The following is a 110,282-nucleotide window of genomic DNA, read 5'->3' as shown; positions in this document are numbered from 1 at the left end:
GAGTTCGGCCGCGCCGAGATCCTGATCGAGAAGGAGAGCCCGCTCCTGGACGGCTTCGGCGGCGTCGGCGCCAAGGAAACCGTCTGGATGAGCCATGGCGACAAAATCACCGCCATCCCCCAGGGCTTCCATGTCGTCGCCGCCTCGGAAGGTTCGCCCTTCGCGGTGATCGCCGACGAAGGCCGCCGCTTCTACGGCATTCAGTTCCACCCCGAGGTGGCGCACACGCCGCGCGGCGCCCTGATGCTGCGCAACTTCACCCACAAGATCGCCGGCCTGAAGGGCGACTGGACCATGAAGGCCTTCCGCCAGGAGATGGTGGAGCGCATTCGCGAGCAGGTGGGCGATGGCAAGGTGATCTGCGGCCTGTCAGGCGGGGTGGACTCCTCGGTGGCCGCGGTGCTGATCCACGAGGCCATCGGCGACCAGCTGACCTGCGTCTTCGTCGACACCGGCCTGTTGCGCCTGAACGAGGCCGAGCAGGTCGTGACCATGTTCCGCGACCACTACAACATCCCGCTGATCCACGTTGATGCGTCGAAGGAATTCCTCGGCGAGCTCGACGGCGTCTCCGATCCCGAGACCAAGCGGAAGACCATTGGTCGCCTCTTCGTCGAGGTTTTCGACCGCGAGGCCGCCAAGATCGAGGGCGCGGAATTCCTCGCTCAGGGGACGCTCTATCCCGACGTGATCGAGAGCGTTTCGGCCCGCGGCGGCCCCTCGGCGGTGATCAAGAGCCACCACAATGTGGGCGGCCTGCCGGACTATATGAAGCTGAAGCTGGTCGAGCCCCTGCGCGAGCTCTTCAAGGACGAGGTCCGGGCGCTCGGCGTCGAGCTTGGCCTGCCGCCGGCCTTCGTCGGCCGCCATCCCTTCCCGGGGCCGGGCCTGGCCATCCGCATCCCGGGCGAGATCACCCCGGAGAAGGTGGCCGTCCTGCAGCAGGCCGACGCCATCTATCTGGACGAGATCCGCAAGGCTGGCCTCTACGATTCGATCTGGCAGGCCTTCGCCGTCCTGCTGCCCGTGAAGACGGTCGGCGTCATGGGCGATGCGCGCACTTACGAAAACGTCTGCGCCCTGCGCGCCGTCACCTCGACCGACGGCATGACGGCGGACTTCTTCGAATTCCCCTGGGACGTGCTGGGCCGAGCCGCCACCCGCATCATCAACGAGGTCCGCGGCGTCAACCGGGTCGTCTACGACGTCACCTCGAAGCCGCCAGGGACGATCGAGTGGGAGTGAAGGGGCCTGCTCTCCCGCAAGTCGGTGTGATCCGCCGCCAGAGTCCTGTTCCGCGCTTGCCGCGCCGTCCCTAGGGGCTTGCGCACCGCGAGGGCTCGTCGCTCTTCGTCGCGCATCGGACGCCGCAGGCGCTTTCCGGGCGCTGGAGCTGAGGGGCCGTAGCTCTGGCGGCAGGGCTGGCGCACGCAGACATCATTTGGCGACGTCAATCCTGGCGGCTGCGGGAGGCGACCCCCATATGTGATGTGCGCCGTCGGTCCTGTGCCACCAGCCAAGTGGTCGATCATTCCCGACGAGGCGCCTGAGGTTTCCCAATGTCAGCGCTGCTTGCGGTTTCCGCCGCCCTCGTCGTCGCGGGGTCGCTCCTCCCGGGGCTGTTCCGCCTTTTCGGCCAGGGGCGGGCTTAGGACCAGAAGATGCTGAAGAGCGAACTCTTGGCTGCGGACTACCGGCGCCACGCCGGCGAGGCTCTCAACGCGGCGGCTGAGTCGCCGCTCCCGGAAGTCCGCAAGCGTTGCCGGGCCTCCGCCCAGTCGTGGATCCTGCTCGCAGAGATGCAAGACCGCCGAACCCTTCTTGCTCGGCGTCTCGCTGCGCGCGCCCTCCCGGTGGCCAGCGCGGGCGTGTGCGTATCCGTGTGCGTCTGAACCTCACCCATACGACGGTCTACAGCTTCGCCCGACCGGTCGCCTTCAATCCGCATCGGCTTGTTCTCCGGCCCAGGAGCAGCGGCGATCTGCAGGTGTTGAGCTGCGCCCTCGACATCACGCCGGCGGCTCAACTGGCCTGGTCCACTGACGTGTTTGGCAACCACATCGCCACCGCTCGGTTCGAGTCGCCTGCCGAGCGCCTTGAGGTCACAAGCCGTCTCGTGGTCGACGAGACGGCTGCAGACTGGCCGGTGTTTCCCATCGCGCCCTCGGCTCAGCAGTATCCGTTTCGCCATTCGCTCGACGAGGCGATCGACCTGGGGGCTCTCCGCGCTGGTGACGGCGACTCATCCGTGGCCGCGTGGGCGAGGGGCTTCGTCGCCGGTCCGGGGACGGACACGCTGTCCTTGCTCAAGGACATCAACGCGGGCGTGGGGGCGCTCGTCGCCTACGTTCCGCGCGCAGAGGAGGGCACGCAACCCGCCGGGGTGACGCTTCGTTCGAGGACCGGATCATGCCGCGACCTTGTGGAACTGCACCTGACCGCCGTTCGAAGCCTCGGCTTCGGCGCCCGCGCGGTGTCGGGCTATCTTGTTGATCCCGAAAGCACGGGCGGAGCGGACGCCACGCATGCGTGGGTCGAAATCTACCTCCCCGGCGCGGGTTGGATCACCTTCGACCCCACCAACGCCAGAATGGGCGCTGCGGGACTCGTCAAGGTCGCCGCCGCCCGCCGTTCGGCCCAGGTGCTGCCGGTCGCCGGGAGCTACGTCGGCCGCGCCGAGGACCACCTGAGCCTGGAGGTCGCGGTTCGCTCCGAGGCATCGCCCGCGCCGCCGCCATCACTCGGACCCCCAACAGGAGTGCGCCTATGACGAGCCTCGAACTGCCCGCAGGTGCGCCTGTGCGGCTCACCGCCACGGCCCGACCCGACCGCGGTCTTCACCGTTGGGATGTCGAGGTGATCACGTTCGCCGGCGCGGCGCCGCGGCTGACGTTCGGTTCGCAGATCGGCGGCCGCGACATCCACCAGACGATCGAAATTCCACCGCAGGACGTGGATTGCCGGCTCGAGTTCCGATCCTCTCACAGGACGCCGGACGGCTGGGCCAGCGACACGCCTTCGGTCTCCGACGACAACCCGGATCGGGTGGTGGTCGGCTTCTGCCAGGCCGATCGGCCTGACGCGCAGCCTGACGACGTTCTGCTCAGCTTCGCGTTCGGCCCGACGACCTGATCGCATTGGGCGGAATGCCGTCCGGCGAGAGGACCGAAGCGGCCGAACGACGGCCGCCTCATGCCCGCGCCCACGGAACAGGCTGCGTGGTCCGGGCGCCGGCCGGCGCGCGCCCTGACGCCTCCGTGGTCGCAGCTACGGCTGACGAATGGCGCGACCGGCGTCAGCGCGGCCAGAACGAGTGGGGCGCGGGAGCGTTGTGGACGCAAATCGGCGACTTCGTGAGGCCCTTTGCTCAACCCTGACTCCCAGTCCCTGCGCGCCGCCCTCGCGCCCTTCCAGCGGCCGAGCACGGCGCGCGGCCTCTTCGAGCTAGCGGTCACCCTCGTTCCATTGCTGGCGCTGTGGGCCGGAATCTATGTCTGCGTCGCCAGAGGCTGGTGGTGGGGCCTGGCCCTTGTTCCCCCGGCTGCGGCGTTTCTCGTTCGCCTGTTCATGATACAGCACGACTGCGGTCACCAAGCCTTCCTGCCGGGCGCGACGGCGAACGCCTGGGTGGGGCGCTGCATCGGCGTCCTCACCATGACGCCCTATGGCTACTGGCGTCGGACCCATGCCATCCATCATGCGACATCCTCAAACCTGGACCGTCGAGGTCTGGGGGCCATAGAGATGCTGACGGTGGAAGAGTATCGCGCCCTCTCACCCCTCAAGCGCCTCGGCTACCGGCTCTATCGTCACCGGCTCGTGATGCTGGGACTGGGGCCGCCCTACATGTTCCTCATACAGCATCGCTTGCCGATCGGAGCCATGCGAGAGCGGTGGGCGTGGAGAAGCGTCCTGGGCAACAACCTCGGGCTAGCTGTCTTGGCGGCGACCCTCGTTCCGTTGGTGGGCGTGCGCGCAATGCTGATCGCGCACCTTCCGGTGGTTTCGCTGGCCGCCGCGATCGGCGTGGGACTGTTCTATGTGCAGCACCAGTTCGAAGGCAGCCGCTGGGTGCGCCAGGATGGGTGGAACCCCACGGCCTCGGCGCTGGAGGGAAGCTCGCACCTGGTTCTTCCGCAGCCCCTGCGCTGGCTGACGGCGAACATTGGCGCGCACCACCTTCACCATGCGTCCAGCCGGATCCCCTTCTACCGTCTGGACAAGGCGATGGCGTCACACCCATCGCTCGCGACCGCTTGCCGTCTTCATATCCGAGACCTCGGGCCAGCGTTCAGTCTGGCGCTCTGGGACGAGATCGGCGGCAGGATGGTGACGTTTCGTGAGGCGAGGTCGAGCCGCTGACGGATCCCGCCGTCATGGCGATCGGAGGGGGGAGATCGGCGGGGCTGCATCGAGCGCACGGGCCAGGAGGATCATCGCCGCAGGGAAGGTGACGAGCCAGAGCGCACCGACATAGATCAGATCGGGCCAGGCGAGTTGCCCGATCAGGGCTGGGGCCAGCAGGCCGTTGGCGACGAGGCTGAACTGGAGCCAGCGGCGGCCGGGGAAGGCCGGCGCGAGCAGCAGGGTGGCCAGGCTCATATAGGTGTAGCCCAGCAGATCCACAGCGGTGGCCGGCATGCCCGGCGTGCAGCAGGCGGCGATGCCCACAGTTTCGCCGGCGCCGGCGAGGTCGTGCGGGATGATCGAGCCCAGCTGCACCACATAGACCTGGCTCACATCGGCCGCGTAGAGGATGGCCAGCGCCAGGGCCGACAGGCTCCAGACGTGCCGATCGGGCGGCGTGGCGACGTGGGTGGCCGCCATGGCGAGAACGAAGAGCGGCGCGAGCGCCAGGGACGGGGCGAAGATGAGGATCCGATCCCAGGGATCGGTCAGGACGCCGGCCACCTGCAGGAGCTGAGGTACGCCATAGGCGATGGCCGCCGCTGCAGCTGCGCCCGCCATCCAGGTTCCGAACCGCGCCATCGCTCGCCTCCGGGGTCTGCGATCATTCTCTTCGGATCGGGTCGCCCCGCCTTGAGCGGCGTCAATCCGCCGCGATCACATCCGTTCGCCGGGGAGGCGGCTTGCCTGGCGGACCCAGTCGGTGAACTGCGCCTCGTCGAGCGGCTCGCTCTCGGAGATATGGAGGTAGCGCGTCTCCGGGGTCTTGGAGCCGACCGGCGGCTGGGGTCGGAGGCTCGTCCCGCGAAAGAACGCGACCTTCACGTAGCGGGTGAAGCCGTGGAGGCTGAGGAACCAGCCGTCTTCGCCGGCGCCGTAGAGGGGCGAATTCCACTTCACCGCCTTCCGGACGTCCGGCACGGCGTCGGTGATGAGGGCGTCGAGCCGCTGGACCACCTCGCGCTTCCAGCCGGGCGTTGCGGCGATGTAGGCCCGGATCGGCTCCTCGCCATACCCCTTGGGGATCTGCGGATTGCCGCCGGACAGCAGATTGGGATCCCGGCTCACGCGGGCTCTCGCAGCCCATCGCCTTTCCTGCCGCCGAGATAGGGCAGGGCGAACAGGTAGAGCCCGGTCGCCAGCAGCGGGATCAGGGGGACGAGGGCCAGAAGGCCGATCCACAGGATCTGGGCGCCGGCGACCATGGCCGCGATGTTGGCGATGACCGCCAGGGTGAAGGCGATGGAAAGCCAGCGATGGATACGCCGGACCCAGGCGTTGAGGCTCATTGCGCGGTCTCCCTGGCGAGCACCTGCTCCAGATTGTCGAAAAAGCGTGGCCAGCCGGCCGTCGCGCCCATCAGGTAACGGGGCTGATCGCGGCGGAAGCCCGTCTGTTCCATGCGCAGGTGCGCACCGGTCTTGGTCGGAGTCAGCGTCCAGGTGACGACGGTGTCGAGCACGCCGTCGCCCCAGCTGTAGGCGAGCCGGCGTTCCGGTTCGATCTCCATCACCTTGCACTCCACCGCGCCCCATTCGGCGGTGAAGCTGAAGCTGTGGCCGGTCCTGGGTTCGAAGTCGGTCCGCATCAGCCACTCGGCCAGGAGATGCGGCTGGGTCAGGGCCCGCCAGACCCGCTCGGGCGGATGGGCGAGGTCGCGTTCGACCACAACGGATTTGGGTTCGGGGTCGGTCACTGGTCCATCCTCTTCAGCAGGTCTTCGAGGGCGTCGAACCGCTGGCGCCAGAAGCCGGTGAGCTCGGCCGTCCAGTCGAGGAGCGGCGAAAGGGCTCCGGGCTCGGCGCGATAGTGGCTGAGCCGGCCCTCCTGCCGGTCGCGCACCAGGCCGGCCTGCTTCAGCGCGGCCAGATGCTTGGACACAGCCGGTTGTGAGACGCCGGCCCCGGCGGTAAGGGCGCTGACGGTCAACTCGCCCTCGCGGCAGAGGCGCTCGAAAAGGCCCCGTCGCGTGGGGTCCGCCAGAGTCCGGAAGAGCAGATCTGGGTCCTGCGCCATGTTGTACATAACTCGTCGGTTATGGGATGACGCATAACCGCCGGGCTATAAATCCGTCAAGCCTTGAGGGACGGGTGAAGGCTAGAAGCGCCCTTCGGTCCGGCTGATCGCGACCGTCGCGCTGGCGCAGTTCCCGAACCGCTTGGTGACCACGCCGCCGACCTCCCGATAGCCGCCCGTGCCGATGCCCGCCCAGACCTGTCCGTGCGGGCGGTCGTCGGCGGGGGCCGCGCAGCGGTCCCGCTGGGTGGTTTGAGCCTGTTCCGACGGCCGGCCCTCGATGACGCCCCGCGCCCAGGCGCCGATCTCCTCGGGCGTCTCGCCGCCCGCCTGAACCGGCGGCGCGGCCGCCGTCGCCGAAGGCGGGGCCTCTCCCGTTCCCGTGGCTATGGGGCCGTCGCCGGCCAAGGCCGCGGCCGGGGCGGCGATGGCGAGGGCGGCGAGCAGGACGGGCAGGGGGCGTACGGTCATGGCGCGACCGTGCGCCCCAAGCATGGCCGCTTCAGGGCCGGGACGCGGCGGGCGCTCGGCCTCAGCGCTTCTGGTCCACGTCGCGCACGGCGCCCCGGGCGGCGCTGGTGGTGAAGGCGGCGTAGGCGCGCAGGGCCTTGGAGACCTTGCGCTCGCGCTGGCCGGGCTTCCAGGCCGCGTCTCCGCGCGCCTCCATGGCGGTGCGGCGCTGCGCCAGGACGGCGTCCTCCACCGCCAGACGGATCGTGCGGTTGGGAATGTCGATCTCGATGCGGTCGCCGTCCTCGACCAGGCCGATCAGGCCCCCCTCGGCGGCCTCGGGCGAGACGTGGCCGATGGAAAGACCCGACGTACCGCCGGAGAAGCGCCCGTCGGTGATGAGCGCGCAGGCCTTCCCCAGGCCCTTCGACTTCAGATAGCTGGTCGGATAGAGCATTTCCTGCATGCCGGGGCCGCCGCGCGGGCCTTCGTAGCGGATCACCACGACGTCGCCGGCCGCCACGCCGCCGGTCAGGATGGCGCTGACCGCGGCGTCCTGGCTCTCGAACACGCGCGCGGGGCCTGCGAAGACGAGGATGCTCTCGTCCACGCCGGCCGTCTTCACGATGCAGCCCTCCTCGGCGAGGTTGCCCTTGAGCACCGCCAGGCCGCCATCCTTGGAGAAGGCGTGCGCCACGTCGCGGATGACGCCGCCCTGGCGGTCCAGATCGAGCTCCTTCCAGCGGCGGTTCTGGCTGAAGGCGGTCTGGGTCGGCACGCCGCCGGGGGCGGCCTTGAAGAAGGTCTGGACCGCCTCGCTGTTGGTCCGGCCGATGTCCCAGCGCTCCAGGGCCTCGCCCAGGGTCTTGGAATGGACGGTCGGCAGGTGGGTGTGCAGCAGGCCGCCGCGTTCCAGTTCGCCCAGGATGGCCATGACTCCGCCCGCCCGGTGCACATCCTCCATGTGGACGTCCGCCTTGGCCGGGGCGACTTTGGACAGGCAGGGCACCTTGCGCGACAGGCGGTCGATGTCGGCCATGGTGAAGTCCACCTCGGCCTCGTGGGCGGCGGCCAGCAGGTGCAGGACGGTGTTGGTCGAGCCCCCCATGGCGATGTCCAGGCTCATGGCGTTCTCGAAGGCTTCGAAGCTCGCCACCGAGCGCGGCAGGACGCTGGCGTCGTCCTGTTCGTAGTAGCGGCGGGTGATGTCCACGATCAGGTGGCCGGCCTCCAGGAACAGGCGCTCCCGGTCGGCGTGGGTGGCCAGGGTCGAGCCGTTGCCGGGCAGGGAGAGGCCGAGCGCTTCGGTCAGGCAGTTCATGGAATTGGCGGTGAACATGCCCGAGCAGGAGCCGCAGGTGGGGCAGGCCGAGCGCTCGATGGCGGCGACCTCCTCGTCGCTCACCGCCTCGTCGGCGGCTGCGACCATGGCGTCGACCAGGTCGAGGGCGACCTCCTTGCCCTTCAGAACCACCTTGCCGGCCTCCATGGGCCCGCCGGAAACGAAGACCGTCGGGATGTTCAGGCGCAGGGAGGCCATCAGCATTCCGGGCGTGATCTTGTCGCAGTTGGAGATGCAGACCAGGGCGTCCACGCAGTGGGCGTTGGCCATGTACTCGACGCTGTCGGCGATCAGCTCCCGCGAGGGCAGGCTGTAGAGCATGCCATCGTGGCCCATGGCGATGCCGTCGTCCACGGCGATGGTGTTGAACTCCTTGGCCACGCCGCCGGCGCGCTCGATCTCGCGCGCGACCAGCTGGCCGAGGTCCTTCAGGTGCACGTGGCCCGGAACGAACTGGGTGAAGGAATTCACCACCGCGATGATCGGCTTGCCGAAGTCGGCGTCCTTCATGCCGGTCGCGCGCCAGAGACCACGGGCGCCGGCCATGTTGCGGCCATGGGTCGAGGTGCGGGAGCGGTAGGCGGGCATGGGCGGTCTCACTGTGGTCGGCGCCGCGGACGTCACGGAGCCTTCACCTCCTCGCGCAGACGGGCGAGCGACGCAAGATCAGAGCTTGGCGGGCTTCTCCAGCTCGTCGATCGCCTGGCTGATCAGATCGAGCTTCTTCTGCAGGGCGGCCTGGGCGTCCCAGAGCCCCTGGTTGTAGAAGTGGGGACCGAGGGTTTCGGAGATGAAGTCGAGCAGGAAAACCGCGTCGAATCCCTTCACCTCCAGGTCGAGTTCGTCCTTGAGGTAGCGCGACAGGGCCTCGGCCAGCGCCTCGCGGGCCTCCTTGCTGAACTCGATCTTGGACATGTCATCCCAGGGAGCACGATGTGAGCGTCCAACTCTACGGCATCCGCAACTGCGACACGATGAAGAAGGCCTGGACCTGGCTCGACGCCCACGGGGTGGCCTACGACTTCCACGACTACAAGAAGGAAGGCGTGGCGCGCGAGACGCTGGAGGACTGGGTTGGCCGCCTGGGCTGGGAGACCCTGCTGAACCGCGCCGGGACCACCTTCCGCAAACTGCCCGAGGCCGATCGGGCGGAGCTGGACGCCGAGAAGGCCATCGCGCTGATGCTGGCCCAGCCGTCCATGATCAAGCGGCCGGTGCTCAAGGCCGGCGAGCAGATCCAGGTGGGCTTCAGGCCCGACGCCTACGCGGCCCTCTTCGGCAAGGGCTGAGGGCTCAGAACCAGAAGCGGATCCCCGCGACGAGGCGCGTCTCCTCCGCCGCGTGGCCCTCGGCGCGGGCGTAGTCGGCGCTTTGGCCGAAGGCGCGCTCGTACTCCACGCCGACATAGGGCGCGAACTCGCGGGCCAGCTCGTAACGCAGCCGCACGCCCAGCTCGGCATGGTCGAGGCCGGCGCCGATCCCGAGTTCCGGAATGTCCTGGGCCGAGAGCGAGATCTCGGTCCGCGGCTGGGCGATCAGGCGCTGGGTGATGCGATAGTCGAACTCCGCCTCGATCCGCGCCGTCAGTTCGCCTTGGTCGGACAGGAAGGCCGCCGCGTCCAGCTCGTACATGTAGGGCGCGAGCCCCTGGGCCCCGAGCACCAGGTGCGTCCGGTGCGGCCCGGCGAAGTCGTGACGGATCCCCGTCTGCAGGTCGAACCAGGGGCTGACGGCGCGGCTCCAGAGGAGCTGGACCTCGGCGTCGTCGGGGCGTTCGCCGCTCTCGCCGCCGCCTTCGCTCTTCACCCAGAGCTTGTTCAGGTCGCCGCCGTAATAGGCCTGCAGGTCCCAAAGGTAGCTGTCGCCTTCGTCGCTGGAGCGCCACTCCAAGCGGTCGCCCTGGACCCAATAGACGGGCATTCCGCCGACCTCCCGGCGCAGCGCCGCGCGCGCCGGCGCCATGACCTCCGTCCCCCAGACGGCGTCGGCCGCTCGCGGCGGCCCTGAAGCGCGGGCGGCCGGCGCAGCCGCCGCCCCGTGATCCATGGCCCCGTGATCCATGGCCCCGTGATCCATGGCCCCGTGATCCATGGCCCCGTGATCCATGGCCCCGTGATCCATGGCCCCGTGATCGGGGTGCTGGGCGAAGGCCGGCGACGCGCTCGCCAGGAGCGCCAGGGCGAGGAGGCGCCTCATGCGGCCTCTCCCTCGGGGAAGTCGACGCTGACGATCTGAAACATGCCGGCGTGCATGTGATAGAGCAGGTGACAGTGGAAGGCCCAGTCGCCCGGCTCGTTCGCCGTCAGGTCGAAGGTGGCGCTGCCGCCGGGCTGGACTGTGAGGGTGTGCTTGAGCGGCCGATGCCCGTCATGCCCGTTCACCACCTCGAAAAAGTGGCCGTGCAGGTGGATGGGGTGGGCCATCATGGTGTCGTTGACCAGCTTCACGCGGACGCGTTCGTTCCAGGCGAAGCGGATCGGCTGGTCGCTGACGGCGGTGAACGCCTTGCCGTCGAAGGCCCACATGTAGCGTTCCATATTGCCCGTCAGGTGCAGTTCCAGCGTTCGCGACGGCGGGCGGCTGTCGGGGTTCGGGCGCAGGGCGACGAGCTGCCGGTAGTTCAGGACCCGGTGACCGACATCGGCCAGTCCGATGCCGGGGTCGCCAGTCCGGTCCACAGGCGCCATCGACACCATGTCCACGCCAGGGCCCGCCTGCACGGTCGGCGGCAGGCGCGAGAGGTCGCGCATGGCGCCCGGCGAATGGTCCATGGCCGCGGGGGCCGCCGCGCCATGCCCCATGGCCTCATGATCCATGGCCCCATGATCCATCGGCCCATGCCCCATGGCCGCATGGTCCATCTGGCCGTGCCCTCCGCCGTCTCCGCCGCCGTGGTTCATGCCCATGTCGGCCATGGTGAGCAGGGGCGGGGCGCGCAGGGCCGGAACCTCGGCGCGAAGGCCCGGCGAGGAGGTCAGCGTCGCGACCGCCATGCCCGACCGGTCCATGGACTCCGCCACGATCGTGTAGGCGGACGCGGCGCCCGGCTCGATGAGGAGGTCGTAGGTCTCGGCCACGCCGATCTGCAGTTCGTCCACCTCGACGGGCCGCACGTCCTGGCCGTCGGCGGCGACCACCGTCATGGGAAGGCCGGGGATGCGCAGGTTGAAGAAGGTCATGGCGCTGCCGTTGATCACGCGCAGCCGCACCCGCTCGCCCTTGCGGAAGAGGTATTCCAGCCCTTCGGCCGGACCGTGGCCGTTGGCGAGATAGGTGTAGGTTGGCGCGCTGACGTCGGCGATGTCGGTCGGGTGCATGCGCATCTGCGCCCACATGCGCCGCTCGGCTGCGCTGAGATCGTAGGCGTCGGTGGCGGTGGTCAGCTGGCGGTTGAAATAGGCCTCGCCCTTCTTGAGCTTGGCCATGATCGTGTGCGGATGGACGGCGGAGAATTCGCTGAGCAGCAGGACGTAGTCGCGATCGGCTTCGACGGGATCAGCGCCCGCCGGCTCCACCACGATGGGTCCATAGCAGCCGATCTGCTCCTGCAGGTTCGAGTGGCTGTGCCACCAGTAGGTGCCGGCCTGCCGGACGGGAAACTCCGCGGTGAAGGTCCCGCCGGGCGCGATGCCCGGGAAGCTCACGCCCGGGACGCCATCGAGGTGGAACGGCAGCAGCAGACCGTGCCAGTGGATGGATGAGTCCTCGTCCAGCTGATTGTGCACGTTCAGGCGCACCGTCTGGCCTTCGCGCAGGCGCAGCAGCGGGCCCGGCACGCTGCCGTTGACGGCGACCGCATGTCCGCTGCGGCCCTGGACGGCATGATGTCCGTGCGCGATCCGCAGGTCGATCTCAGGTCCGGCGGCCTCGTCGAAGCCGGCGCGCACGTGCTGAGCCTTCAGACTCGCGCCTCGGGCCCAGGCGGGCATGGCGAGGGCTGCGCCGGCCATTGAGGCGGCGCTGAGAAGGCGGCGGCGAGAGAGGTTGGTCAAGGCGGGGCTCCCAGTCGGAAGGCCGCCAGAGGTACATACCCCCAAAGGGTATTTCAAGTCGGCGCGGCGAATGCGAAGGGCGCGCCGGCCTCGCAGCCGACGCGCCCCCCGATTTCCGCCTGTTTTCCAGGGACTAGAAGGCGAGCCGCACGCCCAGGCGGAAGGTTCGGCCCATCACGTCGTAGAGCGAGCGGTTGGTCTGGAGATAGCCCACCGTGTTCTCCGCGCCCTGGGCGTTCGGGTTGGCGGTCAGCGGCGGTTCGCTGTTGAAGACGTTCTTGATGGACAGGAACGCCTCGCCCTCGCCGCCGGGAACCTCGAAGCCGTAGGTGGCCGAGACGTCGAAGTAGAGGGCTCCGTCGATGTGGTTGTCGTTGATCGTGTAGTAGGGCGCCGAGAGCGTCGGACAGGCGCTCGTGCATTCGGTGTAGGCGTTGCTGATGACGCCGTCGCTGACGCCGCGGGCGGTGATGTTCAGGGTCAGCGGGTCGAGCTTGTAGAGGGCCGAGACGCGGTAGATCCAGTCGGGCGTGCTGCCGACGTTGGAGCCCGCCTGGTCGATCGCGGTGACGCCGTTGTCCGTGACGTTCTCCATATAGTGCGTCGCCATGGCCCGAACCGTCAGGTCCCCGGCGGCCCAGTCGAACAGCGAGTCCAGCGAAGTCCGGTAGGAGGCTTCGATGTCGAGGCCCCGCGCCGTCATGCTGTTCAGGTTGTCGTAGTAGAGATCGATGAAGGCCAGGCGGCCGTTCTCGTAGCGCAGGTTGTTGCAGTACTCCTGGACGTTCTGGATGAAGCAGAAGTCGGCCGTCTGCTGGGCCGTGACGAAGTCGATCACGCCCTCGACCTCGATGTCGTAGTAGTCGATCGAGGCGGCGAAGCCCGGCAGGAAGCTCGGCTGGACCACCACGCCGACGCCGAAGCCGTCGGCGACTTCCGGCTCGACATTGGGATTGCCCTGCAGGTTCTGGACGAAGGGCGTCGACACGCCATTGATCGAGACGGAGTTCGAGCGGGCGGTGCCGGAGTCGTAGAGCTCGCTCATATTGGCCGCGCGGATGTCGCGCGAGGCCGAGCCGCGGAAGGTGATGTCGGGGATCGGGGTGTAGGTGACGCCCGCCTTCCAGGTGGTCACGCCGCCCGAGGTGGAATAGCGCGTGTAACGGGCGGCGCCGTTGAAATCGAGGCCCTCGATGATCGGGACCAGGACTTCGAGATAGCCCTCGGTGACGTCGTACTCGCCTTCGGTGACCTTATAGTTGCCGTACTTCCACCCGCTCGCGTACTGCGGGTCGACGGAGCCGTCCATCTGCTCCTTGCGGTACTCTCCCCCGAAGGCGATGGAGATCGGACCGGCCCAGCCGCCGATGTCGGTGGCGAAGTTCACGGCGAAGACGTCCTGCTGGAACTCCTGCAGGCGTTGCGGACGTCCGAGCACGTAGTCCAGCGCTTCCTGGCTGGCGACGCCGACGCCGAACCGGTTCAACGGCACGCAGCCGTTGGACGGGGCGGTCAGAGTCGAACGGCAGACGATCTGGCCGTTGGCCGGATTGACGACCGCGTCGGTGGCCAGCGCCAGCCGTTCGGTGTTCCAGGTCTCGGTGAGGTGCTCGTCGGTCTCGGTCTTGCCGTACTGGTAATAGGTGTCCCAGGTGAAGTCTCGGCCGAGCAGGGAGAAGTCGCCGTTGGCGCCCACCACATAGCGGGTGGTCTCGCGGACGTTCTGGCTGCCGGACGCCGGCATGTCGGCGTTGCTGGTGCCCATGGTGAAGGAGGTGAGGCCGAGGGCCGCCATCTGCGCCTTCACCGAGGCCGGCAGGAAGGCGTTGTCGGACCGGATGGTGATGCCGGTCTGGGTCGGATTGATGTAGTAGCCGCCGCCTTCGTACTTGGCGTAGGAGGCTTGAGCGAAGACCTCCAGGTTCGGCAGGATCTCATAGCTCACCCGGCCGAAGAGGCTGTCACGCTCCTCATCGGTGGCGAGGGAGTTGGTCCCGAGCATGCCCGATGAGGTGTATTCCCAGTCGCCGCCGATCATCCACTGGCCGCTGACCGTCCCGTAGTTCAGCTGATTGACCGAGCCGCCGGTCCCGAAATAGGTCCCCCGCAGCGGGCCGGAGGTGATCAGGCCGCCGGGCGTGTAGCTGGAGATGCCGACATTGTCGGCGACGATGTAGGTCGGCGCGCCGGGCGACTTGTCAGGGTTGACGATGGCGAAGTGACCGCTCCGGTTCCAGTCGCGCACGGTGTAGTGGACGCCGTCCTGACTGAACGTCTCGGCGCTGAACAGGACGTGGCCCTTGCCGTCGGCGAAGGGCGCGCCGGCGGTGATGTTGAACTTCCAGTTCTCGTTGTCGCCGTAAGTGGTCTCGCCGTATTCGACGGTCGTCTTCAGGCCCGTATAGGTCTTGTCCAGAATGAAGTTCACGACGCCGCCGACGGCGTCGGAGCCGTAGGCCGAGGAGGCGCCGCCGGTCACCACCTCCACGCGCTGGACGAGCGACTGAGGGAAGGTGTTGGTGTCCACCTGGCCGGTCGAGGCGGAGACGACGGAACGCTGGCCGTCGAACAGGACCAGGGTCCGTCCGGTGCCCAGGGCGCGCAGGTTGAGCGCGCTGATGCCGGCCGCGCCGTTCGAGAGGGAGCCGGACGAGGACGCCGCCGTCACCGAGCCCGCGACGGAGGGCAGGGTGTTGACGAAATCGGCGATGTTGGCCGGGGCCTCCGACTGGATTTCCTCGGTGCCGAGAACATTGACCGGCGTGGGCGCGTCGAAGCCGTCGCGTACGATGCGCGAGCCCGTGACGACCACTTCCTCGAGTTCGGCCGTCTGAGCGAGCGCCGCCGAAGGGGCGATGATGGCCGCTGCGCTGGCGGTCGCCAGGACATAGCGCCGGAAGGAGGCGCGGGCGGCGGGCTGGTGGGGAGAGTTCATAGCAAATCTCAACTATAGGTCGTCGGCCGGGCGTGCGTCGGCCGACGCCTGTTCGCCTGGCGGACAGGAGGGGAGGGAAGGCGCCGGTCGGGGACCGGGCCGCGGAGACTTGACTGGCTTGGCGCCGGATGACGCTTCAGGCGCCTTGGGCGGCGGGTCTATGCGCGCTCAGGACGCGGCATCACCGGCCGATGAGCCTTGCGATCACGTCGGTGCGCCGCCCCTGCGGGCGCTGTGAAGCTCTGGCCCTTCAGGCCGCCACGTGCATTCGGCGTAATTCATCTGCATTTCAACCATGGAGACGACCCCCAGTTTCTTTGTTCCCATGTGTTGAGGTCTGGCGTCGGGCGCTCTGAGTTATCCCCTGCGGCGCCCGTTACCTCGCCTTCACTGAGAAGATACTGTGGATTGCGTTCGCGGCGGACCCGGCGGTAAGATTTCGAAGAAAAATCGTCCGAATGCCGTCGATTTGCGCATTGATGCGGGGCTTACATGTCGAAATTCGAACACGTCGGGCTGGACGCCGTCGACTTCCAGATCCTGCGGGAGCTCTCCGTCGACGGCCGCGCTTCGGACGTCTGGTTGGGCGAGAAGATCAACCTGTCGAGCACGGCGGTGGCGCGGCGGCGCAAGATGCTTGAGGAGCGCGGCGCCGTCCTCAGCTACTCGGCCGATCTCAACATGCCGATGCTGGGCTACAGCGTGGTCGTGTTCGTGGCCATCGAGCTGAGCTCTCAGGCCGAGAAGGCCCTGAACGAGTTCGAGCAGGAGGTGATCAAGTGTCCGTCGGTCTCCTACTGCGGCTTCGTTTCGGGCGACACCGACTTCCTGCTGATGCTGAACGTGGAGTCCTTCGAGGACTACGACCGGGTCTATCGCAGTGAGCTTTCGAAGCTGCCGCACGTCTCGCGGATCCGGAGCAGCTTCGTCATTCGCGAGGTGGCGCGGCGTTCCACGCCGCCGATCGTCTTTCAGGACCGCGCCTGAGCATAAAAAAACGCCCCGCGCCCAAGGGGAGGCGCGGGGCGTCCGGGCTTGGGGCTACTGCTTCGCCGGGAGAGTGGGGTAGGCGACCCCAAGCTGTTCCAGATAGCTGTCGTACTTGGACGGGTCGTAATAGAGCGGTTCCATCTTGGGCCGCATCTGCTCCATGACGACGCGGTTCAGGTGGATGGCCGGCTTGTCCTCGGGCGTCAGGACCGGATCGTAGGTGTCGTCCTTGAGCTGGACGTTCTGGAAGTAGTCCTTGGCTTCGGCGACCAGGCTCGGCGTCGTGACGATGTCGAGGATGGTCATGGACACCGCCTTGGCGCCGGCGACCACGCCCTTGTGGGCGATCGGGGTCGCCATGCCGATGGCGGCGGTCACATGGTGTCCGATCGTGTTGGGGATGTTGGAGGGATAGCGGACGGTGATCGTCGGCACGGTCCACATGATGTCGCCGATGTCGTCGGAGCCGCCGCCCATCGACTGTCCGCGGCCGTCGGGCGTGGACAGGGGAGCGATCTCGGTCGCCAGGGGCTCGACCTTCAGATCGTTCGCCTCCTGGACCGCCTTGGCGAAGGCCTGGTCCTCGGCGCTCCACTGGGGCATGCCCACCGCCTGGATGTTCGCGTAGGCCGCTTCGGCCAGGGGCTTGTTTCCGTAGTTGGGCGCGGCATAGCCGAGAATGCGCCGCTCGACCGTGGTGTCGGTGGCCATGGCCGCCGCCTGCGAGATCCGGTTGCCGGTCTCATAGAGGCCGCGGATGGAGTCGAAGGTCTGTTCGCGGAAGTAGTACCAGACGCTGGCGGTGTCCGGGACGATGTTGGGCTGACCGCCGCCGTTGGTGATGACGTAGTGCGAGCGCTGCGTCACCGGCAGGTGCTCGCGGCGCATGTTCCAGGCCGTGTTCATGAGCTCCACGGCGTCGAGGGCGCTGCGGCCGGCCCAGGGCGCGCCTGCGGAGTGCGCCGTCTTGCCGTGGAAGGTGTACTCCACCGACACCATGCCGTTGTTGCCCATCGGGCCCCAGCCGGTGGAGAAGTCGCGGCTGACGTGGGTGAAGATGCTCGCATCCACGTCCTTGAACATCCCGTCGCGGACATAGAAGGCCTTGGTCGCCAGCAGCTCCTCGGCCACGCCCGGCCAGATCATGAGGGTGCCGGGCAGGTTGTTCTTCTGCATCACGTCCTTGGCCGCCAGGGCCGCGACGACGATGAGGGGCATGCCCGAATTGTGCCCTTCGCCATGGCCCGGCGCGCCGGGCACCTGCGGCTTGATCTCCGGCGAGCCGGGAACCTGCGAGAGGCCCAGCAGGCCGTCGATGTCGCTGCCGAGGGCGATCTTGGGCCCGCCGGAGCCCCAGGTCGCCGTCCAGGCCGTGGGGATGCCGGCCACGCCGCGTTGGATCTTGAAGCCGTTCTTCTCCAGGATGCCGGTCACGTATTCGGAGGTGCGGAACTCCTGGAAGCCGGGTTCGGCGAAGCTGTAGATGGAGTCCACCATCTCCTGAGCCAGCTTGGCGCGGGCTTCGACGCCGGCCACGGCGGCCGACTTCATTTCGGGCGGCGCTTCCGCATGGGCCAGGACGCCGGGCGCCACGAGGGCCGTCGCCAGCAGCAGGGTCGCCAGCGACCGCTTCACCGAGTGTCTCATTGCTATCATCCCCCAAACTCCGATTGAGCAAACGCCTGACGCAGACGGGGCGCCGCATGCTGGTGTCGGGCCCAGCATCCCCGCCCTGGCGACGCAGGAAATCAAAACAGAACAGCCGCTATGGTTGAAAAAGCTGCGTCACCTAGAAGCGCAGCATGTAAAAACGTGCGTGTAAACCTCGAGCCCGCACGGCTGGAGGCTTTTCCTGAGACGCCTCAAAAACGGCCGCCGCCTGCGCAGTCCGTGCGCGTCCTTTCAGCGTCCCGGCCGCCGCCGCCGGCCGTCCGGGCTTCATGACCAAGATTTCATGGTCGCGCTTGCATCTGTCGGGGCCGGGCGCGGCCTCCTATCATGCGAGCGGGCCGAACGCGCCCCGTCGAGCATTGAGAGGAAAGCCTCATGGACGTCGCCATCGCCGGGATCTTCTCCGGCGTCCTTCACACCGCCATCGTCTTCAGCGCCATCGTGGCCATCATCGTCGTGCCCCGCTGGCTCAAGGCCCGGGAGCGGGACAACCTGCACCGCACGATCCAACTCGCCTATGAGAAGGGGCAGACGCTGCCGCCCGAACTCGTCGAGGCGCTGACCCAGGACGTGAAGGTCAAGCCGAAGCCTTCGCCCGAACGGGACCTGCGCACGGGCGTGATCTGGCTGGGCATCGCCGTCGGTCTGGCCGCCTTCGGCTACGCCATCGGCTTCGAGGAGCCGGACGCCACCTACGTTCTGATGGGCGTCGCAGCCTTTCCCGGCTTCATCGGCCTGGCCTTCATCATCATGAGCTTCATCGGCCGGAACCGGTCCTAGAGCGCACGGCATCGGGGGAGAGAACCCATGTCGGGCGCCGAACGACACCGCCTTTCGAGTCTCCACGACGTCGAGCTCGCCACGCTCGCCGCCGCCGGCGACCGCATGGCCTTCGGCGAGCTGGTGCGCCGTCACGGCAGCGCGGTTCGCGGACTGTTGCGCCGCATGGGCGCGCAGCCCAGCGAGGCGGACGACCTAGCGCAGGACGCCTTTATCGCCGCCTTCGAGGCCGTGGCCGATTTCCGCGGGGAGGGGACCTTCGCCGGGTGGGTGAAGAAGATCGCCGCACGCACCTACACGCGCCGCCTGCAGAAGGAGAAGCGCCTGCGTCTGGCGGCCGAGGAAACCCGGGAGGACGAGGCCGCCCCTGAACCCGATCCCGCCGGCCGGCTGGATCTGGACGAGGCGATGAAGGTGCTGAACGACGCCGAGCGGATCTGCGTCTCGTTCTGCTACGGCGCCGGACTTTCGCACGCCGAAGCCGCTGAGGCCTTGAACCTGCCTCTTGGAACGGTCAAATCCCATGTCAAACGTGGTCTGGATAAACTCAGAGCGCGACTGGCGCCTGAGGCTGGGGCGTCAGCAGGGAGGCGCGGCAATGGCTGAGGCCGACTTCGAACGTTCCCTCGAGCGCCTCTTCAGCGAAGCGCCCGAGCTGCCCGACGCTGAGGCTTTCGCCCAGCGCGTGCAGCGCCGGCTCGATCGCGGCTGGGCCGCGCGTCGCGCCCTCATCGGCGTCGCGGGCCTCGTCGGCGGCGTCATCGGGGCGAGCCAGCTGATCATGTCGAACCTTTTCGACCGCGCCGAAGCCGCCTCCAGCGAATCGGCGCGCGTGCTGACCTCGGGCGTGAAGCAGCTGGCTCCGCAGGCCGACCTGCTGCTCAGCCGTCCGGCCGGGGTTGAGACCGTCTGGGTCGCCGCCGGCCTCGCCGTCCTGGCCATGGGCTTCGCCATCACACGACTGATCGAGGAGATCTGATCCTGTCTTCCCACCGCCAGGAAAAGGTGCGCCGTCTGGCCGCGCCGGACATCGCCGCCCGAAAGGGGGGCGAACCCATTGTCTGCCTCACCGCCTACACCGCTCCGATGGCCGAGTTGCTCGACGAGGCCTGCGACCTGCTCCTGGTGGGCGACTCGGTGGGCATGGTGGTCCACGGCCTTCCCAACACGGTCGGCGTCACGCTCGACATGATGATCCTGCACGGACAGGCGGTGATGCGCGGTTCGCGTCGGGCCATGGTGGTCGTCGACATGCCCTTCGGATCCTATGAGGGCGCGCCGGAGCAGGCCTACGACAACGCCGCGCGCGTGATGAAGGAGACCGGCGCCCAGGCGGTGAAGGTGGAGGCGGGCCCCGCCGTGGTCGACACCATTTCCTATCTGGTGAAGCGCGGCGTCCCGGTGATGGGTCACGTGGGGCTGCGTCCCCAGGCGGTGCTGGTGGACGGCGGCTTCAAGGCCAAGGGGAAGGGCGCGGACGAGCGCGCCCGGATCCTCGACGAGGCCAAGGCCACGGCCGAGGCTGGCGCGTTCGCCGTGGTGGTGGAAGGCGTCGCCGAGGGGCTGGCCCGCGAGATCACCGAGGCGATCGAGGTCCCCACCATCGGCATCGGCGCCTCGGCCGGCTGCGACGGTCAGATCCTGGTGACGGACGACATGCTCGGCCTGTTCGACTGGACGCCGAAGTTCGTGCGCCGCTACGGCGATCTGCGGAGCGAAATCCTCAAGGCGGTCAACGGCTATGCCGAGGATGTCCGCGCCCGCCGCTTCCCCGGCCCGGCTGAGATCTACTTCGCCAAGGCGGGCTGAGCCCCGGCGTTGCGGCGCAACGCCTTGCGCTATAGGTTCGCCGCCTCTGATTTTCTCGCCTGAGCGCGGAGTTCCCGTTCGTGTCTGACGTTTTCGAAGAGGTCGAGGAGCAGCTTCGCGCCGACCGGTACAAGACGCTCGCGTTCAAGGCGTTGCCTTGGATTGTCGGCGTGCTGGTCCTGGCCGGCCTGATCGCCCTGGGGATCTGGGGGTGGCAGACCTGGCAGGCCCGCAGCTACGCCGAGGCGTCGGAGACCTATGCCGAGGGCGTCCAGGCCTTCGCCGAAGGCGATGAAGAACAGGCCAACCGCCTGTTTGCGGAGGTCGCCGAGGGCCGGGCCGACGGTTACGCGTCGCTCGCCCTGATGCAGCAGGCGGGCCTGCGCCTCGGGGAGGAGGACGTGGAGGGCGCGGTGGCGCTCCTGGACCGGGCGGCCGAGCGCGCGCCCGATCCGATCATCGGCGACGCCGCCCGCCTCAAATCCGCCTTGGCGCTCCTCGATACGGCGCCGCTGGACACCATGACCGAACGCCTGCAGCCCCTGACCGAGGAGGGCCGCCCCTATCGGGCCGAGGCCCTCGAAGCTCTGGCCTTCGCCAAGCTGATGGCCGGCGACGTCGACGGCGCTCGTGCGGACTTCGGCGTCATCGCCCTGCTGCCGGGCGCCTCCGACCAGGCCCGCCAGCGGGCCCAGGCCGCCCGCGCCCTGATCGAGTCGGGCACGGCCAAGACCCTTCCGGCGGCCGTGAAGGCGGCCATCGCCCTGCCGGCGCCCGAGGCGCCCGCGCAACCGCAACAGCAAGGTTCCGCTTCGCAATGATGACCACTCGCCGCCTCTCGCTGGTCGCCGCCCTGCTGGCGAGCGCGGTCGCCGTCAGCGGCTGCTCGACCATCAATCGCCTCAACCCGTTCGATCGGGACGAAGGGCCTCAGGAAGTGGCCGGCGAGGGCGAGCGGATCTCGATCATCGCCTTCGACGAGACCTTGAGCGTGTCCGACACGCTGCGCGGCGCGGACTTCTTCCTGCCGACGCCCTATGAGCGCGAGTCCTGGCCGCTGCCCGGCGGCAATCTCGAACAGGCCGTCGAGCACGTCGTCGCCCCGGTGAACTTCGACGTGGCCTGGCGGCGCGACTTCGGCGAGGCGTCCGGCCGCGGACACCACGTCACCGCCCCGCCGGTCGTCGCCGAAGGACGCATCTATGTGATGGACGGCGCCGCCCAGGTCAGCGCCTTCGACGCCAAGTCCGGGCGCGAGGTCTGGAGCCAGGACCTCGCCCCGTCCCGCCGTGACGAGCGCGAAGGTTTCGGCGGCGGCCTCGCCTTCGCGGATGGCAAGCTCTACGTCACGTCCGGCTACCGCTTCGTCGCGCGCCTGAACGCCGGCACCGGCGCGGTGGAATGGCGGCGCGACGTCGAACAGCCGATCCATGCGGCGCCCACCGTGACCGCCGGTCGGGTCATGGCCGTGGCCATCGACAACACCCTGCTGACCTTCGAAGCGGCGACGGGCACGCCGAGCTGGACCTATCAGGCGCTCAGCGAACCGGCGCGCATCCTCGAGGCGTCCAGCCCGGCCGTGTCCGGCGAGACGGTGGTGGCTTCCTTCAGTTCCGGCGAACTGGTCGCCTTGCGCAGCGCCAACGGCAATGACCTGTGGAACGAAGGTCTGTCGCGGGCCAGCCGCACGAACGCCCTGTCGGAAATCCGCGACATCCCGGGCCGTCCGGCCATCTATCGCGGCGATGTCTATGCGGTGAGCCACTCGGGCGTCTTCGCCGCGGTGGACCTGCGCACCGGTGCGCCGCGCTGGACGCTGCCGGTGACCGGCATCACCACGCCCTGGCCGGCCGGCGACGTGGTCTATGTGGTCTCCAAGGCGGGCGAGGTGGTCTGCGTCTCGCGCGAGAGCGGACAGGTCTACTGGATTCAGGACCTCAACGAGGGGATCGAGCCCGAGAAGAAGGGCGGTTTCTTCGGGATCGGCGGGCGCAGCGTGGGTCGGCCGATCTGGACCAGCCCGCTGCTGGCTTCGGGCAAGCTGGTGGTCGCCTCGTCGAGCGGCGAGATGGCCGTGCTGAACGCCAAGACGGGCGAGGTGGAGCGCCGCTTCGAACTGGGCTCGCCGGTGCTGATCGCCCCGATCGCCGTCGACGGCATGATCTATGTGGTGACCGACGAAGCGCGGCTGATCGCCCTGAGCTGAGGCGTCACACAGCGTAGCGTTTCCACTTGGGGCCGAAAGGCTCTATGGAGCGCTCATGCCGCTCAAGATCGCGATCGTCGGACGCCCCAACGTGGGCAAGTCCACCCTGTTCAACCGGCTGGCGGGCCGCAAGCTCGCCATCGTCGACGACCAGCCGGGCGTCACCCGAGACCGCCGGTTCGCGACCGGCCGGCTGGGCGACATCGACCTGGAACTGATCGACACCGCCGGCTTCGAGGACGTCACCGACGAGAGCCTGGAGGCGCGCATGCGCCGCCAGACCGAGCTGGCCATTGCAGAGGCCGACCTTTCCCTGTTCGTCATCGACTCTCGCGAGGGAGTCGCGCCGCTCGACGAGGTGTTCGGGGAGATCCTGCGCAAGGCCGGCAAGCCGGTCGTGCTGATCGCCAACAAGGCCGAGGGCCGCCAGGGCGACGCCGGCACGCTGGAGGCCTTCAATCTCGGCTTCGGCGAGCCCGTCCCGCTGTCGGCCGAGCACGGCGAGGGCATGGCCGACCTCTACGCCGCCGTCCTGGCCGCCGTGCCGGAAGCCGGCGAGGACGAGGAGGAGGACGAGGGCGACAAGCCCATCCGCCTGGCCATCGTCGGCCGCCCGAACGCCGGCAAGTCGACCCTGGTCAACCGTCTGATCGGCGAGGACCGGCTACTGACCGGACCCGAGGCCGGCATCACCCGCGACGCCATTCCCGTCGACTGGCGGTGGGACGACCGCGCCATCCGGCTGGTGGACACCGCCGGCTTGCGGCGCAAGGCCAAGGTGCAGGAGAAGCTGGAGCGGCTGTCCACCCAGGACACCATCCGCGCCATCACCTTCGCCGAGGTCGTGCTGCTGGTGATGGACGCCACCCATCCGCTGGAAATCCAGGACCTTCAGATCGCCGACCTGGTCGAGCGCGAGGGGCGGGCGCTGGTCTTCGTCCTGGCCAAGTGGGACCTGGTGGAGGATCCGCAGGCGCGGCTGGCCGAACTGACCGAGGAGGTGGGGCGCAAGCTGCCGCAGGTGCGCGGCGCGCCCATGATCGCGCTCTCGGCCGAGACGGGCCGAAATCTCGACAAGCTGATGCCGGCGGTCTTCAAGGCCCATGCCGACTGGTCGACCAAGGTGAAGACGCGCGACCTGAACGACTGGCTGGCCATGGCCGTCCAGCGTCACCCGCCGCCGGCCGTGAACGGCCGCCGCGTCCGGCCGAAATACATCGCCCAGACCAAGGCCCGGCCGCCGACCTTCGTGCTGTTCGCGAGCCGCGCGGCGCAGTTGCCGGACAGCTATCGCCGCTATCTGATCAACTCGATCCGCGAGAGCTTCGACCTGCCGGGCGTGCCCGTGCGTCTGACGGTGAAGTCCGGCTCCAATCCCTATGCCGAGGGCGAGTCCAAGGGCGGGCCCGCCAAGACGGCGCCGCGCAAGGCGGTGAAGGCCGCGCGCGCCAAGACGACCGCAGGCGGCAAGCCCGCCAAGGCCGGCAAGGGCGCGGCCAAACCGGGCGGCCGGCCCTCGCGTCCGGCCAAGCCGACGGGGCGTCCCGTCAGTGGGAAGCGTTCGCCCTCGCGGCCTTCCACGCGGCGAAGCTGACCGGCTCCTTGGGCTGACCGAGCTCGGCGCTGGCCAGCTCCACGATCATCGGGCCGATTTCGGAAGGATGGGGCAGGGTCTCAGGATCCTCGCCCGGCATGGCCTCGGCGCGCATCTTGGTGCGCATCTGCCCGGGATCGATCAGGGCGGCGCGGACGGTCGTGTTCTCCAGCTCGTCGGCCCAGGTCCGCACCAGATGCTCGGCGCCGGCCTTGGTCGCGCCATAGGCGCCCCAGAAAGCCTTCGGACGGGCCACCCGACCGGTCGTGAAGACCAGGGCCCGCCCGGACGGGGCCGCCTTCAGCAGGGGCTCGGCGCTGCGCAGCAGGCGGTAGGTCCCGGTCAGGTTCACCGCCACGATCCGGTCCCACGCCTTGGGATCGACATGGGCGACCGGGCTCAGGCCTCCGAGCATGGCCGCGGCGTGGACGAGGACGTCCAGCCGGCCGAAGCGCTGATGGATGGCGTAGCACAGCTGGTCGATCTGGCCCCCGTCGGCGATGTCCAGGGCCGCCAGAGTCGCCGCCTGCTCGCCCGCCTGGCGGATCTCGTCGTCGAGCGCCTCGAGCGCCCCCTGTGTGCGGGCGATCGCCACCACGTGCGCGCCGGCCTTGGCCAGAGCCAGGGCGCATTCGCGGCCGATGCCGCGGCTGGCGCCGGTGACGAGGGCGATGCGGCCGTCCAGCGGCCGGGGGGCGGAATCAGTCATGGAGGGCTCTCTATCCGGTCTCGCCGGGCGTGTCCGCCCGTTTGGCGTAGCGGCCGGCGATGGCCGCGCAGGCCATCAGCTGGAACTGGTGGTAGAGCATGACGGGCAGCAGCACGAAGCCGACCGTCGCGGCCGGGAACAGCACGGCGGCCATGGGCGCGCCCGCGGCCAGGCTCTTGTTCGACGCGCCGAAGAGCACGGCGGGCTCGTCGGCCTTGGAGAAGCCCAACCGGCGGCTGATCCAGACCGCCCAGACCATGGCGAGGGCCATCAGCACGAGGCAGCAGGCTGACAGCCGCAGAAGGTCGGGGATCGAAACCTGCCGCCAGATGCCCTCCACGACGGCCTCGGAGAAGGCGTTGTAGACGACCAGCAGGATCGAGCCCCGGTCGACGAGCGACGCCGCCTTCTTGTGGCGCTCGATGAAGCCGCCGATCCACCGGCGCAGCAGCTGCCCGGCGATGAACGGGGCCAGCAGCTGCAGGAGGATGGCCTGGACGGAGCCCCAGGACAGACCGCCGCCCTGGGCGCTCAGCAGCAGGCCGACCAGCAGGGGCGTGACGGCCACGCCCAATATGTTGGAGGCCGAGGCGCCGCAGACCGCGGCGGCCACATTGCCGTTGGCGATGGCGGTGAAGCCCACCTGCGACTGGATGGTGGAGGGCAGGCAGGCCAGATAGATCAGGCCAGGCGCCAGGGCGGCCGGCAGGATCCAGTCCGGAAGCTGGGCGAAGGCCAGCCCCGCCAGCGGAAAGAGCGCAAAGGTGGAGAGCAGCACCGTCAGGTGCAGCCGCCAGTGGCCGATCCCGGCGGCGACCGCCTGCGGCGAGAGCTTGGCGCCGTGCAGGAAGAAGACGAGGGCGACGCCGATCTTGGTCGCCCAGCCGACGATGTCGGCCGCCTCGCCGCGCGCAGGCAGCAGGGAGGCCACCCCCACGGTGGCGAGGATGGCCAGGATGTAGGGGTCGATCCTCAGGCGGGCGAGCAGGCCCCGAACAGGGCCGCTCACGCGTCGACCAGGAAGGTGAGCTGACGCTCGTCCTCGGCGTTGCGGCCCTCGGCGATCTCGCGGTCGAGCAGCCGGGTGGGATAGTCGCCAGTGAAATAGTGATCGGTGAACTGCGGTGCGGCCGGATCGCGCGGCGAGGCCTCCATGGCCCAGTAGAGGCCCTCGACCGAGAGGAAGCCGAGGCTGTCGACCTCGAGCATCCTGGCCATTTCGTCGAGCGACTTGTTGGCGGCCAGAAGCTGCTCCCGCTCAGGCATGTCGATGCCGTAGAAGTCGGGCCACTTGATCGGCGGCGAGCCGGAGCGCAGGTGGACCTCCTTGGCGCCCGCCTCGCGCACCATGCGCACCACCCGCAGGGAGTTGGTGCCGCGGACGATGGAGTCGTCGATCAGCATCACCCGCTTGCCCGCCAGGACGGCGCGGTTGGGCGACAGCTTCATGCGCACGCCCAGCTCGCGCGCGCCCTGAGTCGGCTGGATGAAGGTGCGCCCCACATAGTGGTTGCGCATGATGCCCATCTCGTAGGGCACGCTCGTTTCCTGGGCGAAGCCGAGGGCGGCCGGCACGCCGGAGTCGGGCACCGGCACCACCACGTCGCAGGGCACCGCGCTCTCCTGCGCCAGGCGGCGGCCCATGCGCTTGCGGACCTCATAGACCGAGCGGCCGTTCACGACCGAATCCGGACGGGCGAAGTAGACGTATTCGAAGATGCAGGGGCGGGCGCGCTCGGCCGGGAAGGGGCGCAGGCTCTCGACGCCGTTGTGGTCGATGACCACCATCTCGCCGTGCTCGATGTCGCGGATGAAACGTGCGCCGACCATGTCGAGGGCGCAGGTCTCGGAGGCGAGCACGTACTTCCCGTCGAGCTCGCCCAGCACGAGGGGGCGGATGCCCAGCGGATCTCGCACGCCGATCAGCTTCTTGTTTGTCAGGGCCACCAGGGCGTAGCCGCCCTCGATGCGCGAGAGGGCGTCGATGAAGCGCTCGGTCATGCGGCCTTTGCGCGACCGGGCGATCAGGTGGAGGATCACCTCGGAGTCGGAGGTGGACTGGAAGATCGCCCCTTCGGCGACCAGCTGCTGGCGCAGGTGGAGGAAGTTCGTCAGGTTGCCGTTGTGGGCGATGGCGATGCCGCCGCTCTCCAGGTCGGCGAACATCGGCTGGACGTTGCGGATGAAGCTGCCGCCGGCGGTGGAGTAGCGGGTATGGCCGATGGCGAAGCCGCCGGGCAGGCGCCGCGGGAGGTCGGCGTCGCCGAAGGCGTCGCCCACCCGGCCCATGTGGCGCTCGGTGTGGAAGCGTTGCCCGTCGAAGGAGGCGATGCCGCAAGCCTCCTGTCCGCGATGCTGCAGGGCGTGCAGTCCGAGCGCGGTCAGGCCCGCGGCCTGGTCGACGCCATAGACCCCGAACACGCCACATTCGAGTCGGAGCGTGTCGTCGTCGGGATCGCGGTAGGGGGAGGACCAGGCGTCGGTGTCGGGGCTCATCGGGATTGCTCCACCAGCTCGTCGATGTGGTCGCGCGCGCGCTCGTCATAGCCTTCTTCCGAAGGCGGATCACCTGCGCCGTCGCGGACGGCGTCGGAGATGGCCGGCCGTAACCGATCGGCCACATCAAATCCTTTGGGTGCGAAGGTCTTCAGCACCTCACCGGCCGCCCGGGTCAAGGGATAAAGCGCCGCACCGGTGATCCAGGTCGGCATACGCTCCGGCGGGGTGGCCGCATTCAGCGCCAGACTGAAGGCGCCGAGCACGACCAGCGAACGCAGGAGTCCGAAGCCGGCGCCGATCAGCCGGTCGAGGAAGCCCAGGACATCGGTCGCCTGGACCTTGTTCGCCAATCCGCCCCCCAGCAGGCGCAGCACGATGTAGACGACCGTGAAGACGACCACGACCGCGGCCACATTGGCGGCCCAGGCGGGGTCCATGATCTCCCGCGCAACAGGGCCGGAGAACCGCAGCCCCCACAGGGCGGCCGCTGCGGCGACCAGCAGCGCCAGGACGGTGGCCATCTCGCGCACGGCGCCGCGAAAGAAGCCCACGCCGGCCGAGACGGCCAGAAGCGCGAGGGCGATGACGTCGAACAGCGTCACTTGCGACCATCCCAATCGCCGTCGCCGATGCGACGGATGGCGTCGGCCAGTCGGGCGACGCCGTGAACCTTCATGCCGTGGCCGGCCTCCGCGCTCGAAGGCGCCAGCGCCTGAGCGAAGCCGAGCTTGGCCGCCTCCTTGAGCCGGCCGTCCATCCGGCTGACCTGCCGGACATCGCCCGAAAGGCTGATCTCGCCGAAGACGACGCAGTCCTGGGGCAGGGCGACGTCGAGGGCGGAGGAGGCCAGAGCGGCGGCGGCGGCGAGGTCGGCGGCGGGCTCGGTGACCCGCAGGCCCCCCGCGACGTTCAGATAGACATCACGGTCCCCGAAACCAAGGCCGCAGCGCGCCTCCAGAACCGCCAGCACCATGGCCAGGCGTCCGGAGTCCCAGCCGACCACGGCGCGGCGGGGCGTGCCGTAGGCGCTGGGCGCCACCAGAGCCTGGATCTCCACCAGGACCGGGCGCGAACCCTCGATGCCCGCGAAGACCGCCGCGCCGGCCGCCCGCTCGCCCTCTGTGTTCAGGAAGAGGGCGGAGGGGTTCACCACCTCGATCAGGCCCATGTCGGCCATTTCGAAGACGCCGATCTCGTCCGTGGCCCCGAAGCGGTTCTTCACCCCGCGCAGGATGCGGAACGGATAGCCGCGCTCGCCTTCGAAGGTGAGGACGGCGTCGACCATGTGCTCGATCACCCGGGGCCCGGCGATGGCGCCTTCCTTGGTGACGTGGCCCACCAGGATCACCGCCACGCCACGCTTCTTGGCCAGCCGCACCAGTTCGCCGGCCGCGGCGCGGACCTGCGTCACCGATCCGGGAGCGGCCTCGTGAGCGTCGCTCCACATCGTCTGGATGGAGTCGATCACGACAAGGTCGAAGGCGTCCTTCTTCAGGCCTTCCAGGATGATGCGCAGCGAGGTCTCGGCGGCCAGCTGGACGGGGGCCTGGGCGAAGCCCATGCGCTGGGCGCGGCTGCGGACCTGTTCCACCGCCTCCTCGCCCGAGATGTAGGCGCAGCGGGTCCCGCGCTGGGAGGCCTGGCCCATCACCTGCATCAGCAGGGTGGACTTGCCCACGCCGGGGTCGCCGCCGAGCAGCAGGGCGGAGCCGGGGACGACGCCGCCCCCGCAGACGCGGTCGAACTCGGCCACGCCCGTCTGAATCCTCGGGGGCGCCGGCGTGGCGGCCTCCAGGGTCTCGAAGGCGAGCCCTCTCTGCGCACGGCCGCTGCGCGGCGCGGCCAGGGCGCCGGGCGGGCGCGCCTGGACCTCCTCGACCATCGTGTTCCAGGCCGAGCAGGCCGGGCACTGGCCAGACCACTTGCCCTGCACCGAGCCGCAGGACTGACAGACATAGACCGCGCCGTCTTTGGCCAAGCCGGACTCCTGATTCGATCGACGGCAGTCTAACCCGCCGGGTGGTCGCTATTGAGGCCGCTCAGATGGGGGCGAGGGCGCGTTCCACATAGAGCCGCTCGGCGCGGGGACTGAGCCGCACCAGGCACTCGTGGGCGATGGAGCCGGCCGCGGCGGCCAGATCGTCCAGCAGGGCGTGGGGGCCCAGAAGCTCGACCATGTCGCCCGGATGCAGGTCCGCGTCGCCGATCTCGACCACGGTCAGATCCATGTCGACGATGTAGATCCGGCGGTGCGCCCCGGCCGCCCAGGCCTTGCCGCTGCGCCGCGCGGCGCGGATGACGCCGTCGGCATAGCCCGCGCCCACCACGGCGACCCGGGTGGCGTGCTCGGCGCGAATGGAGACGCCATAGCCCACCGGGTCCCCAGGCGCGAGGCGGCGGATGTCCAGGATCGGAGCCGCCAGCGTCGCCACCGCCCGGAGGCGGGGGTCGGGACGCTCTTCCGGGCCGCCGCCGAAAAGGCTGATGCCGGGCCGGACCATGTCGAACCGGTAGTTCGCGCCCAGGAAGGCGCCGGCGGAGGAACTGAGGCTGGCGCGCGCCTCGGGGAAGAGGTCGCGCACGCGGCGGAAGGCGGCGAGCTGTTCGGCGTTGCGCGGATGGCCGGGCTGGGTCGCCGAGCCGAGGTGGCTGAGCACCAGACCGATGTCGAGGCCGCGCAGACGGTCGGGCGCCTGGGCCAGGGCCGCGGCCTGCTCGAGCGTCAGCCCCTGGCGGTTCATGCCGGTGTCGATCTGCAGGGCGCAGGGCAGGGGCGCACGGGCCGAGGCGGCGAAGGCGACCGCCGCGGAGACCTGCCCCACCCCGTTGAGCACCGGCGTCAGGCCGGACGCCGCCAGACGCTCGCCGGCCCCGGGCGTGAAGCCGTCCAGCACCATGATCTGGGCCTCGCCCTGGCCGAGTTCCGCCCGCAAGGCCTCGCCCTCCGCCAGGCGGGCGACGAAGAAGGTGCGGGCGCCTTCGCGCCGAAGCCGCCGCGCAACCGGACCGGCGCCGAGTCCGTAGCCGTCGGCCTTGAGCACGGGTGCGACTTCCGCGCCCTCCGCCTCGGCGGCGATGGCGTGGAAGTTGTGGGCGAGCGCGTCGAGATCGACGCTCAGCCGGGCGCGGGAAGCTGGGGCCATCAGGTCGTTTAGCGCGGGGCGAGCCTTGCGGCGAGCCGGGCTAGTGGTGGTTGTCGTAGCGGCCGTCGCGGGCCAGGTTGCCGAACTTGGTGAGGTCCTCGTTGAAGGACAGCTTCACCGTGCCGATGGGGCCGTGACGCTGCTTGCCGATGATGACCTCGGCCATGCCGCGGACCTGGTCCATCTGCTCCTGCCACTTGAAGTGTTCTTCGGTGCCTTCGCGCGGCTCGGAGCGGCCCAGATAGTAGCTTTCGCGATAGATGAACATGACCATGTCGGCGTCCTGCTCGATCGAGCCGGACTCGCGAAGGTCAGAGAGCTGGGGCCGCTTGTCTTCGCGGCTCTCCACCTGCCGTGAGAGCTGCGACAGGGCGATCACCGGCACGGCCAGCTCCTTGGCCAGCGCCTTGAGGCCCTGGGTGATGGCGCTCACCTCCTGCACCCGGTTGTCGCTGCCGCCGGGCCCGAGGGTGATGAGCTGGAGGTAGTCGACCACGATCAGGTCGAGGCCCACGGTGCGCTTCAGGCGTCGGGCCCGCGCCACAAGCTTCGCCAGCGACAGGCCGCCGGTGGCGTCGATATAGAGCGGCGCCTCCTGGATCTCGAGCGCGGCGTCGCGGATGCGGCCGAACTCCATGGCGTCGATCTCGCCCTTGCGCAGCCGGTCCCCCGACACGCCGGAGACCTCGGCCAGCAGGCGCATGGCGAGCTGCTCGGCCGACATTTCCAGAGAGAAGAAGGCCACGACGCCGCCGCTGACGGTCTTGCGCGTGCCGTCGGGCCTCGGCTCCCAGGCGTAGTTGCGGGCCACGTCGAAGGCGACGTTACAGGCCAGCGAGGTCTTACCCATGGAGGGACGGGCGGCCAGGATCACCAGGTCGGAGGGGTGCAGGCCGCCGATCTTCTGATCGAGGTCGATCAGGCCGGTGGAGATGCCCGCCAGCCCGCCGTCGCGGGCATGCGCCTCGGCGGCCATGGCCACCGCGCCGTGCAGGGCCTCGGCGAAGGGCACGAAGCCCTGGGTCACCCCGCCGGTCTCGGCGAGGGCGTAGAGCTGCTGCTCGGCGGCCTCGATCTGATCGCGCGCCGAGCGGTCGACCTCGGCGGTCTGGGCGCCCGCGGCGATTTCCTGGCCGATGCGGATCAGGTCGCGACGCAGCGCCAGATCGTAGATGGCGCGGGCGTAGTCGGGCGCGTGGGTCGAGGGCGGCGCACGGTCGACGAGATCGGCCAGGTAGCGCAGGCCGCCCAGTTCCTGGAAGGCCGGATCGCGCGAGAACTGCTCGGCGATCAGGATCGGCTCGGCCAGCTGGCCCTTGCGGATGTAGGACTCGATCGCGGTGAACAGGCGTCCGTGGAACGGCTCGAAGAAGTGCCGGCCCTGCAGGTTGTCGCCCAGCCGCTCGAAGACCGCGTTGTCATAGAGCAGCGCGCCCAGCAAGGCCTGCTCGGCCTCGATATTGGCCGGAGCATGGGTGGGAGTCGGGTTGTCGTCCTGCGGCATGCGCAGGTCCAGGGCCGGAACGATCGCCATGGGTAGCTGATAGCTTAACGCGGCGTGCGCGCCTCACGGCGAACTGCCGCAGGTCCACAAAAATGTCTCGCCCTGTGGACAGGTCAAGGGCCCGGGTCACGGGCGGGCCGCGTGGGCCCGCCCGCACCGCGAGGAGGTCAGGGGCCTCCGACTACCAGCGGACGCTGACGCGCCCGTAGACGAACCGGCCGTTGAAGCCGAACGGCGAGAAGGACGAGAACGGCGCCGCCCCGGTCGTGTTCAGGTTCGGCGGGATCTGACGCGGATAGACGTCGAACAGATTGTCCGCGCCCACGGCCAGGGTCACCCGGTCGGAGAAGGTGTAGCGGCCTTCGAGGTCCACCAGGCCGCGGGTCCCCGTCTCGGTGTCGGCGCTGCCGTCGGCCAGCGTGCCCGGCGACAGGACCGAACCATAGAAGGTGGTGCGCACGGTCGCGCCCCAGGCCTCACGGCTCCAGTCGCCCTGAAGGGTGAGCTTCTGCTTGGGCACGCCTTCCTCGAAGCGCAGCGTGGCCTGGCGGCCGAACAGGCTGGTGGGCGTCGGCAGGATGGTGGCCGACGAGGTCGGGGTGCGGGTGACCTCGAACTCGTTGATATTGCCGGCCGCCGTCAGATCGAACACGCCGGCCTGCGGATCGTTGATCCGGTAGCGGGCGACCACGTCGATCCCGTTGGTCTCGGTGTCGACGCCGTTGATGAAGAAGCGGGCGGCCGTGGCGCCGAGGGGCGCCAACAGGTCGTAGATCACGCGGGCGTTCGTTCCCGGCGCGGCCGTCGCGCTGCCCTGGAAGGTCTCCGACAGCACGATGCGGTCCTCGACCTCGATCCGGTAGGCGTCGACGGTCAGCTCGAAGGCGCCCCGGCGATAGACCAGGCCCAGCGAGTAGTTGCGCGAGGTCTCCGGATCGAGCGCCTGGCCGCCGAGCGCGGTCGCCACCGGGCTCACCGACGGATAGGTGCCGGTCTCGAAGGGCACGCCGTTGATGTAGAGGATCGAGGTGGCCGTGTAGTACTGCTGCTGCAGGCTCGGAGCCCGGAAGCCCGTCGAGGCGGCGCCGCGCAGGGCGAAGGCCGGGGTGAAGTCGTAGCGGGCCGACAGCTTGCCCGAGGTGTTGGTCCCGAAGTCGGAATAGTCCTCGTAGCGAACCGCCGCCGAGGCGGAGAACTTCTCGGTCAGCTGGCCTTCCAGGTCGACATAGACGCCGACCGCGTCGCGATCGACATCCACCTCGTTGCCGGGCGTGAACCCGGTGAAGCCCCGCGAGCCGAACGAGACGCCGGTGATCGGACCGCGGTTGTACGAGGCCGGCTCGCCCTGGTTGATCTCGAAGGTCTCGGTGCGGGCCTGCAGGCCGAAGGCGACGTTCAGCGGACCGGCCATGCCGACGTCCACGCCGCGGCTGAAATCGGCCGAAAAGACGGTCTGGCTGTATTCCAGGCCGCCGGCCTCGAACGAGGTCTGGGACGCCGCGCCATAGGACGGATTGATCGTGTCGCGAACGCCGAAGTTGATGTCGTTCTTGCCGTAGGCGACGTTGAAGTCGGCGTTGAAGCCGGCGATCTCGCCGCGCAGCCCCAGAGCCGCGCTGAGGTCGCTGGTGTCGGTGACGATCTTCGGCAGATAGCCGTCAGGATAGACCGACGGCACGTTCTGATTGGCGTCGGTGGGCAGGCGGTAGGTCGCCGCGCTGGAAGCGTCGCGTTCCTGTACGCCGAACCACCCATAGGCTTCCCACACATCGCCGAGCGGCTTGCCGGCGTTGGCGTAGAACGAGACGTCCTCGACGTCGGCGTCGCCGAAGCGCGAGGTGATCCGCGCCGGGGTCACGCGGCGGTCGATGTCGCTGCGGTTGGTGTTCTCGCGGTCGCGGTACTCGGCCGAGAGCGTCAGGAAGCCGTCGGCGCCCAGGGGCAGGCCCTGCCAGCCGGAGACCGTGGTGGTGGCGCCGTCGGAGATGTCGTCGTCGCGGCCGTAGAAGCCGTCGAAGCTCGTCTCGTACTGACCGTAGGTGACGGCCAGGGCGCCGCCCGAGGCGGCTTCCCGCAGACGCAGATTGACCACGCCGGCGATGGCGTCGGAGCCGTACTGCGCCGCCGCGCCGTCGCGCAGCACCTCGATCCGCTCGAGCGCGGTGGACGGGATGGCGTTGAGGTCGACGGCGGCCGAGCCGCGGCCCACCGAGCCGTTGGTGTTGAGCAGAGCCGAGACGTGGCGGCGCGTGCCGTTGACCAGCACCAGGGTCTGGTCTGGGCCCTGGCCGCGCAGCGTCGCCGGCCGGACGGCGTCGGTGCCGTCGGTGTTGGACGGGCGCGGGAAGGAGATGGACGGCACGGCGGTCGCCAGCGCGGTGGCGAGCTCGGTCGTGCCGCGCTGCTGGAGCGCTTCGGTGGTGACCACGTCCACCGGCGCGAGGGTGTCGAGGCGGCTGCGCCCCGTCGTGCGGGTGCCGGTGACGACGAGTTCTTCGACCTCGGCGGCGGCGGGCGCGGCGGTCTGCGCGAGCGCGGCGGACGAGATCAGGCTGGCTGCGGAGGCCGCGGCCATGAGCATGACGCGATATTGCATGTGTTCCCCTTCGTGGGAGCCGGTTCGCGCCGGCCCCAGATCCTTGTGATCGGCCCTTGGGGATTAACTAGGGAGCGTCGCTCCGAATGCGTATGACATTTCGGCAACGGTCGGCCGAAGACTGCATCCGCAAATAAAGACGGCCCGGGGCGCGAGGCTCCGGGCCGTCCTTGTTTCAGTCGTCGATCGACCTCAGTCTTCGGCGTAGTCGCCTTCGATCTGGCCGGCGCCGCCTTCGAGGAGGTCGGCGGCGGCTTCCTCGGCCGCGGCGCGCTCTTCCTCGAACTGCGAGGTGATGACGTTCTCGCCGCGGGCCTGACGTTCGGCTTCGTCCTGGCTGCGGGCGATGTTCAGGGTGACCGTCACGACCACTTCGGCGTGCAGGCGCACCTTCACCTCGTGGAGGCCCAGCGTCTTGATCGGCTTGTCCAGCACGACCATGGAGCGCTCGACCTTGCCGCCTTCGGCGTTGATGACGTCGGCGACGTCACGGCCCGAGACCGAGCCGTAGAGCTGGCCGCTCTCGCCCGCCTGGCGGATCAGCACGTAGCTCTGGCCGTCCAGGCTTTCGCCCGAACGGGCCGCGGCGGCGCGCGCCTCGGCGTTGCGGGCTTCGATCTGGGCGCGCTGGGCTTCGAACACCTTCATGTTCGCCGCGGTGGCGCGCAGGGCCTTCTGGCGGGGGAGCAGGAAGTTGCGGGCGTAGCCGTCCTTGACGGTGACCACTTCGCCGAGGCCGCCACGGCCTTCGACGCGTTCGAGCAGGATGACCTTCATCGCTCTGTCTCCCTTACTTCACGACGTAGGGAAGGAGGGCGAGGAAGCGCGCGCGCTTGATGGCGCGGGCCAGCTCACGCTGCTTCTTGGCCGAGACGGCGGTGATGCGCGAGGGCACGATCTTGCCGCGTTCCGAGACGTAGCGCTGCAGCAGCTTGACGTCCTTGTAGTCGATCTTCGGGGCGTTGGCGCCGGAGAACGGGCACACCTTGCGGCGGCGGAAGAACGGGCGGCGCGGCGCGGCGGCCGGGGCGGGCGTGGTGTTGGCGTCAGACATCGGTGTTCCTCCCCTTAGGCGTCGTCGCGGCGGCCTTCGCCGTCACGGCGAGGCTCACGGTCACGGTCGCGGCGGGCGAGCACCGGCGAGAGCTCCAGGTCGAGCTCTTCGACACGCACGGTCATGTAGCGGAGCACGTCTTCGTTGATGGAGAGCTGGCGCTCCATCTCCTTGACGACGTCGGGCTTCGCATCGATGGCCAGCAGGGAATAGTGGCCCTTGCGGTTCTTCTTGATGCGATAGGTGAGGTTGCGGAGGCCCCAGTACTCGATCTTGGCGACGGAGCCGCCGTTTTCCTCGATCAGGGCCTTGAGCTGGTCGTTCAGGGCTTCGGCCTGTTGCGGCGAGATGTCCTGCCGCGAAATGACCACGTGTTCGTAAAGCGCCATTTGTCCTCTTCCGGTGTGGAAGGCGGCGCACCCGACGGCGGAAGTCCGTCGGAGACGATGGCTCTCGAGCGCGGCGGGCGGGCTAATCCCGACCTGTTCGCATTCCGGCTTGAGACCGCCTTCCGTGAAGAGGCGGGCCAATACGCGAAAACGCCGCGCTGAGCAAGGCGGAAGCGGCGTCCTATCGGTGGGCGGCCTTCCAGGCCTTCACGGCCTCCAGCGTCTCGGCGACGTGGTCGTTGGGCGACATGGCGCTGTAGGCGTGCAGCACCTTGCCGTCCGGTCCGATCACATAGGAGGTTCGGCTGGACCAGCCCGGCCTCACGGCCAGGGTGGCGTCATAGTCCTTGGCGATCTTCGCCCCCGGGTCGGCGGCGACCGGGAACTTGCCCGAACACTTCTCGGTGTCGGCGGAGAAGGCCTGCAGCTTGTCCAGGTTGCCGGCGGTGACGCCGATCACCTTGGCGCCGTTCTTCTTGAACTCGTCCACCGCCTCGGCGAACAGCCGCGCCTCGAGATTGCAGCCGGCGGTTTCCGCCGCGGGGAAGAAGTAGACCACCACCGGACCGGTCTTGCGGGCCTCGGCGAGGGAGAACTGGGTGGGCTTTCCGGCCAGGAAGGCCGGGGCCTTGAAGTCCGGCGCCTGGGCGCCGGGCGCGAGCGCGGCCTGGGCGGGCGCGCCGAAGGCCGCCGCCAGAGCGACGGCGGGGAGGGTGGAGGCCAGGAAACCGAAGTGGCGTGGCATGGCGGAACTCCTCATCTTGCCTGGACTATACGGAGGCTCTCCCAGTTTGTCTTCGCGCGCCCGGGCCGGGGACGCGGCAAACGAAAATTAATCTCGCGCTGTTATGGATGGCGTTCCGGACCAACGTGCGTCCGGAAGGGAGGAAGCGCATGTCTTCCGTCAGAACAACCGGATACCGCCGGCTCGTGACCGACCACTTCGAGCCGCAGGACGAATCCGATCCGACCGCCCAACGCCGTCTGCGCGGGCAGCTCGAGCAGATCGACTACACCGCCTTCGCCTCCAACCGCGAGGTGCTGGCCCAGGCCGTGGGCGCCGCCGACGCCGGCAAGTTCCAGCGTCTGGCGCTGGCCGCGGCTCAGGCCCGCGCCGCCTGGGTCGCCGCGGCGCTCAAGGCCAGCGAGCATCCCCATCCCCTGAGCCCCGCGGAGCTCGCGCAGCTTGCGCATCTTCGCCAGTCCTTCGAGGAGCTGTCGGAGGCCTATGAGGCGATGCGGCGGATGGTGGAGCGGGGCTACATCGCCTACCGCATGGCGACGCCGAGCTGAGTCGCTACTGCGCGGGACGGCCCGCCCAGTCGGCCAGGATCGGCAGCACCTGTTCGGGCGGGGCGTAGCCGCGGGTGACCACGCCGAACTGCCCGCGCTCGTCCGGTCCGCCCACCAGGGTCGGGAACCCCGTCACGCCGGCCCGTTGCGAGATGGCGTAGTCGGTCCAGGTTTCGTTGGCCGCCTCTTCGCTCTCCCAATTGGCCCGGAAGGCGGCGATGTCGGCGCCCGGCACCGTCTCGGCGAGGATCTCCGCCAGCACGTCGCCCTGCGTGACGTCGCGGCCCTCGGCGTAGAAGGCTTTCTGGATCGCGCCGAGATAGGCGAGCGCCAGGTCCGGCCGCTCGCGGCGGATCACCACCACGGCCCGCGCCGCGGGATCTGTGTCGTAGACGAAGCCCTCGCGGTCGAGGACCGACTTGTCGAAGGGCTGGCCGGACGCCTCGTGGACGTGGGTCCAGTGCTCCAGCACGTTCGCCTTGGCCTCTTCGGTCATGGCTTCGGTCGTGCCCGGGCGCAGGCCGCCCATGACGAGCCGGATCGGCAGGGTCTCGCCGAACGCCGCGTCGATCGCCGCGACCACGGGCCAGAAGCCGTAGCACCAGGAGCACATCGGGTCGGCGAAATAGATCAGGTGGCGGTCGTCCATGGACGGCTCCCTTCAGGCTGGCCAGTCACCCCTGGCGCGCAGCATGTCGGATCAGGGCCGCCCCGTCACCCCGCGGGGGGCGCAAGGTGCGGCGCGCTTGCCGCACCCGGCCTTATCCCCTAACCCTCGCCCCTCGGAATCGACACAGGCGCGCACGCGTCGCGCCGCCAGGGAGAGCCGCCAAATGAGCCTCGCCTTCATCTTCCCCGGCCAGGGCAGCCAGTCCGTCGGCATGGGCGTAGACCTCGCCCAGGCCTTCGCGCCGGCCCGCGAAGTCTTCGAAGAGGTGGACGACGCGCTCGGGCAGAAGCTCTCGGTGCTGATGCGCGACGGGCCGGAAGGCGAGCTGACCCTGACCGAGAACGCCCAGCCAGCCCTGATGGCGGTCAGCCTGGCGGTCGTGCGCGTGCTGGAGAAGGAGTTCGGCGTCGGCGTCGACAAGGCCGCCTTCGTCGCCGGCCACAGCCTCGGCGAATACTCCGCCCTGGCCGCCGCCGGCGCGCTCAGCGTGGCCGACACCGCCCGGCTGCTGAAGCTTCGCGGCCAGGCCATGCAACGCGCCGTGCCGGTGGGCGAGGGGGCCATGGCCTCCCTGATCGGTCCGAAGACCGATGTGGCGCTCGCCGAGGAGGCCGCTGCGGCCGGCGCCGAGGTCGGTGTCTGCGTCGTCGCCAACGACAACAACCAGGGCAATGTGGTCATCTCCGGCGCCAAGGCGGCCGTCGATCGCGCGGTCGAGAAGGCCAAGGAGCTGGGCGCGCGCGCCATTCCGCTGAACGTCTCGGCCCCGTTCCACTGTCCCCTGATGCAGCCCGCCGCCGACGAAATGGCCCGGGCGCTGGCCGAGGCCGCCATCGTCGCGCCCAGGGCGCCGCTGGTGGCCAATGTGACCGCCCGGCCGGTCCACGATCCGGAGGAGATCCGCCGTCTGCTCGTCGAACAGGTCACCGGCCGCGTGCGCTGGCGCGAGAGCGTGGCGTGGCTGGCCGGCGAGGGGGGCGTGACGCGCTTCGCCGAGGCCGGCGCCGGCAAGGTGCTGTCGGGCATGGTCAAGCGGATCGCGCCGGACGCCGAAGCGACCCCGCTGAACGCCCCCGCCGACCTCGAAGCCTTCGCCAAGTCCCTGTGAGCCCGGGCAAGGAGACTTAAGATGTTCGATCTTTCTGGAAAGACCGCCCTGGTCACGGGCGCCACCGGCGGCATCGGCGCCTCGCTGGCCAAGGCTTTGCACGGGCAGGGCGCGCACGTCGTGCTGTCGGGCACGCGCGAAGCGGTGCTGGCCGATCTCGCGGGTCAGCTGGGCGAGCGCGCCACCGTCGCCGCCGCCAATCTCTCCTCGAGCGAGGAGGTCGACGGCCTGATCGCCAAGGCCGAGGACGCCGCCGGCGCGCCTCTCGACATCGTGGTCGCCAACGCCGGCATCACCCGTGACGGCCTGCTCATGCGCATGAAGGACGAGGACTGGGACGCGGTGATCCGCGTCAATCTCGAGTCCTATTTCCGCCTGAGCCGCGCGGCCATGAAGGGCATGATGAAGCGTCGCTACGGGCGAATCATCGGCATCACCTCCGTCGTGGGCGTGATGGGCAATCCGGGCCAGACGAACTATGCGGCGTCCAAGGCGGGCATGATCGGCTTCTCCAAGGCGCTGGCCCAGGAAGTCGCCAGCCGGAACATCACCGTCAATTGCATCGCGCCGGGCTTCATCGAAAGCCCGATGACGGACGCCCTGAACGAGGCGCAGAAGAGCCAGATTCTCTCGACGATTCCGGCCGGACGTCTGGGCACTGGCGACGAAATCGCCGCAGCTTGCGTCTATCTCGCCAGCGCCGAAGCCGCCTACGTCACCGGCCAGACCCTGCACGTGAACGGCGGCATGGCGATGATCTGAGGGCCTGACGGCTGGCCGCTGGTCACCCCGAAAGGAACATGCTACGGCCCACGCCGATTGAGCCGGCCCGAGCCTTCCGGGCCCCTGCAGAGGCCTCAAACCCAACACCGCCAGCGGTTGACAAGCCGTCTCCCGTCGCGGATGCATCAGTTGAAATTAGAGGGACTAAAAGCGAATGTCCGACATTCTGGAACGCGTGCGCAAGATCGTCATCGAACACCTCGACGCCGATCCGGAGAAGGTCACCGAGAAGGCCAGCTTCATCGACGACCTGGGCGCCGACAGCCTCGACAACGTCGAACTGGTCATGGCTTTCGAAGAGGAATTCGACATCGAGATTCCGGATGACGCCGCCGAACACATCCAGACGGTCGGTGACGCCGTGAAGTTCATTCAGGAGCGCCTGGGCGCCTGACGCCTGGCGTGATCGCCTGAAGCCTTAGAAAAAGACCGCCGCGTCCCTTTGGCCCATGCGCCGTGGAGGCGCGGCGGTTTTCGTTTGGGGCGGGCGGGGGAGTAGATACGCCATGTCCACCGCCAACACCCGCCGCGTCGTCGTCACCGGCATCGGCCTCGTCACCCCGCTGGGCTCCGGCGTGGATGTGAGCTGGAAGGCCCTCCTGGCCGGCAAGTCCGGCGCGGGGAACATCACCACCTTCGACGCCAGCCAGTACGCCTGCAACGTCGCCTGCGAGGTGCCGCGGGTCGACGGCCGCGGCGGCGGCGGCCCGGACGTGGAAGGCGCCTTCGATCCGGACGCCGTGCTGCCGCCCAAGGACCAGCGCCGCATCGACGACTTCATCCTCTACGCCATCGCGGCCGCCGACGAGGCGGTGAAGGACGCCGGCTGGACGCCGGAGGATGAAGAGAGCCGCGAGCGCACCGGGGTCATCATCGGCTCCGGCATCGGCGGCCTGGCCACGATCGAAAAGACCAGCGTCGAGCTGCACGAGAAGGGTCCCCGCCGGATCAGCCCCTTCTTCATTCCTTCGGCTCTGATCAACCTCGCCTCGGGCCAGGTCTCCATTCGCCATGGCTTCAAGGGCCCGAACCACTCGGTGGTGACCGCCTGCGCCACCGGCGCCCATGCCGTGGGCGACGCCGCGCGCCTGATCAAGTACGGGGACGCCGACGTGATGATCGCGGGCGGCGCCGAGGCTGCGATCTGCCCGGTGGGCATCGCCGGCTTCATCGCCTGCCGCGCCATGTCCACCGGCTTCAACGACAATCCGACCAAGGCCAGCCGGCCCTACGACAAGGACCGCGACGGCTTCGTCATGGGCGAGGGCGCGGGCGTCCTGGTGCTCGAGGAGTACGAGCACGCCAAGGCCCGCGGCGCGAAGATCTACGCCGAGGTGGCCGGCTATGGCCTGGCGGGCGACGCCTATCACATCACCGCCCCGGCCGAGGACGGCGACGGCGGCTTCCGCGCCATGAAGGCGGCGATCAAGGACGCCGGCATCGACCCGGCCGACATCGACTACATCAACGCCCACGGGACCTCGACGCCGCTCGGCGACGAAATCGAACTGGGCGCGGTGGAGCGCATGCTGGGCAACGCCGCCTCCAGGGTGACCATGTCCTCGACCAAGTCGGCCACCGGCCACCTGCTGGGCGCGGCCGGCGCCATCGAGGCGGCCTTCACCTGCCTGGCGATCCGCGACCAGATCGCCCCGCCGACCATCAACCTCGATAATCCCTCGGTGGAGACGGCGCTGGACCTGGCGCCGAACGCCGCGCGTCCGCGGGAGATCAAGGTGGCGCTCTCCAACAGCTTCGGCTTCGGCGGCACCAACGCCTCCGTGGTGTTCAAGCAAGTCTGACCGCACATGGCCCGTAAGCCCCGCGCCCGCCCGGCCAAGGGCGCCGGCTCGTCCACCATGCGCCGCCTGGTGGTGATGCTGACCAGCGCCGCCCTGACCTTTGCGCTGGTTCTGGCGCTCGCCATGGCCTGGGCCTTGTGGATGTACCGCGGGCCAGGGCCCGAGGCGGCTTCCGGCGACGCCACGACGGTGATCCTGCGCCGCGGGGCCGGCCTGCCGGAGATCGCAAGCACCCTGGAGGGGGCGGGGGTCATCTCCTCGGGCCCCATCTTCCTGGCGGCGGCCCAGGCGACCGGGGCTGCGCGCGAGCTGAAGGCGGGCGAATACGAGTTCCCGACCCGCGCCTCGATGGCCCGCGTCCTGGGGGACATCCGCGCCGGTCGCGTGGTGCGCCACTTCGTGACCATTCCGGAGGGCCTGACATCGGAGATGGTCGCCGAGATCCTGGCGGAGAACGAGCTCTTGACGGGCGTCGCCCCGGCGCCGCCCGAGGGATCGGTCCTGCCGGAGACCTACCAGATCGAACGCGGCGAAGACCGTGCGGCGGTCCTGCAGCGCATGATGGAGGCCCATGACGAGGTCCTGGCCCTGCTCTGGTCCAAGCGCCAGCCGGGGCTGCCCTTCGACACGCCGCAGGAGGCGGTGATCCTCGCCTCCGTGGTGGAGAAGGAGACGGGCGTGGCCAGCGAGCGGCCGCAGGTCGCCTCGGTCTTCGTCAACCGGCTGCGTAGGGGCATGCGGCTGGAGAGCGACCCCACCATCATCTACGGCCTGACCAAGGGCCGGCCCCTCGGCCGCGGCATCCGCCTGTCGGAGCTGACGCGCGAGACGCCCTACAACACCTATGTGATCGACGGCCTGCCGCCGACGCCGATCTCCAATCCGGGCCGGGCCTCCCTGGCGGCGGTGTTGGATCCCCCGCAGACGGACTACCTGTTCTTCGTCGCGGACGGCACCGGCGGCCACGCCTTCGCGGCGACCTACGACGAACACAGGGCCAATGTGGAGCGCTGGCGCCGGCTGGAACGGGCCAGGGCGGGCGAGACGGCTCCGGCTGGCCAGGCGCCGCCGGCGGCGAAGGGCGCGCCGGCCGATGCGGCCGAGGTTCCGGCCGAACCCTGAGCGCCGGAGACCAAGGGGAGGAGACATGCCGCTATCTGGCATGACCGGCTTCGGCCGCGTCGAAGGGGCTCTCGAAGCCTGGAGCTGGGCGGTCGAGGCGCGCTCGGTCAACGGCCGCAATCTGGAGGTGCGCTTCCGCGGACCGCCGGGATTCGAGGGGCTGGAACGGACCACGCGCGAAGCCGCCCAGGGCCGCTTCCAGCGCGGCCAGGTGACGGTCGGGGTGCAGGCCCGGCGGGCCGAGGGCCTGGCCCCGGTGCGGGTCAATCTCGACCAGGTGGCGCGCTATCTGGACGCCGGTCGCGACCTCCTCGACTCGGGCCGGGCCGCGCCCCCCTCGCTCGACGGTCTCCTCGCCCTGCGCGGCGTGATCGAGGCGGCCGACGGAGAGAGCGATCCTGAGGCCCTGGCGCGGATCGAGGCGGCGATGTCGGCGTCCATTCTCGCCGCGCTCGACGGGCTGAAGGCCGCCCGCGACGCCGAGGGGGCCGCCCTGAGCGACGTCCTCTCCGGCCTGGTCGACAGGATCGGCGGCCTGACGGCCCAGGCCGCCGCCCTCGCCGGCGAACAGCCCGCAGTGCTCAAGGAGCGGTTCGAACGCCGCATGCGCGAACTGGTCGGCGACCCCGCAGGTCTGGAGGACCGCATCGTCCAGGAGGCCGCGGCCCTGGCCGTGAAGGCTGATGTGCGCGAGGAGCTGGACCGCCTGTCGGGTCACGTCGAGGCGGCGCGGGCCCTGATCGCGTCCGACGGAGCGGTGGGGCGCCGGCTGGACTTCCTGACCCAGGAGTTCATGCGCGAGGCCAACACCCTCTGCTCGAAGTCGGCCCTGTCGGCGCTTACGGCCGTCGGCCTGGAACTGAAGGCGACGATCGAGCAGCTTCGCGAACAGGTCCAGAATGTGGAATAGGGGGCGTGCGGCGCCAGCGCCGGCCCAACGGATGATCCGATGACCCAGACGCTAAGCCCCCGGCGCGGCCTGATGCTGCTCATCTCCAGCCCTTCGGGCGCGGGGAAGACCTCTCTGTCGCGGCGGCTGGTGGCCGATCATGCCGATCTCGAACTCTCGGTCTCGGCGACCACGCGTGCGCCGCGACCGGGGGAGGAGGACGGCCGCGAGTACCATTTCGTCGATCGTCCGACCTTCGACGCCATGGTGGAGGCCGACGCCTTCCTCGAATGGGCCAATGTCCACGAGCACCGCTACGGCAGTCCCAAGGCGCCGGTCATGACGGCGCTCGAGGGCGGGCGGGACGTGCTGTTCGACATCGACTGGCAGGGTGCGGCGCAGATCGCCGAGAAGGCGCCGGCCGACGTGGTCCGCGTCTTCATCCTGCCGCCGACGATGGCGGAGCTCTCACGCCGTCTGCACGCGCGGGCCCAGGACCACGAGGACGTCATCCAGAGGCGTCTCGGCAGGGCCTATGGGGAGATCGAGCGCGCCGTCGACTACGACTACGTCATCATCAACGACGATTACGACCGCGCCTTCGCCGATCTGGCCCACATCTATCACGCGGAGCGGCTGAAGCGGCTCCGCAATCCGGGGCTCTCGCGGCTCATCCAGGGCCTGCTCGACGAGCCGATCTGAAGCCTCAGGTCCCCGCCTGGATCGAGGCGACCATCCCGCGCATGTCCCGGCCGGTGGGGGCCTGGAAGAGGCGCAGGTCGAACTCCGGCAGGATGGCCAGGAAGTGGTCGAAGATGTCGCTCTGGATGCCCTCGTACTCCTCCCAGACCACCGTGTTGGCGAAGCAGTAGACTTCCAGCGGCAGCCCTTCGGGCGTCGGATCCCGCTGGCGCACCATCAGGGTCTTGTCGTGGGCGATGCCGGGATGGGCCTTCAGATAGGCCTGCATATAGGCGCGGAACGTGCCCACATTGGTCTGACGGCGGGTGTTCACCTGGTCGCGGCCGGCGCGAAGGAGCGAGGCGTTCCATTCGGATATCTCGCGCGCCTTGGTGTCCAGGTAGTGGTCCAGCAGGACGAAACGGCGCAGGGCCTCGACCTCCTCGGCATCCAGGAAGCGGATATTGGTCTGGTCGAGCAGCAGGGAGCGCATGATGCGGCGGCCGCCCGACTCCTGCATGCCGCGCCAGTTGACGAAGCTCTCGTTGATCAGCCGCCAGGTGGGAATGGTGGTGATGGTCTTGTCGAAGTTCTGGACCTTCACCGTGTGCAGCGCCAGGTCGATCACGTCGCCGTTGGCGTTGAGCTGCGGCATCTCGATCCAGTCGCCCACCCGGATCATGTCGTTGCTGGTCAGCTGCACGGAGGCGACGAGGGACAGGATGGTGTCCTTGAACACCAGCAGCAGGACCGCGGCCATGGCGCCGAGGCCCGAGATCAGGAGCAGGGGCGACCGGTCCAGCAGGGTGGCGATCACCAGGATGGCGGCTGCGGCGTAGAGGACGATCTTGCCGACCTGGATGTATCCCTTGATCGGGCGCAGCCTGGCCCCGGGCCGGCGGGAATAGAGCGCGTTCACCAGGCTCAGGCCTTCGGCCATGGCCAGGATGACGGTGAGGATCATGAAGGCGGCCGCGACGTTGCGGATCACCGTCTGCGCCTCGTCCGGCAGGTTCGGGACGGCGAGCACGCCCTGATAGATGATGATCGCCGGCACCACATTGGCCAGGCGGGCGATCATGCTGTTGAAGAGGTTGTTGGCCTCGGGATGCAGTTTCAGGCTCAGCGCCCGCCGCACCAGCCGCAGCAGGACGTGCTTGGTCAGCCAGTTGGCCGCCGTCGCCAGCAGGGCCAGAAGGCCGATCGCGGCCAGGCTCTGAAGGATCGGATAGTCGTTGAGGCCCGCCAGGACCGCTTCGGCTTCGAACATGGAAGGGTCCTAGAGGAGGGCGCTGGGGACATGCAAGGCGTGGACGCCCGGCAACGTCAGTTCGCCCGCTGCAACCTCGCGTCGGCGAGGCGCAGGAACTCATCGAGGCTGAGCGTCTCGGCGCGCCGTGTGGGGTCGATCCCGGCCGCCTCGCACAAGTCGGCGCCGCCAAGGGCCTTGAGGCTGGAGCGCAGCATCTTCCGGCGCTGCCCGAAGGCGGCCTGGGAGACGGCCTCCATGGCCGCCACGCGCGACGGCTCCGGCGGATCGGACCTCGGATCCAGGCGCACCACGGCCGAATCCACCTTCGGCGGCGGCGTGAAGGCGCGGGCCGGGGCGTCCATGACGATCCGGGCCTCGCACATCACCTGGGCAATGAGGGCCAGCCGGCCGAAGGCGTCGTCGCCGGGACGGGCGACGATCCGTTCGGCGACCTCCTTCTGGAACATCAGGGTCATCGATTGGGGACGCCAAGGACCGGTGAGCCACTTGATGAGGAGAGCCGTGCCGACATTGTAGGGCAGGTTCGAGACGACGCTGGCCGGTTCTCCGGCGCTCAGCACGGCCTCGTCGACCTTGAGCGCGTCGGCCAGATGAACCTCAAGCCGGCCGCCTGAAGCTTCTTGCAACGTATTGAGCAACGGAAGGAAACGGGCGTCTTTCTCAATGGCCACAACACGGGCGCCAGCCTCCAGCAGGGCGCGGGTCAGGCCGCCGGGGCCCGGACCGATCTCCAGGACCATGCGGCCCTCGAGCGGCCCCGCCAGCCGGGCGATCTTGCGGGTGATGTTGAGGTCGAGGAGGAAGTGCTGGCCGAGCCCCTTGTTGGCCAGGAGGCCGTGCGTCTCCAGGCTCTCCCGGAGCGAGGGCAGGGCGGAAAGGTCGATCATCCCCGGCGCAGGGCGATTTCGCGCGCCATGCGGATGGCGGCGATCATGCTGTCGGCGCGGGCCTGGCCCCGGCCGGCGATGTCGAAGGCGGTGCCATGGTCGGGCGAGGTCCGGACGATGGGCAGGCCGAGGGTGATGTTCACGCCGCCCCAGAAGTCGAGCATCTTCACAGGGATCAGAGCCTGGTCGTGATAGAGGCCGAGGACCGCGTCGTAGGTCCTGCGCGCCGCCTCGTGGAACAGGCTGTCGGCCGGGTGTGGCCCGGTGGCGTCGACGCCCAGGTCGCGCAGCGCCCGCACGGCGGGGGCGACGGTCTGGACCTCTTCGCGCCCGATCGCCCCGCCCTCGCCGGCGTGCGGATTGAGGCCGGCGACCGCCAGCCGCGGCCGCTCCACGCCGAAGTCGCGCCGCAGGGCCTGGGCCGTCACCAGTCCGGCGTTGACGATCTTTTCGACGCTGAGCGCCTGAGGCACCTCGGCCAGGGGCAGGTGGACGGTGACCAGGGCGACGCGGAGATCCCCGGCGGCCAGCATCATGATCGGCCCGCGCGCTCCGTCATAGCGCTCGGCGGCGGTGAGTTCGCCCAGAAATTCCGTATGGCCGGGGAAGGCGAAGCCGGCGCCATAGAGGGTCTGCTTGGCGATCGGCGCGGTCACAACCCCGCCCACCGAGCCCGAGAGCGCCAGCCCGACCGCCGTCTCGATCCAGGCGATGACCGCCTTGGCGGCCTGGGGCGACGGTTGCCCGGAGACGACGGGGGCCAGGAGCGGGATGTCGATGACCGGGATCGCCTGCGGGAAGACGCGATTGGCGTCCTCCGCCGCGCTGATCTGGCGGACGAGCCCGGCCGTGCCGCCGCAGGCGGCCGCGACCTGCCGCATGTCGCCGACGACGACGAAACAGGGACCGGTCTCGCGCAACGCGCTCCAGGCCTTGAAGACGATCTCCGGCCCGATCCCGGCGGGATCGCCCAGGCTGATGGCAAGGGGTCGGTGCTTCACCGGGTCTCGATTGTCGCCGCGTTCCTCAGGTCACGCATGTAACGTCGCGCAATCAGGCCCAGTTGCTGGAAGAAGAGCCGCCGCTCGACCTGCTCGGCGCTGAGCATGCCTGCGCCGGTCGCCCGCTTGCCGCAGACGGCGACGATGTGCAGCCCCGCCTCGGTGCGGATGGGATCGGAGATCTGGCCTTCCTCGAGCTGCTCGGCCGCCTGGCGGAAGGCCGGGGCGAGATCGGCGATCTCGGCCTCGCCGAGGTCGCCGGCGACGAGGCCCGTCTCCTGGCCGGCCACCTGCTCCAGGTCGCCGCAGCCGGTGATCTTGGCCCGCACGGCGAGCAGGCGCGCCTGGGCGGCCTCGACGGCGCTCGGCGGAGCGTCGGCCGGCAGGCCGACGGCCACCTGCTTCAGGTTGACGATGGTCGAACCCTCGCCGGCGCGCTTGTCCCGCAGATAGATGATGTAGACGCCGTCGCTGACCGGGATCGGGCGCGACAGCTGTCCGGGCCGCATCTGTTCCAGGGCCTGATCCACCTCGGCGGGCATTTCGCCCGGCGTGATCCAGCCGGCGTCGCCGCCGGAGGCGGCCGTCGCCGAGGCCGAGAACTGGCGGGCCACGGCCTGGAACGGAGCGCCCTGCTGCATCTGGGTGACGAGCTGGGCCGCCCCTTGCAGGGCCACCTCCATGCCGCCCACGCGGTTGGCGTCGAGGAACACCTCGCTGATCTGGTACTGCGGCTTGCTGGCCTGGGCCTGCTGCTGCTCCAGGACGGCGTTGATCTGGTCGTCGCCGATCCGCAGGCGCGAGCCGTAGCGCCCCTGGATCCAGCGCTGCCAGCTGCTCTGCGCGCGGAGCTGTTCGCGCAGCGAGCCCAGGACGCCCTGGCTGCGCAGCATGCTGGTGAACTGCTCCGGCGTCATGTTGTTGCCGGCGGCCATCTCGGCCAGTTCCTCGTCCACCTCTTCGTCGGTGGCGATGATGGAGAAGTCCTGCTCCTGCTCGACCCGGCGCAGTTCCTGGAACTGGAGCCGCTCGTCGACCAGGGAGACCAGGGCCTGCTGCTGGATCTGCGGCAGGTTCTGCTCGCTCGGCTGCACGCCCGTGGTGGCGATCAGAAGGCGCATGCGCTGCGCCAGATCGTAGGTCGAGATGATCTCGTCGTTCACCACGGCCGCGGCGTACTCGGTCAGGCCTTGAGGCTGGGCCGGCGCGGGGGCCTGCGGCTGGGCCGGGGCTTCGGCGGCGTCCTGCGCCGCGGCGGGCGCCGCGGCCGTGGCCGCGAGGAGGGCCGCAAGAGCGACGCCGCAGGCCGCCCGGCCGCGGACTGAACGCACAGACAACATCGCTTGGGTCATTCCTTCGTGGCGGCGGGAAGCGCCGCTTATCCTAGTTGGCATAGATAGGTTCGCCCAATGTGGCGAGGGTTAGGCGCACGCTGACGGACTCGCTGGGGCCCAGCCGGCCGATGACGGTGTCTTCGCGGCGGTAGATCACCTCGATCCGCGTGCATTCGTCGCGATAGACGATGCCGAGGTCGCGGACCACCCAGGCGTCCTGCACCATGTCGCGATTGCCGTAGGCGGAGAGGCCCCAGTTCTTGGTCAGGAAGACCTCGCCGCCGAGGTCGAGATTCTCCCGCTTGACCCCGTTGATGTCGAGGTCGTCCCACAGATAGCGGAAGAAGCCCGAGCCCCGCGCCATGGCCACGTTGGCGCCGGTCTCGGCGCGACGCACGTCCAGGCTGTCGCCGTCCAGGCGGGCGCGGCTGAAGAAGGACAGGCCGCGCAGCGGCTGGGCCTCGGCCGCGACGACCCAGTCCGAGGCCGTGTCGCGCAGCCCGGTGCGCTCGGGGAAAGCGGTGATCTCTTCGTCGCGGAAGCTGCGGCCGATCAGCAGGCTGGCCCGCCGGCCGTCGTCCCAGAGGATCGTCGCCCGGCCCGCCGCCGTGGCCCGCAGGCCCCCTTCGATCAGGTCGAAGCCCGGAAACTTGTCGGCGAGGAAGAGGTTGGTCTCGTCGAACTCGAAGGCGAGGCTGTCCTCGTCGAGATAGACGGGCTCGCCGGCGCTGTCGGTCCCGACGATGATCTGCTTGGCGCGCGGCGAGGCGGCGACCTGAAGCAGCGGCTCAAGGACGACGGTCTTGTCATTGAAACGACGGAAGAAAGGCCAGCTCAGATCTGCGCCGACCGTCGCCATTCCGCGCGTCAGGCTCTTGTCGCCGTACCCCTCCGACGGGACGTCGCTCAGGTGGTAGGCGTCGGCCCGCAGATTGACGAACGGCTCGAGCCGGACGCCGGCCGTGGAGACGAAGGAGGTCCGCCAGTTGGCCTGGGCGACCACCCGCCGGCTGTCCAGGCCCGGAATACGGGCGCCGGCCGTGCTGGCCGGCGACAGGTCCCGCTCCAGCGCCACGGCGTCGACCTCGAATCTCATCCGCCCGCCGGCGAAGCGCGCGTCGGGCGACCAGCGGCCCTCCACGAGCGGCGCCACCGTCGGGAAGGTGCGATCGTCGTCCCCGGGCCGCAGGCCCTGGATGTCGAACGCCGCCACCGAGAGATAGGAGTCCTCGTCCTGCCGTATGGCGTAGACTTGGGAGATCAGCCGCCGGTCGTCGGCCAGATAGGGGCCGCGCGATTCATAGACGTCACCGATCTCGTACTTGTCGAACAGCAGGTCGTCGGAACTGCGCTCGGCGGTGAAGCCCCAGTCCCAGTTCTCGTCGAGCTGGAAGGCCCCGCGCGCCAGGATGTAGCTGCGCGACGTCTGTTCGCCGAAGCTGTCGCCCTCGCCGTCGAAGTCCTCGGCGTAGGTGTAGCCGGCCCGCACGTCGATCTCGCCGGAATAGAAGCGCTTGCGGTACCGGGCGTTCAGGAACGGCGGCACCTTGGCGTTGATCTGCGGGCTGAGCGTCAGGTCGGAATAGGGCGACAGGACAAACAGATAGGGCTGTTCGTAGGAGACCCCGCGGCGGTCGGAGATCGAGATGTCCGGCGGCAGGAAGCCGGAGGCGCGCTCCGCCTGCGGGTCCGGATGCCAGAACAGCGGCATGTACAGCACCGGCGCGCCGAAGAGGCGGAAGACGGCGTGGCGGTAGTAGATCAGCTGCCGATCCCGGTCCTGCACCACCTTGTCGGCCTGGATCGACCAGGTGGGGCCGTCGCCGCCTTTCTCCGCGGAGTCGGCGCAGACGTCGCAGGGGGTGTAGATGGCGCGGTTCAGCTCGTTGACCTGCGGATTGCGGCGCACGGCGCTGGCGGCGGCGAGCTTCACGTTCTGCGGCAGGCGGGCGGAGAAGCCCTGGGCGATGCCGGCGCTCATGTCGTCGTCGAAGGTGATCTCGCGCGCAAACTCGACGCTGCCGTCCGGATTGATGATCTGGACGTTCTGCGCTTCGACCACGCCACGCGTTTCGTCGTAGGAAAGGGCGTCGGCGCGCAGCGTCCGCTCGTCGTAGCGGGCCTCGACGTCCCCCGTGGCGGTCGTCACCTGGCGCTTGTCGTCGCGGACGAGGGAATCGGCCTCCACATACATGGCGCCCGGGACGAGTCCGTCCCGACCCGGCGCGCTCTCGGCGGCGCCAGGGGGCTCGACTGCGACCTGGGCGGCGGCCGCGCCGGCGCAGAGGCTCGCCGCAGCGGCCCCGGCGAGGAGCCCGCGCTTGGCCGAGGCGAACGGCGCACGCCGAGGTGAAGTCTTCAAGCGATGATCCCTTCCTGCCGCGGCGGCTGCTTGCGCAGGGATAGCGGCGCAGCGGCGTCTTTCAACCGTCTTCGGTGTAGCAAAGCAGCGTCAGCCCCGACAGCAGGGCGATGAGCGGCGGCGCCCAGGCGGCCGCGATCAGCGGTATCACCTCCGCATCGGCCAGGGCGCCGGCGAACTCGTTGAGGAAGAAGAACACGAAACCCAGGGCGACCCCCGCGCCCGCCAGCCCCGCCAGTCCGCCGAGCCGCGCCAGGCGAAGGGAGAAGGCCGCCGCCAGTATGGTCATGGCGGCGAACAGGATCGGGGTGGCCAGCAGCTGCTGGAAGCGGAGCTCATAGCGGCTGGCGCTGAAGCCGGCCTGCTCCGTGGTGCGAATGGCGGCGGGGAGACGCCAGAAGGCGATCGCCTCGGGCGAGGCGAAGCGCTCCATGGCCGATTCGCTGTCGAGGCTGGAGCGGATCGACAGGCTTTCGGACCGGACGGAGCTTTCGCCGGCGGCGGCCTCGCGCACGTCGGTCAGGCGCCAGAACCCCGGCAGCAGCCGCGCCTCGGAGGCTTCCAGGCGCCGCTTGAACTCCGGAATCCCAGCCTCGTTCTTCTGGTAGACGAAGAGGGAGACGCCGCGGAGGAGAACGGTCCCGTCGAGGATCTCGCGGTCCTTGGCGTGGATGACGATCTGGCTGCGTTCGTCGCCCTGGCGCAGCCAGACCTCGTCGGGCGCGTCGGTCAGATAGTTGTCCATCACGCGCGCCCGCTCGAGCTCGAAGCGGGCGTTCGACGCCGCAGCCAGGGGATTGAGCAGGGTGACGGCGATCACGCCGACGAGGGCGGCCGCTATGGCCGTCGGCAGGATGAACCGCCAGGCCGACACCCCTGCGGCCCGCATGGCCACGAGTTCGCTTCGCCGGTTGAGGCTGACATAGGCGGCCATGCCGCCGAACAGGAAGACGAACGGCAGCAGGACCAGCATCAGCGAGGGCGCCCGCAGGGCGGTCAGGCCGAAGAGCTGGCCGACGCTGACGTCGGCGCGCACCCCGACGGAGCGCGAGAGATCCACGAACTGGACCAGGACCACGACGGTCGCGATCACCGCCAGGGCCACGCCGATATTGAAGAAGCTGCGCGAGAGGACATAGGCCTCCAGGCGACCGAACCGCATCATGCCGGCGCCCCCGTCGCGATGCGCGCGGGCCGGCGGCGCATGTCGATGAACCGCGACACCTTCTGGCGGAAGATGATCCGCAGGGCCACGGCGCAGGCGATCACCGGGATGGCGTACTGCAGGATGTTGAGCCAGGCGCTCGACTCGCAGGCGGCCTGGACCACGAAGCCCAGGATGCGGCTGCCGGCGGCGGCCGCGCCGCCCCAGGCGATGCGGCGCCCGTAGCCCATGCGGTTGTATCCCCCGCCGATGATGGCGGCCAGGGCGATGGCCATGAAGGCGATGTTGTACAGCGGCGTGGCCAGGCGCGCGTGGCCCTCGGCCAGCATGTCGAGCCGGTTCCTCTGCTCCCAGTCCTGCTGCAGGTCGGGGAAGAAGAGCTCGTGCAGGTAGCGGTCCGAGGGCTTGTAGTGGACCAGCTCCTCGCTCGCGATCAGCGGGGAGAGGTCGAAGATGTACTCGTCGAAGGTGAGGAAGTTCAGGACGCCGGTCTCGCTGAACTCCTGCGTCGAGCCGCGCCGCATGATGAGCACGGGCGAGCCCGCGCGGGTGGCGAGCTGGCCTTCGTCGGCGGTGTAGGTGGTCGCCGACCCGCCGGGTTCGGCGCTGTGGATGAAGAGATTGCCGATGCGTCCGCGGCTGTCGACGCTCTGCGCATAGACGGTCAGCCCCGGCGCCGGCTGGGTGAACTCCCCCTCGCGCACGAGCGTGGCGGCGAGGTCGGTCCGCACCTCGAACAGAGTCTCGCGCATCTCGCGGAAGGCCGCGGGCTGGACGAAGAGGTTCATGACCAGGGCCAGGAAGGCGATGACGGCGGCCAGGCGCAGGGGCGGGGAGACGACCCGCCAGCGGCTCATGCCGCCGGCGAAGCAGACGACGATCTCCTGCTCGCTCTGCAGCCGGTTCAGCGCCACCAGGGCGGCCACGAACAGGGCGATGGGCATCACCATGTTGATGAGCTGCGGCATGGCCAGCAGGGTGATCTTGAGGAAGACGCCCGCGCTCTGGCGCTGATTGATGATGACGTCGAGCGCCGACAGGCTCTGGCTGAGCAGGGCCACCGAGGTCAGGGCGAGCGTCGCCAGGAGCGTCGGACCCAGCAGCTGGCGAAGGAGATATCGATCGATCAGGCGCATGGGAAAAAAGCGGCGTCGCCGGAATGATTTGGCGCGCCCTGGGCGCGAAGCTGTTCTAAACCATGCGTCGCCGCGCCACACAACCGCCGCAGGCGGCGCCATGCTGGGCGCCCTGGCGGTGGCGCGCCATCCACATTGCTTTGGTTGAGGTTTCGCATGGACATCGAATTCGTCACGGTCGGCGCTGATCTGGCCGAGAAGACCGCGCTCGCCCTGATCGTGTTCGAGGGCGCGCCGCTGTCGGGCGCCGCCGCCGAGGCCGACCGGCAGTCCGGCGGCGCGCTTTCGCGGGCGCTGGAATCGGCGCGCTTCACCGGCGCCAAGGGACAGGTGCTCGATGTCGTCGCCCCGGCGGGCCACAAGGCCGCGCGCCTCCTCCTCGTCGGCGCGGGCAAGGCCGAGGCCTTCGACGACATCGGCGCCGAACATGCTGCGGCCAGCGCCTACAACGCCGTGAAGCTCTCCGGAGTCGCCACGCTCCGCGTGGCGTTCGGCGACGCCGCCGCCGCGCGGCCCGAACGCGCCGCGCTCGGCCTGCGGCTGGCGGCCTATCGCTTCGACCGCTACCGGACCAAGGAGCCGGCCGACAAGAAACCCTCCGTGACCAAGGGCGAAGTGGCCTGCGCCGATCCCGACAAGGCCCGGGCGGCCTTCGTGGACTACGCCGCCCTCGCTGACGGCGTGGCCTTCACCCGCAACCTCGTCTCCGAGCCGGCCAACATCCTCTTTCCGGCCGAGTTCGCGCGCCGCGTGAAGGAACTCGAGACTCTCGGCCTGGAGGTCGAGATCCTCGGCGAGGCCGAGATGGCCAAGCTCGGCATGGGCTCCCTGCTGGGCGTGGGGCAGGGCAGCGCCCGCGAAAGCCAGCTGGTGGTGATCCGCTGGAACGGCGCGGCCGACCCCAAGGCTCAGCCGATCGCCTTCGTCGGCAAGGGCGTCTGCTTCGACACCGGCGGCATCAGCATCAAGCCGGCCGACGGCATGGAGGACATGAAGTGGGACATGGGCGGCGCAGGCGCCGTGGCCGGTCTCATGCACGTGCTGGCCGGGCGGAAGGCGAAGGTCAACGCGGTCGGCATCCTCGGCCTGGTGGAGAACATGCCTGACGGCGAGGCTCAGCGGCCGGGCGACGTGGTCACCTCCATGTCGGGTCAGACCATCGAGATCATCAACACCGACGCCGAGGGCCGGCTCGTCCTGGCCGACGCGCTCTGGTACTGCCAGGACCGCTTCAAGCCGAAGTTCATGGTCGATCTGGCGACCCTGACCGGGGCCATCATCATCAGTCTCGGCAACGACTATGCGGGCCTGTTCTCCAACAACGACGAACTGTCGGAGAACCTGCTGGCGGCCTCGAAGACCGAAGGCGAGCCCCTGTGGCGGATGCCGCTGCCGCCCGCCTACGACAAGCAGATCGACAGCATGATCGCCGATGTGAAGAACACCGGCGGCCGTCCGGGCGGATCGATCACCGCGGCCCTGTTCCTGCAGCGGTTCGTCAACGGCCTGCCCTGGGCCCACCTCGACATCGCTTCGACCGCCTGGAAGAAGCCCTCCACGGTGCCGACCCTGCCGGAGGGCGCCACCGGCTACGGCGTGCGCCTGTTGAACCGGATGGTGGCGGAGAAGTACGAGGGCTGAGTCCCGTCTGCGGTCGCCCAGGAGGCTCCGGTGCGATTCGTCCTGACGCACAGTCCGCTGCTCGGCCCGCTGAGCTGGCAGGCGGTGCGCGACCAGCTTGCGGCTCGCGGGCACGAGGCCCGCGCGCCGGCCTGGCCGCGGCTGGCCGCGATGGGGTCCGACTTCTATGCGCGGCTCGCCGCGGGCCTCTCCGAACAGGTCGGCGCAGGTCCGCCGGTTATGCTGGTGGTTCACAGTGGGGCAGGCGCCCTGGCGCCGGCGCTCGAGACGGCTCTGGCCTCGCCGGTGGCGGGAGTGATCTTCGTCGACGCCATCCTGCCGCATCCTGGCCTCGCCTGGCTGGACACGGCGCCGCCGGCCTTGCGCGCCGATCTCCATGCCGGCGTCCAGGACGGCCTGCTTCCCTCGTGGGACGACTGGTGGCCGCCCGGGGCGCTGGACCGGCTCGTGCCCGATCCCCAGCTGCGCTCGGCCATGACGGCCGAGCTGGAGCCCCTGCCGCTCGCCTATTTCGAAGAGGCTGCGCCGGAGGTCGGGCTCTCTGCGCCGGGAGCCTATCTGCAGCTCAGCGGCGCCTATGAGGACCAGGCGCAAATGGCGCGCGCCCGCGGCTGGCCGGTTCGCCGTCTGCAGCTGAACCATCTCTCGCCCCTGACCGCGCCTCGGGAGGTTGCGGTGATGGTCGAGGCGCTGGCCCGCGAGGTGCTGGAGGCGGTCGATGGCTGAGACGGCGTGCGAGGTGTGGTTCTACCACCTGGAACGTTCGGGTCTCGATCAGGTGCTGCCCGATCTCCTGGAGCGCACGCTGTCGCGGGGCTGGAAGGCGCTCGTGCGCAGCCGCGCCCAGGAACGGCTCGAGCACCTGGACGGCTGGCTGTGGGCCTATCGCGACGAGAGCTTCCTGCCCCACGGCCTGGCGGAGGAGCCCCATGCGGCGGCCCAGCCGGTCCTGCTGACGGCGGGGATGGAGAATCTGAACAAGGCCGATGCGCTGTTCCTCATCGACGGCGCCGAGCCTGGGCCGTTGGAGGAGTTCGTGCGTTGTCTCGTCCTGTTCGACGGGCGGGACGAGGCGGCCCTGGCCACCGCCCGCGCCCAGTGGAGCGCATTGAAATCGAAGGGCCTGCCGGTGTCCTACTGGCGACAGATGGCCCGCGGATGGGAGAAACAGGCATGATCCGGACGTTCGTTCTGAGCTTTGTCGCCGCCGCGACCCTGGCCGGCTGCGCCAGCGAACCGCCGCCCGCGCCGCGGCCTGCGCCTCCTGCGCCGCGTCCGGCGGCGCCGCCTGAGCCGGAGGATCAATGCGGCGCGGCCGAGGCCCGCCGGCTGATCGGCCGCCATCGCAGCGAGATTCCGGTGCCGGTGAATCCGGGCCTGCAGCGCGTCGCCTGCACCACCTGCCCGGTGACCATGGATTTCCATCCGCGCCGGCTGAACTTCTTCTACGACGCCGAGACGGGCGTCATCAAAGAGGTGCGCTGCGGCTGAGCCCTGGGGTCAGAAGGTGTCGTCGCGGTCGTTGCGGCCGCGGCGGCCCAGCCAGCGACGGAGGACGGCGAAGGCGCCGGGCGCGACGATCGCCGCGGCCATCAGCAGATAGACCACCTGCAGCCAGTCGGGCACGTCAGGTCTCCTGCGGCTGCTGCGCCAACACTTCGTCGAGGGCGTCGAGCAGGCGTTCCAGCTGGATCGGCTTGGGGGTCAGGGCGTCCATGCCGGCCTCCAGGTACTCCTGCTCGTGATGCGACATGGCGTTGGCGGTCAGGGCGATGATCGGCGTGCGCCGCCGGCCCTCGGCCTCCTCGTAGGCCCGGATCGTTCGGGCCGCCGTGGGCCCGTCCATGCGCGGCATCTGCACGTCCATCAGTATGGCGTCCCAGTCTCCGTCCTGCCAGGCGGCGACGGCGCTCTCGCCATCGCCCACGATATGGAGATCGATCGCCAGCGGCGCCAGCAGCGTCTTGAGGACCAGCTGGTTCATGGGATTGTCTTCGGCCGCCAGCAGGCGGACGGGAACGGCGCCGGCCGGAGCCGCAGCGGGCGCCGGGGGCGGCAGGGGCTCGCCGGCGCCGACCGGGGCCGGGGGCAGCGGGAGCCGGACCGTGAAGGTCGAGCCGAGGCCGAGGTCGCTCTTCACGGCGATGTCGCCGCCCATCAGCTGGCAGAGCTCCTTGCAGATCGCAAGACCCAGGCCCGAGCCGCCGAACTTGCGGGTCGTGGAGGCGTCGGCCTGGACGAACTTGTCGAAGAGCGAGGGCAGGCGGTCGGGCGCGATGCCGGGGCCGGTGTCGGCGACGGCCATGACCAGATCGCCGCCGGCGCGCGACACCCGCACGTCGACCGAACCTCGGGAGGTGAACTTCACGGCGTTGGCCACGAGGTTGTAGAGGATCTGGCGGACGCGGGTGGGGTCGCCGCGCCACGGACCGGCGGCCTCGGGGGCGACCTCGAGGGACAGGGACACGTCCTTCTCCGCCGCCAGGGTGGTGAAGGTGGAGTGGGCGGCTTCGGCGATCTGGGCGATGTCGACCGTCCCGTCCTCGATCTCGAGACGGCCCGCCTCGATGCGTGAGAGGTCGAGAAGATCGTTCAACAGGGTCAGCAGGGTCTCGCCGGCCTGCCGGACGACGGCGAGCCGTTCCTGCTGCTGGGGCGGCAAGGCGTCCCGCGCCATGGCCTGGGCCATGCCCAGGACGCCGTTCAGCGGCGTTCGGATTTCATGGCTCATCGTCGCCAGGAAGGCGCTCTTGGCGATATTGGCCGCATCGGCCTCGTCGCGGGCGCGCTTCAAGGACGCATTCAGGTTGCGCAGCCGGCGCTCGGAACGCTTCAGGTCGGCGATCGACTGGGTGAAGAGGACTGCGCGGACGGGCCCCTGGCCCACGAAGCGCGACGCGCTCAACCGGAACCATTCCCCGTCCTTCGCCTGATAGGCGCGCGTGAAGATCTCGCGCTTGCCGTCGAGCACCATGCGGACGCCGCGTTCCAGGGCGCGGCCGTGCCCGCCCGGCAGCTGGGCGAAGACGTGGAAGAGGTTGCCCCCCATGGGATAGTCCTCTCCGCCGCGCAGGCTGGCGCCCGTCAGGCGGAAGGCCCTGTTCGCCTCCACGAGCCGGCCTTCGGCGTCGACGACGGCGACCATGGCGGCGATGCCGTCGATCACGCCGCGGGCGAAGCCTTCGCTCTCCCTCAGCTCGGCGACGACGCGGCGCTGTTCGGTGATGTCCTGGCTGGCGCCGCGGATGGCGACGCACTGTCCCTCCAGGAATTCCGCGGTGCCCATGACGCGCAGCCAGATCCGCCGGCCGTCGCCGGTCAAGGCCTCGGCCTCGAAGTCCATGCGGACGCCATGGAGCCCGGTGCTGAGGATCTGGGCCAGGGCCGCCTCGCGATGCTCGGGCAGATAGACCTCAAGGGCGTCCTCGAACCCGTGGACCGGCGCAGAATAGCCCATCAGCGCCTGAAGCTCGGGGCTGTAGCGCACCAGCCGCTCGCGGAAATCGATCTCCCAGCCGCCGAGGCCCGCGAGCCGGGCGGCGTCCCGCAGGGCGGAGGAGGCGGCCTCGCCGCGGCGCTGCGCCTCCCGCACCTGGCGGATGTCGACCAGGGTCAGAACGAAGCCGCCGCCGGGCTCCCCGACCGGCTGAAAGTCGGCGTCGGCCCACAGCGGCTCGCCCGCCCGATTTCGGGCCGAGATCTCGATCCGGAAGCCCTCCCGGCGTTCGAGCCGTGAGATGATGGCGGCGCGGTGCTCGGCCTGATCGTCGGCGCTCAGGATCAGTTCGCACGGCGTCCGGCCGATCGCGTCCGCGGCCTCATAGCCGGTCAGCCGCGTGAAACCGGGATTGATCCAGACGAGCCGGCCGCGGTCGTCCGTCAGACCGATGGCGTGGGCCGCGGCCGTGGCGCCGGCGGCGATGTCCGCCTCGAGTCGAGCGTCAGCCTGACTCGACGGCCCGTGGGTTCCGTCCATGAGCATGCCTCCAGCCTAGCCGCCGGATGTGAACAAAGCCGGAAAGATCAGGTGATTCGCTTTCCGGCAGGTTGCGCGCAAACCGTTCCCTGGTCAGGCGTTGGCCGCCTTTAGCGCCTCGTAGGCCTCGGCGGCTTCCATCCATTCCAGCTCGGCGGATTCCAGCGCCGCCTGGGTGGCTTCCCGCTCCTTGGCGAGCCTGCCGGCGCGCGCCGGATCGGCGGCGAACAGCTCCGGGTCGGAGAGGCGGGCGTCGATCTCCGCCAGGCGCTTGGTGACCTTGGCGAGTTCGGCCTCTGCGGCCTCGGCCCGACGGCGGGCGTTCCCCGTCGGCGCCTTGGCCCGGGGCGAAGGCGGCGGCGGCGGAGCCGTTTCGGGCTCCGGTTCGCGCACCTGCGTCGGCGCCCGCGCCCGCGCCTTGGCGAGGTCGATCACATAGCGGGCGTAGTCGTCCATATCGCCGTCGAACGGGCGGATCTTGCCCTCGGCCGCCAGCCAGAGCCGGTCGGCGACGAGTTCCATCAGCGAGCGGTCGTGGGTGATGAGGATGACGGCGCCGTCATAGGCGTTCAGGGCCTCCAGGAGCGCCCGGCGGGAATCGATGTCGAGGTGGTTGGTCGGCTCGTCGAGGATCAGAAGGTGCGGCGCCTCCGCCGCCACCATGTTCAGGAGAAGGCGCGCCCGCTCCCCGCCCGACAGGTCGGCGACCGTGGTCTCGACCTTTTCGCGATGGAAGCCGTACTGCGCCAGGCGGGATCGCCGCGAGGCCTCGGAGGCTTCGGGCATGGCGCGCCGGATGATGTCGAGCGGCGTGTCCTTGGGGTCGAGCGCCTCGATCTGGTGCTGGTGGAACCAGCCGACCCGCATGCGCCGGTCGCGGTGCATGTGGCCGGCTTCAATCTGCAGGGCCTCGGCGATCATCTTGGCGAAGGTGGACTTGCCCGCGCCGTTGACGCCCAGGAGGCCGATGCGGTCGTCCACGTCCAGACGCAGGTTCAGCCCTTTCAGGATCGGCGGTCCGCCATAGCCGACGGACACGTCCTCCAGCCGCACCAGGGGCGGGGCCAGCGGCCGTTCCGGCGAGGGCAGGGTGAAGGGGGCGACGTGTTCGCTTTCCACCGCGTCGATCACCGGCAGCTTGGCCAGCGCCTTCAGGCGCGACTGCGCCTGTGTGGCCTTGCTCGCCTTGGCGCGGAAGCGGTCGACGAAGGACTGCATGTGCGCGCGCTTGGCTTCGATCTTGGCGCGCATCGCCTCCTGCAGGCGCGCCTTTTCCGCGCGCTGGGTCTCGAAGGCGTCGTAGCCGCCGGGATAGAGGGCGAGCTTGCCGTCGGCCAGGTGCAGGATGTGATCGACCGAATTGTTCAGCAGCTCACGGTCGTGGCTGATGATCAGGGCGCTGTAGGGATAGGCGCGCAGACGCGCCTCCAGCCACAGGGCGCCTTCGAGGTCGAGATAGTTGGTCGGCTCGTCAAGCAGCAGCAGATCCGGCTCGGCGAAGAGGGCGGCGGCCAGGGCCACGCGCATTCGCCAGCCGCCGGAGAATTCGGCCATCGGCCGGGCGAGGTCCTCGTTCGAAAAGCCCAGACCCGAGAGGATCTCCGCCGCGCGCGAGGGCGCGCGGTCGGCGTCGATCTCGATCAGCCGGGCGTAGATCTCCCCCATCTCCTCGGGCGGCGCGGTGTCGAGCGACGCCAGCAGGCTCGCCCGCTCCTCGTCGGCGGCGAGCACGGTGTCCATGAGCGAGACCGGCGTCGCCGGATGCTCCTGATCCACCGAACCGATGCGCGCGCCCTTGGGCAGGCTGATCTCGCCCGAGCCGAGGACGAGTTCGCCCTTGATGAGCTTGAAGAGCGTGGACTTGCCCACGCCGTTGCGGCCGACCAGGCCCACCTTGGCGTTCTTGGGCAAGGCCACGGTGGCGCCGTCGAAGAAGCGGCGGCCCCAGGCGTCGAAGACGAGTTCTTGAATATGAAGCATGACGGTCAGGCGTACAGGTGGGCGCCCGCGCACGGGCGCGGAGTCGCCAGGGGTGGCGGTGGGGGTGGCCGGGAATATCCGAGATCCGCGCCGCCGCCGTCCCGACCGATGCGGGCGCTCATAGCAGACCCCGCGGCCGGCGTCAGGGGGTATCGAGCCCGCGCGGCTTGGCGCAGCCGGAGCCTGCGGTTATACACGCGCGCCTCTGGGCGGCCTCCGTCGCCTCAAGACCCCCATTCCTGAAGAAAGTCCCATGACCGAACGCACCTTCTCGATCATCAAGCCGGACGCCACCGCGCGGAACCTGACCGGCAAGATCAATGCGGTGATCGAAGACGCCGGCCTGCGCATCGTGGCCCAGCGGCGGATCCGCATGACCGAGGACCAGGCCAAGAAGTTCTACGAGGTCCACAAGGAGCGCCCCTTCTACGGTGAGCTCGTCGGCCAGATGACCTCGGCGCCGGTCGTCGTCCAGGTCCTGGAAGGCGAAAACGCGGTGGCCAAGTACCGCGAGATCATGGGCGCCACCAACCCGGAGCAGGCCGCCGAAGGCACCATCCGCAAGCAGTTCGCCCTGAACGTCGGCGAGAACTCGGTTCACGGCTCCGACAGCCAGGAGAACGCCAAGATCGAGATCGCCCAGTTCTTCACCGACGACCAGATCGTCGGCTGATCGGCGGATCGAGCCAGACATGTGAAGGGCCGCAGCGGCGACGCTGCGGCCCTTTTCGTTTCCGGTCGGGCCGCCGCCCTCAGGCCGAGGCGAGCTCGCCGCAGATGAAGGCGTCCTCGCCGCTCGTCAGCAGGGCTTCGAGCACGTCTGGGCCGTCCTCGGCGGCGACGATCAGCACCATGCCGACGCCGCAGTTGAAGGTCCGACGCATCTCCTGCGTCTCCACCCCGCCGGTTTCCTGCAGCCAGGCGAAGACCGGCGGCAGCGTCCAGGCGCTCCAGTCGAAGTTCGCCACGAGCCCCTCGGCGATGGCGCGCGGCGGGTTCTCGACCAGGCCGCCGCCGGTGATATGGGCCAGGCCCTTGATCTTTCCGGCCTTGATGAGCGGCACGAGGCTGCGGACATAGATGCGCGTCGGCGCCATCAGCGCCTCGGCCAGCGTCTTGCCCGGCTCGAACGGGCAGGGGGCGTCCCACGCCAGGCCGGAGACCTCCACGATCTTCCGGACCAGGGAATAGCCGTTGGAGTGCGGCCCGGAGGACGCAAGCCCGATCAGCAGGTCGCCGGCGGCCTGGTCGCCTAAGCGCGGCAGGACGCGGTTGCGGTCGACCGCGCCCACGGAAAAGCCGGCCAGGTCGTAGTCCCCTTGGCCATACATGCCCGGCATCTCGGCGGTCTCGCCGCCGACCAGGGCCGCGCCCGCCTGCCTGCAGCCCTCGGCGATGCCGGCGACCACGCGGGTGGCGACCGGCACGTCCAGCTTGCTGGTGGCCAGATAGTCCAGGAACATCAGCGGCTCGGCGCCCTGGGCCAGCAGGTCGTTGACGCACATGGCCACGAGGTCGATGCCGACCGTATCATGCAGGCCGGTCTCGATGGCGATCTTCAGCTTGGTGCCCACGCCGTCCGTGGTGGTGACCAGCAGAGGGTCGTCATAGCCCGCCGCCTTGAGGTCGAAGAGGGCGCCGAATCCGCCGAGGGAAGCCTCTGCGCCAGGGCGTCGCGTGGCCTTGGCCAGCGGCTTGATGGCGTCGACGAGGGCGGCGCCGGCGTCGATGTCGACACCGGCCTGGGCATAGGTCAGGCCGTTGGGCCGTTCAGTCATCTGGAAGCCTTGGGCCTTGCTCGGCCGGAAAGTTTTTGACGTGCGCTTGCAACGGGCGCTTGCAGACTCGCCTGCGCGCGAGGCTATAGCTACCGGATGACGCCGATTACAACCACCGCCGAACTCGCGGCGTTCTGCGACAAGCTCAAAGGTCAGCCTTTCGTCGCCGTGGACACCGAGTTCATGCGCGAGACCACCTACTGGCCCAAGCTCTGCCTGATCCAGGCGGCGACGCCCAAGGACGAGGCGGTCATCGACCCTCTCGCCGACGGCATGGACCTGGAGCCGTTCCTCGAGATCCTTCGCGACGAGTCGATCCTGAAGGTCTTCCACGCCGCACGGCAGGACGTTGAGATCTTCAACAATCTGAAGGCCATGCCCCGGCCGCTCTTCGACACCCAGGTGGCCGGCATGGCCGCCGGGTTCGGCGAGCAGATCGCCTATGACGCCCTGGTGCGGCAGATGCTGAAGATCGAGCTCGACAAGTCGAGCCGCTTCACAGACTGGGCGCGCCGCCCGCTGGCGGACTCCCAGCTCTCCTATGCGCTGGCCGACGTGACGCACCTGGCCAAGCTCTATCCCATGCTGCGCGCGCGGCTGGAGAAGGAGGGGCGGCTCGTCTGGGTCACCGACGAGATGGAAGGGCTCACCGATCCGGCCAACTACGACGTCGATCCCGACAACGCCTGGAAGCGGCTGAAGCCGCGCCGGCACACGGCCAAGTACCTGGCCGCCTACAAGGCCGTGGCCGCCTGGCGCGAGCGCACCGCCCAGCATCGTGACCAGCCGCGCGGCCGGATCCTGAAGGACGAGGCGATCGACGAGGTCGCCACCCAGCTGCCGACGGACGCCGCCGCCCTGGATCGCCTGCGCTCGGTGCCCAAGGGGTTCTCCGGCTCGAAGTTCGGTCCGGACCTGCTGGAAGCCGTCCGGGAGGCGTTGAAGAACCCCGAGGCCTATGCGCCCGTCGTCGAGAAGCCCAAGGCGCAGAGCTCGCCCGCCGCCGGGGCTGTCGTTGAGCTTCTGAAGGTCCTGTTGAAGGCGCGGGCCGAGGACGCCGGCGTCGCCTCCAAGCTGATCGCGACGGTCTCCGACCTCGAGATGATCGCCAATGACGACGAGGCGGCGACGCCGGCCCTGAAGGGCTGGCGCCGGGAGGCCTTCGGAGAGGACGCGCTGCGCATCAAGCGCGGCGAGCTGGCCCTCGTGCTGGACGGCGCGAAGGTGCGTGTGGTCGAGGTGCGCCGGGGCCCCCGCAAGGCCGCCGCCGAATAGGCGCTATTCCAGCTCCAGACGCAGCTTCAGCGCCGAGGCGAGCGTCCCGGCGCGCTTGGCCGTCTGCTCGCCGAGCAGAAGGTCGGACCAGCCCTCGGCGGCGGTCAGGCGCAGGCGGTCGCCCTCGAGCGTGAGCGCCGAGCGCGACAGGAGCTGTCCGTTGCGGCCGGAGATGTCGCACCCCAGCCGCAGGGCTGCGCCCAAGGCCCGCGCGCGGGCGCGGCGCTCGGTCGAGAGCACTCTGAGGATGGTGTCGGCCTCCGGCATATTGTTCGAGGCGCTGTGGCGCGAGAAGGCCGCCAGAGCGAGGAAGCAGCGCTCCGCATGATCCATTCCGGCGATGGGGGCGCGAAGGACCTGCGCGAAGGCGAGTTCGGCCCTGTGGTCGGGGTGCAGGCGTCCGCCGAGGTCGGCCAGACGGCAGGCTGCGGCCACGAGCCGGGGTTCCCGGTCTCCGAACACCGGCGGCAGGCGCGAGAATACGGGGGCGACCCAGGCTTCCAGGGCCTGGACGAGGCCGCCGGCCGAGAGGCCGCGCATGGCCGCCATGGCGTTGCAGCCCTCCAGCAACGGGTCGCGTCGCCGGACCTCTTCGGACATTGATTCCAGAAGCAGGCCCTCGCGAAGGCCGAAGGCCGAGATCACGATCCGCTCGAGGCCGAGCTGCTCCACGAGGCTTTCGAGGACCAGGGCGGCATAGGGCAGGGCCTCGTACCGCTTCTTGGACAGGCCCTCGATACGCTCGAGGGACGGGCGCGACTGGCGGCTGACGAAGCGCGCCAGGTCGAGCACCTCGGTCCGGCTCATCGCGTACTGGTGGGCCACGCGCAGCGGATAGTCGGCCATGATCATGTGCAGCAGGCCAAGATTGCGCCAGCTGCCGCCCACGGCGTGGAACTCGCTCGCCCCGAACCGGCCGGCGACCGGCGCCAGGGCCCGCTCCACGGTTCGCCGGACCTCAGCCGCATCCAGCGGCGCCGGGGCGCCCAGGGCGAGCGGTCCCAGCGGCAGGGTGATCCCCATGCCCGGGCCGTCGTCCTCAATGCGGACCAGTTCGAGGCTCGATCCGCCCAGGTCGCCGACCACCCCGTGCGCGCCAGGCTCGCCCGCCAGGACGCCGGCGGCGGCGTACCTGGCCTCTTCCTCGCCGCTGAGGATGCGCAGCGGCAGGTCGAGTTCGCGACGGACGCGCTCGGCGAATTCCGGTCCGTCCGAGGCGTCCCGCACGGCGGCCGTGGCGACGGCCAGAACGTCGGTCTGGCTCCAATCCTGAAGAATGGCGCGGAAGCGGCGGAGGGCCGTCAGGGCGATCTCGACGCCTTCCTGCGACAGCCGCCCGCTCTGGGCCATGTCGCGGCCGAGCCCGGCCAGCGCCTTCTCGTTATAGACGGTCCAGATGGCCCGGCCTTCCAGGCGGTAGATGACCAGGCGGACCGAGTTCGATCCGACGTCGATGACGGCGGCCTGCCGCGCCGCGCCCTTAGCTTCGGGCGGCGACATGATCGATCGCGCGCGGCATGTCCTTTACGCGTTGGCCTCGGCCGGAGAGGCTGGGATTGGTCATGAAGTACTCGTGCGCGGAGAAGGCGCTGGGGTGATCCCAGTTCGGGTCCCGGGCATAGCCGCCTTCGGCGTCCAGCGTCCAGCTTTGGGCTTCGTCCTTCAGGTTCGCCACCATGATCTGTTGCAGGACCTGCTGGTGGACCGTGGGGTTCTCGACCGGGACGAGGCTTTCCACCCGGCGGTCGAGATTGCGCGGCATCCAGTCGGCCGAGGAGATGAAGACCCGGGCCTTGCCCGACGGCATGGGATGGCCGTTGGCGAAGGCGACGATCCGGGAGTGTTCCAGGAATCGGCCGACGATGCTCTTGACCCTGATGTTCTCCGACAGGCCGGGCACGCCCGGGCGCAGGCAGCAGATGCCGCGCACCACCAGGTCGATGGCCACGCCGTCCTGGCTGGCGGCGTAGAGGGCGTCGATCACCTCCGGGTCGACGAGGGCGTTCATCTTCGCCCAGATGGCGGCCGGCTTGCCGGCGCGCGCATTCTCGGCCTCGCGCGCGATCATCTCGACCAGGTCGTGCTTCATCGTCACCGGTGAGAAGGACAGCTTTTCCAGCCGCGAAGGCTCGGCGTAGCCGGTGATGAAGTTGAACACCCGGGCGGAATCCCTCGCCAGGGCCGGATCGCTGGTGAACAACGACAGGTCCGTATAGATGCGCGCCGTGATCGGGTGGTAGTTGCCCGTGCCGTAGTGGCAGTAGGTGCGCACCTGGTCGCCCTCGCGCCGCACCACGACCGACAGCTTGGCGTGGGTCTTGTACTCCACGAAGCCGAAGACGACGTGCACCCCGGCGCGCTCCAGGTCGCGCGCCCATTTCAGATTGGCCTCCTCGTCGAAGCGGGCCTTGATCTCAATGACGGCGGTGACGTTCTTGCCGTTGTCGGCCGCCTCGATCAGCGCGGCCACGATGGGGCTGTCGGACGAGGTCCGGTAGAGGGTCTGCTTGATCGCCAGCACATTGGGATCGCGCGCCGCCTGGCGCACGAACTGAACCACCACGTCGAAGCTCTCGAATGGATGGTGGACGAGGATGTCCTTCTCCCGGATGGCCGAGAAGCAGTCGCCGCCATGGTCGAGGATGCGCTCCGGAAAGCGGGCCGCGAACGGCTTGAACTTCAGGTCCGGGCGATCCGGCGGGATGAGCTGCGACAGCTCGTCGAGCCCCAGCAGGCCGTCGATCTGAATGACGTCCTCCGGTTGCGCGCTGAGATTCTCACAGATGAAGCCGCGCAGATCCTCGGGCATGGCGGCTTCGATTTCCACCCGCACGACCGAGCCCAGACGCCGCTGCTTCAGGCGCGCCTCGAACTCGCGGACCAGATCCTCGGCCTCTTCCTCGATCTCCACGTCGGAGTCGCGGATGAGGCGGAACACCCCGCTCGCCTCCACGTCGCAGCCGGGGAAGAGGTGGTCGACGAAGAGCGCCACCATGCCTTCGAGCGAGACGAAGCGGCGCTGAGGCTTGGCCGACCGCCGTCCCCCGCGGCCCGTCTCCAGCTGCCAGAAGCGAGCCGCCTGCGCCGGGATCGGCACCATGGCGTTGAACTTCCGGCCGTCGGACCCGCGCCGCAGAGTCAGGGCCAGCGAGAAGGCGAGGTTCGGAATGAAGGGGAAGGGGTGCGCCGGGTCGATGGCGAGCGGCGTCAGGATCGGGAAAACCTGGCTGAGGAAGGTCTGCTCGAGGCTGGCGCGCTCAGCGGGCGTGACCTCGTCGGCCTCGACCAGCCTCAGGCCCTCGGCCGCCAGCTCGCGGCGCAGCTCGCGCCAGCGGTTCTGCTGGTCGATCATCAGCATGGCCGCTTCGGCGTTGACCTTCTCCAGCTGTTCGAAGGCGGTCAGGCCGTCCTGGCTGATGGTGCGCACGCGTTCGCGCACCTGCGCCTTCAGGCCGGCCACGCGGACCATGTAGAATTCGTCGAGGTTGTTGGCGGAGATCGACAGGAACCTCAGCCGCTCGAGCAGCGGGTGGCGCGGGTTCTTGCTCTCCGAAAGCACCCGCTCGTTGAAGGCGAGCCAGGAGATCTCGCGATTGAAGAAACGGTCCGGCGAAGCGGCCAGGGCCTCGTCCCACGACCGGACCGCAGCAGGACGGGCCTCTCCGGCGGCGGGGTTGGGGGCGGCATAGGTCATCTCGGCCTCGCTGGCTCGGCGGTCTCGTTCAGAGACGAAGGATCAGTCGAAAAGGTCAAGATTCTCGGTGTCGTTTTCAAGAATATGGCGCGCCAGAACGCGCGACACCGGCCTGTGATCCTCGCCGGACGCGGCGTCGAGCCGGCGCACCACGTCCTGCGCGGCGGCGGCCGACCGCTCGATCCGGCGGAGCAGGTAGGGCACGACGTCCTCCTGCGGCGCGATGTTGCGCTGGGCGAACAGCCGGCGCAGCAGCACCTCCAATACCCGGTCGTCGGGCGGCTCGATCTCGGCCACGGTGAGGGCGTTCAGGCGTGACCGGAGGTCGGGCAGGTCCGTCGTCCAGGCCGAGGGCGGCGTCCGGGCGGTGACCAGAAGCCCGCCGCCTTCGCGGGCGGCCATGTTGATGCGGTGGAACAGGAGCTCCGCGTCGAAGCCGCGGTCCAGATCCTCGATCAGCACGGGGCCGGCGGGGCCGACATCAGTCGACCGCGGGGGGAGTTCGACCGCCTCGGCGCGCGCCCGCCAGGCCTGGGCCAGGTGGGTCTTGCCCACGCCCGCCGGTCCGATGAGCGCCAGGGCCCCGCCGGGCCAGGCCGGCCAGCGGTCGACCGTCTCCACGGCCGAGGCGTTGGAGGGGCCGACGGCGAACTCCGACCGTTCGTAACTGGGGGCTCTCTGGAGCCTCAGACGCAGTTGACGGGCCATGGACGAGATCGGCGGTGGAACATGACTCGGAGCCTATCAGCCGGGTCCGGAACGGTCGACGCGGGCCCATGTTCCGCCTGGGGATGATCGCGTCGCCCCTGGGGAGCAGGCGGCCCGGCCCTCCGGAACGCGCAGGCCGTCCGCGGCGCTTAGGTCCAGCGCCGCTTCGGGCGCGGATCAGAGGAGATCGCCATGTCCGACCATGTCTACCGTGTCGTCGAGGTCGTCGGCTCGTCCGAGACGAGCATCGAGGACGCTGTCCGCAACGCCGTCACCGAGGCAGGCAAGTCGATGCGCGAACTGCGCTGGTTCGAGGTGATGGAGACCCGCGGCGAGATCGCCGATGGTCAGGTGCGGCACTTCCAGGTCCATCTGAAGCTCGGCTTCACCCTGGAGGACTCCCGCGGCTGACGGCGGCCTCAGTCGCGGGGCGCGTGCAGCGCTTCGCGGCTGTTCACGCGGCTCCATCCCTCCGGCCGCAGCAGTTCCAGCGGCGAGAAGCGGGCCTTGTAGTCCATCTTGTCGCTGCCGCGGACCCAGTAGCCGAGATAGACGAAGGGCAGGCCGATGAGCCCGGCCTGCACCACATGGTCCAGGATCATGAAGGATCCCAGGCTCCGTTTCGGCCAGGCCGGATCGTAGAAGCTGTAGACCATGGACAGGCCATCGCCCATCAGATCGATCAGGGCGCAGGCGATCAGGTCGCCCGGTCCGCCGTCGGCCGAGGCCCGCCGGTACTCCACCAGATGCGTGCGGACGGCCGTGTCCTCGACCATGGCGACATAGTCGGGCCAGGTCATCTCGGCCATCCCGCCATCGGCGTGGCGCGTCGTCAGATAGCGGCGGAGCAGGTCGAACTGCTCCATCGTCGCCTCGGCCTCGACCACGGAGCGGACGATATCCTCGTTGCGGGCGAGGATCCGGCGCTCCGAGCGCGAGAAGACATAGTCGGCGACCGGCAGACGGGCCGAGACGCAGGCCATGCAGGACTCGCAGGCCGGCCGATAGGCGATGTTCTGCGAGCGGCGGAAACCGATCTGGGTGAGGGAGTCGTTGACGCTGGGCCCGTCCGCCAGGGGCAGGTGGGCGAAGACTTTCCGTTCGAACCGCCCGGGCAGGTACGGGCAAGGCGACGGCGCGGTCAGGAAGAACCTTAACTGTCGCGTCGGGAAATGCTGCGTCACGGACCTTGCGTTCGCCCTCTAACCCCGTCTGTCGCAACGATTAGGGCGCATGCATGGCGCTCAGGCAAGCTGACACATTTCGGTGATCGTCAGCTCGGGCGCATTGGCGTCAGAGGTCAGGGCGTGATGTCGGGCGGCAGCACCGGCGCCTCGCGCAGGAGCACGATGGCGATCCGCCGGTTGCCGGGCAGGGTCGGGTCGTCCGGATAGAGCGGCTCGGAATTGGCCTTGCCCGAAACCTGATAGACGCGGTCGGCGTCGACGCCGGCGCCCTGCAGGACCTTGCGCGCCGAATCCGCCCGCGCAGCCGACAGAGGCCAGTCGCCCTCGGCGCGGGCGCCGTTCATGTTGACGCTCGTATGGCCGTAGATGCTGATGCGGTTGGGCAGCTGGTTGATGACCTTGGCGACCGCCCGCAGCAGGAGGCGGGCGCGGTCGTTCGGCTGCGACGCCCCCTCGGCGAACATGGAGCGGCCCTCCTGGTCCACGAGCTGGATGCGAAGGCCCTCGGGGGTCTGATCGATGATGATGTTCTTCGACAGCTCCGCAAGCTCGGGCATGTCCTGCAGCGCCTGGCGCAGGGACTGTGCGGCGGATTCGAACGCCGCCTGCTCGCGCTTCTGGAGCGCCTCGCGCAGGGCCTCCGTGGCGGTGTCCTGCAACTGGCTCTTCGAAGCGGTGTCCTGCGTCTCACCCTCTTCTTCGGGGTTCGGCGATTCGGGGGACATCTGCTCCATGATCGACATGGAGCCCGACGACTTGGCGCCGTCCGAGCCGAGGGCCGTGCCGCCCAGAATGCCTCCGGCGCCGGACGTGGTGGACGAGACGCTGGCGGGGGCGAAATAGTCGGCGATGCCGCGCTTCTGCTCCGGGCTGGTCGTGTTGATCAGCCACATCAGCAGGAAGAAGGCCATCATCGCGGTCACGAAGTCGGCATAGGCGACCTTCCAGGCGCCGCCGTGGTGGCCGTGGCCGCCGCCCTTCTTGACCTTCTTGATAACGATCGGCGCTTCGCCCACCGCCATGACGCGACCCCGCATTAACGCTATTGGGCGGGAGGTTGCGCAGGCCCTCGTTAAGATGGCGTTGCGTTTTGGCGTGAGGAGCTGCCGATGAAGCTGGCGTTTGCGGGTCTTGGGGTGATGGGCTTTCCGATGGCGGGGCACCTCGCTGCGGCCGGCCACGAGGTAAGCGTCTTTAACCGTAGTCCCGAAAAGGCCTGCCGCTGGGCGGCGACGCACAAGGGGCGGGCCTGCGAGTCGGCGCGCATGGCCGCGCAGGACGCCGAGATCCTCTTCCTCTGCGTCGGCAATGACGACGACGTCCGCGCGGTGGCGGCCGAGGCTTTGCCCGCGCTGGCGGTTGATGGCCTCATCGTCGACCACACGACCACCTCGGCCCGGCTCGCCCGGGAGATGGCCGCGCTCTGCGCCGCGGAGGGGCGGGCCTTCATCGACGCCCCGGTCTCCGGCGGACAGGCGGGCGCCGAGGCCGGACAGCTGACGGTCATGTGCGGCGGGGACAAGGACGCCTTCGAGCGCGCCCGGCCGGTGATCGACCACTTCGCCAAGGCGGTTCGCCTGATGGGGCCTCCGGGCGCCGGGCAGCTGACCAAGATGGTCAACCAGATCTGCATCGCCGGTCTCGTCCAGGGGCTCTCCGAAGGTCTCCACTTCGCCCGCCGCGCCGGCCTTGATCCGGCGGAGGTCTACGAGGCGATCTCCAAGGGCGCGGCCCAGTCCTGGCAGATGGACAACCGCTGGAAGACCATGGCCGAAGACCGCTTCGACTTCGGCTTCGCCGTGGACTGGATGCGCAAGGACCTCGGCCTCGTCCTCGACGAAGCCGCGGCGAATGGGGCGCGGCTGGATGTGACGCGTCTCGTGGACGGCTTCTACGCCGAGCTCCAGGCCATGGGCGGCGGACGATGGGACACGTCGAGCCTGGTGAAGCGCCTGGAGGGCCGCGCGGAGTGATCCTTCAGACCGAACGCCTCGCGCTGCGGGAGGCCGGCCCGGACGACGCGGCCTTCATTCTTGAGCTGCTGAACGCCCCCGGCTTCCTGACGGGCATTGGCGACCGTGGCGTGCGAACCCTCGATCAGGCGCGCAGCTACATCGAAGAGCGCATGGTCGAGAGCTATCGCCTGCAGGGCTTCGGCATGTGGATCGTGACGCCCCGGACCGGCGAGGCACCGATCGGCCTGGCCGGCCTGGTCAAACGCGACGTCATCCCGCACGTGGACGTGGGCTACGCCTTCCTGGAGAGCGCCTGGGGCAAGGGGTACGCCCGGGAGGCCGCGGCCGCCGTCCTGGAGCTGGCGCGCGGCCGCCTGGGGATCGATCCCGTGGCGGCGATCGTCAATCCGGACAACCTGGCCTCGCGCCGGTTGCTCGAAAAGCTCGGCCTTCGGCTGGTGGACGTGCGCCAGCTGCCCGGCTGGGATCAGCCCAGCGCCTACTACCTCACCGCCTGAGCAGGGGCGCGGCCGACATCAGGCGCGCAGCCTGGGCAGGATTTCGAATTCCAGCAGCGGCGCCAGCGGCACGGCGTAGGGCGGCTGCGGCGGCAGCCAGAGCATCTCGGCGATCTCGGCGGCGATCTGGGGCTCGCCCGCGGCTTGCGCCTGGAAGATGACGCCCAGGACCCGGCGACCGGGCTCGTTGGCGGCGGGGGCTTCAAACCGGCCGAGGGGGCGCGCCGACGCCGGATCCAGGACGAGGCCGAGCTCTTCCTGCAGTTCTCGGGCGAGCGTGATCAGATCCGCCTCGCCCGGCTCGCGCTTGCCGCCGGGCAGCATGAAGCGCGCCGCGCCCGCCTTGCGCACGGTCAGGACACGGCCCGCGCCGTCGCGCAGGACGGCGGCGACGATTTCGATGGCCGGTCCGCTCACGCGCCGAGCAGACGGGCGGCCTGAGGCGCGAAATAGGTGATGATCCCGGCGGCCCCGGCGCGCTTGAAGGCGCCCAGGCTTTCCAGCACGGCGCGCTCCTCGTCGAGCCAGCCGTTCGCCGTCGCGGCCTTGATCATCGCGTACTCGCCCGACACCTGGAAGGCGAAGGTCGGCAGGGCGAAGGTCTCGGCGACCCGCTGGACGATGTCGAGATAGGGCAGGCCCGGCTTGACCATCACCATGTCGGCGCCCTCGGCGATGTCCAGCGCCACCTCGCGCAGGGCCTCGTCCGTGTTGGCCGGGTCCATCTGGTAGGTCTTCTTGTCGGCGGGATTGTCGACCGGGCCCGAGCCGAGCTTCCCCGAGCCGATCGCGTCCCGATACGGACCGTAGAAGGCCGAAGCGTATTTGGCCGCATAGGACATGATCATCGCGTCCTGCAGGCCCTCGGCCTCCAGCGCCCGACGCAGGACGCCGACGCGTCCGTCCATCATGTCCGAGGGCGCGAGGATGTCGCAGCCGGCCTTCGCCTGCGCCAGGGCCTGCTCCACCAGTCGCTCGATGGTGGCGTCGTTGAGGATCTTTCCGCCCTCGATGACGCCGTCGTGGCCGTGATCGGTGAAGGGGTCGAGCGCGACGTCGCACATGATCCCGACCTCGGGCGCGGCGTCCTTCATCGCCTTGACCGCCCGGCAGATCAGGCCGTCCGGATCGGCCGCCAGGGAGCCCTGGGCGTCCTTCTTCGCGCCGTCGATATTGGGGAAGATGGCGATCGCCGGAATGCCCAGGCGACGGGCTTCCACCGCCGCCTGGGCGGCGCCGGAAACCGACAGTCGGGCCACGCCCGGCATGGACGGCACCTGGACCTCGCCCTCGCCCTCATGGACGACCATGGACCAGATCAGGTCCGACGGCGTAAGGACGGTTTCGCGGACGAGGTTGCGGATCCAGGGCGCCTGGCGCAGGCGGCGCAGGCGCAGGGCGGGGTAGGCGGCGAGAGGAGGGAGGCTCATGGCTCCCGGCTCTTACCGATCCCCTGATCCGAGGCAAGCTTGATCGCCCCGAGGATCGAGGCGGCGATGAGCCACAGGCCCGAAAGGAAGGTCAGCAGTATGGCGCTCACCACCAGGGCCAGGAGCGTCGCGTCTATGGCCACCTGTCCGATCACCACCTCCATGCCGTCGAACCCATCCCAGCCCAGCGTGCTGGCGAGGTCGTAGAGGGAGACGAGGATGTGGATCACCGCCGCCAGACCGGCGAACCCGGCGATGAGGGCCAGGACGAAAGCGACCCAGAAGGCGCGGATCTGAAAGGTGAAATGGCTGCGGTCGGGCTCGGGCGCCGAATCGCGCTGGGTATAGGCGATGACGGCGGCGACCAGGGCTGGCACGCCGGCGAAGAAGAACGCCGCGAAGAGCAGCGCATAGTTCAGAAGGGCCAGGTTGCGCGATGTCTCGCGCGCGCGGGCGGCGGATCCTTCGACGGTCATGCTGCACTCCCCCTGTCATTGACAGGGTGCGCCGCCCGAGCGAGTTCCTCAAGCCCAGGGAGGCTTTAGCCGATGAATTTCGAGCTGTCTGAAGACCAGAGGGTGCTCCAGGCCGCCGCCGAGGCGTTCGCCGCGGCGGAACTGGCGCCGAACTCGGCGCGCTGGGACGCCGAGCGCCACTTCCCGGTCGACACCCTCAGAAAGGCGGCCGAGCTCGGATTCGCCGCCATCTATCTTTCCGAAGACGTTGGCGGCGCTGGGCTTTCGCGCCTGGACGCATCCTTGATCTTCGAAGCGCTGTCCTACGGAGACGTGGCCAGCACGGCCTATCTCACCATCCACAACATGGCCTCGTGGATGATCGACCGGTTCGGCGCCCCCGAACTCCGGCGGGCCTATCTGCCGCGGCTGACGCGGATGGAGCTGATCGCCTCGTACTGCCTCACCGAGCCGGGCTCGGGTTCGGACGCCGCGGCGCTGCGGACGACGGCGATCCGGGATGGCGACCATTACGTGCTGAGCGGATCGAAAGCCTTCATCTCCGGGGGCGGGGTGTCCGACATCTATGTGGTCATGGCGCGCACCGGCGAGGCCGGCGCCAAGGGCGTGTCCGCCTTTGTGGTGGAGAAGGGCTGGCCGGGGCTCTCCTTCGGCGCCCAGGAGCGCAAGATGGGCTGGAACGCCCAGCCCACGGCCCAGGTGAACCTCGACGCCGTGCGCGTGCCCGCGGCGAATCGCATCGGCGAGGAGGGGGAGGGCTTCCGCTTCGCCATGATGGGGCTGGACGGCGGCCGGCTGAACATCGCCTCCTGCTCGTTGGGCGGCGCCGCGCTCGCCCTCGACACCGCCCGGAGCTATCTGGAGACGCGCCACCAGTTCGGGCGGCCGCTGCGGGACTTCCAGGCCCTGCAGTTCAAGCTGGCCGACATGGCGACGGACCTCGAGGCGGCCCGCCTGATGGTCCGGCGAGCCGCCGCCGCGCTCGACGCCGGTCGCCCGGACGCCACCCGGCTCTGCGCCATGGCCAAGCGCTTCGCGACCGACGCCGGCTTCCACATCGCCAACGAGGCGCTGCAGCTCCACGGGGGCTATGGCTATCTCGCCGACTATCCGTTGGAGCGGATCGTGCGCGACCTGCGCGTCCACCAGATCCTGGAAGGGACGAACGAGATCATGCGCGTCATCATCGCCCGGGAGCTCTTCAAATGACGCAGACGCAGGACATCCTCGCCCGGAAGGAGGGCGCGGTCGGCCGCGTCACGCTGAACCGGCCCAAGGCGCTCCACGCCCTGACCACCGACATGTGCCGGGCCATGACCGACGCCCTGCTGGCCTGGCGCGAGGATCCCGATGTCGCCCTCGTCATGCTCGACCACGCCGGCGAACGGGGTTTCTGCGCCGGCGGCGACATCCGCATGCTGGCGGAGAGCGGGGCCGGCGATGGTTTCGCGGCGCGCGAGTTCTTCTTCACCGAGTACCGGCTGAACCACCTGCTCTTCGAGTACCCGAAGCCTGTGATGGCGTTCATGGACGGGGTGACGATGGGCGGAGGCGTCGGCCTGTCGCTCCCGGCCCTCTATCGCGTGGCGACGGAGCGCACGACCTTCGCCATGCCCGAGACCGGCATCGGCCTCTTCCCGGACGTCGGCGGCGGCTGGCACCTGCCGCGCCTGCCCGGCCGGTCGGGGCTGTGGCTCGCCCTGACCGGCGCGCGCATCAAGGCCGCCGACTGCGAGATGCTCGGAATCGCGACCGACTATGTGGAGTCCTCGCAGCTCGATGCGCTGAAGGCGGCGGTGATCGCCGACCCGGCGGCCGTCGAGACCCACCTCACAACATTCGAGGCCGATCCCGGACGGCCGCCCCTGGCCGCCCATCGCGACGAGATGGACCGCCTGTTCGACAAGGAGAGCGTCGAGGCCATCTTCGAAGCCCTGGAGCGCGACGGCGGGGCCTGGGCGCAGGAGCAGCTCGGCGTGCTCAAGTCCAAGTCGCCCCAGACGCTGAAGGTCGCCTTCCGGCAGCTCGCGCTTGGCGCAGAGGCCGCGAGCTTCGCGGAGAACATGGAACTGGAGTACCGCATCGGCGCGCGCGTCGTGGCCCGTCACGACTTCCAGGAGGGGGTGCGGGCCGTGATCGTCGACAAGGACAACGCGCCGCGCTGGGACCCGCCGACGCTCCAGGCGGTGAGCGAGGCCATGCTCGACGAGATCTTCGCGCCCCTGCCTTCCGCCCAGGCCTGGCGACCGCTACCCTGAGGGGAGGGCGGCGCACGACCGCCCATCAGGGAGGACGTCATGGTCCACAAGTTCCTCGCCGCGGCCGGCCTGGCCGCGATGATCGCAGCCGCGTCGCCCGCCTGGGCGCAGATGCCGCCCGCCGTCGACGCGGCGGTGAACGACGCCGCCCGACCGGAGGCCGACAAGGCGCGCGACGCCGACCGCAAGCCCGCCGAGATGCTCGCCTTCGCCCACGTCGAGCCGGGCGACGTGGTGCTGGAGATGCTGCCGGGCGGCGGCTACTTCACCCGCATCCTCGCCCGGGCGGTGGGGCCGCAGGGCAAGGTCTACGCCGCCCAGCCGCCGGCCGCCGATCCGGCCAAGCCGCCGCCGATCGTCGCGGTGGCCGAGCAGTACGACAATGTCACCGTCATTCCCGCCCGCGTCGGCGCGCTGGCGGTGGCTGAGCCGGTGGATGTGATCTGGACGGCGCAGAACTATCACGACTTCCACCTCGCCCGGCTCAACCTCGACGTGGCGGCGGTGAACCGGAACCTGTTCGAGACCCTGAAGCCGGGCGGGACCCTGCTGGTCATCGACCATGCGGCCGCGGCCGGCGCGCCGCTGGAGGCCGCCGACAGCCTGCACCGCATCGACCCCGCCAAGGCCCGCGCCGAAATCGAGGCCGCCGGCTTCGAGTTCGTGGCCGAAAGCGACGCCCTGCGGAATCCGGAAGACACCCGCACGGTCGGCGTGTTCGATCCGGCGATCCGCGGCAAGACCGACCAGTTCGTGTTTAAGTTCCGCAAGCCCGAGTAAGCCTATGTCGAGCATCGCCTTTGTCGGCCTCGGCAATATGGGGGGCGGCATGGCCGCGGTCCTGGCCGGGGCGGGGCGCGAGGTCTTCGCTTTCGACCTCGACGCCACGGCTCTCGACCGGGCCTGCGACGCCGGCTGCCTGAGGTCGCGTTCGGCGGCCGAGGCGGCGGGCCGGGCCGATGTCGTCATCACCATGCTGCCCGCCGGTCAGCACGTCCGGGCCGTCTATGAGGAGGCGGTGCTGCCGAATGCGAAGGCCGGCGCCCTGCTGATCGACTGTTCGACGATCGATGTGGAGAGCGCCCGCGCCGTGGCGGAAAAGGCGCGCCAGGCCGGATTCCGCGCCGCCGACGCGCCGGTGTCCGGCGGAGTCGCTGCGGCGAAGGCGGGGAGCCTGGCCTTCATGGTCGGATGTCCGGAGCCTGAATTCCCCGAGATCGAGGCCGTGCTGCAGCCGATGGCCAAGGCCGTCTTCCGGGCGGGCGAGGCGGGGGCCGGGCAGGCGGCGAAGATCTGCAACAACCTGCTGCTCGGCGTGTCGATGATCGGCGTCTGCGAGGCCCTGGCCCTGGCGGAACGGCTGGGCCTCGAGCCGGAGCGCTTCTTCGAGATCGCGTCGAACGCCTCGGGCCAGTGCTGGTCCCTGACCAGCTATTGTCCCTGGCCGGGGCCCGTCGCGGCCGCGCCTTCGAACCGCGGCTACGAGGGCGGCTTCGCCACGGCCATGATGCTGAAGGACCTGAAACTCGCCCAGACCGCCGCCGCCGCCGCCGGCGCCAGCACGCCGCTCGCCGCCCAGGCCGAGGCGCTCTATGCCCTGTTCGACCGCCTTGGCTATGGCGAAAAGGACTTTTCGGCCCTAATTCAGCTCTTGCGGGGTCGGCTCGAGGAACTGGGCTGACGTTCGCGAAGAACGTGTGGCCGTTGACGCACATCAAGCCGGCGCGACATGGCGCCGTGTAGACATGCTCCGAACCCGGTGCGAAAAGCCGGGCGGAATCTAGGAGGGACCGGCTGCGGCGGGAGATCGTCGAACCTGCGGCCGGCGTTCGTATCGATGGATTACAGGACCGTTTTCCAGTCCGCGCTCGAGCGGGTTCATGCCGAGGGACGCTACCGGGTCTTCGCCGACCTGAAGCGCCATCGCGGGGACTTTCCCCGGGCGACCTGGACGCGGCCGGACGGCTCGCGTCAGGACATCACGGTCTGGTGCTCCAACGACTATCTCGGCCAGGGGCAGAACCCGGTCGTTCTCGACGCCATGCACAAGGCTCTCGACGAGGCCGGCGCCGGCTCGGGCGGGACGCGCAACATCTCCGGCACGACCACCTATCACGTCGAACTCGAGCACGAACTCGCCGATCTGCACGGCAAGGAAGCCGCGCTGCTCTTCACTTCCGGCTATGTCTCGAACGAGGCGTCGCTGTCGACGCTCTATAAGATCCTGCCGGGCCTGATCATCTTCTCCGACGAGCTCAACCACAATTCGATGATCTCCGGCATCCGCGCCGGAGCGCGCGAGCAGCGCCGGGTCTTCCGCCACAACGATCTTGAGCATCTCGAGGAGTTGCTGGCCGCGGCGCCGGCCGACGCGCCCAAGCTGATCGCCTTCGAAAGCGTCTATTCCATGGACGGCGACATCGCCGACATGAAGGGCACGGTGGCGCTGGCCAAGAAGTACGGCGCCATGACCTATCTCGACGAGGTCCACGCGGTCGGCATGTACGGTCCCCGCGGCGCCGGCGTCGCCGAGCGCGACGGGGTGATGGATCGGATCGACATCGTCGAAGGCACCCTGGGCAAGGCGTTCGGCGTGATGGGCGGCTATATCGCCGCCGACGCCGTCATCGTCGATGCGATCCGCTCCTATGCCGACGGCTTCATCTTCACCACCTCGATCCCGCCGGCCCTGGCCGCCGGCGCGGTGGCCTCGATCCGCTACCTGAAGGAACACAACGAGGTGCGTGAGGCCCATCAGGCGCGCGCCCAGGCCCTCAAGGACCGCCTGGTCAAGGCCGGCCTGCCGGTCATGCCCTCGGTGAGCCACATCGTGCCCGTGCTGGTCGGAGATCCGGTCCACTGCAAGATGATCTCGGACATCCTGCTCAGCGACTACGGCGTCTACGTCCAGCCGATCAACTATCCCACCGTGCCGCGGGGCACCGAGCGGCTGCGCTTCACGCCGTCGCCCGCCCACACGGACGAGATGATGGACCACCTCGCCCGGGCGCTCGAACAGCTCTGGGTCCACTGCAACGTCAAGCGGGTGGGCGGCTACGCCGCCTGACCGGCCCCGTTCGAGGCGGCGCTACTTGCGCCGCCGCACCCCCCGGCCCAGCCCGATCTGCTTGGCGAAGTCCGAGCGCCGCGCCGCATAGGCCGGCGCCACCATCGGATAGTCGGGCGGCAGGCCCCAGCGCCGGCGGTACTCGTCGGGGCTCATGTCGTAGCGCGAGCGCAGGTAGCGCTTCAGCATCTTCAGGCGTTTCCCGTCCTCCAGACAGACGATGTAGTCGTCCTGCACCGAACGGCTGATGGGTACGGCCGGCTTGGGACGTTCCTCGGGGACGGGCTGCTGGGGACGGTTCAGTCCGGTCATCGCGCTGAAGACGGACCGGATCAGGTCCGGGACCGCATCGGTCGAGACGGCGTTGCGGCTCACATAGGCCGCCACGATGTCCGCGCTCAAACGCGCAAGATTCTCGCCCGACCGTTCATCGGGTTCGCCTTCGATACTCATTTCGCACTCCCCTCCACGACGCATGCGCCGCCGACCGCCGAAGCTGGCCGGACGGGTCATTCGGCCGGGAACGCGTCTGAAACAGCTTTGTTCCGCCGCGGCGTCGTCGGCAGTTGGATCGTCGGGAGCATTGGGAGTAAAAGGCGCCTCCGCCCCCTGACTCTGCCGAGAGGTCCGCCCTTGAGCGCTCAAGCCGACACCCTTTCCGCCGCCGACACCTTCTTCGCCCGCGGCGTCGCCGAGACGGATCCCGATCTCGCCAAGGTCCTGGACCGCGAACTGAAGCGCCAGCAGGACCAGATCGAGCTGATCGCCTCGGAGAACATCGTCTCGCGGGCCGTGCTCGAGGCGCAAGGCTCGGTGCTGACCAACAAGTACGCCGAAGGCTATCCCGGAAAGCGCTACTACGGCGGCTGCGAAGAGGTCGACGTGGCCGAGGAGCTGGCCATCGATCGGGCCAAGCGGCTGTTCGGCGCCGAGTTCGCCAATGTCCAGCCGCACTCGGGCAGCCAGGCCAATCAGGCGGTCTTCATGGCGACCATGAAGCCGGGCGACGTGTTCATGGGCATGGATCTGGCCGCCGGCGGGCACCTGACCCACGGCAAGGACGTCAACCAGTCCGGCAAGTGGTTCCGTCCCGTGGCCTACACCGTCCGTCAGCAGGATCAGCTGATCGACTATGACGAAGCCGCCGAGATCGCCGAGCGCGAGAAGCCGAAGGTCATCATCGCCGGGGGCTCGGCCTACAGCCGCGAGATCGACTTCAAGCGGTTCCGCGAGATCGCCGACAGCGTCGGCGCCATCCTCATGGTGGACATGGCCCACTATGCCGGCCTGATCGCCGGCGGCGCCTATCCCAATCCCGTGCCGCACGCCCATGTGGTGACGTCCACGACGCACAAGACCCTGCGGGGGCCGCGCGGCGGGCTGATCCTCACCAACGACAAGAAGCTGGCCAAGAAGATCGACTCCGCCGTCTTCCCGGGCCTGCAGGGCGGCCCGCTGATGCATGTGGTCGCGGCCAAGGCCGTGGCTTTCGGCGAGGCGCTGAAGCCGGAATTCAAGCTCTATGCGCGCCAGGTCGTGGAGAACGCCCGCGCAATGGCCGAGGCCCTGGCGGCCGGCGGCCTGCGCATCGTCTCCGGCGGCACCGACAGCCATCTGATGCTGGTGGACCTGACGCCCAAGGGCGTGACCGGCGCCGACGCCGAAGTCGCGCTGGAGCGGGCCCACATCACGACCAACAAGAACGGCATCCCCTTCGACCCGCTGCCCTTCACCCAGACCTCGGGCCTGCGCCTGGGCTCGCCGGCCGGCACGACGCGGGGCTTCGGCCCCGGCGAGTTCCGCCGCATCGGCCAGATGATCGCCGAGGTGGTCGACGCCCTGGCCAAGGGCGGCGACTCTTCGGCGGTGGAGGCCAAGGTCCGCGACGAGGTCCTGGCCTTGACCCGCCGCTTCCCGATCTACAACTAGGCCCCGATAGTGGTGCGGCCAGGGAGGGGCTGACCGGATGCGTTGCCCGTTCTGTGGCCACACCGAAACCCAGGTGAAGGACAGCCGCCCGTCGGAAGACGGCGCGGCTATCCGCCGTCGTCGCCTCTGCCCGGTCTGCGGCGGGCGCTTCACCACCTTCGAACGGGTCCAGCTGCGGGAGCTGACCGTGATCAAGCGGTCGGGCCGGCGCACGCCCTTCGACCGCGACAAGCTGCTGCGCTCCATCGACATCGCCATCCGCAAGCGCCCGATCGATCCCGATCAGGTCGACCGCATGGTCAATGGCATCACCCGTCAGCTGGAGAGCATGGGCGAGACCGACATCCCGTCCGAGGTGGTCGGCGAGCTTGTCATGAAGGGCCTGAAGTCCCTGGATGACGTCGCCTATGTCCGTTACGCCTCGGTCTATCGCGATTTCCGCGAAACCAAGGACTTCGCCGACTTCCTGGGCCGCGAGGGCTTCGGAGACCCGGGCGAGGACGAGCGCTGAGGCGCTGATGATCACGCTGAAGCTGGCGACCTCGCTCGACGGCCGCATCGCGACCGCCGGCGGCGAAAGCCGCTGGATCACCGGCGAAGCGGCGCGCCATCAGGTCCACCGGCTGCGCGGCGCCCACGACGCCGTTCTCATCGGCGCCGAGACGGCGCTGGCGGACGATCCGGAGCTGACGGTGAGGCTCCCCGGATATGAGGGGCCGCAGCCGGCGCGGGTGATTCTGGACAGCCGTCAGCGCCTGCCGCTCGACAGCCGGCTGGCGCGCGGGGCGGCGGAGGTCCGAACCATCGTCGTCTCCACCGGACCGGCCCGCCCGGACCTGGCCGCCGCCGGCGTGCAGGTGGTCGAGGTTCCGGACCTGGGCGAAGGCCGCCCGGACCTCACCCAGGTGGTCGCCGCGCTGCGCAAACGGGGCCTCGCGCGCATCTTCGTCGAGGGCGGCGGGCAGGTGGCGGCGAGCTTCCTGCGCTGCGGCCTGGTCGACAGGCTGGAATGGTTCCGGGCGCCGATGGTGATCGGCGGGGAGGGGCGGCCGGCCATCGGCGCCCTGGCCGTTACGGCCCTGGCGGACGCGCCGCGCCTGCGCCGCCGCGAGGTCCGCGAACTCGGCGAAGACCTATGGGAGCGCTACGAGAGGATCTGATGTTCACAGGAATCGTCACAGATGTCGGCCGCGTGCGCGCGGTCGCCGACACCGACCGCGACAAGCGTTTCGAGATCGAGACCCGGTTCGACCTGTCGACCGTCGAGATCGGCGCCTCCATCGCCCACGCCGGCTGCTGCCTGACCGTGGTCGAGAAAGGGGAGGGCTGGTTTGCGGTGGAGGTGTCGGGCGAAACCCTCAGCCGCACGACGCTCGGCGACTGGACCCCGGGATATCCGGTCAATCTCGAACGCTCCGCCCGCGTCGGCGACGAGCTGGGCGGCCACATCGTCTCGGGCCATGTGGACGGGGTGGGCGAGGTGGTCTCGGTCGCGGCCGAAGGTGGGTCGCACCGCGTGCGGATCCGGGTTCCGCGTCCCCTGCACCGCTACATCGCCGAGAAGGGCTCCATCGCCGTGGAGGGCGTTTCCCTGACGGTGAACGAGGTCGAGGATGACGTCTTCGGCGTCAACCTCATTCCCCACACCTGGGATGTGACCACCCTGGGACGGCTGCAGCCGGGCTCGCGGGTCAATCTGGAGATCGACATGCTGGCGCGCTATCTCGCGCGTTGGCGCGAAACCGCCTAAAGGCTGTCGGTTCGGGCCGCCGTCCGCGGCCCCTGGAACAAGTGATGCAAGACGAACAGCTTCGCGTCCTCGTGGTCGAGGCGCGCTACTACAACGATCTGGCCGATGAACTGCTGGGCGCGGCCACCGACGTGCTGGGCGCGCACGACGTGGCCTATGACGTGGTCACCGTCCCCGGCGCCCTGGAAGTGCCCGCGGCCATCGCCATGGCCGAGGCCGCCGCCGATGACGGCGGGGTCAGCTATGACGGCTATGTCGCGCTCGGCTGCGTGATCCGCGGCGAGACCTATCACTTCGAGATCGTCTCGAACGAGTCGGCGCGCGGCCTGATGGAGCTGGCCACCGGCCAGAAACTCTGCATCGGCAACGGCATCCTGACCGTCGAGGACGAGGGGCAGGCCTGGGCCCGCGCCCGGGCGAGCGAGGGCGACAAGGGCGGCGGCGCGGCGCGCGCCTGCCTCGCCATGATCGCTCTGAAGGCGCAGCTGGCGGGAGAAGGGGAATGAGCGCGGAGACCCCGAAGCCGCCTCGACCCACCCGGCAGGCCCGCTCCACGGCGCGCCTCGCCGTGGTTCAGGCCCTCTATCAGATGGAGGTCTCCGGCGTCGGCGTGGAGGCGGTCATCCGCGAATTCTCCGACCATCGCTTCGACCGGGACGTGGAAGGCTTCCAGCTCAGCGGCGCCGACGAGGTCTTCTTCGGAGAGCTGCTTCGCGGCGTGGTGTCCCGCCAGGCCGAGATCGACCGGATGATCGTCCGGCGACTGGCCCAGGGCTGGCGTCTGGAGCGGCTGGACGCCACCGTTCGGGCCATACTTCGCGCCGGCGTCTACGAACTGGCCGAACGGTCCGACGTGCCGACCGAAGTGGCCATCGACGAGTATGTGGAGCTCGCCAAGTCCTTCTTCGAGGGGCCGGAGCCGGGGTTCGTCAACGGCGCGCTCGACGGCGTGGCGCAGGATGTCCGGGGCTGAGAAGCCGCAGGAGCGACTCGACGAGTTCGCCCAGATCGCGCGGCTCTACCGGCCGCTGACGCGCGGGGCGCCGGAGGCCCTGAACCTGCTGGACGACGCGGCGGTCATACCCCAGCGCCCGGGCTTCGACCTCGTCGTCACCAAGGACGCCATGGTGGAGGGCGTCCACTTCCCCGAAGGCGAGGCCGCCGATCTCGTGGCGCGAAAGCTGCTTCGGGTGAACCTGTCCGATCTCGCAGCCATGGGCGCCGAGGCGTACGGCTACTTCCTCGCCACGGCCTGGCCGGAGGCCGCCGGGCCCGCCGAGCGGGCCGCCTTCGCCGAGGGCCTGAGGATCGACGGAGAGGCCTTCGACCTCCGCCTCCTGGGAGGCGACACGGTGTCGACGCGCGGCCCGCGGGTGTTCAGCCTGACCCTGCTCGGCTGGACCCCGGCTGGCCGGGCCGTTCTGCGCTCGGGCGCCCGGCCGGGCGACCTGGTGATGGTGAGCGGGCCGATCGGCGACGGCTGGCTCGGCCTGCAGGCCGTGCTGGGCGAGGTCGCCGATCCCCACGGCGATCTGAAGCGCGCCTACCGCCTGCCCGACCCCCGGCTGGACCTCGTCGAGGCGCTGCGCGAGGCGGCGAGCGCCGCGGCGGACGTGTCGGACGGGCTGATCGCCGACGCCGGGCACATCGCCGCCGCGAGCGGCGTGGCCCTTCGCCTCGATCTGGAGAGGACGCCCCTGTCGGAGGCCGGACGGAGCTGGCTCGCCGCCCAGCCCGACCGCGACCGCGGGCTCGTCCAGCTGGCGACCGGCGGCGACGACTACGAACTGGTCCTGACGGCCGCGCCGGATCGGGCCGCCCGGCTGGGCCTGCCGGTCATCGGCGTCGTGGAGGCCGGCGCCGGCGTGCATGCCCAGGTGGAGGGCCGCCCCGTGGAGACGGGACAGGGGGGCTGGCGCCATCCCTGAGCGTAAGGGTCCGGAAACCCTGTTCGGCCAAGATGGCCCCATGCGCCGCAGACTGCTCATCACCGCCCTCGCCATGCTCCTGGCCGCCGGACCGGCCCAAGCCGCAGGCGCTCCGAAGAAGGCCGAGGACAAGGCCGCCTCCGCACATGTGGACATCGCGCCGGTAGCCCTGCCGGTCGTGGTGAAGGGACAGATCGTCAACTACATCTTCGTCGGCGTGCGCCTGAACCTGTCGCCCATGGCCAACGTCCAGAAGCTGCGTGAGCAGGAGCCCTTCTTCCGTGACGCCCTGGTCCGGGCCGCTCACCGGCAACCGTTCACCAAGGCCGACGACTACCTCGTCATCGACGAGGCGCGGCTTAAGGCCGTGATGCTGAAGGAGGGCGTCCGCATCGGCGGCAAAGACGTGCAGTCGGTGGCGGTCCTGAGCCAGACGCCCAAGCGTCGCACCGGCGTCCCCAAGCCGCCCACCAGCTGAGACTTGCCCGGGGCGAGGAGTCCCCGGCCGCACAACCCGTTGCGCGGCCTCGGTAAGCTTGGCACAGTCTGCCCGCTACAGAAGAAGAAGGGGCGTCGCATCGACGGCGTCCCACCAGAGGAAACGTTTGCGGCCAGGCGGTCACGCTGGTCCCACGGGGGCGCGGCAAGGCTTGGTTCGCGCCATTGAACAAGGGGCGCCCAGATTATGAGTCTCGAGCTTACGCTGGTGATTGTCGCCGGCCTGCTGGCGGTGCTTTACGGCATCGTCCAGTCCGCGTCGTTGATGCGGGCCTCGCCCGGCAATGCGCGCATGCAGGAGATCGCCGCGGCGATCCAGGAAGGCGCCCAGGCCTATCTGCGCCGCCAGTACACCACCATCGCCATCGTCGGGGTGGTGATCCTGATCGTGGTGGCCGTCCTGATCGGACCGCTGGCCGCCATCGGCTTCGCCATCGGGGCGATCCTGTCCGGCGCGGCCGGCTTCGCGGGCATGCTGATCTCCGTGCGGGCCAACGTGCGCACGGCCGAGGCCGCCTCCCAGGGCCTGGCCAAGGGGCTGTCGCTCGCCTTCCGCTCCGGCGCCGTGACCGGGATGCTGGTCGCCGGCTTCGCCCTGCTGGGCGTGTCGGTCTACTTCTTCGTGCTCACGGGCCCGATGGGCTTCGAGCTGACCAGCCGCGAGGTGGTCGATTCTCTGGTCGCCCTTGGCTTCGGCGCCTCCCTGATCTCCATCTTCGCGCGCCTGGGCGGGGGCATCTTCACCAAGGGCGCCGACGTCGGCGGCGACATGGTGGGCAAGGTCGAGGCCGGCATCCCGGAGGATGACCCGCGCAACGCCGCCACCATCGCCGACAATGTGGGCGACAATGTCGGCGACTGCGCCGGCATGGCCGCCGACCTCTTCGAGACCTATGCGGTGACGACCGTCGCCACCATGGTGCTGGCGGCCATCTTCTTCCGGGGAAGCCCGGCGGTGGAGGCCATGATGATGCTGCCGCTGGCCATCTGCGGCGTCTGCATCATCACCTCCATCATCGGCACCTTCTTCGTCCGCCTGGGCAAGTCGCAGAACATCATGGGGGCCCTCTATCAGGGCCTTATCGTCACGGGCCTGCTGTCGATCGGCGCCATCTGGTGGGTGACCGACACGCTCGTTCCAGGCGCCGTGACGGTCGGTGAGCGCACCTTCGACGGCATGTCGCTCTTCTACTGCGGCGTCGCCGGCCTCGTGGTCACGGCGGCGATCGTGGTGATCACCGAGTACTACACCGGCACGGGCTTCCGTCCCGTGAAGTCGGTCGCCAAGTCGAGCGTCTCGGGCCACGGCACCAACGTCATCCAGGGCCTGGCTGTCAGCCTGGAGTCCACCGCCCTGCCGGCGCTGGTCATCGTCGCCGGCATCATCGTCACCTATGGCCTGGCGGGCCTGTTCGGCATCGCCATCGCCACGACCGCCATGCTGTCCCTGGCGGGCTTCATCGTCGCCCTCGACGCCTTCGGTCCCGTCACCGACAACGCTGGCGGCATCGCCGAGATGGCCGGCCTGCCGGCCGAGGTCCGCGTCTCCACCGATGCGCTGGACGCCGTCGGCAACACCACCAAGGCGGTGACCAAGGGCTACGCCATCGGCTCGGCGGGGCTCGGCGCACTCGTCCTCTTCGCCGCCTACACCGAAGACCTGCGCTACTTCACGGCCACGGCCGCGCCTGGCTCCTTCTTCGAAGGGGTGGGCGAGGTCACCTTCGACCTCTCCAATCCGTACGTCGTGGTCGGCCTGCTGTTCGGCGGCCTGCTGCCCTTCCTCTTCGGCGGCATGTCGATGACCGCCGTGGGCCGCGCGGCCGAGGCGGTCGTCGTCGAGGTGCGGCGGCAGTTCAAGGAGAACCCGGGCATCATGACCGGCGAGGTGAAGCCGGAATACGGCCGGGCCGTGGACATCCTGACCAAGGCCGCCATCCGGGAAATGATCGTGCCGAGCCTGCTGCCCGTGGTCTCGCCGATCGTCCTCTTCTTCGTGATCATGGCCATTGCGGGCAAGGCGGACGCCTTCTCCGCGCTCGGCGCAATGCTGATGGGCGTCATCGTCACCGGCCTCTTCGTCGCCATCTCGATGACCTCGGGCGGCGGCGCCTGGGACAACGCCAAGAAGCTGATCGAGGAAGGCCACTACGGCGGCAAGGGCTCCGAGGCCCACAAGGCCGCGGTGACCGGGGACACCGTCGGTGATCCCTACAAGGACACCGCGGGCCCCGCGGTGAACCCGATGATCAAGATCACCAACATCGTGGCCCTGCTGCTGCTGGCGGTCCTGGCGCACGGCGCGTTCTGACCCGAACCGTCGAGGCCGAAAACCGAAACGCCCCGGAGGGAGACCTCCGGGGCGTCTTCGTTCGTGGAGCTTGTGAAGAGCGGCCTAGCGGCGGTCGCCGGGACGGCTGCCGGGGACGGTCTCGTCGTCGCGGGGCAGCATGCCGCCACGGCCGACATTGCCCAGGAGCTGTTCGAGGATGGTCAGCTCCCGTCCGCGGGTCGGGGTCTCGCGGTCGTTGTAGGCGATGACCTTGCCGTCCTCGAGACCGTACTGATTCACCGCCTCAACCACTTCGGTCTCTTCGTTGAAGCGGATCGAGACCACCTCGCGGTTCACCACCACGGGTTTGCGGAAGGCGATCTTCTCCTTCACCTGGGCGATATAGAACCAGACGTCGTCCTCGAAGGTGGAGACGACCGAGGGCGAGCCGAGCCGCGCACGCACGGTGGACTTGGTGTCCTCGCCGACCTTCACCTCTTTCGGGCTGGCGTCGATCGCCTGGAATCCGGAATAGGTGGTGATGGGCGCGCATGCGCTGGTGGCGAGGAGTCCGGCCGCCAGGGCGGCGAAGGCGACGCTGCGAAACATGTGGGAACCGGACCTGTTCAGCTTTGGAGACTTTGACCTATCGCCCGCGGGGCCTTAGTTCAATGCCCGCCCTAGCCGCAGCGCGCGGCGAAATCGAGGCCGATATGATCCTGGAGCGCCTGTTTCGTCCAAGGCCCGCCCGTGAAGCCGGCCGCAGGCTCTATGCCGACGTCGTCCGCCAGGCCCGTCGGCCGGAGTTCTACGAGGCCTTCGGCGTGCCGGACACGGTGGAGGGGCGGTTCGAGCTCTACTCCCTGCACGTCGTGCTGCTGCTCGAGCGCCTGAAGGGGCAGGGGCCGGTGGCCGCGGAGGTCGCCCAGTCCCTGTTCGACACCTATGTGAAAGCCCTGGACGACGCCCTGCGCGAGATGGGCGTCGGGGATCTCTCCGTGGGCAAGAAGATGCGTAAGCTCGGCGAAGCCTTCTACGGGCGCGTGAAGTCCTATGAGGGCGCGCTCGCCCGGCTTCCCGATGAGACGGAGCTGACGGCGGTGATTGGTCGCACCGTCTATGCCGACGCCGCCGATCCGCCGTCGCCGGCGATGGTGGCCTACGTCCTGCGGCAGAGGGAGGCGCTGAGCGCCCAGAGTCCCGATCAGCTGGCGGCCGGAACCGTCGCCTGGGCCGCGCCATGACCGCCGACCTGGGGTGGAGCCATGAGGTGCGCCTCGTCGACCTGAGCGGCGGGCCGCTGAACCTCGACCTGGAGGCGGACGACGCCGTCCGCGCCGCGATCGCACGTCGCCTGGACCTGAAGGAGCTGAAATCCCTGCGGGCGAAGGTCCGGCTGCGGCCGTGGCTGGACGGCGCGGAGATGTCCGGACGGTTCGAGGCGGTCGTCGAGCAGGTCTCGGGCGTCTCCCTGGAGGTTTTCGACCAGGACGTGTCCGGCGATATCGAGGTCCGGCTGGTCCCGGCGGGCAGCCCCCATGCGCCCGACCCCGAGGCCGAGATCGAGCTCGATCCCGAATCACCCGATCCGCCCGACGTCCTGGAGGACGACCGCATCGACGTGGCGGCCTATGTGGTCGAGCACCTGGCCCTCGAGCTCGACCCGTTCCCGCGGAAGCCGGGCGAAACCTTCGAGTACGCTCAGCCATCGGATGACGACTCGCCCTTCGCCGTGCTTAAGCGGTTGAAGGACGAGAAGGGCTGACGCGCCGGGGGCGCGCCGCAGTAGGGGCAAGAACTACGTCGTGAGCCAAAGCCTGACCCTCTCCATCGACGCCATGGGCGGCGATCACGGACTGCAGATCACCGTGCCGGCCCTCGCCCTGGCCGCGCGAAAGCTGGGGCCGGACGCGCGATTCATCGTGCACGGAGACGAGGCGCAGATCACCGCCGCGCTTGCGGGGCAGTCCCGGAGCCTCGCCGGCCAGGTGGAGATCCGCCACACTGACAAGGTGATCGCCAGCGAAGAGAAGCCGGCCACCGCGCTTCGCCGGGGCAAGGGCTCCAGCATGTGGAACGCCGTCGAGGCGGTGAAGACCGGCGAAGCCCAGGCCGCCGTCTCGGCCGGCAACACCGGCGCGCTGATGGCGGTCTCCAAGCTCCTGCTGCGCATGAGCGCCGACCTGGAGCGGCCCTGCCTGACGGCCAGTTGGCCGACGGTGAAGGGCTTCACCACCGTCCTCGATGTGGGCGCCAACGTCGACTGTGACGCCGAACGGCTGGTCGAATTCGCCATTCTGGGCGAGGCCTTCCATCGTGCGGCCCATGGCGTCGAGCGGCCGACGATCGGGCTGCTCAATGTCGGGTCGGAGGACATCAAGGGCCACGAGGAGGTCCGCGAGGCCCACCGCATGCTGCGCGAAGGCGGCTTCGACCTCGACTATCACGGCTTCGTCGAGGGCGACGACCTGACCAAGGGCGTGGTCGACGTGGTGGTCACCGACGGCTTCACCGGCAATGTGGCGCTGAAGACCGCCGAGGGCGTGGCCAAGTTCATCGCCGCCGAACTGCGCGCGGCCCTGACGTCGTCGACCACCTCCAGGCTCGGCGCGCTCATGGCGCGGAAGGCCTTGATATCGTTTCGCGAACGCCTCAACCCGCCGGCGGCCGCGCCGCTGCTGGGCTTGAACGGCGTGGTGGTCAAAAGCCACGGCGGCGCCGAAACGGCTGATTTCGCCGCCGCCATCATTGTGGCCGCCGACCTGGCCAAGAACGATTTCGCCGCGGAGATCGCCCGCAGCATGACAAGGCTGGGCTTCGGCGCCGGGCAGCCGTCCGCCAGCGCCCTCGAAGGAGGCGAGTGAGTTGAGTTCTGTCCTTCGCAGCGCCGTCACCGGCGTCGGCGGCTATCTGCCCGACGAGGTGGTGACCAACGACGATCTCGCCAAGGTGGTCGACACCAGCGACGAGTGGATCCGCGAGCGTACGGGCATTCGTGTCCGCCGCCGCGCCGCGCCCGACCAGGCGGTGTCGGACCTCGCCGTGGAGGCTGCGCGCCAGGCGCTGGCCGCCGCCGGCCGGACGCCCGAGGAGGTGGACCTGATCGTGGTCGCCACCACGACGCCCGACCTGACCTTTCCGGCGGCGGCGACCATCGTCCAGCGCAAGCTGGGCTGTCCGGTCGGCGTGGCCTTCGACGTCCAGGCGGTCTGCTCGGGCTTCGTCTATGCGCTGTCGGTGGCCGACGGCTTCGTCGCGCGCGGGCGGGCGAAGTGCGCGCTGGTGATCGGCGCGGAGACCATGACCCGCCTGATGGACTGGACCGACCGCGGCACCTGCGTGCTGTTCGGGGACGGCGCCGGGGCCGTGGTGCTCGAGCCGGTCGAAGGGCAGGGGACGACGGCCGACCGCGGCCTGCTGGGCTTCGCCCTGCGCGCCGACGGGACCAAGCAGGACCTGCTCTATGTGGATGGCGGCCCCTCGACCAACGGCGAGGTGGGCAAGCTGCGGATGCAGGGCAACCAGGTCTTCCGCCATGCCGTCGTGAACATCTCCGAGGCGGTGACCGCAGCGGCGGCCGACGCCGGAATCAGCGTCGCCGAGGTTGACTGGTTCGTGCCCCACCAGGCGAACATGCGAATCCTCGAAGGCGTCGCCCGTCGGCTGGGCATCGACGAGGCCAAGGTGATCACCACGGTGGCCGACCACGCCAACACGTCGGCGGCCTCGATTCCGCTGGCGCTCGCGACCGGCGTCGCCGACGGGCGGGTCAAGCGCGGGGATCTCCTGCTGCTGGAGGCGATGGGCGGGGGCCTCACCTGGGGCGCCTGCGTGCTGCGCTTCTGAACTGCCACTCAATTTCGGCTCCGAACCCTTTGACCTTGCCCGACAATCGCGGCATGAGGGGACATCGTGTTTGTCCGGGGCAGGGGTGCGCATGAAGGGCTCGACTTTGACGCGGGCTGATCTTTGCGAAGCGGTTCACGAAGAGGTCGGGCTGTCGCGCCAGGATTGCGCGGCCCTGGTCGAACGTACGCTCGAGCTGATGATCCAGGCCCTGGAGGCCGGCGAACAGGTGAAGCTGTCGGGTTTCGGCGTCTTCCAGGTCCGCGCCAAGCGGGCGCGCATGGGACGTAACCCGAAGACCGGCGAACCGGCGGCCATCGATCCGCGGCGTGTGATCGGATTCCGCGCATCCCAGGTCATGAAGGCGAGGGTGGACAAGGCGCTCTCGCGCGAGGACTAGGCCATGGCCAAGGGCCCCGAGGCCTTCCGGACGATTTCGGAAGCGGCCGAGGAGCTGGACGTGCCGCAGCACGTGCTGCGGTTCTGGGAGACCAAGTTCTCCTTCATCCGACCCATGAAGCGGGCCGGCGGCCGGCGCTTCTACAGGCCCCAGGACATCGCCGTCCTGCAGGGCGTGCGGCGGCTGCTGCACGAGGAAGGCTACACCATCAAGGGCGTGCAGAGGCTCCACAAGGAGCATGGGCTTCGCCGCCTGCTCGAGCCGGGCGAAGCGGCCGTGGAGACCTGGCCGGAGGACGAAGCCGGCGGCCTGGAGCCCGCCGCCCGGGACCGTCTGGCGGAGATCCTGGCCGAGCTCGAGTCCGCCAAGCAGCGCATCGACGAGGTGCTGCGCGAGGTCGCCGAAAAGCCCTGACTTTGCGGGTTGCCCGACCGCAGGCGCCCGCCTATAAGACGCGGCCTCGCCGGAGGCGACGGAGCGTAGCGCAGCCTGGTAGCGCACTTGACTGGGGGTCAAGGGGTCGTGGGTTCGAATCCCGCCGCTCCGACCATCCGCAAAGGATGGTCACGAAGATCGGCCGCGGGGTTCAGCGGCCCCGGTTCATCCAGCTGATCAGCGGCAGGATCGGCACGCCCCAGGCGAGGCCGGCGACGACATAGAAGATCCACTCGATGGCGCGGTTGTCCGGCAGGCGCTCGGCGATCGCCACCACCGCCACGGCGTAGAAGACGACGAAGGCCAGGATCGCGAACAATCCGATCAGCTTGCGAACCCTGGCCGTCATGCCATCCCCTTTCGGCGCCGTCCTAGCCCGCCGGCTATAGGCGTAGGGAGGCGGCCTGTCACCGGCGGCGAATGAGGCCGAGCAGGGCCAGCAGCAGGATGGCGCCGAGCGTCGAGACGATCAGGCTGGCGATGAAGCCGCTGAAGGGAAAGTCGATGAGGCCCGCGATGAAGCCGCCGATCAGCGCGCCGATGAGGCCCACGATAAGGTTGGTGAACAGCCCATGGTCGCGCTTCATCACCTTCTCGGCGATCCAGCCCGCCAGGATGCCGATGATGATCGCGCTCAGAATTCCGACGCCGCTCATGCCCTCACTCCTCCATCTGGCGGCCGGCATCGGCCGCGCCCGGGTCAATGCGGCCAAGCTTCCAAGGTTCCGTGACGGACGCAACCGCTGGCCCATGGACGCAGGGCCCGGCGTGCTTTAGCCCATGGCCAAACTTAAGCCGAAAAGAGGCGCGATCCCGCCGCAATGACCTCGTTCCTTCGTTCGGACCGGTCGACGCCGGTCGCCGTCTGGCTGTCCATCGTCGCCGCGCTCGTTCTGGCCATGGTCGTGGTCGGGGGCGCGACGCGCCTGACCGACTCCGGCCTCTCGATCACCGAGTGGAAGCCGGTCACGGGCGCCATCCCGCCGTTGTCGGACGCCGACTGGCGCAGCGAGTTCGCCAAGTACCAGCAGATCCCGCAGTACCAGCTGATGAACCGCGGCATGAGCCTGGCGGAGTTCAAGACCATCTACTGGTGGGAATGGGCGCACCGCTTCCTCGGCCGTCTCGTCGGGCTCGTCTATGCGCTGCCCTTCGCCTATTTCCTCATCCGCCGGGAGATCCCCAAGCGGCTGGTCCTGCGCTGCTTCGGCCTGCTGGCGCTCGGCGGGCTTCAGGGCGCGATCGGCTGGTGGATGGTGTCCAGCGGCCTTTCCGAGCGGGTCTCGGTGGCGCCCGAACGGCTGATGGTCCATCTGGGCCTGGCCTTCGGGCTTTTCGGGGCCCTGGTCTGGACGGCGCTCGACGCCTGGCGGGGCGAGGCGCGCCAGCCTCTGCCGAGCCCCTGGCGAGCCCTGTCGCTCGGCCTGCTGGGCCTCGTCTTCCTGCAGATCCTGCTGGGCGCGCTGGTGGCCGGCAACGACGCCGGCTTCGTCTACAACGACTGGCCGCTGATGAACGGCACCCTGTTCCCGCGCAGCTATCTGGGGGAGGGGCTCTGGGGGACGATCGCCCACAGCCAGGGGGCCGTGCAGCTGCATCACCGGCTGGCGGGCTATGTCCTGCTGGTGGTGGCGATCTGGCTGGCGGTCAGCGCGCGACGCACCAACTACGTCCCGCCGCCGGCCAAGCGGCTGATGACGGCCACGGCCCACGCCGTGGTGCTGCAGGCCGTCCTCGGCGTCGCCACCCTGATGCTCGCCGTGCCGCTGTGGCTCGGCATCCTGCACCAGCTGTTCGCCGCCGTGGTGCTGGGCCTGGCGACCGCCTTCGCCTGGCGCATTCGCCGCGTCTGACGCCGGTCAGACGCGGAAGCTTCCCCAGGGGCCGGTGATGGCCAGGGTCAGGCCCGGCCAGTAGACGTTGACGAAGCAGGTCGAGCCGTCGGGCGAGAAGCAGGCGCCAGCCAGCTCGGCATTTCCTTCGAACACGTTGCGCGCGATCGTATAGACCCGGCCGTCGGGCGTGATGCCCTTCAGGTGGTTGCGCAGGGTCTCCGAATAGCGGTCTTCGCAGGCGAAGATGTGCCCCCAGGGCGAGATGGCGAGGTTGTCGGCGAAGTCCATGACCCGCGACTCGGTGGGCTCGACGAAGAGCTCCAGAACGCCTGGCGCATCGGCTTCCCCCGGCTGTCCTTCATGGGCGCTGGGCCGGTAGCGCAGCACCTGGCCGTGGCCGGCCGGCCCGCTGGAGGTGCAGGTGAAATAGACGCCCTCCGGACTCCAGAAGATGCCTTCGCCGCGCCCGACGAAGGCGGCGCCCGCCGATTGCCCGCGGAAGCGAAGGTCCTCGTCGGGATTGTCGATCCCCTCCAGGTCGATCCAGACGACCTCCTTCGTCTCGCCGACCCGCCAGTAGGGCTCCGAGCCCTTCATGTTGCGGACGTCGCCGCCCTCCGGCGCCGCCTTGAGGCCCAGCGCCTGGAGCCGGCCGCCCTTGGAGAGGTCGCGCCTGTCGTTGGGGAGATAGCGGTAGAAGAGGCCCTTGGAGTCGAAGGAGTCCTCGGTCAGATAGACCACGCCCGTCTGCGGATCGACGGCGGCCGCCTCATGCTGGAAGCGGCCCATCGCCGTCAGGGGGCGGGGCTCGACGAGGCCGCGAGCCGAGGCCGGGACCTCGAAGACGTAGCCGTGCGCCTTGCCGAGGCCTGCGCTCTGCGACAGCGTCGTCTCCTCGCACGACAGCCAGGAGCCCCAGGGCGTGCCGCCGCCGGCGCAGTTGACCGCCGTGCCGGTGAGGCTCAGGTGCTGGCGCTCCAGGCGCTGCGCCTTGGTGTCGTAGATCAGGGTCGTGACGCCGCCGGGCAGGGGATAGCCGTCGGCGTCCAGGTCGTAGGCGTCCTTGCGGTCGAACCGGTCGGCGAGTTTGCGCCCCGGTCCGAGGGGGCCGTAGTTGAAATCCGTCGGCTTGAGCTCGTGATTGCGCAGCAGGGCGACGCGCGACCCGCCGAGCGGAATGGCGGCCATCCCGTCGGCCTTGTAGGGCACGAAGTAGCCGTCATCCATGGTCTGGCCCGCGTGCGACACGACCCGGTAGGAGAAGCCTTCCGGCAGGTCGAGGATCTTGTACGGATCAGGGACCAGAGGCCCGTAGCCATGGACCTCGTTCAGATAGGTCTCCGGGCTGCCGGTCTGGGCCTGGGCGCGCAGGGCGAAGCCGGCGAAGGCGCTGGTGGCGGCGGCGGCGCCCAGCAGGGCGCGACGGTGCAGGGTCATGATACTCTCGGCGCTGTTCGGCTTGCTCTCTAGCGTCCTATGCCGGATGCGTCACGGGCGCATGACAGCGCATGCGGTATTGGGATACCACATCGCTTTCCGCCGTGATTTACAAGGCTTTCCGGCCCATATCTGTTGACACAAGTGTGCGGCCCGCGTACATGCGCGCCCTCACGTCGCCGGCCGCTGGCCGCCGTCGCCAGCTTTAGGGATCGTCCCCATGATGAAGACCACGGCTTCGCTGAAGCCCGCCGAGGTCGAGAAGAAGTGGATCGTGATCGATGCCGAGAACGCCGTGGTCGGCCGCCTCGCCTCGTTCATCGCCATGCGTCTTCGCGGCAAGCATCGGCCCGACTACACCCCGCACGTGGACTGCGGCGACTATGTCGTCGTCGTGAACGCCGACAAGGTGAAGTTCACCGGCCGCAAGCTCGACCAGAAGAAGTACTACTGGCACACCGGCTATCCGGGCGGCATCAAGGAACGGACTGCGGGCAAGATCCTGGGCGGTCAGTTCCCCGAGCGCGTCCTGGAAAAGGCCGTGGAGCGCATGCTGCCCAAGGAAAGCCCCCTGGCCCGCAAGCAGATGACTCACCTGCGCATCTACAATGGCGCTGAGCATCCGCACGCGGCCCAGAACCCCGAGACCATCGCGTTCGCCGAAAAGAACGCCAAGAACGTGCGGAGCGCCTGAGGCCCATGTCGGAGACCCAAGGTTTCGAGGCCCTGCAAAGCCTCTCCTCCAACCCCGAAGCCGCCCCGCGTGAGCCGGTCATCGACCAGTACGGCCGCTCCTACGCCACGGGTAAGCGCAAGAACGCCGTCGCCCGCGTCTGGATCAAGCCCGGCAAGGGCCAGATCACGATCAACGGCCGCGACCAGGAGATCTATTTCGCGCGCCCCGTGCTGCGCATGATGATCGCCCAGCCGCTGCAGATCGCTGACCGCCTCGGCCAGTTCGACGTCGTCGTCACCGTGAAGGGCTCGGGCCTTTCCGGCCAGGCCGGCGCCGTGCGTCACGGCATCGCCAAGGCGCTGACCTATTACGAGCCCGGCCTGCGCCCGGTGCTGAAGCCGCACGGCTTCCTCACCCGCGACCCGCGCGTGGTCGAGCGGAAGAAGTACGGCAAGGCCAAGGCCCGCCGCAGCTTCCAGTTCTCGAAGCGCTAACGTCGCGCGCGAAGAACGCGTTTGCGAAGGGGCGCTTCGGGAGACCGGAGCGCCCCTTTTCTGTTGTCCGCGGCTCAAGGCGCCGCACGGAGGCGAGCATGGCCTACAAGGTTTTCATCGACGGCGAAGCGGGCACGACGGGGCTGCAGATCCGCCAGCGCCTGCAAGACCGCACCGATCTGGAGATGCTCTCCATCGATCCGGCGCGGCGCAAGGACGCCGACGCCCGCGCCGAGCTGCTGAACGCCGCCGACGCCGTGGTGCTCTGCCTGCCCGACGACGCGGCGCGCGAAGCTGTTTCCCTGATCTCTGCGCCGCAGGTGAAGGTGGTCGACGCCTCCACGGCCCATCGGGTGGCCGAGGGCTGGACCTACGGCTTCGCGGAGATGTCCGCCGGCCAGCGCGCGGCGATCGCGGGGGCGACGCGGGTCAGCAATCCCGGATGCTATCCCACCGGCTTCATCGCGCTGACGCGGCCGATCGTCGAGGCTGGCCTGCTGCCGCGGGACTGGCCGGTCACGGTCAACGCCATCTCCGGCTATTCCGGCGGCGGCAAGGGGCTGATGGAGGAGTTCGAGCGGCCGGCGCCGGACGGGACGAACGACGCCTATCGCCCCTATGGCCTGACCCTGGCGCACAAGCATGTGCCGGAGATGCAGCGCTATGGCGGGTTCGATCACCCGCCGCTCTTCGCGCCCTCGGTCGGCCGCTTCGCGCAGGGGATGATCGTCGAGGTCCCGCTCCAGCTCTGGGCGCTTCCGGCGCGGCCGAAGATCGCAGACCTGCGGGCCGCGCTCTCCCAAGCCTACGCCCACGAGACCTTCGTCGCCGTGGCGAGCGACCTGGAGACCGAGGCCCTGGGCAAGGCTCGCGCCGGCGCAGGCGGCTATGTCGCAGATCTCGATCCGGAAGCCCTGAACGGCACGAACAGCATGCGGCTCTTCGTCTTCGGCGACGACGGCAAGGGCCAGGCGCGGCTGGTCGCCCTGCTCGACAACCTGGGCAAGGGGGCCTCGGGCGCGGCGGTGCAGAACCTCAACCTGATGCTCGGCCTGGACGAGTCCGCCGGCCTGACGCGCTGAAAATCTGCGGCGGCGGTGTAATCCGTCGACGTTTCCGCGCGTAGTTAAAGGCATGAACGCAATTCATGCCCTTCACCGCCGCGGCTTCCTGCTCAGCGCCACGGCGCTTGCCGCCTGCAGCGGCGCCGCGCCGGAGGCCGAGGCCGCCGACGCCTATGCCGCCTCGCCCTGGCGTAAGCTCTCGGACGCGGAGTGGAAGCAGCGGCTGTCGCCAGCCGCCTTTCAGGTCCTGCGCCACGAGGCGACGGAGCGTGCGGGCACGAGCCCCCTGAACCGCGAGAAGCGGAATGGGACCTATGTCTGCGCCGGCTGCGAGCTGCCGCTCTTCAAGTCGGACTGGAAGTACGACAGCGGCACGGGCTGGCCGAGCTTCTACACCGCCATCAAGGGCGCCCTCGGGACCAAGACCGACTACAAGATCGGCGTCCCCCGCACCGAGTACCACTGCGCGCGCTGCCTGGGGCACCAGGGCCACGTGTTCAGGGACGGGCCTCGGCCGACGGGCCTGCGCTACTGCAACAACGGCGTGGCGTTGAAGTTCGTGCCCGCCTGAGGCGGCGGCGGATTTTCTGGGCTGCGGTGTGGCGGCGCCCTAAGAGTGACGGCAACGATAAGCGTCACCTAGGGAGAAACCATGCGCATCCGTCTGACCCGCCGTCTGCTCGGCGCCGCCTGCGGGGCGGCGATCCTCACCTGCGGATTCGCGCCGGCCGCCTTCGCCGAAGCTGACGTGCAGGTGGCGGCGCCCGCCACGGCCGGCGTGTCGGCCGAAGGCCTCGCCAGGCTCGACGCCGAAATGCAGGCGCTCGTCGACCAGAAGAAGCTCGCCGGCGCCACGACCCTGCTGGCGCGCCATGGCAAGGTCGTCCACTTCCAGGCCTACGGCGTGCAGGACGTGACGACCGGCGTCCCGACCACCCGGGAGACCATCTACCGCATCGCCTCCATGACCAAGCCGATCACCGGCGTGGCCATGATGATCCTGTGGGAGGAGGGGAAGTGGAAGCTGGATGATCCGGTCTCCAAGCACATCCCCGAGTTCGAAGGCCTGCAGGTCGCGACCGCCGGCGGCGGGACGGAGGCCCAGGCCCATCCCATGACCATGCGCGAACTGATGAGTCATACGGCGGGCTTCGACGTCAGCGCCGGCTATGACGACGACGGGCTGCAGGACGGCGACCTGCAGGCGATGATCGACAAGCTCGCCAGGCTGCCGCTCGCCGTCCAGCCGGGGTCCGACTGGCGCTATGGGCCCAGCGTCAACATCCAGGGCTACATCGTCGAGAAGCTGTCGGGCCAGAGCCTCGATCAGTTCTTCGCCACGCGCATCTTCCAGCCGCTGAAGATGGACGATACGGGCTTCCACGTGGACGAGGCGAAGCTGTCGCGCGTCGCCGGCGTCCACACCTATGGCGAGGACGGCCTGATCAGGACGGCGGGCGAGGTTCGCCCGGCGCCGACCCGCCCGCCGCAGTTCCTCTCCGGCAGCGGCGGCCTCTTTTCCACGGCCGAGGACTACTACCGCTTCGCCCAGATGCTGCTGAACGGCGGCGAGCTCGACGGCGTCCGCATCCTGAAGCCGGAGACGGTGGAGCTGATGCGGACGAACGTCCTGAACGAAGGCGTGACCGTCGATCTCTATGGCCCGAGCCAGGACGGCGTCGGCTTCGGAATGGACTTCGCCGTCATCCTCGATCCGGAAGCCGCCGGCACGCCGCAGGGCGAAAACAGCTTCTACTGGGGCGGCGCCTTCGGCACGTGGTTCTGGATCGACCCGACCTATGACCTGGTCTTCGTGGGCATGATCCAGAATCTCCGCGGCAGCATTCCCGGGGCGGGCACCCCGCCCATGCGCGAGATCTCGCCGCGCCTCGTCTACCAGGCCTTGACCGAATGAGGCGACGACCGGCCGCCCTGGCCGGGCGGCCGGTCACTCCATCTGGTTGGCGGGATCGGCGAAGAAGAGGATCGAAAGCGCGGCCAGGGCGGCGACGTCGCGGTCGGGCGAGCCTTGCGGCGGCAGGTAGATGGCCGGGGACATGATCCGGTTGAAGTCGACGCCGCCGATTTCCTGGCCGTCCTTGTAGAAGACGTAGCCGGCGATGCGGCCGGTCGGCAGCGGAACGCCTCCGATGCGCTGGGTCTGCAGACGGATGGTTCGGCCGCCATAGGTCATCTCGCCGGCGCGCTGCGGCTGCGACATGCGGGCGAGCAGTCCCGCCTTCTGCAGCGCGAGTTCGAAACTGGCGCCCGGGACCGGCTGCCCATTGCGGGTGAAGCTGCACACATAGCTCAGATCCTCCCGCTCGAAGCTGATCCAGCCGAGCTGGGTCCGCTTCTGCCCGCCGGCGCATTCGGCCTGGAGGCCCGGCGTTATGTTCGGGCTCTCGACGGTGAACTTGGTCCGCGCGCTGTCGCGCGAGATCGCCGTGCCGAGCGCGCGGAAGCTGGAACTGCGGGTCGAGGTCTCGCCGCGGTATTCGCCCACGTCGTAGCCGTAGCCGAGCAAGCCAGGCACGCGCCGGGGCTTCAGTTGCAGTTGCTCGGTGCGCTCCGTCATGGGCGTCTGCGCCGCCGCGCCGCCGGACAGGACGACGGCGGCCGCCAGGCCGGCCAAAATGGTTCTGATCATCAGTCCGCTCCCCCTGAGCCGGGCGCTGGAGCGCCCATTCTGGGCAATCTAGGCCAGGGATCAGGTCAGGAAAACCGCTCACAGACCCGCGGTCGCCGAGCGTGCCTCAGGACTTCACCTTCACATAGCTGCCGGGCGCGTCCTCGATGGGCGCGAACGGGCCCTTGGCCGGATCGCGGGCGGCGACCTTCCCCCCCGAGTGGCGCTCGAGCCAGGCGAACCAGTGGGGCCACCACGAGCCAGGCGTCTCCTTTGCGTCGGCCTGCCACTCCGGCAGGGTCGCCGGCAGCTTGTCGCAGGTCCAGTGCTGGTACTTCCTGGCGGCCGGCGCGTTGATGACGCCGGCGATATGGCCGGAGCCGGCCAAGGTGAAGGTGACCGGACCGCCGAACAGCCGTGCGCCCTTGTACACCGAGCCGACCGGCGCGATGTGGTCCTCCTTCGACGACTGGATGTAGACCGGCGTCTTCACCTTCCCCAGATCCAGCTTCACCCCATCGAGTTCCAGCTCTCCCTTCGCCAGCGCATTCTCGCCGTAGAACTTGCGCAGATAGAAGAGGTGCAGCGCCTTGGGCATCCGCGTCTGGTCGGAGTTCCAGAACAGAAGGTCGAAAGGCCGCGGTTCCTTGCCCATCAGATAGTTGTTCACGAAGAACGACCAGATCAGGTCGTTGGATCGCAGGACGTTGAAGGTGTCGGCCATGGCCTGGCCCGACAGCACGCCACCCTCGGCGTCCATTCGCTGCTCCAGGTCCTTCAGCCAGGCCTCGTCGGTGAAGAGCAGAAGGTCGCCCGCCTCGGAGAAGTCCTGCTGGGCGGCGAAGAAGGTGGCCGAGGCGATGCGCTTGTCGCCCTTGGCGGCCATGTGCGCCAGGGCCGCCGAGAGGAGCGTGCCGCCGATGCAGTAGCCGACGGCGTTCACCCGGTCGACGCCCGCCTGCTTCATGACCACGTCGGTGGCCTCATAGACGCCCTGGCGGAGGTAGTCCTCGAACGTCTTGCCGGCCAGGCTGACATCGGGGTTCACCCAGGAGGCCACGAAGACCGTGATCCCCTGGTCGGTGAGCCAGCGGATCATCGAATTGTCCGGGCGCAGGTCCAGGATGTAGAACTTGTTGATCCAGGGCGGGAAGATCACCAGCGGGATCTCGAACACCTGATCGGTCGTCGGGGCGTACTGGATGAGCTGCAGGATCTCGTTCTGGAAGATCACCTTGCCCGGGGCCGTGGCGACGTTCTCGCCGATCCTGAACTGCTCATAGTCGGTCTGGCTGATCGCCAGCTGCCCCCCGCCGCGGGCCAGGTCGGCGGCGAAGTTCTCCATGCCGCGCACCAGGCTCTCTCCGCCGGTGGCCATCACCTCGCGCAGGGCCGTCGGGTTTGAGGCCAGGAAGTTGGTGGGCGCGAAGGCGTCGGTCAGCAGCTTCATGAAGAACTCGACGCGCCGCTTGGTCAGGGCGTCGACGCCCTCCACCCCGCCCACCAGGCTCTGCAGCCAGTCGGAGGTGAGCAGGTAGGACTGCTTCATGACATCGAAGACGGGGTTGTCCGACCAGTCGGCGTCCAGGAAGCGCTTGTCGCCCTTCTGCGGCTGGGCGACCGGGGAGGGCGTCTCGCCGGCCATGCGCCGGGCGGCGGACTGCCAGAGGTCCATGTAGCGCGACAGCAGGTCGGCCTGGGCGCGGACCAGACGGTCGGGCTGGCTGGCGAGCTTGCCCATCACCTCGGTCAGGGCCGGCGCGACCCGGAAGGGGTCAGGCGACAGGGCGGCGGGCCGGTCGGCCTGTCGCAGGGCCGCCTCGGCGATCGCGCCCTGGGCGGTGAGGGCGGCGCGCGCAAGATTGGCCGAGAGGCTCTCGATCAGCTGCCGCTGCTCGGCGGTCAGTTCGGGGGAGGCTGCAGGCGCTGCGCCGAAACCCGCGGCGGGGTGCGGCGAAGCTTCGGCGCGCGGGGCGGTCTCCGGCGGCGGCGTCTTCGGCCTGGCTGCGGCCTTCTTCGCCTTGGCGGTGGCTGGGGCGGCGGCTTTCGCCTTCCCGCCGGACGATGGAGGCTTGGCGGCCGGCGCGGGGCGGGGCTTCGACGGCGCCTTGGCGGTCTTCGCCGCGCCGGAGGAGCCCGCCGCCCGGGTCTTCGTCCGGCCCTTCACCGGGTCCGCATCGCTCATGGAATGCCGTCCTCCCGCGGGGGCCGAGTCCGCCGGCCCTTCCGTCTGATCGCATCATGTCATAAGAGCGAGGCTGAAATGAATGCGCCCGCTCGCCTTTTTCTGAACGCCCTCACCGCCGCCGCGATGCGCGGAGCCGGCCCCTGCGCGCTGGCCGGCCTGCTGGCGGGGTGCGCCTCCACGCCCTTCGCGGCCGCCGAGGCGCCGGCCGATTCGCCGGTGGCGGCCGCGGTCATGGAGGGCGCGCGCGCCGATCGCGCCTATCCGGAATTCTGCGACATCCCCCCGAAGCCGGACGACGTGCGCCCGCCCCGCGAATGGGCGCGCGCCGTCGCAGCGGTGGAGCGGGATCGTGCGGCGCTGTACGAGGCGACGGCGGCCTCCACCTGGACGCTCGACGGCACGGCGGCCTTCGCCGAACGCGCCCGGGCCGCGGCCACGCCGCCGCCCGTCGCCGGCGCGCCGAGCAACACCGAGGCCTTCGCCCAGGACCTGCGCGACCGAGCTACACCGCCTCCGCCGCCCCGCTAGATTGGGCCTGCGGAGGCCAAAAAGACCTTCGAACCTGCTTGGCGGACTCCGGCCCGGAGTCTATCCATGCGCCACGTCCAGCTCCCCAACGCCGCCTGAGCGGCAGAGCTCAAAATGACCCCGGAATTCCACCGTATCCGACGCCTTCCTCCCTACGTCTTCGAGGAGGTCAACCGCATCAAGGCGCGCCTGCGCGGCGAAGGCGTCGACATCATCGACTTCGGCATGGGCAATCCCGACATGCCGACGCCGAAGCACATCGTCGACAAGCTGGTCGAGACGGCCCGCGATCCCAAGGCCGGCCGCTATTCGGCCTCGAAGGGCATCATCGGCCTGCGGCGCGCCATGGCCGGCTATTACGAGCGCCGCTTCGGCGTGAAGCTCAACCCCGACACCGAGGTGATCTCGACCCTGGGCTCCAAGGAGGGCTTCGCCAACCTGGCCCAGGCCCTGACCGCGCCTGGCGACGTCATCATCTGTCCGAACCCGGCCTATCCGATCCACGCCTACGGCTTCATCATGGCCGGCGGCGTGATCCGCCACGTGCCGGCCCTGTCGCCGGAGGAGTATCTTTCCGGCATCAGCCGCGCCGTGAAGCATTCGGCGCCGCCGCCCAGCGTGCTGATCCTGTCCTATCCGTCGAACCCGACGGCCCAGTGGGTGGATCTGGACTTCTACAAGGAAGCCGTCGCCCTGGCGCGCAAGCACGACCTGCTCGTGCTGTCCGACATCGCCTATTCGGAGATCTATTTCGACGACAACCCGCCGCCCTCCATCCTGCAGGTGGAAGGCGCCAAGGAGATCGCCGTCGAGGTGAACTCCCTTTCGAAGACCTACGCCATGGCCGGCTGGCGGGTCGGCATGGTGGTCGGCAACGAGCGCATGTGCGCCGCCCTGGCGCGCGTAAAGTCATATCTGGACTATGGCGCCTACACACCGATCCAGGTGGCGGCCGCCGCGGCCCTGAACGGGCCCCAGGACTGTGTGGCCGAGATCCGCGCCATCTATAAGAGCCGTCGCGACACCCTGGTCAGGGCCATGAAGCAGGCGGGCTGGGACATCCCGGCGCCGCCCGCCTCAATGTTCGCCTGGGCGCCGCTGCCCGAACAGTACAAGGAGGCCGGATCGATGCTGTTTTCCAAGCTGCTCGTGGAGGAGGCGGGCGTGGCCGTCGCTCCGGGCGTGGCCTTCGGCGAGTATGGCGAGGGCTATGTCCGCATCGGCCTAGTGGAGAACGAGCACCGGATCCGACAGGCGGCCCGCAACGTCCGCAAGTTCCTGAGCAACTCCGAAGAGATCCTGGCCCGCGCGCACAACACCATGGCGGCCCAATGAGCGCTCGCGACTGGCGGATCGGCGTCGCGGGACTCGGCACGGTCGGGACCGGCCTTCTCACCTTCCTCAGCGAGCGCCCGCACTTCGCGCCGGCGGGCGGCAAGGCGCGGGTCACCGGCGTCTCGGCCCGCTCGCGGACGCGGCCGCGGCCGTTCGACATCTCGAACCTGCCCTGGTTCGACGATCCGGTGGCGCTCGCCCAGTCCGACGAGGTCGACCTCTTCGTCGAGCTGATCGGGGGCTCCGACGGCCCGGCCAAGGCCGCGGTCGAGGCGGCGCTCCGCGCCGGCAAACCCGTCGTGACCGCGAACAAGGCGCTGATCGCCGAGCACGGCGCCGAGCTCGCGGCGCTTGCCGAGGCCCATGAGGTCCCGCTTCTATTCGAGGCGGCCGTCATGGGCGGCACGCCGGCGGTCAAGATGGTGCGCGAGGCCATGGTCGGCGACGACCTGACGAGCATCGCCGGCATCCTCAACGGCACCTGCAACTTCATCCTTTCGGAGATGGAGAGCGGCGGCCGCGCCTTCGAGGACGTCCTGGCTGAGGCCCAGCGCCTGGGTTACGCCGAGGCCGATCCGACCATGGACGTGGGCGGCTTCGATGCGGCCCACAAGATCACCATCCTGGCGGCGCTTGCCTTCGGCTGCGCGCCGAACTTCGCCGCCGCAGAGGTGGAGGGGGTCGACCAGGTCGAGCTCCTCGATATCCGGATGGCGAAGGACCTGGGCTACCGGATCAAGCTGATCGCCTCGGCCGAGCGCGGCGAGCAGGGCGTGACCGTGGGGGTGCATCCCACGCTCGTTCCGCTCAACCATCCGCTCGCCCAGGCCGGCGGGGCGCTCAATGCGCTGTTCATCGAGGGCGAGCGGCTTGGCCGCGTCTTCCTGCAGGGCGCGGGCGCCGGAGCGGCGCCGACGGCCGCCGCCGTCGCGGCCGACATCGCCGACGTGATGACCTGCGCGTCTCGACCGGTCTTCCAGAAGCCGGCCGGCGAACTGGTGCGGTTCCGCCCCGGCGATCGCAGCCGCAATGTGGTGCGGGCCTATCTGCGCCTGCTGGTGAAGGACGAGCCGGGCGTAATCGCCGCCGTGTCCGAAACCCTGGCCGAGGCCGGCGTCTCGATCGAGAGCTTCCTCCAGAAGCCGGTCGAGGATGCGCAGGGCGTGCCCATCGTGCTGACCACCCATGCGGTGTCCGAGGCGGTCCTCGCCGCGGCGGTCGAGCGGATCGCCGGTCACCCTGCGGTCATCGAGCAACCGCGTCTGATGCGAATCGCGCGGACATGAGAATCCCTGGAAACTTAGACTTTGGCGAGCAAGGCGGAGACGGCCATGAGTTCTGAAACTCTCGATCGCGGACTGGTGCTGGATTCGGTCCGGGTGACGGAGATCGCCGCGATCGCCGCCTGGAAGCTGGTGGGCCGCGGGGATGAGAAGGCCGCCGATCAGGCCGCCGTCGACGCCATGCGCACGGCGCTCAACGACCTCGAGATCGACGGCGAGATCGTCATCGGCGAGGGCGAACGGGACGAAGCGCCGATGCTCTACATCGGCGAGAAGGTGGGCCGCGGCGGCCCGGCGATCGATATCGCCCTCGATCCGCTCGAAGGCACGACGCTGACCGCCAAGGCGATGGCCAATGCGCTCGCCGTCATGGCCTGGGCGCCGAAGGGCACCCTGCTGAACGCGCCCGACACCTATATGGACAAGATCGCCTGCGGGCCCGGCTTCCCGCCCGGCGTCATCGACCTGGACAAGAGCCCGGCCGAAAACGTCAAGGCCCTGGCCAAGGCCAAGGGCGTCGAGCCTTCGGACATCACCGCCTGCGTCCTCGACCGGCCGCGCCATGCGGAGATCATCGCCAGCCTGCGGGAAGTCGGCGCGCGCGTCCACCTGATCACCGATGGGGACGTGGCCGGCGTGATCAACACCGCCGATCCGGAAACCGGGGTCGACCTCTATGTGGGGCAGGGCGGGGCGCCCGAGGGCGTGCTGGCCTGCGCGGCGCTGAAGTGCGTGGGCGGCCAGTTCCAGGGCCGGCTCGTGTTCCGCAACGCCGATGAGCGGGCCCGCGCCGAGCGCTGCGGGATCACCGATCTGGACAAGAAGTACGACCTGCACGAGATGGTCCGCGCCGACGCCATCTTCGCCGCCACGGGGGTGACCAAGGGCGCCCTGCTCGACGGCGTGAAGCTGAAGGACGGCTTCGTCCATACCCACACCCTGGTCATGAACTCGTCCACCCGCACCGTCCGGGAAGTGCGGATGAAGCGGCCCGTCTGACCATGGCCGACGGGGCCGGCCCGCTCGGATACCTCGGCGTCGACCGCTCCCTAAGCGGCCGGCGCTGGCGCGAGCGGCCGGCCGATCCCGATCTGGCCCGCCGGCACCAGCTGGCGCTGGGGCTGGCCGAACCCCTGGCCCGCGCCCTGGCCGCGCGCGGGATCGACGAGGCGGCGGCGGGCAGCTACCTCGCGCCGACGCTGAAGGCCCTGTTCCCCGATCCGTCCTGTTTCGCCGACATGGACAAGGCCGCGTCCATCCTGGTGGACGCCGTCGAGCGCGACCGCCGATGCGTGGTTTTCGCCGACTACGACGTCGACGGCGCCTCCAGCGCAGCCCAGCTCGTCCGCTGGTTCGCGGCCATGGGCAAGGCGCTGCCCATCTATGTTCCCGACCGGATCACCGAGGGCTACGGCCCCTCGCCGGCGGCGTTCCGGAGCCTTCGCGAACAGGGCGCCGAGCTCGTCGTCACGGTCGACTGCGGGGCCGCGGCGGTCGACGCCATCGCCTGCGCCGCCGAGATCGGGCTGGAGGTGGTGGTGATCGATCACCACCTGATGCGGGACGAGGTCCCCGTCTGCGCCGCGCTGGTCAATCCCAACCGCCCCGACTGCGGCTCGGGGCAGGGCGTCCTGGCCGCGGCGGGAGTGACCTTCGTCCTGCTGGCCGCCCTCAACCGCGAGGCGCGGCGGCGGGGCTTGTTCGACGGCCGCGCCGAACCCGACCTGCGCCAGTGGCTCGACCTGGCGGCCCTGGGCGCCGTTTGCGACGTGACGCAGCTCGTGGGCTTCAACAGGGCCCTGACGGCCCAGGGGCTGAAGGTGATGTCGGCCTGGGGCAATCCGGGCCTCAAGGCCCTCCTGGAGGCCGCAGGCGGCAAGGGGCCGGCCACCACCTTCCATGCCGGCTTCCTGCTGGGCCCCCGGATCAACGCCGGCGGGCGCATCGGCCGCTCCGACCTGGGCGCCCGGCTGCTGTCCACCGACGACCCGGACGAGGCGCGCAAGATCGCGCTCGAACTCGACGCCCTCAACGCCTCCCGCCGCGAGGTCGAGAACGAGGTGCTGGAGGCGGCCGCGCGGACCATCGAGCGGGAGAGCAACTTCGCCGATCAGCCCCTGCTGCTGGTCGCCGCCGACGACTGGCACCCCGGCGTCATCGGCATCGTGGCCGGCCGTCTGCGCGAACGCTATCGCAAGCCGGCCATCGTGGTCGGGATCGACCGGGCCGCCGATGTCGGGAAAGGGTCCGGCCGCTCGCAGCCGGGCGTGAACCTTGGCCGGGCCGTCCAGGCCGCCTACGACGCGGGCCTGCTGCTGTCCGGCGGCGGCCACGCCATGGCCGCGGGGCTTTCGGTCCGCCCCTCGGCCCTGCCGGAACTGCGCGAGTTCCTCTGCCAGGCGATCGCCGCCGAGGCCCAGGCCGCGGCCGAGGCCGACGCGCTCGAGATCGACGCCCTGGTGACGGCCGCCGGGGCTGATCGTGCGCTCTTCGAGTCGTTTCAGCAGCTGGCGCCGTTCGGACCGGGCAATCCGGAGCCGATGTTCGCCGCCGCCGACGTGCGAATCGAACGTCCGATGATGCTGAGGGGCGGCCATCTGAGGTGCACGATCACCGACCGTTCCGGCGGACGGCTCAAGGCCGTCGCCTGGCGCTGCGGCGAGACGGAGATCGGCCGCCGGCTGATGGAAGAGGGCGGCGCAGCCCATGTGGCCGGGCGTTTGAAGGCCGACGACTGGAACGGCCGGCAGGGCGTGGAGCTGGAGATCGAGGACGTCGCCGACCCCCGTCGCAAAAACGTCTAAGGGATGGGTTGCACGCCGTGGGGAAGGCGGATATAGAGCCGCCCTCCGCGCCGAGTGGTCCCTTCGTCTATCGGTTAGGACGCCAGGTTTTCAACCTGGAGAGAGGGGTTCGACTCCCCTAGGGACTGCCAGCGCGGAGCTTTCTCTTCCCTGAAAGAGCAGCTCCATTCGAGGCGTCGCGATGCGGCGCAACGACCTTCGCCTTTCGGCGTTGAACCTCCGCAATCGGAGGAGAGAGCCCTTGAACATCCGCCTCGTCAGCCTGACCGCCGCCGCCGTCGCGGCCCTGTCCCTGGCCGCCTGCACCAACCCCAATCCGGAGGAGACGGAGACCGCGGCGGAAATGCCCGACACCAGCTCCACCCAGACCCCCGCGCCCGACGCCGGCGCAACGGGCGTGGCCGGCGAAGGCGCGGCCATGGCGCCGACGACCGCCGATCCGGCCGCCACCGCCGACACGGCCCAGGACCTGCCCCCCGTCGACGTTCCCGAAGTCGAGAACTGAGCGGGCCGCCGCCGGGCGCCGCTTTCCGCGCCCGGCGCGAACCCGACCTGACCTCGTCCGCCACGATTCGGCCTCGCGCCCCCAATTGTCGCCGAATCGGGATTGACGGCTCTCGTCTCGCGAGAACAGTGTTATAGTTGGCCTATTCCCACAGGGATCAGGGGACCAGGCCAGAGGGGCGCATGTCTGGTTACGATTTCGAAGATGTCGGTTCGCACGACGCTGTGCGGATCAGCGGCCGCGTAAAATGGTTCGATGCGGGCAAGGGCTACGGCTTCGTGGTTCCTGACGACCCGAGCAAGACGGACCTGAAGGACGTGCTGCTGCACGTCACCTCCTTGCGGAACTCGGGCCGGGAGAGCGCCCTGGAGGGGGCGGTGATCATCTGCGACGCCATTCGCCGCCCCAAGGGCTGGCAGGTTTCGGAGGTTCACGAACTGGACGAGAGCGCCGCCCCGCCGGCGGGCGAGGTTCGCCGGGCGGCGCCGGGTCACGACCATGGCCGTCGCGACGGCCACGACCGCCTGGGCGGGCTGCACAGTCGGCCGCGGCGTCCGCCCCTGGCCGCCGGTCCGCTGGAGCGGGCCAAGGTGAAGTGGTTCAACCGCGCCAAGGGCTATGGCTTCGTCGTCCGCGAAACCCAGTCCGGCGACATCTTCGTGCACATCGAGACCCTGCGGCGGGCCGGAATCGAGGACCTGCAGCCGGGCGATGACGTGATGGTGAGGTTCGCCGAGGGGCCGAAAGGGCTTGTCGTCGCCGAGATCGAGTCGGTAGGTCTGGCCTGAGGGCCTCTAGACCGCCGGAGATCGTCCGCTTGTCCCAATCCGCTATCGACCGCCGCGCCCTCTTGGCGGGCCTGGCCGTGTTCGCCGCGCCGGGCCTTCCGCTGGCCGCCGCCGCCGCACTGG

At 69.5% G+C, this 110,282-nt stretch carries 115 protein-coding genes and 2 tRNA genes (2 of these 117 running past the window's edge); 66 read left to right on the top strand and 51 right to left on the bottom strand.

All coding sequences use genetic code 11. From position 1 onward, the window contains the following. From guaA to H2041_RS04330, 4 genes are all read left to right on the top strand, one after another. On the top strand, positions 1 to 1,245 hold the 3' portion of the coding sequence (gene guaA / locus H2041_RS04345; RefSeq protein ID WP_293409857.1) for a glutamine-hydrolyzing GMP synthase. 324 nt of this gene lie to the left of the window's left edge; only the last 1,245 of its 1,569 coding nucleotides appear in the window; its start codon lies beyond the left edge, outside the window; the stop codon is at positions 1,243 to 1,245. A gap of 637 nt (positions 1,246 to 1,882) precedes the next feature. After that, positions 1,883 to 2,770: a transglutaminase family protein gene (locus H2041_RS04340; RefSeq protein WP_293409855.1), complete on the top strand. Its 888-nt coding sequence runs from the start codon at positions 1,883 to 1,885 to the stop codon at positions 2,768 to 2,770. Next, on the top strand, positions 2,767 to 3,132 hold the full coding sequence (locus H2041_RS04335) for a hypothetical protein (protein WP_293409853.1): 366 nt from the start codon (positions 2,767 to 2,769) through the stop codon (positions 3,130 to 3,132). The genes H2041_RS04340 and H2041_RS04335 overlap by 4 nt, the downstream gene beginning before the upstream one ends. A 231-nt stretch (positions 3,133 to 3,363) precedes the next feature. After that, the gene (locus tag H2041_RS04330; RefSeq protein WP_293409851.1) at positions 3,364 to 4,362 is read left to right on the top strand and encodes a fatty acid desaturase; all 999 of its coding nucleotides are present in this window, start codon (positions 3,364 to 3,366) and stop codon (positions 4,360 to 4,362) included. Positions 4,363 to 4,374: 12 nt separating this feature from the next. On the opposite strand, the gene H2041_RS04325 is transcribed toward H2041_RS04330, so the two are convergent. The 8 genes from H2041_RS04325 to H2041_RS04290 form a co-directional block, all read right to left on the bottom strand. Then, positions 4,375 to 4,989, bottom strand: coding sequence for a hypothetical protein (locus H2041_RS04325; RefSeq protein ID WP_293409849.1), 615 nt, complete (start codon positions 4,987 to 4,989; stop codon positions 4,375 to 4,377). A 75-nt stretch (positions 4,990 to 5,064) separates the two neighbouring features. Beyond that, the gene (locus tag H2041_RS04320) at positions 5,065 to 5,475 is read right to left on the bottom strand and encodes a DUF1801 domain-containing protein (RefSeq protein ID WP_293409848.1); all 411 of its coding nucleotides are present in this window, start codon (positions 5,473 to 5,475) and stop codon (positions 5,065 to 5,067) included. Next, on the bottom strand, positions 5,472 to 5,696 hold the full coding sequence (locus H2041_RS04315) for a hypothetical protein (protein ID WP_293409846.1): 225 nt from the start codon (positions 5,694 to 5,696) through the stop codon (positions 5,472 to 5,474). Before H2041_RS04315 ends, H2041_RS04320 begins: the two co-directional genes overlap by 4 nt. Beyond that, positions 5,693 to 6,103, bottom strand: coding sequence for an SRPBCC domain-containing protein (locus H2041_RS04310; protein ID WP_293409844.1), 411 nt, complete (start codon positions 6,101 to 6,103; stop codon positions 5,693 to 5,695). The genes H2041_RS04315 and H2041_RS04310 overlap by 4 nt, the downstream gene beginning before the upstream one ends. Beyond that, positions 6,100 to 6,423 (bottom strand): helix-turn-helix transcriptional regulator, encoded by a 324-nt coding sequence (locus H2041_RS04305; protein ID WP_293409842.1) that lies wholly within the window; start codon positions 6,421 to 6,423, stop codon positions 6,100 to 6,102. Before H2041_RS04305 ends, H2041_RS04310 begins: the two co-directional genes overlap by 4 nt. Positions 6,424 to 6,504: 81 nt before the next feature. After that, positions 6,505 to 6,894: a hypothetical protein gene (locus H2041_RS04300; protein WP_293409840.1), complete on the bottom strand. Its 390-nt coding sequence runs from the start codon at positions 6,892 to 6,894 to the stop codon at positions 6,505 to 6,507. Between the two features lie 61 nt (positions 6,895 to 6,955). Continuing rightward, a complete protein-coding gene (gene ilvD / locus H2041_RS04295; RefSeq protein WP_293409838.1) occupies positions 6,956 to 8,803 on the bottom strand; it encodes a dihydroxy-acid dehydratase in 1,848 nt (615 codons plus the stop codon). Positions 8,804 to 8,881: 78 nt separating this feature from the next. After that, positions 8,882 to 9,130, bottom strand: coding sequence for a DUF2164 domain-containing protein (locus tag H2041_RS04290; protein WP_293409836.1), 249 nt, complete (start codon positions 9,128 to 9,130; stop codon positions 8,882 to 8,884). 20 nt (positions 9,131 to 9,150) lie between these two features. Here H2041_RS04290 and H2041_RS04285 point away from each other — a divergent pair, with 20 nt between their 5' ends. After that, entirely contained in the window at positions 9,151 to 9,504 is a 354-nt protein-coding gene (locus H2041_RS04285; protein WP_293409833.1) for an ArsC family reductase, read from the top strand. Between the two features lie 4 nt (positions 9,505 to 9,508). Here the strand turns inward: H2041_RS04285 and H2041_RS04280 are convergent, their stop codons facing one another. The 3 genes from H2041_RS04280 to H2041_RS04270 all read right to left on the bottom strand — a co-directional run bounded on the left by H2041_RS04280 (position 9,509) and on the right by H2041_RS04270 (position 15,142). Next, positions 9,509 to 10,411 (bottom strand): copper resistance protein B, encoded by a 903-nt coding sequence (locus tag H2041_RS04280; RefSeq protein ID WP_293409831.1) that lies wholly within the window; start codon positions 10,409 to 10,411, stop codon positions 9,509 to 9,511. Beyond that, positions 10,408 to 12,207 carry a copper resistance system multicopper oxidase gene (locus H2041_RS04275; RefSeq protein WP_293409829.1) on the bottom strand — a complete coding sequence of 600 codons (1,800 nt, stop codon included), beginning with the start codon at positions 12,205 to 12,207 and terminating at the stop codon, positions 10,408 to 10,410. Before H2041_RS04275 ends, H2041_RS04280 begins: the two co-directional genes overlap by 4 nt. A 133-nt stretch (positions 12,208 to 12,340) precedes the next feature. Next, positions 12,341 to 15,142, bottom strand: a complete 2,802-nt coding sequence (locus tag H2041_RS04270) for a TonB-dependent siderophore receptor (RefSeq protein WP_293409827.1) — start codon at positions 15,140 to 15,142, stop codon at positions 12,341 to 12,343. Positions 15,143 to 15,634: 492 nt separating this feature from the next. Between H2041_RS04270 and H2041_RS04265 the strand changes: the two genes are divergently transcribed. Continuing rightward, on the top strand, positions 15,635 to 16,129 hold the full coding sequence (locus H2041_RS04265; RefSeq protein WP_293409825.1) for an Lrp/AsnC family transcriptional regulator: 495 nt from the start codon (positions 15,635 to 15,637) through the stop codon (positions 16,127 to 16,129). Between the two features lie 54 nt (positions 16,130 to 16,183). Here the strand turns inward: H2041_RS04265 and H2041_RS04260 are convergent, their stop codons facing one another. Continuing rightward, a complete protein-coding gene (locus H2041_RS04260) occupies positions 16,184 to 17,767 on the bottom strand; it encodes an amidohydrolase (protein ID WP_293409823.1) in 1,584 nt (527 codons plus the stop codon). Positions 17,768 to 18,178: 411 nt separating this feature from the next. On the opposite strand from H2041_RS04260, the gene H2041_RS04255 reads away from it, so the two are divergent. The 7 genes from H2041_RS04255 (at position 18,179) to der (ending at position 24,192) form a co-directional block, all read left to right on the top strand. Further along, on the top strand, positions 18,179 to 18,583 hold the full coding sequence (locus H2041_RS04255; protein ID WP_293409821.1) for a DUF6249 domain-containing protein: 405 nt from the start codon (positions 18,179 to 18,181) through the stop codon (positions 18,581 to 18,583). A 105-nt stretch (positions 18,584 to 18,688) separates the two neighbouring features. Beyond that, positions 18,689 to 19,189 carry an RNA polymerase sigma factor gene (locus H2041_RS04250; RefSeq protein WP_293409819.1) on the top strand — a complete coding sequence of 167 codons (501 nt, stop codon included), beginning with the start codon at positions 18,689 to 18,691 and terminating at the stop codon, positions 19,187 to 19,189. After that, a complete protein-coding gene (locus tag H2041_RS04245; protein WP_293409817.1) occupies positions 19,182 to 19,562 on the top strand; it encodes a hypothetical protein in 381 nt (126 codons plus the stop codon). Before H2041_RS04250 ends, H2041_RS04245 begins: the two co-directional genes overlap by 8 nt. A gap of 2 nt (positions 19,563 to 19,564) precedes the next feature. Then, positions 19,565 to 20,392, top strand: coding sequence for a 3-methyl-2-oxobutanoate hydroxymethyltransferase (panB, locus tag H2041_RS04240; protein ID WP_293410074.1), 828 nt, complete (start codon positions 19,565 to 19,567; stop codon positions 20,390 to 20,392). An 80-nt stretch (positions 20,393 to 20,472) separates the two neighbouring features. Beyond that, the gene (locus H2041_RS04235; RefSeq protein WP_293409814.1) at positions 20,473 to 21,213 is read left to right on the top strand and encodes a tetratricopeptide repeat protein; all 741 of its coding nucleotides are present in this window, start codon (positions 20,473 to 20,475) and stop codon (positions 21,211 to 21,213) included. Further along, the gene (locus H2041_RS04230) at positions 21,213 to 22,598 is read left to right on the top strand and encodes a PQQ-like beta-propeller repeat protein (RefSeq protein WP_293409811.1); all 1,386 of its coding nucleotides are present in this window, start codon (positions 21,213 to 21,215) and stop codon (positions 22,596 to 22,598) included. Before H2041_RS04235 ends, H2041_RS04230 begins: the two co-directional genes overlap by 1 nt. Before the next feature lie 55 nt (positions 22,599 to 22,653). Continuing rightward, a complete protein-coding gene (gene der / locus H2041_RS04225) occupies positions 22,654 to 24,192 on the top strand; it encodes a ribosome biogenesis GTPase Der (protein ID WP_293409809.1) in 1,539 nt (512 codons plus the stop codon). On the opposite strand, the gene H2041_RS04220 is transcribed toward der, so the two are convergent. The 12 genes from H2041_RS04220 to H2041_RS04165 form a co-directional block, all read right to left on the bottom strand. Then, a complete protein-coding gene (locus tag H2041_RS04220; RefSeq protein WP_293409807.1) occupies positions 24,146 to 24,901 on the bottom strand; it encodes an SDR family NAD(P)-dependent oxidoreductase in 756 nt (251 codons plus the stop codon). The genes der and H2041_RS04220 overlap by 47 nt on opposite strands. 10 nt (positions 24,902 to 24,911) lie before the next feature. Further along, positions 24,912 to 25,910 carry a bile acid:sodium symporter family protein gene (locus H2041_RS04215; protein WP_293409805.1) on the bottom strand — a complete coding sequence of 333 codons (999 nt, stop codon included), beginning with the start codon at positions 25,908 to 25,910 and terminating at the stop codon, positions 24,912 to 24,914. After that, positions 25,907 to 27,397 carry an amidophosphoribosyltransferase gene (gene purF / locus H2041_RS04210; protein WP_293409803.1) on the bottom strand — a complete coding sequence of 497 codons (1,491 nt, stop codon included), beginning with the start codon at positions 27,395 to 27,397 and terminating at the stop codon, positions 25,907 to 25,909. Before purF ends, H2041_RS04215 begins: the two co-directional genes overlap by 4 nt. After that, positions 27,394 to 28,002, bottom strand: a complete 609-nt coding sequence (locus H2041_RS04205) for a CvpA family protein (protein WP_293409800.1) — start codon at positions 28,000 to 28,002, stop codon at positions 27,394 to 27,396. Before H2041_RS04205 ends, purF begins: the two co-directional genes overlap by 4 nt. Further along, positions 27,999 to 29,378, bottom strand: coding sequence for a DNA repair protein RadA (gene radA / locus H2041_RS04200; protein ID WP_293409798.1), 1,380 nt, complete (start codon positions 29,376 to 29,378; stop codon positions 27,999 to 28,001). The genes H2041_RS04205 and radA overlap by 4 nt, the downstream gene beginning before the upstream one ends. Positions 29,379 to 29,439: 61 nt before the next feature. Further along, the gene (alr, locus tag H2041_RS04195; protein WP_293409796.1) at positions 29,440 to 30,543 is read right to left on the bottom strand and encodes an alanine racemase; all 1,104 of its coding nucleotides are present in this window, start codon (positions 30,541 to 30,543) and stop codon (positions 29,440 to 29,442) included. 40 nt (positions 30,544 to 30,583) lie between these two features. Beyond that, the gene (locus H2041_RS04190) at positions 30,584 to 32,047 is read right to left on the bottom strand and encodes a replicative DNA helicase (protein ID WP_293410072.1); all 1,464 of its coding nucleotides are present in this window, start codon (positions 32,045 to 32,047) and stop codon (positions 30,584 to 30,586) included. Positions 32,048 to 32,228: 181 nt separating this feature from the next. Beyond that, positions 32,229 to 34,643: a TonB-dependent receptor gene (locus H2041_RS04185; protein WP_293409794.1), complete on the bottom strand. Its 2,415-nt coding sequence runs from the start codon at positions 34,641 to 34,643 to the stop codon at positions 32,229 to 32,231. 192 nt (positions 34,644 to 34,835) lie between these two features. Then, positions 34,836 to 35,420 carry a 50S ribosomal protein L9 gene (gene rplI / locus H2041_RS04180; RefSeq protein WP_293409792.1) on the bottom strand — a complete coding sequence of 195 codons (585 nt, stop codon included), beginning with the start codon at positions 35,418 to 35,420 and terminating at the stop codon, positions 34,836 to 34,838. Between the two features lie 13 nt (positions 35,421 to 35,433). Then, positions 35,434 to 35,697 (bottom strand): 30S ribosomal protein S18, encoded by a 264-nt coding sequence (gene rpsR / locus H2041_RS04175; RefSeq protein ID WP_293409790.1) that lies wholly within the window; start codon positions 35,695 to 35,697, stop codon positions 35,434 to 35,436. A gap of 14 nt (positions 35,698 to 35,711) precedes the next feature. Continuing rightward, positions 35,712 to 36,086 carry a 30S ribosomal protein S6 gene (rpsF, locus tag H2041_RS04170; RefSeq protein ID WP_293409787.1) on the bottom strand — a complete coding sequence of 125 codons (375 nt, stop codon included), beginning with the start codon at positions 36,084 to 36,086 and terminating at the stop codon, positions 35,712 to 35,714. A 181-nt stretch (positions 36,087 to 36,267) separates the two neighbouring features. Further along, the gene (locus tag H2041_RS04165; RefSeq protein ID WP_293409784.1) at positions 36,268 to 36,831 is read right to left on the bottom strand and encodes a peroxiredoxin; all 564 of its coding nucleotides are present in this window, start codon (positions 36,829 to 36,831) and stop codon (positions 36,268 to 36,270) included. Between the two features lie 149 nt (positions 36,832 to 36,980). On the opposite strand from H2041_RS04165, the gene H2041_RS04160 reads away from it, so the two are divergent. Then, positions 36,981 to 37,379 carry a hypothetical protein gene (locus H2041_RS04160; protein ID WP_293409782.1) on the top strand — a complete coding sequence of 133 codons (399 nt, stop codon included), beginning with the start codon at positions 36,981 to 36,983 and terminating at the stop codon, positions 37,377 to 37,379. A gap of 4 nt (positions 37,380 to 37,383) precedes the next feature. Here H2041_RS04160 and H2041_RS04155 read toward each other — a convergent pair whose 3' ends face one another. Further along, on the bottom strand, positions 37,384 to 38,028 hold the full coding sequence (locus H2041_RS04155; RefSeq protein ID WP_293409780.1) for a DsbA family protein: 645 nt from the start codon (positions 38,026 to 38,028) through the stop codon (positions 37,384 to 37,386). 184 nt (positions 38,029 to 38,212) lie between these two features. Here H2041_RS04155 and fabD point away from each other — a divergent pair, with 184 nt between their 5' ends. The 7 genes from fabD to gmk all read left to right on the top strand — a co-directional run bounded on the left by fabD (position 38,213) and on the right by gmk (position 44,455). Continuing rightward, entirely contained in the window at positions 38,213 to 39,157 is a 945-nt protein-coding gene (fabD, locus tag H2041_RS04150; protein WP_293409777.1) for an ACP S-malonyltransferase, read from the top strand. A gap of 21 nt (positions 39,158 to 39,178) precedes the next feature. Next, positions 39,179 to 39,919 (top strand): 3-oxoacyl-[acyl-carrier-protein] reductase, encoded by a 741-nt coding sequence (gene fabG / locus H2041_RS04145; protein WP_293409774.1) that lies wholly within the window; start codon positions 39,179 to 39,181, stop codon positions 39,917 to 39,919. A gap of 175 nt (positions 39,920 to 40,094) precedes the next feature. Beyond that, positions 40,095 to 40,334, top strand: a complete 240-nt coding sequence (locus H2041_RS04140) for an acyl carrier protein (RefSeq protein ID WP_293318447.1) — start codon at positions 40,095 to 40,097, stop codon at positions 40,332 to 40,334. Between the two features lie 112 nt (positions 40,335 to 40,446). Further along, entirely contained in the window at positions 40,447 to 41,742 is a 1,296-nt protein-coding gene (fabF, locus tag H2041_RS04135; protein ID WP_293409772.1) for a beta-ketoacyl-ACP synthase II, read from the top strand. A 6-nt stretch (positions 41,743 to 41,748) separates the two neighbouring features. Continuing rightward, entirely contained in the window at positions 41,749 to 42,864 is a 1,116-nt protein-coding gene (gene mltG / locus H2041_RS04130) for an endolytic transglycosylase MltG (RefSeq protein WP_293409771.1), read from the top strand. 25 nt (positions 42,865 to 42,889) lie between these two features. Continuing rightward, positions 42,890 to 43,774 carry a YicC/YloC family endoribonuclease gene (locus H2041_RS04125; protein WP_293409770.1) on the top strand — a complete coding sequence of 295 codons (885 nt, stop codon included), beginning with the start codon at positions 42,890 to 42,892 and terminating at the stop codon, positions 43,772 to 43,774. A gap of 39 nt (positions 43,775 to 43,813) precedes the next feature. Then, complete coding sequence (gene gmk / locus H2041_RS04120) at positions 43,814 to 44,455, top strand: guanylate kinase (RefSeq protein WP_293409768.1); 642 nt, start codon at positions 43,814 to 43,816, stop codon at positions 44,453 to 44,455. Positions 44,456 to 44,459: 4 nt separating this feature from the next. Here gmk and H2041_RS04115 read toward each other — a convergent pair whose 3' ends face one another. The 7 genes from H2041_RS04115 to lptF form a co-directional block, all read right to left on the bottom strand. Then, positions 44,460 to 45,704 carry a mechanosensitive ion channel domain-containing protein gene (locus tag H2041_RS04115; RefSeq protein WP_293409765.1) on the bottom strand — a complete coding sequence of 415 codons (1,245 nt, stop codon included), beginning with the start codon at positions 45,702 to 45,704 and terminating at the stop codon, positions 44,460 to 44,462. A 56-nt stretch (positions 45,705 to 45,760) separates the two neighbouring features. Then, positions 45,761 to 46,594 (bottom strand): 16S rRNA (adenine(1518)-N(6)/adenine(1519)-N(6))-dimethyltransferase RsmA, encoded by an 834-nt coding sequence (gene rsmA / locus H2041_RS04110; RefSeq protein WP_293409762.1) that lies wholly within the window; start codon positions 46,592 to 46,594, stop codon positions 45,761 to 45,763. Then, positions 46,591 to 47,595, bottom strand: a complete 1,005-nt coding sequence (gene pdxA, locus H2041_RS04105; RefSeq protein ID WP_293409760.1) for a 4-hydroxythreonine-4-phosphate dehydrogenase PdxA — start codon at positions 47,593 to 47,595, stop codon at positions 46,591 to 46,593. Before pdxA ends, rsmA begins: the two co-directional genes overlap by 4 nt. Continuing rightward, a complete protein-coding gene (locus tag H2041_RS04100; RefSeq protein WP_293409758.1) occupies positions 47,592 to 48,935 on the bottom strand; it encodes a peptidylprolyl isomerase in 1,344 nt (447 codons plus the stop codon). The genes pdxA and H2041_RS04100 overlap by 4 nt, the downstream gene beginning before the upstream one ends. Before the next feature lie 43 nt (positions 48,936 to 48,978). Next, positions 48,979 to 51,291, bottom strand: coding sequence for an LPS assembly protein LptD (locus H2041_RS04095; protein ID WP_293409755.1), 2,313 nt, complete (start codon positions 51,289 to 51,291; stop codon positions 48,979 to 48,981). Between the two features lie 61 nt (positions 51,292 to 51,352). Then, entirely contained in the window at positions 51,353 to 52,456 is a 1,104-nt protein-coding gene (gene lptG, locus H2041_RS04090; RefSeq protein ID WP_293409753.1) for an LPS export ABC transporter permease LptG, read from the bottom strand. After that, the gene (gene lptF, locus H2041_RS04085; RefSeq protein WP_293409751.1) at positions 52,453 to 53,592 is read right to left on the bottom strand and encodes an LPS export ABC transporter permease LptF; all 1,140 of its coding nucleotides are present in this window, start codon (positions 53,590 to 53,592) and stop codon (positions 52,453 to 52,455) included. The genes lptG and lptF overlap by 4 nt, the downstream gene beginning before the upstream one ends. Positions 53,593 to 53,748: 156 nt before the next feature. Between lptF and H2041_RS04080 the strand changes: the two genes are divergently transcribed. Genes H2041_RS04080 through H2041_RS04065 form a run of 4 tightly spaced genes read left to right on the top strand, consistent with a single transcriptional unit; the run spans position 53,749 to position 56,724 of the window. Further along, a complete protein-coding gene (locus H2041_RS04080) occupies positions 53,749 to 55,233 on the top strand; it encodes a leucyl aminopeptidase (RefSeq protein ID WP_293409749.1) in 1,485 nt (494 codons plus the stop codon). Between the two features lie 30 nt (positions 55,234 to 55,263). After that, a complete protein-coding gene (locus H2041_RS04075) occupies positions 55,264 to 55,959 on the top strand; it encodes a hypothetical protein (RefSeq protein ID WP_293409747.1) in 696 nt (231 codons plus the stop codon). Beyond that, entirely contained in the window at positions 55,952 to 56,410 is a 459-nt protein-coding gene (locus H2041_RS04070; RefSeq protein ID WP_293409745.1) for a DNA polymerase III subunit chi, read from the top strand. Before H2041_RS04075 ends, H2041_RS04070 begins: the two co-directional genes overlap by 8 nt. Beyond that, the gene (locus H2041_RS04065; protein WP_293409743.1) at positions 56,407 to 56,724 is read left to right on the top strand and encodes a peptidase inhibitor I78; all 318 of its coding nucleotides are present in this window, start codon (positions 56,407 to 56,409) and stop codon (positions 56,722 to 56,724) included. Before H2041_RS04070 ends, H2041_RS04065 begins: the two co-directional genes overlap by 4 nt. 9 nt (positions 56,725 to 56,733) lie before the next feature. Here H2041_RS04065 and H2041_RS04060 read toward each other — a convergent pair whose 3' ends face one another. From H2041_RS04060 to H2041_RS04050, 3 genes are all read right to left on the bottom strand, one after another. Beyond that, positions 56,734 to 56,859, bottom strand: coding sequence for a hypothetical protein (locus H2041_RS04060; protein WP_293409741.1), 126 nt, complete (start codon positions 56,857 to 56,859; stop codon positions 56,734 to 56,736). A 1-nt stretch (position 56,860) separates the two neighbouring features. Next, on the bottom strand, positions 56,861 to 59,209 hold the full coding sequence (locus H2041_RS04055; protein WP_293409739.1) for an ATP-binding protein: 2,349 nt from the start codon (positions 59,207 to 59,209) through the stop codon (positions 56,861 to 56,863). A 93-nt stretch (positions 59,210 to 59,302) separates the two neighbouring features. Beyond that, positions 59,303 to 61,189 carry an ABC-F family ATP-binding cassette domain-containing protein gene (locus H2041_RS04050; RefSeq protein WP_293409736.1) on the bottom strand — a complete coding sequence of 629 codons (1,887 nt, stop codon included), beginning with the start codon at positions 61,187 to 61,189 and terminating at the stop codon, positions 59,303 to 59,305. A gap of 253 nt (positions 61,190 to 61,442) precedes the next feature. On the opposite strand from H2041_RS04050, the gene ndk reads away from it, so the two are divergent. Beyond that, positions 61,443 to 61,862 carry a nucleoside-diphosphate kinase gene (gene ndk, locus H2041_RS04045; RefSeq protein ID WP_293409733.1) on the top strand — a complete coding sequence of 140 codons (420 nt, stop codon included), beginning with the start codon at positions 61,443 to 61,445 and terminating at the stop codon, positions 61,860 to 61,862. Positions 61,863 to 61,941: 79 nt separating this feature from the next. On the opposite strand, the gene purM is transcribed toward ndk, so the two are convergent. After that, a complete protein-coding gene (purM, locus tag H2041_RS04040; protein ID WP_293409731.1) occupies positions 61,942 to 62,967 on the bottom strand; it encodes a phosphoribosylformylglycinamidine cyclo-ligase in 1,026 nt (341 codons plus the stop codon). Between the two features lie 96 nt (positions 62,968 to 63,063). On the opposite strand from purM, the gene rnd reads away from it, so the two are divergent. After that, entirely contained in the window at positions 63,064 to 64,242 is a 1,179-nt protein-coding gene (gene rnd / locus H2041_RS04035) for a ribonuclease D (RefSeq protein ID WP_293409729.1), read from the top strand. 3 nt (positions 64,243 to 64,245) lie between these two features. Here the strand turns inward: rnd and H2041_RS04030 are convergent, their stop codons facing one another. Genes H2041_RS04030 through H2041_RS04020 form a run of 3 tightly spaced genes read right to left on the bottom strand, consistent with a single transcriptional unit; the run spans position 64,246 to position 68,644 of the window. Continuing rightward, positions 64,246 to 65,742 carry a Ppx/GppA phosphatase family protein gene (locus H2041_RS04030; RefSeq protein WP_293409727.1) on the bottom strand — a complete coding sequence of 499 codons (1,497 nt, stop codon included), beginning with the start codon at positions 65,740 to 65,742 and terminating at the stop codon, positions 64,246 to 64,248. Continuing rightward, positions 65,723 to 67,936 (bottom strand): RNA degradosome polyphosphate kinase, encoded by a 2,214-nt coding sequence (locus tag H2041_RS04025; protein WP_293409725.1) that lies wholly within the window; start codon positions 67,934 to 67,936, stop codon positions 65,723 to 65,725. The genes H2041_RS04030 and H2041_RS04025 overlap by 20 nt, the downstream gene beginning before the upstream one ends. A 42-nt stretch (positions 67,937 to 67,978) precedes the next feature. Beyond that, entirely contained in the window at positions 67,979 to 68,644 is a 666-nt protein-coding gene (locus H2041_RS04020) for a DnaA/Hda family protein (RefSeq protein WP_293409723.1), read from the bottom strand. Positions 68,645 to 68,836: 192 nt separating this feature from the next. Here H2041_RS04020 and H2041_RS04015 point away from each other — a divergent pair, with 192 nt between their 5' ends. Beyond that, positions 68,837 to 69,055, top strand: coding sequence for a dodecin (locus H2041_RS04015; RefSeq protein WP_293409720.1), 219 nt, complete (start codon positions 68,837 to 68,839; stop codon positions 69,053 to 69,055). A gap of 8 nt (positions 69,056 to 69,063) precedes the next feature. Here the strand turns inward: H2041_RS04015 and H2041_RS04010 are convergent, their stop codons facing one another. Continuing rightward, positions 69,064 to 69,828: an arginyltransferase gene (locus H2041_RS04010; RefSeq protein WP_293409719.1), complete on the bottom strand. Its 765-nt coding sequence runs from the start codon at positions 69,826 to 69,828 to the stop codon at positions 69,064 to 69,066. A gap of 116 nt (positions 69,829 to 69,944) precedes the next feature. Then, complete coding sequence (locus tag H2041_RS04005; protein WP_293410070.1) at positions 69,945 to 70,853, bottom strand: flagellar motor protein MotB; 909 nt, start codon at positions 70,851 to 70,853, stop codon at positions 69,945 to 69,947. A gap of 87 nt (positions 70,854 to 70,940) precedes the next feature. Here H2041_RS04005 and H2041_RS04000 point away from each other — a divergent pair, with 87 nt between their 5' ends. Continuing rightward, positions 70,941 to 71,804 (top strand): NAD(P)-dependent oxidoreductase, encoded by an 864-nt coding sequence (locus tag H2041_RS04000; protein WP_293409717.1) that lies wholly within the window; start codon positions 70,941 to 70,943, stop codon positions 71,802 to 71,804. Further along, a complete protein-coding gene (locus H2041_RS03995; RefSeq protein ID WP_293409715.1) occupies positions 71,801 to 72,304 on the top strand; it encodes a GNAT family N-acetyltransferase in 504 nt (167 codons plus the stop codon). The genes H2041_RS04000 and H2041_RS03995 overlap by 4 nt, the downstream gene beginning before the upstream one ends. Positions 72,305 to 72,322: 18 nt before the next feature. Here H2041_RS03995 and H2041_RS03990 read toward each other — a convergent pair whose 3' ends face one another. The 3 genes from H2041_RS03990 to H2041_RS03980 are packed head-to-tail and all read right to left on the bottom strand — an operon-like array spanning position 72,323 to position 74,210. Continuing rightward, positions 72,323 to 72,721, bottom strand: coding sequence for an NUDIX domain-containing protein (locus H2041_RS03990; protein ID WP_293409712.1), 399 nt, complete (start codon positions 72,719 to 72,721; stop codon positions 72,323 to 72,325). Continuing rightward, the gene (gene hemB / locus H2041_RS03985) at positions 72,718 to 73,734 is read right to left on the bottom strand and encodes a porphobilinogen synthase (RefSeq protein WP_293409710.1); all 1,017 of its coding nucleotides are present in this window, start codon (positions 73,732 to 73,734) and stop codon (positions 72,718 to 72,720) included. The genes H2041_RS03990 and hemB overlap by 4 nt, the downstream gene beginning before the upstream one ends. Continuing rightward, positions 73,731 to 74,210, bottom strand: coding sequence for a hypothetical protein (locus tag H2041_RS03980; protein ID WP_293409707.1), 480 nt, complete (start codon positions 74,208 to 74,210; stop codon positions 73,731 to 73,733). Before H2041_RS03980 ends, hemB begins: the two co-directional genes overlap by 4 nt. A 72-nt stretch (positions 74,211 to 74,282) precedes the next feature. Between H2041_RS03980 and H2041_RS03975 the strand changes: the two genes are divergently transcribed. The 5 genes from H2041_RS03975 (at position 74,283) to hemA (ending at position 79,535) form a co-directional block, all read left to right on the top strand. Continuing rightward, on the top strand, positions 74,283 to 75,419 hold the full coding sequence (locus H2041_RS03975) for an acyl-CoA dehydrogenase family protein (protein WP_293409705.1): 1,137 nt from the start codon (positions 74,283 to 74,285) through the stop codon (positions 75,417 to 75,419). Further along, the gene (locus tag H2041_RS03970; RefSeq protein ID WP_293409703.1) at positions 75,416 to 76,468 is read left to right on the top strand and encodes an enoyl-CoA hydratase/isomerase family protein; all 1,053 of its coding nucleotides are present in this window, start codon (positions 75,416 to 75,418) and stop codon (positions 76,466 to 76,468) included. Before H2041_RS03975 ends, H2041_RS03970 begins: the two co-directional genes overlap by 4 nt. Before the next feature lie 39 nt (positions 76,469 to 76,507). Continuing rightward, positions 76,508 to 77,248, top strand: coding sequence for a methyltransferase (locus tag H2041_RS03965; protein ID WP_293409701.1), 741 nt, complete (start codon positions 76,508 to 76,510; stop codon positions 77,246 to 77,248). A gap of 4 nt (positions 77,249 to 77,252) precedes the next feature. Beyond that, positions 77,253 to 78,149: a 3-hydroxyisobutyrate dehydrogenase gene (gene mmsB, locus H2041_RS03960; RefSeq protein ID WP_293409699.1), complete on the top strand. Its 897-nt coding sequence runs from the start codon at positions 77,253 to 77,255 to the stop codon at positions 78,147 to 78,149. 156 nt (positions 78,150 to 78,305) lie between these two features. Next, positions 78,306 to 79,535, top strand: a complete 1,230-nt coding sequence (hemA, locus tag H2041_RS03955; RefSeq protein ID WP_293409697.1) for a 5-aminolevulinate synthase — start codon at positions 78,306 to 78,308, stop codon at positions 79,533 to 79,535. Positions 79,536 to 79,556: 21 nt separating this feature from the next. Here the strand turns inward: hemA and H2041_RS03950 are convergent, their stop codons facing one another. Next, positions 79,557 to 79,988 (bottom strand): MucR family transcriptional regulator, encoded by a 432-nt coding sequence (locus tag H2041_RS03950; protein ID WP_293409694.1) that lies wholly within the window; start codon positions 79,986 to 79,988, stop codon positions 79,557 to 79,559. 180 nt (positions 79,989 to 80,168) lie between these two features. On the opposite strand from H2041_RS03950, the gene glyA reads away from it, so the two are divergent. The 9 genes from glyA (at position 80,169) to H2041_RS03905 (ending at position 87,951) form a co-directional block, all read left to right on the top strand. Continuing rightward, positions 80,169 to 81,464: a serine hydroxymethyltransferase gene (gene glyA, locus H2041_RS03945; protein ID WP_293409692.1), complete on the top strand. Its 1,296-nt coding sequence runs from the start codon at positions 80,169 to 80,171 to the stop codon at positions 81,462 to 81,464. Positions 81,465 to 81,501: 37 nt separating this feature from the next. Beyond that, positions 81,502 to 81,975: a transcriptional regulator NrdR gene (gene nrdR / locus H2041_RS03940; protein WP_293409690.1), complete on the top strand. Its 474-nt coding sequence runs from the start codon at positions 81,502 to 81,504 to the stop codon at positions 81,973 to 81,975. A 7-nt stretch (positions 81,976 to 81,982) separates the two neighbouring features. Continuing rightward, positions 81,983 to 82,624 (top strand): RibD family protein, encoded by a 642-nt coding sequence (locus H2041_RS03935; protein ID WP_293409688.1) that lies wholly within the window; start codon positions 81,983 to 81,985, stop codon positions 82,622 to 82,624. Beyond that, positions 82,624 to 83,214: a riboflavin synthase gene (locus H2041_RS03930; RefSeq protein ID WP_293409686.1), complete on the top strand. Its 591-nt coding sequence runs from the start codon at positions 82,624 to 82,626 to the stop codon at positions 83,212 to 83,214. Before H2041_RS03935 ends, H2041_RS03930 begins: the two co-directional genes overlap by 1 nt. Positions 83,215 to 83,258: 44 nt before the next feature. Further along, positions 83,259 to 83,720, top strand: coding sequence for a 6,7-dimethyl-8-ribityllumazine synthase (gene ribH / locus H2041_RS03925; protein WP_293409684.1), 462 nt, complete (start codon positions 83,259 to 83,261; stop codon positions 83,718 to 83,720). After that, positions 83,717 to 84,187, top strand: coding sequence for a transcription antitermination factor NusB (gene nusB, locus H2041_RS03920; RefSeq protein ID WP_293409682.1), 471 nt, complete (start codon positions 83,717 to 83,719; stop codon positions 84,185 to 84,187). The genes ribH and nusB overlap by 4 nt, the downstream gene beginning before the upstream one ends. Further along, positions 84,174 to 85,142, top strand: coding sequence for a thiamine-phosphate kinase (thiL, locus tag H2041_RS03915; RefSeq protein WP_293409679.1), 969 nt, complete (start codon positions 84,174 to 84,176; stop codon positions 85,140 to 85,142). Before nusB ends, thiL begins: the two co-directional genes overlap by 14 nt. Before the next feature lie 40 nt (positions 85,143 to 85,182). Next, on the top strand, positions 85,183 to 85,620 hold the full coding sequence (locus tag H2041_RS03910) for a hypothetical protein (protein ID WP_293409677.1): 438 nt from the start codon (positions 85,183 to 85,185) through the stop codon (positions 85,618 to 85,620). Between the two features lie 207 nt (positions 85,621 to 85,827). Continuing rightward, positions 85,828 to 87,951: a sodium-translocating pyrophosphatase gene (locus H2041_RS03905; protein ID WP_293409674.1), complete on the top strand. Its 2,124-nt coding sequence runs from the start codon at positions 85,828 to 85,830 to the stop codon at positions 87,949 to 87,951. A gap of 84 nt (positions 87,952 to 88,035) precedes the next feature. Here H2041_RS03905 and H2041_RS03900 read toward each other — a convergent pair whose 3' ends face one another. Beyond that, the gene (locus H2041_RS03900; protein ID WP_293409672.1) at positions 88,036 to 88,521 is read right to left on the bottom strand and encodes an outer membrane protein assembly factor BamE; all 486 of its coding nucleotides are present in this window, start codon (positions 88,519 to 88,521) and stop codon (positions 88,036 to 88,038) included. Positions 88,522 to 88,625: 104 nt separating this feature from the next. Between H2041_RS03900 and H2041_RS03895 the strand changes: the two genes are divergently transcribed. The 7 genes from H2041_RS03895 (at position 88,626) to H2041_RS03865 (ending at position 92,708) form a co-directional block, all read left to right on the top strand. Further along, the gene (locus tag H2041_RS03895; protein ID WP_293409670.1) at positions 88,626 to 89,156 is read left to right on the top strand and encodes a ubiquinol-cytochrome C chaperone family protein; all 531 of its coding nucleotides are present in this window, start codon (positions 88,626 to 88,628) and stop codon (positions 89,154 to 89,156) included. Further along, positions 89,153 to 89,677, top strand: coding sequence for a DUF177 domain-containing protein (locus tag H2041_RS03890; protein WP_293409668.1), 525 nt, complete (start codon positions 89,153 to 89,155; stop codon positions 89,675 to 89,677). The genes H2041_RS03895 and H2041_RS03890 overlap by 4 nt, the downstream gene beginning before the upstream one ends. 40 nt (positions 89,678 to 89,717) lie before the next feature. Continuing rightward, the gene (plsX, locus tag H2041_RS03885) at positions 89,718 to 90,776 is read left to right on the top strand and encodes a phosphate acyltransferase PlsX (RefSeq protein ID WP_293409666.1); all 1,059 of its coding nucleotides are present in this window, start codon (positions 89,718 to 89,720) and stop codon (positions 90,774 to 90,776) included. 1 nt (position 90,777) lies between these two features. Beyond that, positions 90,778 to 91,758: a beta-ketoacyl-ACP synthase III gene (locus H2041_RS03880; protein ID WP_293409663.1), complete on the top strand. Its 981-nt coding sequence runs from the start codon at positions 90,778 to 90,780 to the stop codon at positions 91,756 to 91,758. Positions 91,759 to 91,849: 91 nt separating this feature from the next. Then, the gene (locus H2041_RS03875) at positions 91,850 to 92,158 is read left to right on the top strand and encodes an integration host factor subunit alpha (RefSeq protein ID WP_293409659.1); all 309 of its coding nucleotides are present in this window, start codon (positions 91,850 to 91,852) and stop codon (positions 92,156 to 92,158) included. Positions 92,159 to 92,161: 3 nt separating this feature from the next. After that, positions 92,162 to 92,572 (top strand): MerR family transcriptional regulator, encoded by a 411-nt coding sequence (locus H2041_RS03870; RefSeq protein WP_293409657.1) that lies wholly within the window; start codon positions 92,162 to 92,164, stop codon positions 92,570 to 92,572. A gap of 59 nt (positions 92,573 to 92,631) precedes the next feature. After that, positions 92,632 to 92,708, top strand: a tRNA-Pro gene (locus H2041_RS03865). A 36-nt stretch (positions 92,709 to 92,744) separates the two neighbouring features. Here the strand turns inward: H2041_RS03865 and H2041_RS03860 are convergent. Beyond that, positions 92,745 to 92,942, bottom strand: coding sequence for a DUF2842 domain-containing protein (locus H2041_RS03860; protein WP_293409655.1), 198 nt, complete (start codon positions 92,940 to 92,942; stop codon positions 92,745 to 92,747). Between the two features lie 58 nt (positions 92,943 to 93,000). Beyond that, positions 93,001 to 93,249 (bottom strand): GlsB/YeaQ/YmgE family stress response membrane protein, encoded by a 249-nt coding sequence (locus tag H2041_RS03855; protein WP_293409653.1) that lies wholly within the window; start codon positions 93,247 to 93,249, stop codon positions 93,001 to 93,003. Positions 93,250 to 93,414: 165 nt separating this feature from the next. On the opposite strand from H2041_RS03855, the gene H2041_RS03850 reads away from it, so the two are divergent. After that, positions 93,415 to 94,446 carry a COX15/CtaA family protein gene (locus tag H2041_RS03850; RefSeq protein ID WP_293409651.1) on the top strand — a complete coding sequence of 344 codons (1,032 nt, stop codon included), beginning with the start codon at positions 93,415 to 93,417 and terminating at the stop codon, positions 94,444 to 94,446. Between the two features lie 6 nt (positions 94,447 to 94,452). Here the strand turns inward: H2041_RS03850 and H2041_RS03845 are convergent, their stop codons facing one another. After that, positions 94,453 to 95,865 carry an alkaline phosphatase PhoX gene (locus H2041_RS03845; protein ID WP_293409649.1) on the bottom strand — a complete coding sequence of 471 codons (1,413 nt, stop codon included), beginning with the start codon at positions 95,863 to 95,865 and terminating at the stop codon, positions 94,453 to 94,455. A gap of 220 nt (positions 95,866 to 96,085) precedes the next feature. On the opposite strand from H2041_RS03845, the gene rplM reads away from it, so the two are divergent. The 5 genes from rplM to H2041_RS03820 all read left to right on the top strand — a co-directional run bounded on the left by rplM (position 96,086) and on the right by H2041_RS03820 (position 100,014). Beyond that, positions 96,086 to 96,559 carry a 50S ribosomal protein L13 gene (gene rplM / locus H2041_RS03840; RefSeq protein ID WP_293409647.1) on the top strand — a complete coding sequence of 158 codons (474 nt, stop codon included), beginning with the start codon at positions 96,086 to 96,088 and terminating at the stop codon, positions 96,557 to 96,559. Positions 96,560 to 96,564: 5 nt separating this feature from the next. Further along, positions 96,565 to 97,035: a 30S ribosomal protein S9 gene (rpsI, locus tag H2041_RS03835; protein ID WP_293409645.1), complete on the top strand. Its 471-nt coding sequence runs from the start codon at positions 96,565 to 96,567 to the stop codon at positions 97,033 to 97,035. A gap of 98 nt (positions 97,036 to 97,133) precedes the next feature. Further along, positions 97,134 to 98,117, top strand: coding sequence for an N-acetyl-gamma-glutamyl-phosphate reductase (gene argC / locus H2041_RS03830; RefSeq protein ID WP_293409643.1), 984 nt, complete (start codon positions 97,134 to 97,136; stop codon positions 98,115 to 98,117). Between the two features lie 52 nt (positions 98,118 to 98,169). Then, entirely contained in the window at positions 98,170 to 98,670 is a 501-nt protein-coding gene (gene msrB / locus H2041_RS03825) for a peptide-methionine (R)-S-oxide reductase MsrB (protein WP_293409641.1), read from the top strand. Positions 98,671 to 98,751: 81 nt separating this feature from the next. Then, positions 98,752 to 100,014 (top strand): serine hydrolase, encoded by a 1,263-nt coding sequence (locus H2041_RS03820; protein WP_293409639.1) that lies wholly within the window; start codon positions 98,752 to 98,754, stop codon positions 100,012 to 100,014. 33 nt (positions 100,015 to 100,047) lie between these two features. On the opposite strand, the gene H2041_RS03815 is transcribed toward H2041_RS03820, so the two are convergent. Both H2041_RS03815 and phaC read right to left on the bottom strand, forming a co-directional pair. Further along, a complete protein-coding gene (locus tag H2041_RS03815; protein WP_293409636.1) occupies positions 100,048 to 100,749 on the bottom strand; it encodes a hypothetical protein in 702 nt (233 codons plus the stop codon). 106 nt (positions 100,750 to 100,855) lie between these two features. Further along, complete coding sequence (gene phaC, locus H2041_RS03810; RefSeq protein WP_293409634.1) at positions 100,856 to 102,913, bottom strand: class I poly(R)-hydroxyalkanoic acid synthase; 2,058 nt, start codon at positions 102,911 to 102,913, stop codon at positions 100,856 to 100,858. A gap of 78 nt (positions 102,914 to 102,991) precedes the next feature. Here phaC and H2041_RS03805 point away from each other — a divergent pair, with 78 nt between their 5' ends. From H2041_RS03805 to H2041_RS03765, 9 genes are all read left to right on the top strand, one after another. Next, positions 102,992 to 103,444, top strand: a complete 453-nt coding sequence (locus H2041_RS03805; protein ID WP_293409632.1) for a hypothetical protein — start codon at positions 102,992 to 102,994, stop codon at positions 103,442 to 103,444. Positions 103,445 to 103,558: 114 nt separating this feature from the next. After that, positions 103,559 to 104,779, top strand: coding sequence for an LL-diaminopimelate aminotransferase (locus tag H2041_RS03800; protein ID WP_293409630.1), 1,221 nt, complete (start codon positions 103,559 to 103,561; stop codon positions 104,777 to 104,779). Then, positions 104,776 to 106,065, top strand: coding sequence for a homoserine dehydrogenase (locus tag H2041_RS03795; RefSeq protein WP_293409628.1), 1,290 nt, complete (start codon positions 104,776 to 104,778; stop codon positions 106,063 to 106,065). The genes H2041_RS03800 and H2041_RS03795 overlap by 4 nt, the downstream gene beginning before the upstream one ends. 45 nt (positions 106,066 to 106,110) lie before the next feature. Further along, on the top strand, positions 106,111 to 107,061 hold the full coding sequence (gene glpX, locus H2041_RS03790) for a class II fructose-bisphosphatase (RefSeq protein ID WP_293409626.1): 951 nt from the start codon (positions 106,111 to 106,113) through the stop codon (positions 107,059 to 107,061). Positions 107,062 to 107,063: 2 nt separating this feature from the next. After that, positions 107,064 to 108,866 carry a single-stranded-DNA-specific exonuclease RecJ gene (recJ, locus tag H2041_RS03785; RefSeq protein WP_293409624.1) on the top strand — a complete coding sequence of 601 codons (1,803 nt, stop codon included), beginning with the start codon at positions 107,064 to 107,066 and terminating at the stop codon, positions 108,864 to 108,866. 56 nt (positions 108,867 to 108,922) lie between these two features. Further along, positions 108,923 to 108,997 (top strand) — tRNA-Glu (locus H2041_RS03780). A 110-nt stretch (positions 108,998 to 109,107) separates the two neighbouring features. Next, a complete protein-coding gene (locus H2041_RS03775; RefSeq protein WP_293409621.1) occupies positions 109,108 to 109,371 on the top strand; it encodes a hypothetical protein in 264 nt (87 codons plus the stop codon). A gap of 182 nt (positions 109,372 to 109,553) precedes the next feature. Further along, a complete protein-coding gene (locus H2041_RS03770) occupies positions 109,554 to 110,159 on the top strand; it encodes a cold-shock protein (protein ID WP_293409618.1) in 606 nt (201 codons plus the stop codon). 29 nt (positions 110,160 to 110,188) lie between these two features. After that, positions 110,189 to 110,282: the 5' end (the start) of a DUF192 domain-containing protein gene (locus H2041_RS03765; RefSeq protein ID WP_293409616.1), read on the top strand. 374 nt of this gene lie beyond the right edge of the window; only the first 94 of its 468 coding nucleotides appear in the window; its start codon is at positions 110,189 to 110,191; the stop codon falls past the right edge of the window.

This window comes from Phenylobacterium sp. (assembly GCF_013911965.1).
Taxonomy (GTDB): domain Bacteria; phylum Pseudomonadota; class Alphaproteobacteria; order Caulobacterales; family Caulobacteraceae; genus Phenylobacterium.
The sequence above is the reverse complement of the archived record's forward strand: the minus strand, read 5'-3'. Positions and strand labels throughout refer to the sequence as shown.

Coding starts and splice junctions, on each gene's coding strand:
- H2041_RS04250 (WP_293409819.1), top strand. CDS start 18,689: ATGGCCTTCGGCGAGCTGGTGCGCCGTCACGGCAGCGCGGTTCGCGGA.
- H2041_RS04165 (WP_293409784.1), bottom strand. CDS start 36,831: ATGCCACGCCACTTCGGTTTCCTGGCCTCCACCCTCCCCGCCGTCGCT.
- purM (WP_293409731.1), bottom strand. CDS start 62,967: ATGACTGAACGGCCCAACGGCCTGACCTATGCCCAGGCCGGTGTCGAC.
- H2041_RS04255 (WP_293409821.1), top strand. CDS start 18,179: ATGGACGTCGCCATCGCCGGGATCTTCTCCGGCGTCCTTCACACCGCC.
- rnd (WP_293409729.1), top strand. CDS start 63,064: ATGACGCCGATTACAACCACCGCCGAACTCGCGGCGTTCTGCGACAAG.
- H2041_RS03875 (WP_293409659.1), top strand. CDS start 91,850: ATGAAGGGCTCGACTTTGACGCGGGCTGATCTTTGCGAAGCGGTTCAC.
- H2041_RS03795 (WP_293409628.1), top strand. CDS start 104,776: ATGAGCGCTCGCGACTGGCGGATCGGCGTCGCGGGACTCGGCACGGTC.
- der (WP_293409809.1), top strand. CDS start 22,654: ATGCCGCTCAAGATCGCGATCGTCGGACGCCCCAACGTGGGCAAGTCC.
- H2041_RS04080 (WP_293409749.1), top strand. CDS start 53,749: ATGGACATCGAATTCGTCACGGTCGGCGCTGATCTGGCCGAGAAGACC.
- H2041_RS03895 (WP_293409670.1), top strand. CDS start 88,626: ATGATCCTGGAGCGCCTGTTTCGTCCAAGGCCCGCCCGTGAAGCCGGC.
- H2041_RS04335 (WP_293409853.1), top strand. CDS start 2,767: ATGACGAGCCTCGAACTGCCCGCAGGTGCGCCTGTGCGGCTCACCGCC.
- mmsB (WP_293409699.1), top strand. CDS start 77,253: ATGTCGAGCATCGCCTTTGTCGGCCTCGGCAATATGGGGGGCGGCATG.
- H2041_RS03910 (WP_293409677.1), top strand. CDS start 85,183: ATGCGCCGCAGACTGCTCATCACCGCCCTCGCCATGCTCCTGGCCGCC.
- lptG (WP_293409753.1), bottom strand. CDS start 52,456: ATGATGCGGTTCGGTCGCCTGGAGGCCTATGTCCTCTCGCGCAGCTTC.
- H2041_RS03845 (WP_293409649.1), bottom strand. CDS start 95,865: ATGACCCTGCACCGTCGCGCCCTGCTGGGCGCCGCCGCCGCCACCAGC.
- argC (WP_293409643.1), top strand. CDS start 97,134: ATGGCCTACAAGGTTTTCATCGACGGCGAAGCGGGCACGACGGGGCTG.
- ndk (WP_293409733.1), top strand. CDS start 61,443: ATGACCGAACGCACCTTCTCGATCATCAAGCCGGACGCCACCGCGCGG.
- H2041_RS04190 (WP_293410072.1), bottom strand. CDS start 32,047: ATGCCGCAGGACGACAACCCGACTCCCACCCATGCTCCGGCCAATATC.
- H2041_RS04155 (WP_293409780.1), bottom strand. CDS start 38,028: ATGGACGACCGCCACCTGATCTATTTCGCCGACCCGATGTGCTCCTGG.
- H2041_RS04220 (WP_293409807.1), bottom strand. CDS start 24,901: ATGACTGATTCCGCCCCCCGGCCGCTGGACGGCCGCATCGCCCTCGTC.
- nrdR (WP_293409690.1), top strand. CDS start 81,502: ATGCGTTGCCCGTTCTGTGGCCACACCGAAACCCAGGTGAAGGACAGC.
- H2041_RS04290 (WP_293409836.1), bottom strand. CDS start 9,130: ATGTCCAAGATCGAGTTCAGCAAGGAGGCCCGCGAGGCGCTGGCCGAG.
- msrB (WP_293409641.1), top strand. CDS start 98,170: ATGAACGCAATTCATGCCCTTCACCGCCGCGGCTTCCTGCTCAGCGCC.
- alr (WP_293409796.1), bottom strand. CDS start 30,543: ATGGCCCCAGCTTCCCGCGCCCGGCTGAGCGTCGATCTCGACGCGCTC.
- H2041_RS04100 (WP_293409758.1), bottom strand. CDS start 48,935: ATGTTGTCTGTGCGTTCAGTCCGCGGCCGGGCGGCCTGCGGCGTCGCT.
- H2041_RS03905 (WP_293409674.1), top strand. CDS start 85,828: ATGAGTCTCGAGCTTACGCTGGTGATTGTCGCCGGCCTGCTGGCGGTG.
- H2041_RS04005 (WP_293410070.1), bottom strand. CDS start 70,853: ATGGCGGTGGGCGAAGCGCCGATCGTTATCAAGAAGGTCAAGAAGGGC.
- H2041_RS04020 (WP_293409723.1), bottom strand. CDS start 68,644: ATGGCCCGTCAACTGCGTCTGAGGCTCCAGAGAGCCCCCAGTTACGAA.
- H2041_RS04185 (WP_293409794.1), bottom strand. CDS start 34,643: ATGCAATATCGCGTCATGCTCATGGCCGCGGCCTCCGCAGCCAGCCTG.
- H2041_RS04140 (WP_293318447.1), top strand. CDS start 40,095: ATGTCCGACATTCTGGAACGCGTGCGCAAGATCGTCATCGAACACCTC.
- H2041_RS04015 (WP_293409720.1), top strand. CDS start 68,837: ATGTCCGACCATGTCTACCGTGTCGTCGAGGTCGTCGGCTCGTCCGAG.
- H2041_RS03820 (WP_293409639.1), top strand. CDS start 98,752: ATGCGCATCCGTCTGACCCGCCGTCTGCTCGGCGCCGCCTGCGGGGCG.
- H2041_RS04030 (WP_293409727.1), bottom strand. CDS start 65,742: ATGTCGCCGCCCGAAGCTAAGGGCGCGGCGCGGCAGGCCGCCGTCATC.
- H2041_RS04265 (WP_293409825.1), top strand. CDS start 15,635: ATGTCGAAATTCGAACACGTCGGGCTGGACGCCGTCGACTTCCAGATC.
- H2041_RS04245 (WP_293409817.1), top strand. CDS start 19,182: ATGGCTGAGGCCGACTTCGAACGTTCCCTCGAGCGCCTCTTCAGCGAA.
- H2041_RS03975 (WP_293409705.1), top strand. CDS start 74,283: ATGAATTTCGAGCTGTCTGAAGACCAGAGGGTGCTCCAGGCCGCCGCC.
- thiL (WP_293409679.1), top strand. CDS start 84,174: ATGTCCGGGGCTGAGAAGCCGCAGGAGCGACTCGACGAGTTCGCCCAG.
- recJ (WP_293409624.1), top strand. CDS start 107,064: ATGGCCGACGGGGCCGGCCCGCTCGGATACCTCGGCGTCGACCGCTCC.
- gmk (WP_293409768.1), top strand. CDS start 43,814: ATGACCCAGACGCTAAGCCCCCGGCGCGGCCTGATGCTGCTCATCTCC.
- H2041_RS03930 (WP_293409686.1), top strand. CDS start 82,624: ATGTTCACAGGAATCGTCACAGATGTCGGCCGCGTGCGCGCGGTCGCC.
- rplM (WP_293409647.1), top strand. CDS start 96,086: ATGATGAAGACCACGGCTTCGCTGAAGCCCGCCGAGGTCGAGAAGAAG.
- H2041_RS03850 (WP_293409651.1), top strand. CDS start 93,415: ATGACCTCGTTCCTTCGTTCGGACCGGTCGACGCCGGTCGCCGTCTGG.
- hemB (WP_293409710.1), bottom strand. CDS start 73,734: ATGAGCCTCCCTCCTCTCGCCGCCTACCCCGCCCTGCGCCTGCGCCGC.
- H2041_RS04000 (WP_293409717.1), top strand. CDS start 70,941: ATGAAGCTGGCGTTTGCGGGTCTTGGGGTGATGGGCTTTCCGATGGCG.
- H2041_RS04115 (WP_293409765.1), bottom strand. CDS start 45,704: ATGTTCGAAGCCGAAGCGGTCCTGGCGGGCCTCAACGACTATCCGATC.
- hemA (WP_293409697.1), top strand. CDS start 78,306: ATGGATTACAGGACCGTTTTCCAGTCCGCGCTCGAGCGGGTTCATGCC.
- nusB (WP_293409682.1), top strand. CDS start 83,717: ATGAGCGCGGAGACCCCGAAGCCGCCTCGACCCACCCGGCAGGCCCGC.
- H2041_RS03890 (WP_293409668.1), top strand. CDS start 89,153: ATGACCGCCGACCTGGGGTGGAGCCATGAGGTGCGCCTCGTCGACCTG.
- H2041_RS04125 (WP_293409770.1), top strand. CDS start 42,890: ATGCCGCTATCTGGCATGACCGGCTTCGGCCGCGTCGAAGGGGCTCTC.
- H2041_RS04300 (WP_293409840.1), bottom strand. CDS start 6,894: ATGACCGTACGCCCCCTGCCCGTCCTGCTCGCCGCCCTCGCCATCGCC.
- mltG (WP_293409771.1), top strand. CDS start 41,749: ATGGCCCGTAAGCCCCGCGCCCGCCCGGCCAAGGGCGCCGGCTCGTCC.
- rsmA (WP_293409762.1), bottom strand. CDS start 46,594: ATGATCGACCTTTCCGCCCTGCCCTCGCTCCGGGAGAGCCTGGAGACG.
- lptF (WP_293409751.1), bottom strand. CDS start 53,592: ATGCGCCTGATCGATCGATATCTCCTTCGCCAGCTGCTGGGTCCGACG.
- ribH (WP_293409684.1), top strand. CDS start 83,259: ATGCAAGACGAACAGCTTCGCGTCCTCGTGGTCGAGGCGCGCTACTAC.
- H2041_RS03900 (WP_293409672.1), bottom strand. CDS start 88,521: ATGTTTCGCAGCGTCGCCTTCGCCGCCCTGGCGGCCGGACTCCTCGCC.
- H2041_RS03805 (WP_293409632.1), top strand. CDS start 102,992: ATGAATGCGCCCGCTCGCCTTTTTCTGAACGCCCTCACCGCCGCCGCG.
- H2041_RS04055 (WP_293409739.1), bottom strand. CDS start 59,209: ATGGACGGAACCCACGGGCCGTCGAGTCAGGCTGACGCTCGACTCGAG.
- rplI (WP_293409792.1), bottom strand. CDS start 35,420: ATGAAGGTCATCCTGCTCGAACGCGTCGAAGGCCGTGGCGGCCTCGGC.
- H2041_RS03870 (WP_293409657.1), top strand. CDS start 92,162: ATGGCCAAGGGCCCCGAGGCCTTCCGGACGATTTCGGAAGCGGCCGAG.
- fabD (WP_293409777.1), top strand. CDS start 38,213: ATGAGCCTCGCCTTCATCTTCCCCGGCCAGGGCAGCCAGTCCGTCGGC.
- rpsF (WP_293409787.1), bottom strand. CDS start 36,086: ATGGCGCTTTACGAACACGTGGTCATTTCGCGGCAGGACATCTCGCCG.
- H2041_RS04065 (WP_293409743.1), top strand. CDS start 56,407: ATGATCCGGACGTTCGTTCTGAGCTTTGTCGCCGCCGCGACCCTGGCC.
- H2041_RS03980 (WP_293409707.1), bottom strand. CDS start 74,210: ATGACCGTCGAAGGATCCGCCGCCCGCGCGCGCGAGACATCGCGCAAC.
- rpsI (WP_293409645.1), top strand. CDS start 96,565: ATGTCGGAGACCCAAGGTTTCGAGGCCCTGCAAAGCCTCTCCTCCAAC.
- purF (WP_293409803.1), bottom strand. CDS start 27,397: ATGAGCCCCGACACCGACGCCTGGTCCTCCCCCTACCGCGATCCCGAC.
- H2041_RS03950 (WP_293409694.1), bottom strand. CDS start 79,988: ATGAGTATCGAAGGCGAACCCGATGAACGGTCGGGCGAGAATCTTGCG.
- phaC (WP_293409634.1), bottom strand. CDS start 102,913: ATGAGCGATGCGGACCCGGTGAAGGGCCGGACGAAGACCCGGGCGGCG.
- H2041_RS03815 (WP_293409636.1), bottom strand. CDS start 100,749: ATGATCAGAACCATTTTGGCCGGCCTGGCGGCCGCCGTCGTCCTGTCC.
- H2041_RS04270 (WP_293409827.1), bottom strand. CDS start 15,142: ATGAACTCTCCCCACCAGCCCGCCGCCCGCGCCTCCTTCCGGCGCTAT.
- H2041_RS03860 (WP_293409655.1), bottom strand. CDS start 92,942: ATGACGGCCAGGGTTCGCAAGCTGATCGGATTGTTCGCGATCCTGGCC.
- H2041_RS04230 (WP_293409811.1), top strand. CDS start 21,213: ATGACCACTCGCCGCCTCTCGCTGGTCGCCGCCCTGCTGGCGAGCGCG.
- H2041_RS04325 (WP_293409849.1), bottom strand. CDS start 4,989: ATGGCGCGGTTCGGAACCTGGATGGCGGGCGCAGCTGCAGCGGCGGCC.
- H2041_RS03935 (WP_293409688.1), top strand. CDS start 81,983: ATGATCACGCTGAAGCTGGCGACCTCGCTCGACGGCCGCATCGCGACC.
- H2041_RS03855 (WP_293409653.1), bottom strand. CDS start 93,249: ATGAGCGGCGTCGGAATTCTGAGCGCGATCATCATCGGCATCCTGGCG.
- H2041_RS03770 (WP_293409618.1), top strand. CDS start 109,554: ATGTCTGGTTACGATTTCGAAGATGTCGGTTCGCACGACGCTGTGCGG.
- fabG (WP_293409774.1), top strand. CDS start 39,179: ATGTTCGATCTTTCTGGAAAGACCGCCCTGGTCACGGGCGCCACCGGC.
- rpsR (WP_293409790.1), bottom strand. CDS start 35,697: ATGTCTGACGCCAACACCACGCCCGCCCCGGCCGCCGCGCCGCGCCGC.
- fabF (WP_293409772.1), top strand. CDS start 40,447: ATGTCCACCGCCAACACCCGCCGCGTCGTCGTCACCGGCATCGGCCTC.
- H2041_RS04280 (WP_293409831.1), bottom strand. CDS start 10,411: ATGAGGCGCCTCCTCGCCCTGGCGCTCCTGGCGAGCGCGTCGCCGGCC.
- ilvD (WP_293409838.1), bottom strand. CDS start 8,803: ATGCCCGCCTACCGCTCCCGCACCTCGACCCATGGCCGCAACATGGCC.
- H2041_RS04050 (WP_293409736.1), bottom strand. CDS start 61,189: ATGCTTCATATTCAAGAACTCGTCTTCGACGCCTGGGGCCGCCGCTTC.
- H2041_RS03970 (WP_293409703.1), top strand. CDS start 75,416: ATGACGCAGACGCAGGACATCCTCGCCCGGAAGGAGGGCGCGGTCGGC.
- H2041_RS04070 (WP_293409745.1), top strand. CDS start 55,952: ATGGCTGAGACGGCGTGCGAGGTGTGGTTCTACCACCTGGAACGTTCG.
- H2041_RS04025 (WP_293409725.1), bottom strand. CDS start 67,936: ATGACCTATGCCGCCCCCAACCCCGCCGCCGGAGAGGCCCGTCCTGCT.
- H2041_RS04305 (WP_293409842.1), bottom strand. CDS start 6,423: ATGGCGCAGGACCCAGATCTGCTCTTCCGGACTCTGGCGGACCCCACG.
- glpX (WP_293409626.1), top strand. CDS start 106,111: ATGAGTTCTGAAACTCTCGATCGCGGACTGGTGCTGGATTCGGTCCGG.
- H2041_RS04160 (WP_293409782.1), top strand. CDS start 36,981: ATGTCTTCCGTCAGAACAACCGGATACCGCCGGCTCGTGACCGACCAC.
- H2041_RS03800 (WP_293409630.1), top strand. CDS start 103,559: ATGACCCCGGAATTCCACCGTATCCGACGCCTTCCTCCCTACGTCTTC.
- H2041_RS04315 (WP_293409846.1), bottom strand. CDS start 5,696: ATGAGCCTCAACGCCTGGGTCCGGCGTATCCATCGCTGGCTTTCCATC.
- H2041_RS03965 (WP_293409701.1), top strand. CDS start 76,508: ATGGTCCACAAGTTCCTCGCCGCGGCCGGCCTGGCCGCGATGATCGCA.